This window comes from Bradyrhizobium sp. CCBAU 21365 (assembly GCF_015291305.1).
GTDB lineage: Bacteria > Pseudomonadota > Alphaproteobacteria > Rhizobiales > Xanthobacteraceae > Bradyrhizobium > Bradyrhizobium elkanii.
The window spans coordinates 4,166,847-4,282,189 of sequence record NZ_CP030036.1 but is presented as its reverse complement, the minus strand read 5'-3'; the positions used below and the strand labels follow the sequence as shown (position 1 = coordinate 4,282,189).

The 115,343-nt window shown below is 65.0% G+C and carries 101 protein-coding genes and 1 tRNA gene (2 of these 102 cut by a window edge); 38 read left to right on the top strand and 64 right to left on the bottom strand.

Annotated elements, in window-relative coordinates; translation table 11 throughout:
* Both XI02_RS19425 and XI02_RS19420 read right to left on the bottom strand, forming a co-directional pair.
* Positions 1-619, bottom strand: partial view of an RsmB/NOP family class I SAM-dependent RNA methyltransferase gene (locus XI02_RS19425; protein WP_018271184.1) — the beginning only. It extends 683 nt beyond the left edge of the window; the window shows 619 of its 1,302 coding nt (coding positions 1-619); the start codon lies at positions 617-619; the stop codon falls past the left edge of the window.
* A 22-nt stretch (positions 620-641) separates the two neighbouring features.
* On the bottom strand, positions 642-1,064 hold the full coding sequence (locus XI02_RS19420) for an MAPEG family protein (RefSeq protein WP_026192653.1): 423 nt from the start codon (positions 1,062-1,064) through the stop codon (positions 642-644).
* Between the two features lie 418 nt (positions 1,065-1,482).
* On the opposite strand from XI02_RS19420, the gene XI02_RS19415 reads away from it, so the two are divergent.
* Complete coding sequence (locus tag XI02_RS19415) at positions 1,483-2,322, top strand: metallophosphoesterase (RefSeq protein ID WP_018271183.1); 840 nt, start codon at positions 1,483-1,485, stop codon at positions 2,320-2,322.
* Between the two features lie 6 nt (positions 2,323-2,328).
* Here XI02_RS19415 and XI02_RS19410 read toward each other — a convergent pair whose 3' ends face one another.
* A complete protein-coding gene (locus XI02_RS19410; RefSeq protein ID WP_370143625.1) occupies positions 2,329-2,676 on the bottom strand; it encodes a hypothetical protein in 348 nt (115 codons plus the stop codon).
* A 54-nt stretch (positions 2,677-2,730) separates the two neighbouring features.
* On the bottom strand, positions 2,731-3,753 hold the full coding sequence (locus tag XI02_RS19405) for an NADP-dependent oxidoreductase (protein WP_018271182.1): 1,023 nt from the start codon (positions 3,751-3,753) through the stop codon (positions 2,731-2,733).
* Positions 3,754-4,460: 707 nt separating this feature from the next.
* On the opposite strand from XI02_RS19405, the gene XI02_RS19400 reads away from it, so the two are divergent.
* From XI02_RS19400 to XI02_RS19375, 6 genes are all read left to right on the top strand, one after another.
* Positions 4,461-6,431, top strand: coding sequence for an AMP-binding protein (locus XI02_RS19400; RefSeq protein WP_018271181.1), 1,971 nt, complete (start codon positions 4,461-4,463; stop codon positions 6,429-6,431).
* On the top strand, positions 6,428-7,213 hold the full coding sequence (locus XI02_RS19395) for an ABC transporter ATP-binding protein (RefSeq protein WP_016840292.1): 786 nt from the start codon (positions 6,428-6,430) through the stop codon (positions 7,211-7,213). Before XI02_RS19400 ends, XI02_RS19395 begins: the two co-directional genes overlap by 4 nt.
* A gap of 9 nt (positions 7,214-7,222) precedes the next feature.
* Entirely contained in the window at positions 7,223-8,152 is a 930-nt protein-coding gene (locus XI02_RS19390) for a branched-chain amino acid ABC transporter permease (RefSeq protein WP_018271180.1), read from the top strand.
* A 15-nt stretch (positions 8,153-8,167) separates the two neighbouring features.
* Complete coding sequence (locus tag XI02_RS19385) at positions 8,168-9,295, top strand: branched-chain amino acid ABC transporter permease (RefSeq protein ID WP_016840290.1); 1,128 nt, start codon at positions 8,168-8,170, stop codon at positions 9,293-9,295.
* A 216-nt stretch (positions 9,296-9,511) separates the two neighbouring features.
* Positions 9,512-10,708, top strand: coding sequence for an ABC transporter substrate-binding protein (locus XI02_RS19380; protein ID WP_016840289.1), 1,197 nt, complete (start codon positions 9,512-9,514; stop codon positions 10,706-10,708).
* Between the two features lie 76 nt (positions 10,709-10,784).
* Positions 10,785-11,630 carry an ABC transporter ATP-binding protein gene (locus XI02_RS19375; RefSeq protein WP_018271179.1) on the top strand — a complete coding sequence of 282 codons (846 nt, stop codon included), beginning with the start codon at positions 10,785-10,787 and terminating at the stop codon, positions 11,628-11,630.
* 75 nt (positions 11,631-11,705) lie between these two features.
* On the opposite strand, the gene guaB is transcribed toward XI02_RS19375, so the two are convergent.
* Positions 11,706-13,196 (bottom strand): IMP dehydrogenase, encoded by a 1,491-nt coding sequence (gene guaB / locus XI02_RS19370; protein WP_018271178.1) that lies wholly within the window; start codon positions 13,194-13,196, stop codon positions 11,706-11,708.
* Between the two features lie 180 nt (positions 13,197-13,376).
* On the bottom strand, positions 13,377-13,628 hold the full coding sequence (locus XI02_RS19365) for a hypothetical protein (protein WP_018271177.1): 252 nt from the start codon (positions 13,626-13,628) through the stop codon (positions 13,377-13,379).
* 241 nt (positions 13,629-13,869) lie between these two features.
* Here XI02_RS19365 and XI02_RS19360 point away from each other — a divergent pair, with 241 nt between their 5' ends.
* On the top strand, positions 13,870-15,357 hold the full coding sequence (locus tag XI02_RS19360; RefSeq protein WP_018271176.1) for a DHA2 family efflux MFS transporter permease subunit: 1,488 nt from the start codon (positions 13,870-13,872) through the stop codon (positions 15,355-15,357).
* A gap of 545 nt (positions 15,358-15,902) precedes the next feature.
* On the opposite strand, the gene XI02_RS19355 is transcribed toward XI02_RS19360, so the two are convergent.
* Positions 15,903-16,604: an RlmE family RNA methyltransferase gene (locus XI02_RS19355; RefSeq protein WP_018271175.1), complete on the bottom strand. Its 702-nt coding sequence runs from the start codon at positions 16,602-16,604 to the stop codon at positions 15,903-15,905.
* Positions 16,605-16,770: 166 nt separating this feature from the next.
* Complete coding sequence (locus tag XI02_RS19350) at positions 16,771-17,814, bottom strand: Ppx/GppA phosphatase family protein (protein ID WP_026192650.1); 1,044 nt, start codon at positions 17,812-17,814, stop codon at positions 16,771-16,773.
* A gap of 197 nt (positions 17,815-18,011) precedes the next feature.
* On the opposite strand from XI02_RS19350, the gene XI02_RS19345 reads away from it, so the two are divergent.
* Entirely contained in the window at positions 18,012-20,384 is a 2,373-nt protein-coding gene (locus tag XI02_RS19345) for a xanthine dehydrogenase family protein molybdopterin-binding subunit (RefSeq protein WP_018271173.1), read from the top strand.
* A 182-nt stretch (positions 20,385-20,566) separates the two neighbouring features.
* Here XI02_RS19345 and XI02_RS19340 read toward each other — a convergent pair whose 3' ends face one another.
* Positions 20,567-21,370 (bottom strand): hypothetical protein, encoded by an 804-nt coding sequence (locus XI02_RS19340; protein ID WP_018271172.1) that lies wholly within the window; start codon positions 21,368-21,370, stop codon positions 20,567-20,569.
* Between the two features lie 135 nt (positions 21,371-21,505).
* Between XI02_RS19340 and XI02_RS19335 the strand changes: the two genes are divergently transcribed.
* Genes XI02_RS19335 through XI02_RS19325 form a run of 3 tightly spaced genes read left to right on the top strand, consistent with a single transcriptional unit; the run spans position 21,506 to position 24,936 of the window.
* Entirely contained in the window at positions 21,506-22,006 is a 501-nt protein-coding gene (locus tag XI02_RS19335; protein ID WP_018271171.1) for a YaiI/YqxD family protein, read from the top strand.
* A gap of 4 nt (positions 22,007-22,010) precedes the next feature.
* Positions 22,011-23,828: an ABC-F family ATP-binding cassette domain-containing protein gene (locus tag XI02_RS19330; RefSeq protein WP_018271170.1), complete on the top strand. Its 1,818-nt coding sequence runs from the start codon at positions 22,011-22,013 to the stop codon at positions 23,826-23,828.
* Positions 23,829-23,856: 28 nt separating this feature from the next.
* Positions 23,857-24,936: an alanine racemase gene (locus XI02_RS19325; protein ID WP_018271169.1), complete on the top strand. Its 1,080-nt coding sequence runs from the start codon at positions 23,857-23,859 to the stop codon at positions 24,934-24,936.
* 206 nt (positions 24,937-25,142) lie between these two features.
* Here XI02_RS19325 and XI02_RS19320 read toward each other — a convergent pair whose 3' ends face one another.
* The gene (locus XI02_RS19320; RefSeq protein ID WP_018271168.1) at positions 25,143-26,045 is read right to left on the bottom strand and encodes a LysR family transcriptional regulator; all 903 of its coding nucleotides are present in this window, start codon (positions 26,043-26,045) and stop codon (positions 25,143-25,145) included.
* Positions 26,046-26,139: 94 nt separating this feature from the next.
* On the opposite strand from XI02_RS19320, the gene XI02_RS19315 reads away from it, so the two are divergent.
* On the top strand, positions 26,140-27,357 hold the full coding sequence (locus XI02_RS19315) for an MFS transporter (RefSeq protein ID WP_018271167.1): 1,218 nt from the start codon (positions 26,140-26,142) through the stop codon (positions 27,355-27,357).
* 82 nt (positions 27,358-27,439) lie between these two features.
* On the opposite strand, the gene XI02_RS19310 is transcribed toward XI02_RS19315, so the two are convergent.
* The 9 genes from XI02_RS19310 to XI02_RS19270 all read right to left on the bottom strand — a co-directional run bounded on the left by XI02_RS19310 (position 27,440) and on the right by XI02_RS19270 (position 37,196).
* Entirely contained in the window at positions 27,440-28,663 is a 1,224-nt protein-coding gene (locus XI02_RS19310) for a TIGR03862 family flavoprotein (protein WP_018271166.1), read from the bottom strand.
* Positions 28,664-28,665: 2 nt separating this feature from the next.
* Positions 28,666-29,583, bottom strand: a complete 918-nt coding sequence (locus XI02_RS19305; protein WP_026192649.1) for an SDR family NAD(P)-dependent oxidoreductase — start codon at positions 29,581-29,583, stop codon at positions 28,666-28,668.
* A gap of 266 nt (positions 29,584-29,849) precedes the next feature.
* Positions 29,850-29,996 (bottom strand): hypothetical protein, encoded by a 147-nt coding sequence (locus XI02_RS19300; RefSeq protein ID WP_225159189.1) that lies wholly within the window; start codon positions 29,994-29,996, stop codon positions 29,850-29,852.
* Positions 29,997-30,194: 198 nt separating this feature from the next.
* Positions 30,195-30,674 carry a MaoC family dehydratase gene (locus XI02_RS19295; protein ID WP_016846543.1) on the bottom strand — a complete coding sequence of 160 codons (480 nt, stop codon included), beginning with the start codon at positions 30,672-30,674 and terminating at the stop codon, positions 30,195-30,197.
* A 13-nt stretch (positions 30,675-30,687) separates the two neighbouring features.
* Complete coding sequence (locus XI02_RS19290) at positions 30,688-32,412, bottom strand: AMP-binding protein (RefSeq protein ID WP_018271165.1); 1,725 nt, start codon at positions 32,410-32,412, stop codon at positions 30,688-30,690.
* A 128-nt stretch (positions 32,413-32,540) separates the two neighbouring features.
* A complete protein-coding gene (mmsB, locus tag XI02_RS19285; RefSeq protein WP_018271164.1) occupies positions 32,541-33,428 on the bottom strand; it encodes a 3-hydroxyisobutyrate dehydrogenase in 888 nt (295 codons plus the stop codon).
* 25 nt (positions 33,429-33,453) lie between these two features.
* Positions 33,454-34,536, bottom strand: coding sequence for an enoyl-CoA hydratase/isomerase family protein (locus XI02_RS19280; protein WP_018271163.1), 1,083 nt, complete (start codon positions 34,534-34,536; stop codon positions 33,454-33,456).
* Positions 34,533-35,678 carry an acyl-CoA dehydrogenase family protein gene (locus tag XI02_RS19275; RefSeq protein WP_018271162.1) on the bottom strand — a complete coding sequence of 382 codons (1,146 nt, stop codon included), beginning with the start codon at positions 35,676-35,678 and terminating at the stop codon, positions 34,533-34,535. The genes XI02_RS19280 and XI02_RS19275 overlap by 4 nt, the downstream gene beginning before the upstream one ends.
* A gap of 21 nt (positions 35,679-35,699) precedes the next feature.
* Positions 35,700-37,196, bottom strand: a complete 1,497-nt coding sequence (locus XI02_RS19270; protein ID WP_018271161.1) for a CoA-acylating methylmalonate-semialdehyde dehydrogenase — start codon at positions 37,194-37,196, stop codon at positions 35,700-35,702.
* Positions 37,197-37,317: 121 nt separating this feature from the next.
* Here XI02_RS19270 and XI02_RS19265 point away from each other — a divergent pair, with 121 nt between their 5' ends.
* Positions 37,318-38,232 (top strand): LysR family transcriptional regulator, encoded by a 915-nt coding sequence (locus XI02_RS19265; RefSeq protein WP_018271160.1) that lies wholly within the window; start codon positions 37,318-37,320, stop codon positions 38,230-38,232.
* Positions 38,233-38,396: 164 nt separating this feature from the next.
* Here XI02_RS19265 and XI02_RS19260 read toward each other — a convergent pair whose 3' ends face one another.
* Together XI02_RS19260 and XI02_RS19255 are read right to left on the bottom strand one after the other, a co-directional pair.
* Positions 38,397-39,008: a TetR/AcrR family transcriptional regulator gene (locus XI02_RS19260; RefSeq protein ID WP_016846536.1), complete on the bottom strand. Its 612-nt coding sequence runs from the start codon at positions 39,006-39,008 to the stop codon at positions 38,397-38,399.
* Positions 39,009-39,068: 60 nt separating this feature from the next.
* A complete protein-coding gene (locus XI02_RS19255) occupies positions 39,069-39,620 on the bottom strand; it encodes a PaaI family thioesterase (protein ID WP_018271158.1) in 552 nt (183 codons plus the stop codon).
* A gap of 133 nt (positions 39,621-39,753) precedes the next feature.
* On the opposite strand from XI02_RS19255, the gene XI02_RS19250 reads away from it, so the two are divergent.
* Positions 39,754-40,524, top strand: a complete 771-nt coding sequence (locus tag XI02_RS19250) for an enoyl-CoA hydratase (protein WP_018271157.1) — start codon at positions 39,754-39,756, stop codon at positions 40,522-40,524.
* An 8-nt stretch (positions 40,525-40,532) separates the two neighbouring features.
* Here the strand turns inward: XI02_RS19250 and XI02_RS19245 are convergent, their stop codons facing one another.
* The 3 genes from XI02_RS19245 to XI02_RS19235 form a co-directional block, all read right to left on the bottom strand.
* Positions 40,533-41,933, bottom strand: coding sequence for a sensor histidine kinase (locus tag XI02_RS19245; protein ID WP_307724553.1), 1,401 nt, complete (start codon positions 41,931-41,933; stop codon positions 40,533-40,535).
* A gap of 141 nt (positions 41,934-42,074) precedes the next feature.
* Positions 42,075-43,331, bottom strand: a complete 1,257-nt coding sequence (locus XI02_RS19240; RefSeq protein WP_018271155.1) for an MFS transporter — start codon at positions 43,329-43,331, stop codon at positions 42,075-42,077.
* 228 nt (positions 43,332-43,559) lie between these two features.
* Positions 43,560-44,204: a hypothetical protein gene (locus XI02_RS19235; RefSeq protein ID WP_018271154.1), complete on the bottom strand. Its 645-nt coding sequence runs from the start codon at positions 44,202-44,204 to the stop codon at positions 43,560-43,562.
* Positions 44,205-44,399: 195 nt separating this feature from the next.
* Here XI02_RS19235 and XI02_RS19230 point away from each other — a divergent pair, with 195 nt between their 5' ends.
* The 3 genes from XI02_RS19230 to XI02_RS19220 all read left to right on the top strand — a co-directional run bounded on the left by XI02_RS19230 (position 44,400) and on the right by XI02_RS19220 (position 47,599).
* Positions 44,400-44,567 (top strand): hypothetical protein, encoded by a 168-nt coding sequence (locus XI02_RS19230; protein WP_016846528.1) that lies wholly within the window; start codon positions 44,400-44,402, stop codon positions 44,565-44,567.
* A 314-nt stretch (positions 44,568-44,881) separates the two neighbouring features.
* A complete protein-coding gene (locus XI02_RS19225) occupies positions 44,882-46,078 on the top strand; it encodes an acetyl-CoA C-acyltransferase (protein ID WP_018271153.1) in 1,197 nt (398 codons plus the stop codon).
* A gap of 216 nt (positions 46,079-46,294) precedes the next feature.
* Positions 46,295-47,599 carry an MFS transporter gene (locus tag XI02_RS19220; protein ID WP_018271152.1) on the top strand — a complete coding sequence of 435 codons (1,305 nt, stop codon included), beginning with the start codon at positions 46,295-46,297 and terminating at the stop codon, positions 47,597-47,599.
* A gap of 27 nt (positions 47,600-47,626) precedes the next feature.
* On the opposite strand, the gene XI02_RS19215 is transcribed toward XI02_RS19220, so the two are convergent.
* The 3 genes from XI02_RS19215 to XI02_RS19205 all read right to left on the bottom strand — a co-directional run bounded on the left by XI02_RS19215 (position 47,627) and on the right by XI02_RS19205 (position 50,939).
* Positions 47,627-48,943: a carbohydrate porin gene (locus tag XI02_RS19215; RefSeq protein ID WP_018271151.1), complete on the bottom strand. Its 1,317-nt coding sequence runs from the start codon at positions 48,941-48,943 to the stop codon at positions 47,627-47,629.
* A 48-nt stretch (positions 48,944-48,991) separates the two neighbouring features.
* Positions 48,992-50,011, bottom strand: coding sequence for a transporter (locus XI02_RS19210; RefSeq protein ID WP_018271150.1), 1,020 nt, complete (start codon positions 50,009-50,011; stop codon positions 48,992-48,994).
* A gap of 142 nt (positions 50,012-50,153) precedes the next feature.
* On the bottom strand, positions 50,154-50,939 hold the full coding sequence (locus XI02_RS19205) for an acetoacetate decarboxylase (protein WP_018271149.1): 786 nt from the start codon (positions 50,937-50,939) through the stop codon (positions 50,154-50,156).
* A gap of 261 nt (positions 50,940-51,200) precedes the next feature.
* Here XI02_RS19205 and XI02_RS19200 point away from each other — a divergent pair, with 261 nt between their 5' ends.
* Positions 51,201-52,364: a patatin-like phospholipase family protein gene (locus tag XI02_RS19200; protein WP_018271148.1), complete on the top strand. Its 1,164-nt coding sequence runs from the start codon at positions 51,201-51,203 to the stop codon at positions 52,362-52,364.
* 105 nt (positions 52,365-52,469) lie between these two features.
* On the opposite strand, the gene XI02_RS19195 is transcribed toward XI02_RS19200, so the two are convergent.
* Complete coding sequence (locus tag XI02_RS19195; protein WP_018271147.1) at positions 52,470-54,029, bottom strand: acyl-CoA carboxylase subunit beta; 1,560 nt, start codon at positions 54,027-54,029, stop codon at positions 52,470-52,472.
* The gene (locus XI02_RS19190) at positions 53,959-54,933 is read right to left on the bottom strand and encodes an IclR family transcriptional regulator (RefSeq protein ID WP_026192646.1); all 975 of its coding nucleotides are present in this window, start codon (positions 54,931-54,933) and stop codon (positions 53,959-53,961) included. Before XI02_RS19190 ends, XI02_RS19195 begins: the two co-directional genes overlap by 71 nt.
* Positions 54,934-55,062: 129 nt before the next feature.
* Between XI02_RS19190 and XI02_RS19185 the strand changes: the two genes are divergently transcribed.
* The 4 genes from XI02_RS19185 (at position 55,063) to glsA (ending at position 60,690) form a co-directional block, all read left to right on the top strand.
* A complete protein-coding gene (locus tag XI02_RS19185) occupies positions 55,063-55,284 on the top strand; it encodes an acetyl-CoA carboxylase biotin carboxyl carrier protein subunit (RefSeq protein WP_016847177.1) in 222 nt (73 codons plus the stop codon).
* Between the two features lie 154 nt (positions 55,285-55,438).
* Positions 55,439-56,602, top strand: coding sequence for a TAXI family TRAP transporter solute-binding subunit (locus tag XI02_RS19180; RefSeq protein WP_018271145.1), 1,164 nt, complete (start codon positions 55,439-55,441; stop codon positions 56,600-56,602).
* Positions 56,603-56,744: 142 nt separating this feature from the next.
* Positions 56,745-58,808 (top strand): TRAP transporter permease, encoded by a 2,064-nt coding sequence (locus XI02_RS19175; protein ID WP_018271144.1) that lies wholly within the window; start codon positions 56,745-56,747, stop codon positions 58,806-58,808.
* A gap of 22 nt (positions 58,809-58,830) precedes the next feature.
* Positions 58,831-60,690 (top strand): glutaminase A, encoded by a 1,860-nt coding sequence (glsA, locus tag XI02_RS19170; RefSeq protein ID WP_018271143.1) that lies wholly within the window; start codon positions 58,831-58,833, stop codon positions 60,688-60,690.
* A 338-nt stretch (positions 60,691-61,028) separates the two neighbouring features.
* Here the strand turns inward: glsA and XI02_RS19165 are convergent, their stop codons facing one another.
* The 15 genes from XI02_RS19165 to XI02_RS19095 form a co-directional block, all read right to left on the bottom strand.
* The gene (locus tag XI02_RS19165; RefSeq protein WP_018271142.1) at positions 61,029-61,556 is read right to left on the bottom strand and encodes a carboxymuconolactone decarboxylase family protein; all 528 of its coding nucleotides are present in this window, start codon (positions 61,554-61,556) and stop codon (positions 61,029-61,031) included.
* A 626-nt stretch (positions 61,557-62,182) separates the two neighbouring features.
* Positions 62,183-62,542: a Zn-ribbon domain-containing OB-fold protein gene (locus XI02_RS19160; RefSeq protein WP_018271141.1), complete on the bottom strand. Its 360-nt coding sequence runs from the start codon at positions 62,540-62,542 to the stop codon at positions 62,183-62,185.
* The gene (locus XI02_RS19155; protein ID WP_018271140.1) at positions 62,539-63,675 is read right to left on the bottom strand and encodes a thiolase family protein; all 1,137 of its coding nucleotides are present in this window, start codon (positions 63,673-63,675) and stop codon (positions 62,539-62,541) included. Before XI02_RS19155 ends, XI02_RS19160 begins: the two co-directional genes overlap by 4 nt.
* 13 nt (positions 63,676-63,688) lie before the next feature.
* Complete coding sequence (locus tag XI02_RS19150) at positions 63,689-64,855, bottom strand: acyl-CoA dehydrogenase family protein (RefSeq protein ID WP_016847185.1); 1,167 nt, start codon at positions 64,853-64,855, stop codon at positions 63,689-63,691.
* A gap of 11 nt (positions 64,856-64,866) precedes the next feature.
* The gene (locus XI02_RS19145; protein WP_018271139.1) at positions 64,867-66,066 is read right to left on the bottom strand and encodes a CaiB/BaiF CoA-transferase family protein; all 1,200 of its coding nucleotides are present in this window, start codon (positions 66,064-66,066) and stop codon (positions 64,867-64,869) included.
* Between the two features lie 163 nt (positions 66,067-66,229).
* Positions 66,230-66,439, bottom strand: coding sequence for a hypothetical protein (locus XI02_RS19140; RefSeq protein ID WP_016847187.1), 210 nt, complete (start codon positions 66,437-66,439; stop codon positions 66,230-66,232).
* Between the two features lie 143 nt (positions 66,440-66,582).
* A complete protein-coding gene (locus XI02_RS19135; protein WP_018271138.1) occupies positions 66,583-68,121 on the bottom strand; it encodes a class I adenylate-forming enzyme family protein in 1,539 nt (512 codons plus the stop codon).
* A gap of 1 nt (position 68,122) precedes the next feature.
* The gene (locus XI02_RS19130) at positions 68,123-69,292 is read right to left on the bottom strand and encodes an acetyl-CoA acetyltransferase (RefSeq protein WP_016847189.1); all 1,170 of its coding nucleotides are present in this window, start codon (positions 69,290-69,292) and stop codon (positions 68,123-68,125) included.
* A 45-nt stretch (positions 69,293-69,337) separates the two neighbouring features.
* Entirely contained in the window at positions 69,338-69,988 is a 651-nt protein-coding gene (eda, locus tag XI02_RS19125; protein WP_018271137.1) for a bifunctional 4-hydroxy-2-oxoglutarate aldolase/2-dehydro-3-deoxy-phosphogluconate aldolase, read from the bottom strand.
* A complete protein-coding gene (locus tag XI02_RS19120; RefSeq protein ID WP_016847191.1) occupies positions 69,985-70,941 on the bottom strand; it encodes a sugar kinase in 957 nt (318 codons plus the stop codon). Before XI02_RS19120 ends, eda begins: the two co-directional genes overlap by 4 nt.
* A gap of 130 nt (positions 70,942-71,071) precedes the next feature.
* The gene (gene denD / locus XI02_RS19115; protein ID WP_026192645.1) at positions 71,072-72,058 is read right to left on the bottom strand and encodes a D-erythronate dehydrogenase; all 987 of its coding nucleotides are present in this window, start codon (positions 72,056-72,058) and stop codon (positions 71,072-71,074) included.
* A gap of 55 nt (positions 72,059-72,113) precedes the next feature.
* The gene (locus XI02_RS19110) at positions 72,114-73,037 is read right to left on the bottom strand and encodes a carbohydrate ABC transporter permease (protein ID WP_016847193.1); all 924 of its coding nucleotides are present in this window, start codon (positions 73,035-73,037) and stop codon (positions 72,114-72,116) included.
* Complete coding sequence (locus XI02_RS19105) at positions 73,030-73,989, bottom strand: carbohydrate ABC transporter permease (protein WP_018271134.1); 960 nt, start codon at positions 73,987-73,989, stop codon at positions 73,030-73,032. The genes XI02_RS19110 and XI02_RS19105 overlap by 8 nt, the downstream gene beginning before the upstream one ends.
* A 109-nt stretch (positions 73,990-74,098) precedes the next feature.
* Positions 74,099-75,418 (bottom strand): ABC transporter substrate-binding protein, encoded by a 1,320-nt coding sequence (locus XI02_RS19100; protein ID WP_018271133.1) that lies wholly within the window; start codon positions 75,416-75,418, stop codon positions 74,099-74,101.
* Positions 75,419-75,494: 76 nt separating this feature from the next.
* Positions 75,495-76,562: an ABC transporter ATP-binding protein gene (locus XI02_RS19095; RefSeq protein ID WP_018271132.1), complete on the bottom strand. Its 1,068-nt coding sequence runs from the start codon at positions 76,560-76,562 to the stop codon at positions 75,495-75,497.
* Between the two features lie 206 nt (positions 76,563-76,768).
* Between XI02_RS19095 and XI02_RS19090 the strand changes: the two genes are divergently transcribed.
* From XI02_RS19090 to XI02_RS19075, 4 genes are all read left to right on the top strand, one after another.
* Positions 76,769-77,797: a LacI family DNA-binding transcriptional regulator gene (locus XI02_RS19090; RefSeq protein ID WP_018271131.1), complete on the top strand. Its 1,029-nt coding sequence runs from the start codon at positions 76,769-76,771 to the stop codon at positions 77,795-77,797.
* A gap of 212 nt (positions 77,798-78,009) precedes the next feature.
* Positions 78,010-79,848: an IlvD/Edd family dehydratase gene (locus XI02_RS19085; protein ID WP_018271130.1), complete on the top strand. Its 1,839-nt coding sequence runs from the start codon at positions 78,010-78,012 to the stop codon at positions 79,846-79,848.
* A gap of 113 nt (positions 79,849-79,961) precedes the next feature.
* Complete coding sequence (locus tag XI02_RS19080; RefSeq protein ID WP_018271129.1) at positions 79,962-80,696, top strand: SDR family oxidoreductase; 735 nt, start codon at positions 79,962-79,964, stop codon at positions 80,694-80,696.
* 12 nt (positions 80,697-80,708) lie between these two features.
* Complete coding sequence (locus tag XI02_RS19075) at positions 80,709-81,455, top strand: SDR family NAD(P)-dependent oxidoreductase (protein ID WP_018271128.1); 747 nt, start codon at positions 80,709-80,711, stop codon at positions 81,453-81,455.
* Here the strand turns inward: XI02_RS19075 and XI02_RS19070 are convergent.
* Complete coding sequence (locus tag XI02_RS19070) at positions 81,452-82,324, bottom strand: LysR substrate-binding domain-containing protein (protein WP_016847201.1); 873 nt, start codon at positions 82,322-82,324, stop codon at positions 81,452-81,454. The two genes, XI02_RS19075 and XI02_RS19070, sit on opposite strands and share 4 nt — an antisense overlap.
* Positions 82,325-82,417: 93 nt before the next feature.
* On the opposite strand from XI02_RS19070, the gene XI02_RS19065 reads away from it, so the two are divergent.
* From XI02_RS19065 to XI02_RS19050, 4 genes are all read left to right on the top strand, one after another.
* On the top strand, positions 82,418-83,320 hold the full coding sequence (locus tag XI02_RS19065; RefSeq protein WP_194483467.1) for a DMT family transporter: 903 nt from the start codon (positions 82,418-82,420) through the stop codon (positions 83,318-83,320).
* A gap of 85 nt (positions 83,321-83,405) precedes the next feature.
* Positions 83,406-84,086: a site-2 protease family protein gene (locus tag XI02_RS19060; RefSeq protein ID WP_018271126.1), complete on the top strand. Its 681-nt coding sequence runs from the start codon at positions 83,406-83,408 to the stop codon at positions 84,084-84,086.
* Positions 84,087-84,187: 101 nt separating this feature from the next.
* Complete coding sequence (locus XI02_RS19055; protein WP_026192644.1) at positions 84,188-84,595, top strand: hypothetical protein; 408 nt, start codon at positions 84,188-84,190, stop codon at positions 84,593-84,595.
* 195 nt (positions 84,596-84,790) lie between these two features.
* Positions 84,791-86,026, top strand: a complete 1,236-nt coding sequence (locus XI02_RS19050) for an ABC transporter substrate-binding protein (protein ID WP_018271125.1) — start codon at positions 84,791-84,793, stop codon at positions 86,024-86,026.
* A 140-nt stretch (positions 86,027-86,166) separates the two neighbouring features.
* On the opposite strand, the gene XI02_RS19045 is transcribed toward XI02_RS19050, so the two are convergent.
* From XI02_RS19045 to XI02_RS19015, 7 genes are all read right to left on the bottom strand, one after another.
* Complete coding sequence (locus XI02_RS19045; protein WP_018271124.1) at positions 86,167-86,961, bottom strand: TonB family protein; 795 nt, start codon at positions 86,959-86,961, stop codon at positions 86,167-86,169.
* 11 nt (positions 86,962-86,972) lie between these two features.
* A complete protein-coding gene (gene exbD / locus XI02_RS19040) occupies positions 86,973-87,437 on the bottom strand; it encodes a TonB system transport protein ExbD (protein WP_018271123.1) in 465 nt (154 codons plus the stop codon).
* Between the two features lie 3 nt (positions 87,438-87,440).
* A complete protein-coding gene (gene exbB / locus XI02_RS19035) occupies positions 87,441-88,487 on the bottom strand; it encodes a tonB-system energizer ExbB (protein WP_018271122.1) in 1,047 nt (348 codons plus the stop codon).
* A 3-nt stretch (positions 88,488-88,490) separates the two neighbouring features.
* A complete protein-coding gene (locus XI02_RS19030; protein WP_018271121.1) occupies positions 88,491-89,180 on the bottom strand; it encodes a Fe2+-dependent dioxygenase in 690 nt (229 codons plus the stop codon).
* A 20-nt stretch (positions 89,181-89,200) separates the two neighbouring features.
* A complete protein-coding gene (locus XI02_RS19025) occupies positions 89,201-91,768 on the bottom strand; it encodes a TonB-dependent siderophore receptor (RefSeq protein WP_016841341.1) in 2,568 nt (855 codons plus the stop codon).
* A gap of 258 nt (positions 91,769-92,026) precedes the next feature.
* Positions 92,027-92,266: a hypothetical protein gene (locus XI02_RS19020; protein ID WP_016841340.1), complete on the bottom strand. Its 240-nt coding sequence runs from the start codon at positions 92,264-92,266 to the stop codon at positions 92,027-92,029.
* 126 nt (positions 92,267-92,392) lie between these two features.
* Positions 92,393-92,854 (bottom strand): MarR family winged helix-turn-helix transcriptional regulator, encoded by a 462-nt coding sequence (locus XI02_RS19015; RefSeq protein ID WP_016841339.1) that lies wholly within the window; start codon positions 92,852-92,854, stop codon positions 92,393-92,395.
* 182 nt (positions 92,855-93,036) lie between these two features.
* Between XI02_RS19015 and XI02_RS19010 the strand changes: the two genes are divergently transcribed.
* The 3 genes from XI02_RS19010 to XI02_RS19000 all read left to right on the top strand — a co-directional run bounded on the left by XI02_RS19010 (position 93,037) and on the right by XI02_RS19000 (position 97,967).
* A complete protein-coding gene (locus XI02_RS19010) occupies positions 93,037-94,206 on the top strand; it encodes an efflux RND transporter periplasmic adaptor subunit (RefSeq protein WP_026192643.1) in 1,170 nt (389 codons plus the stop codon).
* Positions 94,203-97,355 carry an efflux RND transporter permease subunit gene (locus XI02_RS19005; RefSeq protein ID WP_018271117.1) on the top strand — a complete coding sequence of 1,051 codons (3,153 nt, stop codon included), beginning with the start codon at positions 94,203-94,205 and terminating at the stop codon, positions 97,353-97,355. Before XI02_RS19010 ends, XI02_RS19005 begins: the two co-directional genes overlap by 4 nt.
* A 105-nt stretch (positions 97,356-97,460) precedes the next feature.
* Complete coding sequence (locus XI02_RS19000; RefSeq protein ID WP_050999463.1) at positions 97,461-97,967, top strand: invasion associated locus B family protein; 507 nt, start codon at positions 97,461-97,463, stop codon at positions 97,965-97,967.
* A 10-nt stretch (positions 97,968-97,977) separates the two neighbouring features.
* Here XI02_RS19000 and XI02_RS18995 read toward each other — a convergent pair whose 3' ends face one another.
* The 4 genes from XI02_RS18995 to XI02_RS18980 all read right to left on the bottom strand — a co-directional run bounded on the left by XI02_RS18995 (position 97,978) and on the right by XI02_RS18980 (position 101,748).
* Positions 97,978-98,385 carry a GNAT family N-acetyltransferase gene (locus XI02_RS18995; protein WP_018271115.1) on the bottom strand — a complete coding sequence of 136 codons (408 nt, stop codon included), beginning with the start codon at positions 98,383-98,385 and terminating at the stop codon, positions 97,978-97,980.
* A 172-nt stretch (positions 98,386-98,557) separates the two neighbouring features.
* Positions 98,558-98,631: transfer RNA gene (locus tag XI02_RS18990), tRNA-Gln, on the bottom strand.
* Positions 98,632-98,852: 221 nt separating this feature from the next.
* A complete protein-coding gene (locus tag XI02_RS18985; protein WP_018271114.1) occupies positions 98,853-99,056 on the bottom strand; it encodes a hypothetical protein in 204 nt (67 codons plus the stop codon).
* A 211-nt stretch (positions 99,057-99,267) separates the two neighbouring features.
* The gene (locus tag XI02_RS18980; protein ID WP_018271113.1) at positions 99,268-101,748 is read right to left on the bottom strand and encodes a penicillin-binding protein 1A; all 2,481 of its coding nucleotides are present in this window, start codon (positions 101,746-101,748) and stop codon (positions 99,268-99,270) included.
* 558 nt (positions 101,749-102,306) lie between these two features.
* On the opposite strand from XI02_RS18980, the gene XI02_RS18975 reads away from it, so the two are divergent.
* Positions 102,307-102,642, top strand: a complete 336-nt coding sequence (locus XI02_RS18975; protein WP_016848439.1) for a hypothetical protein — start codon at positions 102,307-102,309, stop codon at positions 102,640-102,642.
* Positions 102,643-102,756: 114 nt separating this feature from the next.
* Here the strand turns inward: XI02_RS18975 and ggt are convergent, their stop codons facing one another.
* From ggt to XI02_RS18935, 8 genes are all read right to left on the bottom strand, one after another.
* Positions 102,757-104,493 (bottom strand): gamma-glutamyltransferase, encoded by a 1,737-nt coding sequence (ggt, locus tag XI02_RS18970; protein WP_026192640.1) that lies wholly within the window; start codon positions 104,491-104,493, stop codon positions 102,757-102,759.
* A gap of 83 nt (positions 104,494-104,576) precedes the next feature.
* Entirely contained in the window at positions 104,577-106,076 is a 1,500-nt protein-coding gene (locus tag XI02_RS18965) for an amino acid permease (protein ID WP_026192639.1), read from the bottom strand.
* A 146-nt stretch (positions 106,077-106,222) separates the two neighbouring features.
* On the bottom strand, positions 106,223-106,531 hold the full coding sequence (locus XI02_RS18960) for a BA14K family protein (RefSeq protein ID WP_018271109.1): 309 nt from the start codon (positions 106,529-106,531) through the stop codon (positions 106,223-106,225).
* A gap of 180 nt (positions 106,532-106,711) precedes the next feature.
* On the bottom strand, positions 106,712-107,209 hold the full coding sequence (locus XI02_RS18955; RefSeq protein ID WP_050999462.1) for a c-type cytochrome: 498 nt from the start codon (positions 107,207-107,209) through the stop codon (positions 106,712-106,714).
* 34 nt (positions 107,210-107,243) lie between these two features.
* Positions 107,244-108,521 carry a sulfite dehydrogenase gene (soxC, locus tag XI02_RS18950; RefSeq protein WP_026192638.1) on the bottom strand — a complete coding sequence of 426 codons (1,278 nt, stop codon included), beginning with the start codon at positions 108,519-108,521 and terminating at the stop codon, positions 107,244-107,246.
* A 215-nt stretch (positions 108,522-108,736) separates the two neighbouring features.
* On the bottom strand, positions 108,737-109,207 hold the full coding sequence (locus tag XI02_RS18945; protein WP_016848434.1) for a DUF1801 domain-containing protein: 471 nt from the start codon (positions 109,205-109,207) through the stop codon (positions 108,737-108,739).
* Positions 109,208-109,361: 154 nt separating this feature from the next.
* Complete coding sequence (locus tag XI02_RS18940; RefSeq protein WP_018271106.1) at positions 109,362-110,321, bottom strand: catechol 2,3-dioxygenase; 960 nt, start codon at positions 110,319-110,321, stop codon at positions 109,362-109,364.
* 182 nt (positions 110,322-110,503) lie between these two features.
* A complete protein-coding gene (locus XI02_RS18935; RefSeq protein ID WP_370144021.1) occupies positions 110,504-112,396 on the bottom strand; it encodes a bifunctional diguanylate cyclase/phosphodiesterase in 1,893 nt (630 codons plus the stop codon).
* A gap of 397 nt (positions 112,397-112,793) precedes the next feature.
* On the opposite strand from XI02_RS18935, the gene XI02_RS18930 reads away from it, so the two are divergent.
* The 3 genes from XI02_RS18930 to XI02_RS18920 all read left to right on the top strand — a co-directional run.
* Complete coding sequence (locus XI02_RS18930) at positions 112,794-114,542, top strand: ATP-binding protein (protein WP_026192637.1); 1,749 nt, start codon at positions 112,794-112,796, stop codon at positions 114,540-114,542.
* A 97-nt stretch (positions 114,543-114,639) separates the two neighbouring features.
* On the top strand, positions 114,640-115,218 hold the full coding sequence (locus XI02_RS18925) for a peroxidase-related enzyme (protein WP_016848430.1): 579 nt from the start codon (positions 114,640-114,642) through the stop codon (positions 115,216-115,218).
* 8 nt (positions 115,219-115,226) lie between these two features.
* On the top strand, positions 115,227-115,343 hold the start of the coding sequence (locus XI02_RS18920) for an MgtC/SapB family protein (protein ID WP_018271103.1). Its footprint extends 396 nt past the window's final position; the window shows 117 of its 513 coding nt (coding positions 1-117); the start codon lies at positions 115,227-115,229; the stop codon falls past the right edge of the window.

Sequence of the window (115,343 nt, the reverse complement as noted above, 5' to 3'; positions counted from 1 at the left end):
AATCCTCCTCGGCATGGATGCCGGGATTGCGCGCGTCGGCGCCGAGCTCGATGCGCAGGCCGAGCGGCGACCACGGCGTTTCCCTGGCGCCGAGATGCGACAGCCGCGGCAGCACCTTCTCGCGCTTGCCGCGCAGCGTGTTGACGCGCAGATCGAGCGGCGCGCGGCTCGCCATCGCGGTCGCTTCCGCCGCGCGGTCGTCGCCGAACACCTTTGCCAGATGCGGGTCGAGCCAGTCCGGATAGTCGCCCGCGACATGCGCCGGCGCCTCCTTGAGCGAGCGCGAGGCCAATGCGGCCTCCTCGGTCGCGGTCAGCGGATCCGGCGCGAACCGGCCGCCGTCGCACAGCGCCTGGATCGTGGCGATATCCATGCCGCGTTCGAGCTTGAGCATGCCGAGCACGCGCGACCGGGCGCTGGCGTCATCCATCAAATAGGCCGCGGAGGATTGCCGGCGCAGCACGTCCCAGATCAGGCCGGAGATCGCGGCGCGATCGCCGGAGCCGGCATAACGGTGCGCGGTGCCCCATTCCTTCAGCGCTTTCGCCGCGGGAACGCGCTGTGCGTCGATGGTGGCGATCAGTTCGATCGCGGCGGAAAGCCGGGCAGCGGGGGTCATTGATCTCTTTCGGTTGGGCGCATCAGATCAGCAGCAGCAGTCTGAGCGCGAAATACAGCCACATGGCCGCCAGCACCAGCGCGCCGGCGAACCAGGCGAGCGAGCGCGGCCGCACGTCGTTGGAGGTGACGAACACGCTGGCATGGGCAAACCGCGTCACCACGAACACCCAGGACATCAGCACGATGAACAGATCGGCACGGCGCAGCGGCAGCGCAATCGCGATCAGGACATAGAACAGGATCGGCAGCTCGAACTGGTTGGCGAAGCAGTTGCCGAACTTGGTGGCCTGGGCCGGCCAGTTCGGCTCGCGCAGCGCGATGTCTCCGATCTTGGTCTCGCCGCTCGTCAGCGCCCTTGTACGCGTTGTCGCCATGGCGAACAACAGCGCGAAGGCGAGCCCGATCTGGATGAAGACCGGCAGCAGAACCATTTGAACCGACATCAAAAATCTCCCTCAGCCGCGGGCGCCCTGCCGCCCTCTTAGCCGCCGCTCGCCCACAAGACAATGAGCGCCCAATGAAGCGGCCCAATAAGGCGCCTGGGTAACCCGTTGAAACATCACCCGAGCCCGGATGACCAACTCCCAGGACCAATAGCGGTTTCAGCCCCTCACGGATGACGCGATCAGCATCATCACCCCGATCCTCGACAGCGCAGCCCCGGGGCAGCGACGTGCCCGGCATGGTGACGGCGGGGCTCGCCGGCGTCGGTGCGGCAACTGGCGATCAGCGGCCGCCCAAAAAGGCGCAAAACCAAACATCACATCAAACAGGACTTCAAACGAGGCATCGAACAAGACGACAAAATCGTCATCGTTCCGACTTCGCGCCGACCTATGCTCCGGCCGAAAGGAGCGATGCATGCCCCAATTTCGCCTGACACAAATCTCCGACACCCATCTCGCGCGCCGCTTCAAGCCGCTCATCGACAACTTTCATCGCGTCAGCGAGCACATCGACGCTGCGCGTCCCGATCTCGTGCTCAACTCCGGCGACGTCTCGTTCGACGGGCCGACCAGCCGCGACGACCTCGCGTTCGCCAAGGAGCTGCACAACGCGCTGCCGGTCGATTGCCTCTATCTGCCGGGCAATCACGACATCGGTGACAATCCGACCGCGGTCGGCCCCACGCCTTCACAACTGCCGACCGAGGAGACGCGCGGCGCCTTCACCTCGGTGCTCGGCGAGGACCGCTGGCATTTCGACGCTGCCGGCTGGTGCTTCATCGGGCTGAATTCGCTGATCATGAACACCGGCCTCGACAGCGAGGTCGAGCAGTTCGACTGGCTCGCAGGCGCGCTCGACAAGGCCGTCGGCAGGCCGGTCGCGCTGTTCCTGCACAAGCCGCTCTATCTCGACCTGCCCTATGATGCCGAGCGCGCCGAGACCGCGATCCGCTTCGTCCCGCAGCCGGCGCGCCGCCGCCTGATCGAGATGCTCGGCAAGGTCGATTGGCGTCTGGTCGGCAGCGGCCATGTGCACCAGCGCCGCGACTACACGTTCGAGCATGTCAGACACATCTGGGCGCCCTCGGCGGGCTTCATCATCTCGGACGCGCGGCAGGAGGTGATCGGCATCAAGGAAGTTGGTCTCGTCGAATACCGCTTCCAGCCCGACAGTTTCGAGGTCCGCCACGTCAGGGCGAAGGGCCAGGTCGATGTCGACCTGGACATGCTGCTCGGCAAAGAGACGGCGGCCTGAACCGCGTCAGCTCCGCGCCGCGTCGTTCAGGTCGCGCTTGATCACGGTGAGCAGCGCCTGCAGCGAGTCCTTGTTCGGCTGCGGCGCCGGCGGCGGGCGCCGCACGCGAGGCACCTGCGGCATGAAGCGGACCGGCTCCGTGTCCGGCTGCTCCTCGACGAATTTTCCATGCAAGACGTCGTCGCGGCGGCCCATGACGAACATCGTCGCCCAATAGCCGACGGAGAGGAGAATGACCCCGAAAACAATAAGTTCAAAAATCATGGCTACACCTGAAATATAGCCATATTGAATCAACTGCTGCGGGTCTCCGTCAAGCAAATGGGGGCCAAAAGGCCCCCAAATCCCCGCCATTGTGGCGCTTTTGATACTTTGTTGCGCGGAATGGGAGCTTCCGGGGCCTGTAACTCAGGCCTTGTCCGGCCCGACCCGGACCAGCTGCTTGCCGAAATTGGCGCCCTTGAGCAGTCCCATGAAGGCCTCCGGCGCGCTGTCCAGGCCCTCGGTCACGAACTCCTTGTACTTGACCTTGCCGTCACGCACCCACTGCGACATGTCGCGGAGGAAGTCGCCATGCATGGCGGCGAAGTCGCTGACGATGAAGCCGCGGAAGGTCAGCCGCTTGGTCAGGATGTTGCGCATCATCGCGCCGGCCCATTTCGGTGCGTGCGCTTCGGTGTCGTTGTAATGCGCGATCAGGCCGCAGACCGGGATGCGCGCGAACGCGTTGAGCAGCGGAAACACCGCGTCGAACACCGCGCCGCCGACATTCTCGAAATAGACGTCGATGCCCTTCGGGCAGGCTTCCTTCAGCTTCGCCGCGAGATTGGGATCGCGGTGATCGAGGCACTCGTCGAAGCCGAGCTCGTTCTTGACGTAGGCGCACTTGTCCTTGCCGCCGGCAATGCCGATCGCCCGCGCGCCCTTGATCTTGGCGATCTGGCCGACCGCCGAGCCGACTGCACCGGACGCGGCCGCCACCACCACCGTCTCGCCCGCCTGCGGCTTGCCGATTTCGAGCAGTCCCGTATAGGCGGTCATGCCGGGCATGCCGAGCACACCGACCGCGGTCGAGATCGGCGCGATCTTCGGATCGATCTTGGCGAGGCCCTTGCCGTCGGACAGCACGTGCGTCTGCCAGCCCGCGCGCGACAGCACAATATCGCCCTTGGCAAAGGCGGGATTGTTGGACGCGATCACCTCGCTCACCGTACCGCCTTCCATCACGCCGCCGACCGGCACCGGCGCGGCATAGGACGGACCGTCGGCCATGCGGCCGCGCATATAGGGATCGAGCGACAGCCAGATGGTGCGCAGCAGCACTTCGCCCGCGCCCGGCGTCGGCGGCGTGTAGTCCTCGAGCCTGAAATTGGCCGACTTGGGCTCGCCGTGCGGGCGCGAAGCCAGGACGATGCGCTTTCCTTGGGACATGTTGATTTCCTCTTGAGGTGATTGGTTCGTGGCGGACACGTAGTCATGCAATCCAGCTTCCCGCAAGGGAGATGGATTTGCTCTTTCGCGCAGCACTGTTTGAAATGTTGTTTGAAATGACGACTGTCATGCCAGGCACATTGGCGCCAACGCGATACCGTCATGTCGCGGCGGTTCGCAGGGGCCCCTGGTGGCGGCAGTTTGTCACGGCGCGCCACCGGCAAACGAAGCGGCCATAGTCAAGTCGGCTGATCCGACCTCGCCATCCGGCACGGCGGAGCCAAAGCGGTCAGGCGGCCCTCCATGGGTCGCAACGAGGGCGGCCGCGCAGCAAATCGGCAACCGGTTTCCGGTCGCCCTCGAAACCTGAATGGCGCAGGACTTCGGTCGGCTTCGCGGGACCGTCCGATGGACGTGAGGCTCTCCGAAGCATTGGGGTTACCTCTTGAGAGCCGATCAGCGTCCTCGCGCCGCAATGTCGGTCTGGTGGCAGCCGAATTCACCTTCGGCGAATTGGCAGCCGGCAGACTTATTTCTGCCGCGCGCGCCCGCGGCAAAAACGCGACCTATCAATCTGGCACTTGTCGGACTTGCGATTCGCTGTAATCTCGCACCATGCGGCACTCGCATGTCTGCTACCCAAAAATGGAGCAGGCATCACCATAACAGGAGCGAACCAACGCTTCGGTTTTTGGATCGAGACCGACATGGCCCGCGGCGGATCGTATGACACGTTTCCCAAATTGCTGCTGCGAAACACGGCACAATTTGGCACGCGGCCAGCGTTCCGGCATAAGGATCTTGGCATCTGGCAGAGCTGGACCTGGGCTGAGGTTGCCGAGATCATACGTAGCTACGCCGCCGGCTTGCATCGCCTTGGCTTGCGGCCGGGCGAGACAATTGCGGTAGTCGGCTCCAATCGGCCCAAGCTTTACTGGACCATGATGGCAGCGCAGACGCTGCGCGCAATCCCCGTTCCGGTCTACTCCGATGCTGTGGCTGATGAGCTTGCTTTTGTTCTCGCTCACGCCGAGGCGACGGTGGTCGCAGCGCAGGACCAGGAGCAGGTCGACAAGGTCCTGTCGGTGTCCGACCGACTGCCGCAACTCAACAGGATTATCTACGACGAACCGCGCGGAATCGACGGCTACGATCGCGGTCGACTGATCGCAATCGGCGATATCATCAATGACGGCCGCACCGCGCTTGCAGCCGACCCAGCGCTTGGCGAACGGATCGATGAATCCATTCGGGCCGGCAACGGTTCGGACATCGCTGTCATCCTCTACACCTCGGGAACGACCGGCGCGCCCAAGGGCGTCATGCTGTCGGCGCGAGGCTGCATCGATGCTGCAACCGACACCACGCGGTTCGACAAGTTGACCGACAAGGACGTGGTGCTGGCCTATCTGCCGCTGGCTTGGGCGGGCGATCATTACGTCAGCTATGCGCAAGGCATGGTGGCCGGATTCTGCATGGCGTGCCCGGAGAGCAGCAACACAATCGAGCAGGATCGGCATGAGATAGGACCAACCTTCTACCTGGCCCCGCCACGCGGTTTCGAGGCCATGCTGACGCGGCTGATGGTCCGGATGGAGGACGCAGCGCCGATCAAGCGACGATTGTTCAGCTACTTTCTGGACGTCGCGCGGCGGTATGGCGAGCAAGTCTTGACGGGACGTCCGGTGCCGCTGTCAGGCCGATTGCTCTATGCGCTGGGAGGCTGGCTGGTCTACGAGCCTCTCAAGAACGTTCTCGGCCTGTCTCAGGTGCGCGTCGCATACACCGGAGGCGAAGCTATCGGTCCGGATCTGTTCGCGTTCTACCGCGCGATCGGACTGAACCTGAAGCAGCTCTACGGCCAGACCGAAGCGTTCCTCTATGTAACGTGTCAGCCCGATGGCGAGATCTACCCGGATACGGTTGGTCCGCCGGCGCCCAACGTCGACATCCGCATCGCGGAATCAGGCGAAGTGCAGTTTCGCTCGCCCGGCATGTTCCTCGGATATTTCAAGGATCAGGCAAAGACCGCGGAAGCGATGACGTCCGATGGATACGTCAGGACCGGCGACGCGGGCTTCTTCGACGAGAAAACCGGGCATCTGAAGATCATCGATCGCGCGAAAGACGTCGGCCGATTGGCTGACGGCACGATGTTTGGTCCCAAGTACCTTGAGAACAAGCTGAAGTTCTATCCCAATATCAAGGAAGCGATCACGTTCGGTGACTCCAGAGAGTTCGTATGCGCCATGCTCAACATCGACCCGGTCGCGGTCGCGAATTGGGCGGAACGCAACAACGTCGCCTACGGGTCCTATCAGGAGCTTGCCGGGCATCCGCTGGTCTACGACATGGTCGCCAAAGACGTTGCCGCGGTGAACCGCTCCCTGGCCGGGGAAACGGTGCTTGCGGGCGCCCAGATTCGCCGCTTCCTCATTCTGCACAAGGAGCTCGACGCGGATGACGGCGAGCTGACCCGCACGCAGAAAGTGCGCCGCCGCTTCATTGCCGAACGCTATGCGTCGTTGGTCACGGCACTCTACAACGGAGCGCATGACGCCGACATTTCCACGGAAGTGACGTTCGAGGATGGCCGGAAAGGCACGATCGCGGCACGAGTCAAGATTCGCGACATGCAAATCGTCGGTCCGGCAGAATCGCTGGGAAGAGCGGCATGAGAGCGCCAAACGCCAACGAGATCCTGCTGCAGGTCGAGGGCGTGGCACTGGCCTTCGGCGGCGTCAGGGCGCTGCGGGACGTCTCGTTCAACGTCAAAAAAGGCGAAATTCGCGCCATCATCGGCCCCAACGGCGCCGGCAAAACCTCAATGCTGAACGTCGTCAACGGTTTCTATCACCCCAACCATGGCGCCATCACCTTCAAGGGAAGCACCCGGTCCAAAATGCAGCCCTTCGAAGCGGCGCGCGGCGGCATCGCGCGCACCTTTCAGAATGTCGCCCTGTTCAAGGGCATGAGCGCGCTCGACAACATCATGGCAGGCCGCACCTTGAAGGTCCGCCGGGGACTGTTGTGGCAGGCGCTGCGTTATGGCCCTGCTCTCGCAGAGGAGGTCGAACATCGGCGTAAGGTCGAGGAGATCATCGACTTTCTGGAGATCGAGACAATCCGCAAGGTACCGGTTGGGCGCTTGCCATACGGCTTGCAAAAGCGTGTCGAACTCGGTCGCGCTCTGGCGATGGAGCCCGACCTACTCCTCCTCGACGAGCCGATGGCTGGCATGAACGTCGAGGAGAAGGAGGACATGTCGCGATTCATCGTTGATGTGAACAATCATTACGGCACGACCATCGCCCTGATCGAGCACGACATGGCCGTGGTCATGGATCTGTCGGATCGCGTAGCGGTGCTTGATCACGGCGTAAAGATCGCCGACGGCACGCCTGATGAAGTGAAGAAGAGTCAAGCCGTCATCGACGCATATCTTGGCGTCGCGCATTGAGGTGCGTCCATGATCGCACTGGGTCAGTTTCTCGAGGTCCTTATCGGCGGATTGATGTCCGGCGTGCTCTATTCGCTGGTCGCCCTCGGCTTCGTGCTGATCTTCAAGGCATCGGGCGTATTCAACTACGCGCAGGGAGCCATGGTATTGCTCGCGGGATTGGCGCTGGTTCGCGCCCTCGATCTGCTGGTCGCCAACGGACTTCCGCTTTGGGTCGCGGTCATCCTCGCTATCGGCTTTGCCGCCGTGATCATGGCGGCAACCGCCTGGCTCATCGAGCGGTTCGTGATCGGACCTCTCGTCAATCAGGACGGCTTGACGCTGTTCATGTCGACGATCGGCGTGACATTCGTCATCGAGGGCGCCGCGGAGATGATCTTCGGATCGGATGTCTACCCGTTGCGGCTGTTCCCGACCGACGCCTGGTTCTTGTTTGAAGGCCTGTTCCCGGGCGGGATTCTGGTCAACAAGCTGGATGTCTGGGGCGCATTGATCGCGGGCGTCCTGGTCGCCGGCCTCGCCGTCTTCTTTCAGCGTACCAAGACCGGTCGCGCTCTCAGAGCCGTGGCCGACGACCATTTGGCCGCCCATTCGGTCGGAATTCCGATCAGCTGGATCTGGTTCGTGGTCTGGCTCGTTGCCGGTCTCGTTGCGCTGGTCGCGGCGACCGTGTGGGGGACCAAGCTTGGCGTTCAGTTCTCCATCACGTTTCTCGCGCTGAAGGCTTTGCCGGTGCTGATCATCGGCGGCCTTACCTCCATTCCCGGAGCCATCGTCGGCGGGCTCATTGTCGGTGCGGGTGAGAAGCTCGCAGAGGTGTATCTCGGGCCATCCATCGGCGGCGGCATCGAATATTGGTTTGCCTACGTGCTGGCGTTGGCGGTGCTGCTGTTGCGGCCACAGGGTTTGTTCGGCGAGCGCATCATCGAACGTGTCTGAGGCAAGGAGGTCGTTGTGCTCTATCGCGAAGCTGGCCAGTTCAAGGCGACCTATGCGGAGGATATGGCGATCTTCCCGATCCGGCAGGATCGTATTGCCCTCGCCGTCTTGCTCGGAATTGCCTTCATTGGCGTGCCGCTGTTGGCCAGCTTCCGGATCTGGCCGTTCAGCACCGATTATCTGTTGTGGGCCATCCTGCTGCCATTCCTCATCCTGGCGCTCGCGGCCATCGGGACGAACATTCTCGTCGGCTATTGCGGCCAGATTTCGCTCGGCAGCGGCGCGTTCATGGCCATCGGCGCCTATTCCGCCTACAAGCTGGCGACCGGCATTCATATCCCGCTTGCCTGGCTTGGCTTCGCGATCGCGATCCCACCGTTGCCCGTCTTGGCATCCATTCTGCTTGGCGGATTCATGGCGGCGGGTGCCGGAATCCTGTTCGGCATTCCCAGTCTGCGGATCAAGGGCCTCTACCTGGCGGTCGCAACGCTCGCCGCGCAGTTCTTCTTCGATTGGGCGTTCCTGCGGCTCCCGTGGTTCACCAACTACGCCCCGTCGGGATCAGTGAATGCGCCGGAACTGGATTTCTTCGGCATGGTCGTACGCACGCCGGTCGAGCGTTACCTGCTTTGCCTGACCTTCGCGACTGTCATGGCGGTGTTGGCGAAAAATCTCGTGCGCGGCAATCTCGGCAGGCAGTGGATGGCGATCCGCGACATGGATATCGCCGCCGAGCTGATCGGCATCAGGCCGCTCTACGCAAAACTCACGGCTTTCGCGGTCTCTTCGTTCGTCATCGGGGTGGCGGGTGCGCTCTGGGCGTTCGTCTACCTCGGTTCATGGGAGCCACTTGCGTTCTCGATCGACCGCTCGCTTGAGCTTCTGTTCATGGTCATCATCGGCGGGCTCGGCTCGATCATGGGTTCGTTCATCGGAGCAGCGTTCATCCTCATCGTGCCAATCATGCTGAATGTGATCCCGACCAAGCTCGGCCTGCCACTGTCGACGCAAGCGATCACTCACCTCCAGTTCATCATCTTCGGATCCTTGATCTGCTATCTGCTCATCAAGGAACCCCATGGCTTCGCCCGGCTGATATCGATCGGCAAGGAGAAGCTCAGGCTTTGGCCGTTTCCATATTGAAGGAGCGATCGCAACGCGGGCGGACGCTGGAGAGGAAGGAAGCACCACGGACGGAAAAAGAAGGACTTCAAGGAGGAGGATATCAATATGGCAAGTATAGCACGCAGTGTACTGATACTGGCGACCGCCTTGGCCGGCGCGGCGTTTAGCACACCGGCCGCAGCGCAAAACGAGCAGTTCATCCCGATTTTATCGTACCGGACCGGACCATACGCCGTGAACGGCGCGCCCTACGCAAACGGCGTCGTGGACTATTACAACCTGATCAATGAACGCGACGGCGGCATCAACGGCGTCAAAATTCTGACCGAGGAATGCGAGACGGGCTACGCGACCGACAAGGGAGTGGAGTGTTACGAGCGTCTCAAAAGCAAAGGACCAACCGGCGCGGCCTTCATCAATCCACTGTCGACCGGCATCACCTTCGCACTCACCGAAAAGACCGCGACCGACAAGATCCCGATCATCACAATGGGGTACGGCCGGGCCGATTCCAAGAACGGCGCGGTGTTCGCGTATAATTTCCCGTTGCTCGGCACTTACTGGTCCGCGGCCGATCTCGCCATCCAGCAGGTCGCCAAGGAACTCGGCGGCTTCGACAAGCTGAAAGGCAGGAAGATTTCGCTGCTGTATCATGACAGCCCCTATGGCAAGGAGCCGATTCCGATGCTGCAGGTGCTGGCGCAGAAGTACGGCTTTGAGTTCACGCCGATCCCGGTCACGCATCCCGGCGTCGAGCAGAAGTCGCAATGGCTGGCGATCCGCCAGAACCGGCCGGACTATGTCCTGGTCTGGGGCTGGGGCGTCATGAACAGCACGGCAATCAAGGAGGCGGCCGCCGTCGCCTATCCGCGCGACAAGATGATCGGCGTTTGGTGGTCGGGCGCAGAGCCTGACGTGACGCCGGCAGGCGATCAAGCCACTGGCTACAAGGCGCTGATGCTTCAGCACGGCGCCGGCAAGTTTCCCGTGCATGCCGACATAGAGAAGCACATCTACGCCAAGGGCAAGGGTTCGACAGAACCCGTCAAGATCGGCGAGGTTCTCTACAACCGAGGTATGGTGAATGCCATGCTCGGCGTTGAGGCGATCCGCAAGGCGCAGGAAAAGTTCGGCAAGAAACCGCTGACGGGCGAGCAGGTCCGTTGGGGGCTTGAGAATCTCGTCCTCACCGATACGCGTATCAAGGAACTCGGCTTTGAGGGGATGTTGAAGCCGGTCAGCATTTCCTGCTCCGACCACGAGGGCGCGCGCTACGGGCGGGTCCAGCAGTGGGATGGCAAGGCCTGGAAAGTGATCTCCGACTGGTCCACGGCTGACGAATCGCTCATCGAACCGCTCGTCACCGATGTGTCTGCGAAGTATGCCGCGGAGAAGAAGATCAAGCCGCGCGACTGCGCAAAGGAAACCTGAGACCGTGTGAGTGATCCGGGACGCAGGTTTGCCTGCTCCCGGATCACGGCCCCTGCTACAGTTTGGAGGTCTGCGCGTGTCAATCGCCAAGGTGGTCGTCGCCGCTACGACGGAAGCGACAGCTCTGATCTTATCGGTCAACAACATCGAAGTTGTCTACGATCACGTCATCCTCGTGTTGAAGGGCGTCTCGCTGGAAGTGCCGCGAGGCGGCATTGTCGCGCTGCTCGGCGCCAACGGCGCCGGCAAGACGACGACGCTGAAGGCGGTCTCCAATCTGCTGCACGCAGAGCGCGGCGAGGTCACCAAGGGCTCGATCCTGTTCAACGGCGTCGAGGTGAAGTCCCTGTCGCCAAACGACGTGGTGCGACGCGGCTGCATCCAGGTGATGGAGGGGCGGCGTGCTTTCCCTCATCTGACAGTCGAGGAGAACATCCTGACCGGCGCCTTTACGCGGACGGACGGCAAGCTCGCGATCGCACAGGACCTTGAACGGGTCTACGCTTATTTCCCGCGTCTCAAGGAACGACGCAGTTCCACCGCCGGCTATACGTCCGGCGGCGAACAGCAGATGTGCGTGATTGGTCGCGCGCTGATGTCGCGCCCGAAGATGATCCTGCTCGACGAACCATCGATGGGCCTCGCGCCGCAGATCGTCGAAGAGATCTTCGAGATCGTGAAGGATCTCAACGCCAAGGAAGGCGTGTCGTTTCTTCTCGCCGAGCAGAACACCAATATGGCGCTCAGATATGCAAGCCACGGCTACATCCTCGAAAATGGCCGCGTGGTGATGGACGGCGAAGCGCACGCACTCGCCGCAAATGAGGACGTCAAGGAGTTCTATCTTGGCGTCGCCGGAGAGAAGCGAAAATCATACCGCGACGTGAAGCACTACAAGCGACGCAAGCGCTGGCTTGCCTAGCAGATGATGGCGTCCCGAAATTCCGAGACTCCGGGTTCGGTCCTTCGGACCGTCCCGGAATGACGGTGCTTGGGCTTACACCCCGCCCGGATAGTTCGGGGATTCGCGCGTGATGGTCACGTCGTGGACGTGGCTCTCGCGCAGGCCGGCGCCGGTGATGCGGACGAACTCGGCCTTGTCGTGGAAATCCCTGATGTCCTTGGCGCCGACATAGCCCATCGCGGCGCGCAGGCCGCCGGCGAGCTGGTGCATCACGTGGCCGACCGGCCCCTTGTACGGCACCTGGCCCTCGATGCCTTCAGGAACGAGCTTCAGCGTGTCCTTGATGTCCTGCTGGAAGTAGCGGTCGGCCGAGCCGCGCGCCATTGCGCCGACCGAGCCCATGCCGCGATAGGCCTTGTAGGAGCGGCCCTGCCACAGGAAGACTTCGCCGGGCGTCTCGTCGGTGCCGGCGAGCAGCGAGCCGACCATGGCGATGTCGGCGCCGGCGGCGAGCGCCTTGGCGAGATCGCCGGAATATTTGATGCCGCCGTCGGCGATCACGGGCACGTCGGCCTTCTTCGCGGCCGCGACCGCATCCATGATCGCGGTGAGCTGCGGCACGCCGACGCCGGCGACGATGCGCGTGGTGCAGATCGAGCCCGGGCCGATGCCGACCTTGATGCAGTCCGCGCCGGCATCGATCAGCGCCTGCGCGCCGCCCTCGGTCGCGACGTTGCCGGCCACCACCTGCACCGCGTTGGAGAGCCGCTTGATGCGGTTGACGGCATTGAGCACGTGGCGCGAATGGCCGTGCGCGGTGTCGACCACGACGACGTCGACGCCGGCATCGATCAGCCGCTCGGTGCGTTCATAGCCGGTCTCGCCGACCGTGGTGGCGGCGGCGACGCGAAGCCGGCCGTGCTCGTCCTTGCAGGCGAGCGGATGCGCCACCGCCTTCTCGATGTCCTTGACGGTGATCAGGCCGACGCAGCGATATTGATCGTCAACGACCAAGAGCTTCTCGATGCGATGCTTGTGCAGCATCCGCTTCGCCTCGTCCTGGCTGACGCCCTCGCGCACCGTGACCAGGTTCTCGTGCGTCATCAGCTCCGAGACCTTCTGCCGGGGATCGCTGGCAAAGCGCACGTCGCGGTTGGTGAGGATGCCGACCAGCTTGCCCGGCACGTTCTTGGCCGCGCCGGTCACCACCGGGATGCCAGAGATGCCGTGATCCTTCATCAGCGCCAGCGCGTCGGCCAGCGTGGCATCCGGGCCGATGGTCAGCGGATTGACCACCATGCCGGATTCGAACTTCTTGACCTGCCGCACCTGCGCGGCCTGACCGTCGGGATCGAAGTTGCGGTGGATGACGCCGAGGCCGCCGGCTTGCGCCATCGCGATCGCCATGCGCGCCTCGGTGACGGTGTCCATCGCCGACGCGATGATCGGGATGTTGAGCGCGATCGCGCGGGTGACGCGCGAGCGGATATCGACTTCCGAGGGAAGGACGTCCGACAGACCGGGCTTCAGCAGCACATCGTCGAACGTGAAGGCTTCGCGGATAGCCTGAAGTCCCGTGGCCATTGCCAACTCCTTTCGGCGGCCGCAGCCGCGATAAACTTACGGATGAACGCTGCCTGCGGCGACGCTGCTGCGTCACCGTCGAATCGGCGCCCATCGGTGGGGTTGACGCTGGTCGATAGCATGGCGGCATGACGAATCAAAGCGTTTGCCAGCCATGCACAGGCCTTTTTAGGGGCCGGTTCAGGGTGCCCGGTAGCCCGGCGGCGGGCCGTGGCGGCGGATCGCCTCGACCATTTCGCGATGGCGCCGGTCCTCGCGCTTCATGTGGACCGCGATCACGGCATGGGCCGACGGCACCAGCAGCAACACGTGGAAAAACAGCCCGAAAACCGCGCAAAACACGATCAGGACCAGATTGAAGATGGCCGAAAACGGCTGTCCGTTCAGGAGCAGCCCGATCGGCGGCAGGAGAGCGGCAAGGACGTAGATCACGGCACACCTTCCAGAGCGTTTTCGAGCGAAGTGGATACCGGTTCGCCTGAAGAAAACGCGTGAAAACATCAATCCAGGGCCTCCGTTCCGATCCTATCGGAACGGAAAGGCTCTGACACGGGCGGATGCATACCAGCGTCACGCAGGATTTAGGGCGTTTGGCCGGTTCCGCAATAGCGTGGCCCTGGGCAGGATGATATGGCCCCCTCGCCCGCCTTTTTCAGCACAGCTGTCCTGTTTGATGAACAAACAACGCCTGATTCCGCTCATCGTGGCCACCGCCCTGTTCATGGAGAACATGGACTCCACGGTGATCGCGACCTCGCTGCCCGCGATCGCCGCCGATATCGGCACCAGCCCGCTGACGCTGAAGCTGGCGATCACCTCCTACCTGCTGTCGCTCGCGGTGTTCATCCCGGCGAGCGGCTGGACCGCGGACCGCTTCGGCGCCCGCATCGTGTTTGCCGGCGCCGTCGGCGTGTTCATGCTGGGCTCGATAGGCTGCGCACTGTCGTCCTCGGTGACCGATTTCGTGTTCGCCCGCATCCTGCAGGGCCTCGGCGGGGCGATGATGACCCCGGTCGGGCGGCTGGTGCTGCTGCGCTCGGTCGACAAGAGCGCGCTGGTCAACGCGATGGCCTGGGTGACGGTCCCGGCGCTGATCGGCCCGGTGATCGGGCCGCCGCTCGGCGGCTTCATCACCACCTATTTCTCCTGGCACTGGATCTTCCTGATCAACATCCCGATCGGGCTGCTCGGCATCTTCCTGGCTTTGAAATACATCGACCCGATCAAGAGCGAGGATCCCGAGCGCTTCGATCTCGTGGGACTGGTGCTGGCCGGTATCGGCCTCGCCGGCATCGCCTTCGGGCTGTCGGTGGCCGGGCTCAATTTGCTGCCGTGGCCGATCGTCGCCGCGCTGGTCGGGGTCGGCACGGTATCGATGACGCTTTACGTCATCCACGCGCGGCGGACCGGTTCGCCGGTGCTCGATTTCGGCTTGCTGCGGCTGCCGACCATGCGCGCGTCGATCGTCGGCGGCTTCATGTTCCGGCTCGGCATCGGCGCGCTACCGTTTCTGCTGCCGCTGTTGATGCAGGTCGGCTTCGGCCTGTCGCCGTTCCAGTCCGGTCTCGTCACCTTTGCGTCGGCGGTCGGCGCCATGGGCATGAAGACGCTGGCGGCGCGCATCATCCGCGCCTTCGGCTTCCGCAACATGATGACCGTCAACGCGGTGGTCAGTTCGGCCTTCCTCGCCGCCTGCGCGCTGTTCACGATCTCGACGCCGCTGATGCTGATCTTCACGATCCTGGTGGTCGGCGGCTTCTTCCGCTCGCTGCAATTCACCGCGATCAACACCGTGGCCTATGCCGAGGTCGAGGCGCCGCAAATGAGCCGGGCCACCACCCTCGTCAGCGTCAACCAGCAGCTCGCGGTGTCCGCGGGCGTCGCGGTCGGCGCGTTCTCGGTCGAAACCACGCTGGCGCTGCATCACCAGACCGAGCTCTCCGCCGACGTGTTCGCGCCGGCCTTCATCGTGGTGTCGCTGATCTCGGCGGCCTCGGCCTGGTTCTTCTGGCAGATGCCGGCTGAGGCCGGCAACGAGATCGCCGGCCGCAAGGCGATCGACATCTCGAGCCGCAAGGGCGCCGAGAAACGCGCCGCCGCCGAAGCCGTCAAGGTCGCCACCGAGGACACCCAGAACGCGCGCGATCAGCGGCTCGGCTAGTCGATCGAACCAGCCGTTCCCGAGGCGCGTACACCGCGAGCCGCCGTCAGGTCACGACCAGGCCATCAGGGGTGGCCGGTCATTCCGCCTGGCTGTCCTCGATCCGGACGTTCAATAAGTTCGTATGTGGGAACGTGGGTCGCTTCCAGCCACGATTCCAGCGCTGCTCCGCAGACCGTGCAGATCGCATCACCCGTATGCGGCACCAAGAACTTCTCTTCGGTGCGTCTGTACTCGGCGCCGCAATTGCATTGAACAATGGTCGCCAGCTGGGAAATATGCGCTTGCGTCGCCCGATTTTCCAGTCCTGCAAGAAACGGCCCCAGTGCGCGAAACCTGACGCTGCACCAAGGCCGCCAACCCGGTTGGGGTTTTCTCCCGGTGGGCTTGGGGGGCATTGGCCGGGAGCAAAGGAGTCGACTCCAGCCGCGCGCCAAGGTTCCCGCCGGTTGCGCTGAAATGTGGTTTCTGCGCTCCTTCGTCGTTGCGAGCGGAGCGAAGCAATCCAGTCGTCCGCCGATACAGGGCCATGGATCGCTTCGTCGCTACTCCCCGCGCGATGACGGCTGCTGCTGCCCGCGAAATCCCGTCGCCAGCACGTAACGCTCCGACGAATCCTGCCGGCTGGCGGCCGGCTTGACGTGGCGGACGGTGGCGAAATCGCGCTTCAGCTGCGCCACCAGCTCGGCGTCGGCGCCGCTCTGGAACACTTTTGCCAGGAACGTGCCGCCGGGATTGAGCACCTCGCCGGCGAAATGCGCGGCGGTCTCGACCAGGCCGATGATGCGCAGCTGATCGGTCTTGCGATGGCCGGTGGTGTTGGCAGCCATGTCGGACATCACGATGTCGGCGCGGCCGCCCATCATCGCGATCAGTTTTTCCGGCGCGTCATGGTCGAGGAAGTCGAGCTGCGCGAAGGTGACGCCGGGAATCTCGCCCATCTCCAAGAGATCGATCGCGACCACCTTGCCCTTGCCGTCGGCTGCTCCTGTGCGTTTTGCCGCGATCTGGCTCCAGCCGCCGGGCGCCGCGCCAAGGTCGACCACGGTCATGCCCGGCTTGAGCAGGCGGTATTTGTCGTCGATCTCGAGCAGCTTGAACGCTGCGCGGGAGCGGTAGCCCATCGCCTTGGCCTTGGCGACATAGGGATCGTTGAGCTGGCGCTCGAGCCAGAGTTTTGACGACAGCTTGCGCTTGCCGCCGCTCTTGACCGTGACGTGCAGCCGCCCGGTGGTGTCTTTCGCCATACTGCTTCTCTGCTCCCTCGCCTCGCTCTTGCGAGGAGAGGGTTGGGGTGACGGGCTGTTTCCGCAATAAAGGTGAGAGATGCGCTCCTGGAGAGTCCCCCTCACCCGGATTGCATTGACATGCAATCCGGCCTCTCCCCGCTAGCGGGGCGAGGCAAGAGAAGCTCTAGCACGCCCGCAGCGCGCCGTCCTCGCGCATCATCTCGACCAGCATGCCCTCGCGCAGGCCGCGATCGGCGACGCGGAGCCGCGGCATCGGGAACGCGTTGCGGATCGCATCGAGGATCGCGCAGCCGGCGAGCACCAGATCGGCGCGCTCGACGCTGATGCAGTTGTTGTTGACGCGCGCTTCATAGCTCATGCCGAGCAGCCTCTGGATCGTCGCGGTAACGTCGCAATCGTTCATCCAGATGCCGTCGATGCGGCGACGGTCATAGCGCGACAGGTTGAGGAACACGCCGGCGAGCGTGGTCACGGTGCCCGAGGTGCCGAGCATGTGCATGTCGCGCAGATTCTTGCCGTGCTCGGCCGCGAACGGCGCGACGTGCCGCGCGACCTCATCGATCATCTGCGCATACAGATCCCTGGTGACGTTCTTGCCGCCGAAATGTTCGGCCAGCGTGACGACGCCGAGCGGGATCGACATCCACGCCTTGATGCGTGGCGGCGCGTCGGGTGCGTTGGGGTCGCGCTCGATCCGCACCAGCTCGGTCGAGCCGCCGCCGATATCGAACAGGATGGCGCCCCGTCCCTTCGGATCGAGCAGCGGCGAGCAGCCGATCACAGCGAGCGTCGCCTCGGTCTCGCGATCGATCACCTCGAGCTTGATGCCGGTCTCGGCCGCCACCCGCGCGCGAAAGCTCTCGGCGTTGCCAGCGGCGCGGCAGGCCTCGGTGGCGATGAGCCGCAGCCGGCGCGCCTTGCGATAGCGGATCTTGTCGCTGCAGATGGCGAGCGCGGCAATCGCGCGCTCGATCGCGGCCTCGCTGATCGAGCCGGTGGCGGCGATGCCCTCGCCGAGCCGGATGATTCGCGAGAAGGAATCGACCACGCGGAACCCGTCGCCGGTGGGACAGGCGATCAACAGCCGGCAATTGTTGGTGCCAAGGTCGAGCGCGGCGTAGACGCCACTTTCCGCCGCTGCCGCAACCAACCCTGGCGGGGCTTCGCTGGCCGGGGGGCCGTCGCAAAGCCGCACATGGTCGTTCATCAAAACTGTCTTTCCGCGGGACCAGAAGGCCCGCCGAATAATTATCGTTCACGGAAACTTTAGCAGCGTCAAAGCCCTACGCAAACTCCGTTCACATTGGGTCCATGCCCAATCGGGCGTTGTCGTTAAGGGGGGTGTGCGTTATCTCCTCACCGCCCCCAAACTCCAGCAAATCCGGGCATTTCAGGTCATTTTCGATGCAAGATCACACGCCGCCTGCCTCCCTCGAAAACGCTATCGCACTGCAAAAATACGGTGTCGGACAGCCTGTTCGACGAAAGGAGGACGACACCCTGGTGCGCGGCAAGGGCAAATACACCGACGATTTCTCGCTGCCCGGCCAGGCGTACTGCTGGATGGTTCGCTCCTCGCATGCCCATGGACTCATCAAGGGGATCGATACCGCGGCCGCCAAGGCGATGCCGGGCGTGCTCGGGGTCTGGACCGGCGCCGACCTTGCGGCCGCCGGCTACAACCCCTTCACCTGCGGCCTGCCGCTGAAGAACCGTGACGGCTCGCCGCTCAAGCAGACCAACCGACCGGCGCTGGTGACCGACAAGGTGCGCTTCGTCGGCGATCCCGTCGCCTTCGTGGTCGCGGAGACCGCGGCGCAGGCGCGCGATGCCGCCGAGGCCGTCGAGGTCGATATCGAGCCGCTGCCGGCGGTGACGGACGCGGCCGAAGCCGCCAAGCCCGGCGCACCGCAGCTCTATGACGACATCCCCGATAACGTCGCGCTCGACTATCATTATGGCGACACCGCCAAGATCGAGGCGGCGTTCGCCGGCGCGGCGCACGTCACCAAGCTCGACATCGTCAACACCCGCGTCGCCGTGGTCTCGATGGAGCCGCGCGTCGCCCTCGCCCACTACGACAAGAAAACCGAGCGCTTCACGCTGCAGGTGCCGACCCAGGGCGTCTCCGGCAACAAGGCGATCCTGGCCCGCCTGCTCAACGTGCCCGCCGACAAGGTCCGCATCCTCACCGGCAATGTCGGCGGCTCGTTCGGGATGAAGAACCTCAACTATCCCGAATACACCTGCATCGCGCATGCGGCGCGCGAGCTCGGCCGCCCGGTGAAGTGGCTGGACGAGCGCTCGACCAGCTTCCTCTCGGACAGCCAGGGCCGCGCACAGCTGATCCATGCCGAGCTCGCGCTCGATGCCGACGGCAAGTTCCTCGCGGTGCGGCTGTCCGGCTACGGCAATCTCGGCGCCTACATCACCGGCGTCGCGCCGGGCCCGCTGTCGCTCAACACCGGCAAGAACCTCGCCAGCGTCTATCGCACGCCGCTGCTCGGCGTCGACATCAAGACGGTCCTGACCAACACCACGCTGATGGGCGCCTATCGCGGCGCCGGCCGGCCGGAGGCCAACTACTACATGGAGCGGCTGATCGATGCTGCCGCCGACGAGATGGGCATCAACCGCTTCACGCTGCGCAAGCGCAACTTCATCAAGCCGTCGCAGCTGCCCTTCCCGGCGGCCTCCGGCGTCACCTATGACAGCGGCGATTTCGCCGCCGTGTTCCAGAAGGCGCTGGAGATCTCCGACTACGACAATTTCGCCAAACGCAAGAAGGAGAGCAAAAAGAGCGGCAAGCTGCGCGGCATCGCCGTCGGCTCCTATCTCGAGGTCACCGCGCCGCCGTCTGGCGAGCTCGGCAAGATCAGCTTCGAGCCCGACGGCTCGGTGAAGCTCACCACCGGCACGCTGGATTACGGCCAGGGCCACGCCACCCCGTTCGCGCAGGTGCTGTCCGACCAGCTCGGGGTGCCCTTCGAGAAGATCACGCTCGAACAGGGCGACAGCGATCTCGTCCGCTTCGGCAACGGCACCGGCGGCTCGCGCTCGATCACCGCAACTGGCCAGGCGATCGTCGAGGCTTCCGCGCTCGTGGTCGAGAAGGGCAAGAAGGCCGCCGCGCACATGCTGGAGGCCTCCGAGGCCGACATCGAATTCGGCGCCGGCCGCTTCACCATCGCCGGCACCGACCGCTCGATCGGCATCATGGAGCTCGCCGAGCGGATGCGCGCCGGCAAGATGCCCGAGGGCACGCCGGAGACGCTCGACGTCGATCACGCCACCAAGGAGACGGCGTCGACGTTCCCGAACGGCTGCCACGTCGCCGAGGTCGAGATCGATCCCGACACGGGCGTGACGCGGATCGTGCGCTACTCCGCGGTCAATGATTTCGGCGTCGTGGTCAATCCGATGATCGTCGCCGGCCAGCTGCACGGCGGCGTCGCGCAGGGCATCGGCCAGGCGCTAATGGAGGAAGTCAGCTACGACGCCTCCGGCCAGCCGATCACCGGCTCGTTCATGGACTACGCGCTGCCGCGTGCCGGCGACGTGCCGTCGATGCTGGTCGGCGATCATCCCTCGCCGGCGAAATCCAACCCGCTCGGCACCAAGGGCTGCGGCGAAGCCGGCTGCGCCGGCAGCCTCGTCTGCATCGTCAACGCCGTGGTCGACGCGCTGTCGGACTACGGCATCAAGCACATCAACATGCCGCTGACGCCGGAACGCGTCTGGCGCGCGATCCAGGACGCCAAGGCGAAGGCGGCGTAGGGGCTGCCTTGCCGTAACCACAAACACAGGTGTCATCGCCCGCGAAAGCGGGCGATCCAGTATTCCAGAGACGTCAGCGATAGAACCGAGGAGCCGCGGCGTACTGGATCCCCCGCTTTCGCGGGGGATGACAGTTGCGCGCGTCGATGGACTGCCCGGTTAATGCCGGCAGCGTCGTCGACCTACGCCGCGGCCTGCTCGCGCGGCTGGGTGATCGCGATGTGCCAGCAATGCGCGAGCGGCACACCGTTGCCGAGCACCAGCGCGTCGAGCTCGACGAAGCGGTGGCCCTTCTTGTCGTAATTGCCGGTCACCTTGGCGCGCGCGGTCAGCTCGTCGCCGATCTTGCCGGCCGACAACAGCTGCATGCGGGTGCCGACATGGATCCAGGGCCCGAGGATCGCATTGTCGACCAGGACCTTGTTCATCACCCGCGGCAGCAGGCCGGGATGGCCGAGCCCTTCGCGCAGGTAGATCGGGTCGGTCTCCCTGATGTCGGCGAGATATTCCTTCGCGGCATCGCCGGACCAGTCGCGCGGGATGGTGCCGAGCCACTTGCCCTCTTCATAGGACGACGCGCTGACCGGCTTGCGCTCGGCGACCGCGGCAACCTGTTTGTAGTCGTCGAGCACGAATTTCGGCGCTGAAGTCGGCAGCGAGGCGGTGCCGGTGGCGCAGAGCTCGCCGCGGCTGTGGAGCTCGATCGTGAGCCCGTTGCCGGTCTCCTGGCCGGTCAATTCCGCGATCTCGCCGTCATAGACCGGCTTGACGAAGCGCGCCTCGATCAGGCCGCGCGCGAGAAAATCGCGGCCCCATTTCTCGACCGGCAGGTGCATCATGTAGGCCATCACGTCGACGCCGGGCACCAGCCCGCCGGAAAAGCCGAACTTCCGCGCCACCGTGTCGTCGTGGATCTTGTTCTCCGAGAGCTTTGACGTGTTGTAGGCCGAGACGCGGTAGGTCAGCGAAGCCGTCTTCGAATCCATGGGGTTTCCCCTTATTTCCGTTGTTTTTGTCGGGCAATCGTAGTCGAACCGGGCATCGTGACAAGCCTCTCGTTTTGCTCGCAATTTTCCGCCCGATGGAGTACACGCAGGCCGCGCCTGCCAACCCTGGAATCGATGACTGAAACCCCTGCTCCCACCCGCATCTATGTCGACGCCGACGCCTGCCCGGTGAAGGACGAGATCTATCGCGTCGCGATCCGGCACGGCGTGCCCGTCAGCGTGGTCGCGGGCAATTTCATCCGCGTGCCGCAGGATCCGCTGATCGAGCGCATCGCCGCCGGTTCCGGCATGGATGCGGCCGACGACTGGATCGCGGAACGCGCGCGTGAGGGCGACATCGTGATCACGGCGGACATTCCGCTGGCGAGCCGCTGCGTCAAGGCCGGCGCCGACGTGATCGCGCCGAACGGCAAGCCGTTCACCGAACAGTCGATCGGCATGACGCTCGCGGTGCGCAACCTGATGACCGATCTGCGCTCGTCGGGCGAGATCACCGGCGGGCCGAAATCATACTCGCCGCGCGACCGCTCGACCTTCCTGTCGACGCTCGACCAGACCATCCGCCGCATCCAGCGCCGCCGCGCCGAGCAGGCGCCGGCGAGCCAGCAGGGTTAGCGCGATGGCTCCGCCTCCTCTCATCCAGCTCAAGGACATCAGCCTGACCTTCGGCGGCACGCCGCTGCTCACCGGCGTCGAGCTGTCGGTCTCCGCGGGCGAACGCGTCTGCCTGATCGGCCGCAACGGCTCCGGCAAGTCGACACTGCTGCGCATCGCGGCCGGCCTGGTCGAGCCCGATGCCGGCAGCCGCTTCGTGCAGCCCGGCGCCACCATCCGCTATCTGCCGCAGGAGCCGGATTTCGGCGACCACAAGACGACGCTGGCCTATGTCGAGGCCGGGCTCGGCCCCGGCGACGACCACTACCAGGCGCGCTATCTGCTCCAGCAGCTCGGCCTCAGCGGCGAGGAAGATCCCGCGCATGTCTCCGGCGGTGAGGCGCGCCGCGCGGCGCTGGCCCGCGTGCTGGCGCCCTCGCCCGATATCCTGCTGCTGGACGAGCCGACCAACCATCTCGACCTGCCGACCATCGAATGGCTCGAGGGCGAATTGGAAAGCCGCCGCTGCGCGCTGGTGCTGATCAGCCACGACCGCCGCTTCCTCACCAATTTGTCGCGCACCACCGCCTGGCTCGACCGCGGCCAGATCCGGCAGATCGAGCGCGGCTTCGGCGCCTTCGAGGCGTGGCGCGACGAGGTGCTGGCGGAGGAAGAGCGCGAGCAGCACAAGCTCGACCGCAAGATCGTCAACGAGGAGCACTGGCTGCGCTACGGCGTCTCCGGCCGCCGCAAGCGCAACGTCAAGCGGCTCGGCAATCTCTTCGCGCTGCGCGACCAGCGCCGCAACTATCGCGGCGCCACCGGCAATGCCACGCTCGCCGCTGCCGAGGCCGAGAAATCCGGCCGCCTGGTGATCGAGGCCAAGAACATCACCAAGGCCTATGGCGAGCGCAGGATCGTCGACGGCTTCTCGACCCGGATCCAGCGCGGCGACCGGCTCGGCATCGTAGGTCCCAACGGCGCCGGCAAGACCACGCTGGTGCATCTGCTGATCGGCAACGATCCGCCCGACTCCGGTTCGGTGCGGCTCGGGGCCAATATCGAGATGGCAACCCTCGACCAGCATCGCGAAAGCCTCGACCCGAAGCTGACGCTGGCCGAGGCGCTGACCGGCGGCCGCGGCGATCACGTCATGGTCGGCGACAAGTCGAAGCACGTGATCGGCTACATGAAGGATTTCCTGTTCGCGCAGGAGCAGCGCGGCACGCCGCTGGAAGCGCTCTCCGGCGGCGAGCGCGGCCGCCTGATGCTGGCGCGCGCGCTCGCCAAGCCGTCGAACCTTTTGATCCTGGACGAGCCGACCAACGACCTCGACCTCGAAACCCTCGACGTGCTCGAGGACATGCTCGGCGACTACGAGGGCACGGTGATCCTGATCAGCCACGACCGCGACTTCCTCGACCGCGTGGTGACGTCGGTGATCGTGCCCGAAGGCCAGGGACGCTGGATCGAATATGCCGGCGGCTACTCCGACATGCTGGCGCAGCGCGGCGCCGACGTGAAGCGCGAGACGGTGAAGGCCGAAGCCCCGACCGAAGAAAAGACAGAAGCCAGGGCCGCGGCGCCCGAAGCAGCACCGAGGCGCCGGCTGAGCTTCAACGAGAAGCACGCGCTGGAAACCTTGCCGAAGACCATCGACAAGCTGCATGCCGAAATCGCCAAGCAGCAGAAGCTGCTCGACGATCCCGATCTCTATACAAAGGATCGCAAGACATTCGACGCTGCCTCGGCCGCGATCGCAAAGGCGCAGCAAGAGCTCGCCGCCGCCGAGGACCGCTGGCTCGAGCTCGAAGTGCTGCGCGAAGAGATCGAACAGGCATAATTTGTAGGATCGGTAAGAAGGACAGACCATGACCACGCCCCTCGCCGCCAAGATCGCCAAGGAATACGGCACGCCCTGCGCCGTGATCGACATGGACCGGGTCGAGCGCAACATCGCGCGCATCCAGAAGGCCTGCGACGAGGCCGGCGTCGCCAACCGTCCGCACATCAAGACGCACAAGAACCCGATGCTGGCGCAGCTGCAGATCAAGGCCGGCGCCAAAGGCGTCACCTGCCAGAAGCTCGGCGAGGCCGAGATCATGGCGGATGCCGGCATCGACAACATCCTGATCAGCTACAATCTGCTCGGTGACGAGAAGATGGCGCGGCTCGGCGCGCTGCAAGGCAAGGCCAACGTCACCGTCGCCGCCGACAATTCCGTCGTCGTCGGCGACCTGCCGAAGGCCGCAGCCGCCTCCGGCCGCCCGCTCACGGTTGTGGTCGAATGCGACACCGGCCGCAAGCGCGCCGGCGTCGAGACCCCGGCCGAGGCGATCGCGCTGGCGCGCGAGATCGCTGCCTCCAAGGGCCTCGCCTTCGCGGGCTTCATGCTGTACCCGACCGAGACCGGCTGGGCCGATGCGCAGAAATTCTACGACGAGGCGCTGGCCGGCGTTCGCGCTTACGGCCTCGATGCGACAATCGTCTCCACCGGCGGCACGCCGAACCTGAAGAACCTCGGTAAGCTGAAGGGCGGCACCGAGCACCGCTTCGGCACCTACATCTACAACGACCGCATGCAGGTCGCGGCCGGCGTCGCGACCTGGGACGATTGCGCGCTGCACGTCTATTCCACCGTCGTCAGCCGCGCCGGCCCCGAGCGCGGCATCCTCGATGCCGGCTCCAAGACGCTGACCTCGGACACCGGCGGCCTCGAAGGCCACGGCCTGATCCTCGAACATCCCGAGGCCAGGATCGCGCGCTTCGCCGAGGAGCACGGCTTTCTCGATCTGTCCCGCAGCAACACGCGGCCCAATGTCGGCGACGTGGTGCGGGTCGTGCCCAATCATGTCTGCGTCGTCGTCAACATGATGGACGAGGTCGTGATGGTGCGCGGCGACGAGATCATCGGTGCGTTGCCGGTGACGGCGCGGGGCAAGCTGCGCTAGCGCCCGCGCATCCTTCGAGGCTCCCCGAGCAGCGCAATTGCGCCGCTCGGCTCGCACCTCCAGCGACAAAGGCGAAGCCTTTGCGTGGGGATGACGCTCTCTCGACTGCCCGATCACGCTCTCTCTGAGCCGTCACCCCGAGGTGCGAGCGGAGCGAGCCTCGAAGGGCGGCGGCGGGCTAAAGGTCGCGAAGCACAGGAGCCTCGCTACCCATGCATCAGCGCCTGCAGCTCGCGGTCCAGCGCCGCGCGAAACACCTCGATCGGCCGCGCCAGGCGGCCGGCCGGCGGGCGATGCACGATCCAGGCACGCACCGCGGGATTGAAATCCGCGATCTTCACGGCCTTGAGCCGGCTGCGGATCGGGCTCCGCTTCAGCGCAACCGGCGTCACGAGGCCGATGCCGAGCCCGCGCGCCACCAGCGACAGGCGCAGCTCGCTGTCGAGCGCCTCGACGGCGATGTTGAACGGCAGATGCGCCGCATCGAAATGGCGCTTCAACGTCTGGCGGAAGCCGCAGCCGTCCTGGTTGATCACCCATCCGGTCCGCGACAGCCATTCGAGGTCGACTGACTTCGGCGTCTTCATGTCGCGCGCGACGACGAACACCACCGGCTGCGCGCCGAGATCGGAGGCCTCGAGATCGTCGGGCGGTGCGGTGCCGTCAGGAAGGCAGATCGCCGCCGCGTCGAGCTCGTTGCGGCTGACCCGCTCCATGTGGTTGGGCGACCAGCCCGAGACGACGCGCACCGCCAGCGCCGGAAATTCGCCGCGCACCGCGTCGAGCGGACCGGTCAGCCCCGCCTCCGACAGAAACGGCGTCAGGCCGAGCCTGAACTCGCCGCGCACCGCGCCGTCATTGGCGACGCCTGACTTGAGGTCGTCGAGCATGCGCAGCAGCCGGCGGCCCTGCTCATAGGCCTCGATTCCGGCCGCAGTCGGCTTCAGCGGCTTGGAGAGCCGGTCGAGCAGCTGCGCGCCGAGCATCTCCTCGAGATTCTGGATCCGCCGCGTCACGCCGGGCTGGGTCAGGTTCAGCCGCGCCGAGGCCGCGACGATCGATCCGGTCTCCACCACGGCGACGAACGCGACGAGGTCATGGGTGTTCATAAACATTCTCGCATATTCTTCATCATCTTATTTGAATTGTAGCATATTATGCCGATCCCCTAAAGGGGGCCTCGCCACTCCATCGCGAGGCCCCATGACCATCTCCGAAGCCACCAAACTCTCCCCGGCGCGCACCGTCGCCGTGCGTCCCCTGATCTGGATCGGCGCCATCACGACCGGCACCGTCGTCACCAATCTCTTTGCGCCACAAATCCTCGTCGGTCTGATGGGCCGCTCGCTCGGCATGACCGCGCTGCAAGCCGGCCTGATCTCGACGCTGACCCTGCTCGGCTACGCGCTCGGACTGCTGCTGCTGGTGCCGCTGGTCGACCTCGTCGAGAACAAGCGGCTGATCCTGCGGACGCTGGCCTGCGCCATCGTCGCGGCGATCGGCACCGCGATGGCGCCGACGCCGCTGATCCTGCTCGCCGCCACCTTCGTCCTCGGCGCGTCGTGCGCCGCGATCCAGATGGTGGTACCGCTGGTGGCATCGATGGTGCCGCCGGAGCGCCGGGGACAGGCGATCGGCGATGTGATGAGCGGCCTGATGATCGGCATCCTGCTGTCGCGGCCGATGGCGAGCCTGATCGCGGACAGCTGGAACTGGCGCGGCTACTATGTCACCTCGGCGGTGCTGATGACGGTGCTCGCCGCAGCACTGGCGCGCACGCTGCCGACGCTGCAGCCGGCGGCGAAGGTCAGCTACGGCGCGTTGCTGCGTTCGTTCCCAAAACTGCTGCGCGAGGAGCCGGTGCTGCGCGTTCGGTCCTGGACCGCGGCGCTGGTGATGGCCTCGTTCACCGCGTTCTGGGCCGCCGTGGCGCTGCGCCTGCCGGATGCGCCGTTCCAGCTCGACGCCGGGGGCATCGCGCTGTTCGCACTGATCGGCGTCGCCGGCGCTGTCGCGACACCGCTGGCCGGCCGCTGGGGCGACCGCGGCCTGGCGCGGCCGATGCTGATCGGCTCGCACCTGCTGATATCGGCATCGCTCGCGCTATGCGCTTGGGCCGGCGTGATCGAATCCCGAATCGGGGCGCTGGTCGTGCTGAGCCTCGGCACCATCCTGCTCGATCTCGGCATCACCACCGACCAGACGCTCGGCCGCCGCGCCGTCAACCTGCTGCGCCCCGAGGCGCGCGGCCGGATCAACGGCCTGTTCGTGGCGCTGTTCTTCATCGGCGGCGCGGTCGGCGCGGCAGCGGCATCCGCGGCGTGGAGCTTTGGTGGCTGGACCGCGGTATGCGCAGTGGCCGCGACGTTCGGTGTGCTCGGCCTGATCACGGACATCGCCACGAAGACGGGATCGGAGTGAGTGGCATCGCGCAGGATGGGTAGAGCGCAGCGAAACCCATCAACTTGTTTCCGCGAGGAGACATGATGGGTTTCGCTTCGCTCTACCCATCCTGCGAATTAAGCCAATTCAACACACCCTTCCCGGCGGCGACGCCCGTTGCAAACGACGCCTGCAACAGATAGCCGCCGGTCGGCGCTTCCCAATCGAGCATCTCGCCGGCCGCGAAGACGCCGGGCAGCCGCCGCAGCATGAAATGCGCGTCGAGTTCGTCGAACCTGATCCCGCCGGCGCTCGAGATCGCGCGTGCGATCGGCGCCACGCCTGACACCTTGATCGGCACCGCATTGATCAGTTCGGCCAATTCGGCCGGCGGCAGCGCGGCCAGCGACCGGCCGGAGGCGACTGCCGCCTCCTGCAACAAACCGATGCCGACCGGTGAGAGCTGCGCGGCCTTGCGCAGGAAATTGGAAAAGGATTGCTTGCCCTTCGGCGCCGACAGCCGCGCGACCAGTTCGTCGCCCGCAACATCGGGCCGCAACGCCACGCTGAGCATAGCCGTGCCGTTGGCGAGCACCGCCTCGCGCAATTCCGCCGACAATGCGTAGATCGCGCCGCCTTCGATGCCGGAGCGGGTGACGATGGCCTCGCCGCGCATCGTATGCGAACCGATCGTGAGGTCGACGCCCTTGAGCGGCTGGCCCTCGAACCGGTCGCGGAAGATATTCGACCACGCAACCGTGAAGCCGGAATTGGCTGGCTTGATCGGCGTCACCGCAATGCCCTTCGCGGCAAGGATATCCGCCCAGGCGCCGTCGGAGCCGAGCCGGGGCCAGCTCGCGCCGCCGAGTGCCAGCACGGTCGCATCGGCATTGACTGTGCGCTGGCCGTCCTGCGTCTCGAACAGCAGTCCCCCCCGCGCGTCCCATCCAACCCAGCGATGCCGGAGTGCGAACGCGACGCCCGCGGCATCGAGCCGCCGTAGCCAGGCGCGCAGCAATGGCGATGCCTTGAACGCTTTTGGAAACACCCGGCCGCTGCTGCCGACAAAAGTCGGCTGCCCCAGCACGTCGCTCCAGGCGCGCAACGCGTCGGGTGGAAATGCCTCGACCGCAGCCTTCAGACGCAGCACCGCCTCGCGATAGCGCGCGAGGAAATCCGGCAGCGGCTCGGAGTGGGTGAGATTGAGCCCGCCACGGCCGGCCATCAGGAACTTGCGGCCGGCCGACGGCATCGCGTCGTAGACGGTGACCTGTGCGCCACCTTGCGCGAGCACCTCCGCCGCCATCAGGCCGGCAGGTCCGGCTCCGATGACGGCGACGGTCATACTCAGAGCTTGATCCCGGCCCGCGCAGCGGCCTGGGCGACATACTTCTGCGTCTGCTCGAACGCGCCCTGCAGCGCCTTCGCGGTCGACATGTCGCTGATCGCATTGAAGTGCGCGGCGACGCCGTCCGGCGTCCATTCGGACTGCGGTAGGTTGACGCCTTCGGTCTCCAGCACGCGGATCACGGCAAACGAGCCGGCGCCGGCGCCCATGATGGTGCGGGTCGGTGCGTCCTCTGACAGCAGGAATTCGACCGCGGGCGTGATCGCTTCCGGCTTCATCAGCGCCAGCGCCTGCGGCGGCAGCAGTTCCTCGGTCATGCGGGTCGCAGCCGTCGGCGAGATGGTGTTGACCTTGATGTTGTTCTTGCGGCCCTCTTCGGCGAGCACGTTCATCAGGCCGACCATACCGGCCTTCGCCGCGCCGTAATTGGCCTGGCCGAAATTGCCGAACAGGCCGGACGACGAGGTGGTCAGCACGATGCGGCCGTAATTGCGCTCGCGCATGCCGGCCCACACCGCCTTGCAGCAGTAGAAGCTGCCGGTGAGATGCACGTCGAGCACCTTGGCCCAGTCGGCGACCTCGAGCTTGGCGAACGACTTGTCGCGCAGGATGCCGGCATTGGCGCACAACAGATCGACGCTGCCCCACTCCTTGGTGGCGCGCTCGACCATCGCGGTGACCTGCTCGAAATTCGAGACGTCGGCACCGTCGGCCATCGCGGTGCCGCCGGCTTTCCGGATCTCCTCGACCACGGTCTCGGCCGGCGACAGCGAGCCGCCGGTGCCGTCGCGCGCGCCGCCGAAATCGTTGACCACGACCTTGGCGCCGCGGCTGGCGAGTCCCAGCGCATGCGCCCGTCCGAGACCATTGCCCGCGCCGGTGACGATAGCGACGCGTCCGTCAAACCTGATTGCCATGCTTGTCATTCCTGCTCTGACTTCCCTGCTCCCCTTGTGGGAGAAGGTGGCGCGCGCGAGCGCGCCGGATGAGGGGTTCCCTCCACGGATGAGCACGCGGAGAGAGACCCCTCACCCGGCTTCATCTCGCTCCGCTCGATTTCGCCCCCTCCCACAAGGGGAGAGGGTACATGCTCGAGCGGCATGAAAAGGTTGGGGACTTTTGAGCAGCGATGGATGGCCGGGTCAAGCCCGGCCGGGGCAGCGAGGCACGGCCACCGGGCGCGCTAGACCGAAGGGGTCATCGACCCGCAGGGTTTCAGGCTCTTGAGCAGATGCCCGCTCCAGCACTCGTGATGCTCTTGAGCGTAGCTAATCGCACCGATCACAATCAAAGCGACTACGACAATTCCGGCGACGATGTTTTGCACCATGGCTGCCACTCCCGGGACCGCACCGCCTAAAGCGGGCATCATGGACACCAGGGAACACAGCCGTCAATGCGCTACATAGGCCGGAGCAGCGCACCGCATAAAAAACCGATCGGACGGCTCGCTTCACCTCCCCCGCTTGGCTTGCGGGAGAGGTGGCACACCCCTTCGCGGTTGCAACACAACCGCGTCTTGTGACCCTCAGCTGAAATAGATCAGGCCGAGCCAGTCGGCGACCAGCGCGGGCTTTTCCTCGCCTTCGATCTCGACCGTGACGTTGGTGCGCGACAACAACTCCTTCGGCTTGCGCAGCGTGGCTTCGGCCAGCACAAAGCGGCCGCGAACGCGTTTTCCGGAGCGCACCGGCGAGATGAAGCGCAGCTTGTCGAAGCCGTAATTGACGCCCATCGCGGTGCCCTCGAGCACCGGCATCACCTCGTAGGACATGATCGACATCAGCGACATCGTGAGGAAGCCATGGGCGATCGTGGTGCCGAAGGCGGTCTCCTTCCTGGCGCGCTCGGGATCGACATGGATGAACTGGTGATCCTCGATCACGTCGGCATAGGTGTCGATGCGGCCCTGATCGAGCAGGTGCCACGAGGACACGCCGATCTCCTTGCCGACCATGCCCTGGTAGGTTTCCAGCGACACCGGCGGCTTCTTCCAGACTTCGTTCATTGGCTAACCTCTGCTAACCGGAGGTCCGCACCTTCTGCAGCTCCGGAAATTCTTCCTCGCGGAACTCGACCCCGCGCAACGCATCGCTTCTGACATCGTCATGTTCGAGCCGGCGCAACTGCACGCGACGGATTTTTCCAGAAATCGTCTTCGGCAGTTCGGTGACCAGTTCGAGCTTGCGGATGCGTTTAAACGGTGCGAGCCGCGTGTGCAAATGTTTGAAGATCGACAGCGCGGTCTCCGGCGTTCGTTCGACGCCTGATACCAGCAGTACATAGGCCTTGGGAACCGCGAGCCGGATCGGATCCGGGCTCGGCACCACGGCGGCTTCCGCCACCGCGTCATGCTCCAGCAGCACGCTTTCCAGCTCGAACGGCGAGATGCGGTAGTCGGAGGATTTGAACACGTCGTCGGTGCGGCCGACGAAGGTGAGATAGCCCTCGTCGTCGGTGAACACGACGTCGCCGCTGCGATAGATCTCGCCGTCGGTGCCGATGAGCTTGCCGTCGTCGCCCTGATAGCCCTGCATCAGGCCCGCCGGCCGATCGTCGCCGAGCAGCAAGGTCACCTCGCCCTCCTTCGCGGCGTGGCCGTCATTGTCGGTGACCTGGACGCGATAGCCCGGCAGCGGCCGGCCCATCGAGCCGACCTTGACCTTCTGCCCCGGCGAGTTGCCGGCCAGCGCGGTGGTTTCGGTCTGGCCGTAGCCGTCGCGGATGGTCAGCCCCCAGGCCGATTTGACCTGGTCGATGATCTCAGGATTAAGCGGTTCGCCGGCGCCGCAGACTTCGCGCAGCGAGACCTTGAAGCTCGCGAGGTCCTCCTGGATGAACATCCGCCACACCGTCGGCGGCGCGCACAGCGTGGTGACGCCGCAGCGGCCGATGATCGAGAGCAGTCCTTTCGCCTCGAAGCGCGGCTGGTTCGCGATAAAGATCGTTGCGCCGGCATTCCACGGCGCGAAGAAGCAGCTCCAGGCATGCTTGGCCCAGCCGGGCGACGAGATGTTGAGATGGATGTCGCCGGGCTGCAGGCCGATCCAGTACATGGTCGAGAGATGGCCGACCGGGTAGCTGCGCTGGCTGTGCCGCACCAGCTTCGGCTTTGCCGTGGTGCCCGAGGTGAAATAGAGCAGCATCGGGTCATCGGCCTTGGTGGGGCCATCAGGCGTGAATGCGTCGGACTGCTTGGCTGCATCCTCAAACGACAGCCAGCCGTCCTGCGCCTGCGTCGCGCCGACCACGATGCGGGCGAGCTTGTCGCTGCCGAGGCCTGCGAACTTCGCAACCTGATCCTGCGTGGCAACCACCGCCCTCGCCTTGCCGCGGTCGAGCCGGTCGCGCAATTCATCCGCGGTCAAGAGCGTGGTCGCGGGGATCACGACGACGTCGAGCTTCATCGCGGCCAGCATGGTCTCCCACAGCGGCACGACATTGCCGAGCAGCAACAACAGATGATCGCCGCGCTTCAGCCCCTGCGCGCGCAGGAAGTTCGCAACCTGGTTTGAGCGGCGCGACAACTCGGCGAAGGAAAGCTTGGTCTCGTTGCCGCTGGCGGCATCGACGATCCACAGCGCCGGCCGGTCGCGGCTGTCGGCATTATCAGCCAGTTCGGCATCGAACCAGTCGAGCGCCCAGTTGAACGGCACTGGATCCGGCCAGCGAAATCCCTTCACCGCGGCATCGTAGTCGGTGCGGTGTTTCAGCAGAAAGGCGCGTGCGTCCTGAAATGTGGTCATCCGGCTTCACCACGTATTCTGACGTCATCCTGAGGAGCCGCGCGAAGCGCGGCGTCTCGAAGGATGGCCACAGACACCGTCTTTCCATCCTTCGAGGCTCGCTCCGCTCACCTCAGGATGACGGCGATTTACTTCGGGGCAAGAGCCCTAACGTGCTGGATAATTCCGGAAAAGTCGACCCCGCCGTGGCCCGACGCGTCGAAGGTCTTATAGATCTCCTGCGCGTGCTTGCCGAGCGGCGTGACCGCGCCGGCGGCATTGGCGGCGTCTTGCGCCAAGGTCAGGTCCTTGACCATCAGGTTGGAAGCAAAGCCCGGCTTGTAGTCGTTGTTGGCCGGCGAGGTCGGCACCGGGCCAGGAACCGGGCAATAGGTGGTCAGCGACCAGCACTGTCCCGACGAGGTCGAGGCGACGTCGAACAGCGCCTGGTGTGACAGGCCGAGCTTTTCGGCGAGCACGAAAGCCTCGCCGACCGCGATCATGGAAATACCGAGGATCATGTTGTTGCAGATCTTGGCTGCCTGCCCTGCACCGCCGGCGCCACAATGCACGATCTTCTTGCCCATGTTGGCGAGCATCGGCTGGGCCGCCGCGAATGCCTTCGGCTCGCCGCCGCACATGAAGGTCAGCGTCGCGCCCTTTGCGCCGCCGGTGCCGCCGGAGACCGGCGCATCGACCGAGGCCATGCCGTGCTTGGCGGCCAGCGCATGCGCCTGCTTGGCGCTTTCGACGTCGATGGTCGAGCAGTCGATGATCAGCGCGCCCTTGGCCATCGCCGGAAGCACCTCGTTCCAGACGCCGAGCACATGCTTGCCGGCCGGCAGCATGGTGATGACGACATCGGCGCCCTTCACCGCGCCGACGCCGCTCTCGGCGATCGCGGCACCGTCGCTCTTGGCCTGATCGCGGGATGCTGCGACCAGATCGAACGCGGTCACCTTGTGGCCGGCCTTGACCAGATTGGCCGCCATCGGCCCGCCCATATTGCCGAGCCCAATGAATGCGACGTTTGTCATGGGAAGTCCTCCGCTTGCGACGTTTCTATTTGCTGTCTGGAAATTTCAATTCGTCGGCGCCGATCTCGGCGAAGTAAGGCGCGAGCATCTCCGGCGTCACCTGTTCGATCCGGGCCGGCGACCATGTCGGATTGCGATCCTTGTCGATCACGGCGGCGCGCACGCCCTCGCGGAAATCCTCGCTCGCGAACACTTCGAGCGCGGCGCGATATTCGCGCACCAGGCACTCCTCCAGCGTCGCGGTCGCGCGCGCCAGCCGCAGCAGTTTCAGCGTCACCACCATGCCGCGCGGCGACTTCTCGCCGAGCGTCTTCAGCGTGTCCCGTGCCATGTCGGATCCGTCGGCCGTCAGCGCGGCGACGACGTCCTCCATCCGGCCGCGCGCGAACCAGCCGTCGATTTTCGCCTGCATCGCGGCGACAGGGCCGGATTTCTCGCCGGTGGCAAAGCCTCCGATCAGCCGGTCGATCTCGGCCGAACCCGTGCCCGGCGCAACCTTGGTCAGCGCCTCGCGCAGCGCCGGCAGCTTTGCGCTCGGCACCACGGCGTCGGCGAATTTGGCGTAGATCGCATCGGGACCGTTCATCGTGGTGCCGGTCAGCCCAAAATAGGTGCCTATCTCGCCGGGCGAACGCGACAGCAGATAGGTGCCGCCGACATCGGGGAAGAAGCCGAGCCCGACCTCAGGCATCGCGAGTTTCGTCCGCTCCGTCACCACGCGGTGGCGGCTATGCGCAGACAGCCCGACGCCGCCGCCCATCACGATGCCGTCCATGAAGGCGACATAGGGTTTTGGGAATTTCTTGATCCGCGCGTTGAGGATGTATTCGTCGCGCCACAGGATCTTGCCGAGATCGCCCTTGACCTTGGAGCTTTCCCAGAGCGCGCGGATATCGCCGCCGGCGCACAGGCCGCGGTCGCCGGCGCCTTCCAGCACGACGACAGCGACATCGCCATCGGCCTCGAACACGTCGAGCGCCCTGTCGATGTCGTGGAACATCTCCAGCGTGACGGCATTGATCGCCTTCGGCCGGTTCAGCCGGATGATGCCGGCAGAACCTTCCTTGCGCGCGATCAGATCGCCCTCGGCCGCTGCCGCATCATTCATCGCGCGCCCTCGATCAACTTGCGCGACACGATCAGCCGCATGATTTCATTGGTGCCTTCGAGGATCTGGTGCACGCGCAGATCGCGCACGATCTTCTCGACGCCGTATTCGCTGAGGTAGCCGTAGCCGCCATGCAGTTGCAGCGCCTGGTTGGCGACCTCGAAGCCGACGTCGGTGCCGAACCGCTTGGCCATCGCGCACAGCATGGAAGCGTCCGGATCCTTGCGGTCGAGCGCCGCGGCCGCGCGCCACAGGAAGGTGCGCGCGGCTTCCAGTTCGGTCGCCATGTCGGCGATCTTGAACTGCAGCGCCTGGAATTCGTCGAGGCGCTTGCCGAACGCCTTGCGGTCCTTCATGTAGGCCAGCGCCTTGTCGAGCGCCGCCTGCGCGCCGCCGAGCGAGCACGCCGCGATGTTGAGACGGCCGCCGTCGAGCCCGGCCATCGCGATCTTGAAGCCGATGCCCTCCTCGCCGAGCCGGTTCGCGACCGGCACGCGCGCGTTCTCGAACATGACAGCGCGGGTCGGCTGCGCATTCCAGCCCATCTTGCGCTCGTTATTGCCGAACGACACGCCAGGCGTGTTGCCGTCGACGACCAGCGTCGAGACGCCGCCGGGACCCTCGCCGCCGGTGCGCACCATCGCGACCAGCAGGTCGGTGCTGCCGGCGCCGGAGATGAACTGCTTCTGGCCGTTGAGCACGTAATGATCGCCGTCGCGCGCCGCGCGGGTGCGCAGCGCAGCGGCGTCGGAGCCGGCGCCCGGCTCGGTCAGGCAGTAGCTGGCGATCAGCTCCATGGTGCAGAGCTTCGGGAGCCATGTCTGGCGCTGGGTGTCGTTGCCGTAGGCATCGATCATCCAGGACGCCATGTTGTGGATCGAGATGAAGGCCGACGTGGTCGGGCACCCCGTCGCCAGCGCCTCGAAGATCAGCGCGGCGTCGAACCGCGTCATCGCCGAGCCGCCGACATCGTCCCTGATATAGATGCCGCCGATGCCGAGGCCTGCGGCCTCGCGCATCACGTCCACCGGAAAGTGCTTTGTCTCGTCCCATTCGAGCGCGTGCGGCGCGATCTTCTCCGCCGCAAACGCCCGCGCCATGTCGCGAACCGCGATCTGGTCCTCGTTGAGAGCGAACTGCATGCTTCGCCTCTCGGGACGAGTTTACTTCATCGTCGGGATCGAGAACTCCGCGCCTTCCTTGACGCCGGACGGCCAACGCGAGGTCACCGTCTTGGTCTTGGTGTAGAAGCGGACCGAGTCCGGACCGTGCTGGTTGAGGTCGCCGAAGCCGGACTTCTTCCAGCCGCCGAAGGTGTAATAGGCGATCGGCACCGGGATCGGCACGTTGATGCCGACCATGCCGACATTGACCTTGGCGGCGAAGTCGCGCGCGGCGTCGCCGTCGCGGGTGAAGATCGCGACACCGTTGCCGTAGTCATGGTCGGACGGCAGCGCCAGCGCCTCGTGATAGTCGTGGGCGCGCACCACCGAGAGCACCGGGCCGAAGATCTCTTCCTTGTAGATCCGCATGTCCTTGGTGACGTTGTCGAACAGCGAACCGCCGAGATAGAAGCCCTTCTCGTAGCCCTGCATCTTGAAGCCGCGGCCGTCGACCGCGAGCGTCGCGCCTTCCTTGATGCCGATGTCGATGTAGCTCTTGACCTTCTCGACCGCCTCGCGGGTCACCAGCGGGCCGTAGTCGGCCGACGGATCGACCGAGGTGCCGATCTTGAGCGACTCGACGCGCGGGATCAGCTTCTCCATCAGGCGGTCGGCGGTGGTCTTGCCGACCGGCACCGCGACCGACACCGCCATGCAGCGCTCGCCGGCGGAGCCGTAGCCGGCGCCGATCAGCGCATCGACGGTCTGGTCCATGTCGGCATCCGGCATCACGATGGCGTGGTTCTTGGCGCCGCCGAAGCACTGGCAGCGCTTGCCGGTCTGCGCGGCGCGCTCGTAGATATACTGCGCGATCGGGGTCGAGCCGACGAAGCCGATCGCCTTGATATCGGGATCGTCGAGGATGGCGTCGACCGCCTCCTTGTCGCCGTTGACGACGTTGAGGATGCCGGCCGGCAGGCCCGCCTCGATCATCAGCTCGGCGAGCGCCATCGGCACGCCGGGATCGCGCTCCGACGGCTTCAGGATGAAGGCGTTGCCGCAGGCGATCGCCGGCGCGAACTTCCACATCGGGATCATCGCCGGGAAGTTGAACGGCGTGATGCCGGCGACCACGCCGAGCGGCTGGCGCATCGAATAGATGTCGATGCCGGGGCCGGCGCCCTCGGTGTACTCGCCCTTCATCAGATGCGGAATGCCGCAGGCAAACTCGGCGACCTCAAGGCCGCGCTGGATGTCGCCCTTGGCGTCGGGAACGGTCTTGCCGTGCTCGCGCGCCAGCAGCTCGGCGAGCTTGTCGTAGTCGCGCTGCACCAGCTCGAGGAACCGCATCATGACGCGGGCGCGGCGCTGCGGGTTGGTGGCGGCCCATTCCGGCTGCGCGGCCTTGGCGTTCTCGACCGCGGCGCGGAGCTCGACCTTGGAGGCCAGCGCCACCTTGGCCTGGACCTCGCCGGTCATCGGCTCGAAGACGTCAGCCGTGCGGCCCGACGTGCCCTTGACCTCCTTGCCACCGATGAAATGTCCGATTGAGCGCATGGAAAAACCTCCCTGAAGCACCTGAATCGCCGCTCCTCGCGGCGTGATCGCTTTACAAACCCTATTGACCCTGCATTTTATGGGATTCAAGTCCGATAAATTGCACCATAGATGTGCGGAAATGCTGGATCAAGGCGGCGGCACAATCGACTGGGACGACTTCCGTTTCGTGCTTGCCATCGTGCGCGGCGGGTCGGTTTCGGCTGCCGCCAAGCAGCTCGGCGTCGATCATGCCACAGTGATCCGCCGTGTCGACCGGCTGGAGCGCCACCTTTCCGCAAAACTGTTTGATCGCCGCAAGACCGGCTATCTGCTGACCGAGGCCGGCCAGCGCGTCGCCGACAGCGCGGAGGCGATGGAATCCACCATCGTCGCCAACCAGGAGGCGGTCGGCGGCTCGCGCGCCCATCTCACCGGCACGGTGCGGATCGGCGCGCCCGACGGCTTCGGCAGCCACTTTCTGGCCTCGCGGCTGGTCAAGTTCGCCGAACGGTATCCCGATCTCGATCTGCAACTCGTCGCCACCGCGCGGCTGTTCTCGCTCTCCAAGCGCGAGGCCGACATCGCGATCAGCCTGACCATGCCGAAGGAAGGCCGCATCGTCGGCCGCAAGCTCCTGGACTACACACTCGGGCTTTATGCCGCACCCGCCTATCTCGCCCAGGCGCCGGCAATTATTGCGCGCGCCGACCTGCCGCGGCACCGCTTCGTCGGCTACATCGAGGAGCTTTTGTTCACGCCGGAGCTCGACTACCTGCCGCAGGTCTCGCCAAAGATCTCCGCGAAATTCCGCAGCGCCAATCTGATCGCGCAGCTCAACGCCACCATCGCCGGTTTCGGCATCGCAGTGCTGCCGCACTTCATGGCGACCGCCCACCCCGAATTGCAGCCGGTGCTGCCGGACGAGGTGCGGATCTCCCGCACCTTCTGGCTCTTGATGCACGCCGACAGCAAGGACCTCGCCCGCATCCGCGCGGTGGCGGATTACATCTACGAGACCGTGGAAGCCGAGCGCGCTCTGTTCAGCGGGGTGTGAGCTGGACACCCGCTTATTCCCGTCATCCTGAGGAGCGCGTAGCGCGTCTCGAAGAATGCACGGCCCGGCTCGTGGCCGTCCACCCTTCGAGACGCGCGCGATGCGCGCTCCTCAGGGTGACGGATCGAGTATCAGGCGCGCTGCGCCAGTTGGCGCTTAAAGCGCTAATTCACCTTCTTCTTCGCCGGCGCCTTGGCCGCCGCGGCGCGCCCCAGCACCGCCTCGCGGCCCGCCGACAGGATCTCGTCGGACATTTCGCCGCTGCCGGCGATGCGCGACATCACGATGGTGCCCATCATGGTCGCCAGCGTCGCCGTCGCCTGCTTGCGGGCGGCCTTGCGCGGCACGTCGAGGATCTGGTCGGCCATCATGTCGATCATCTGGTCGAGCTTGAGGGCGAACGCCTTGCGGGTCTTCGGGCTCTCGCGGGCGATCTCGGCGCCGAGCGCCGGGATCGCGCAGCCCTGGCCGGGATCGTCGCGGTGCACCGCCGAAAGATAGCCGTCGATGATGGTTGAAAGCCGCTTCTCCGGCGGCGTGTCCGCGGCGACCTTGCGCCAGCGCTCGATGGCGCGGTCCATCGCGTAGCTGAAGGCCTCGATCACCAGCGCCTCGCGCGAATCGAAATGCGCGTAGAAGCCGCCATGGGTCAGGCCGGCGTCCTTCATCAGGTCGGCGACGCCGATGCCGTGGGCGCCCCGCTCGCGCAGCCGCGTCGCGGCCTTCTTGACGATCCGCGCGTGGGTCTCCTGCTTGTGTTCTTTCGAGTAGCGCATGCCAGTCTCATGGAATGTTTCTAATCATATAATAGCAGATTTGCGGCCGGAATGCTGCAGTTATTTCGCCTTGCCAGCCATTTTGGGTTCCCCGCCGAGCATCGAGAATGTCGCGGTCGCGTGCACCGCAAGATTGCCCCTGCCGTCGCGGACGAAGCCCTCGGTGTAGCTGGTCTGGCGGCCGAGCTTGATCACCTTGCCTTCGGCGCTGATGGTGCCCGAACGTGCCGACAGCGGCCGCAGATAGGTCAGCTTGAGATCGAGCGTGACCGAGGTCTGCCCCGCCGGCAGCATGGTCGAGATCGCGCAGCCCATCGAGGTATCGAGCAGCGCCGCGGCGGTCGCGCCGTGCATCAGGCCGATGGTGTTCTCGAGGCTCTCATGCGGCTCGAGTTCCATTACGATGCGGCCCTCCTCGACCACCGCCATGCGGAAGCCGATCAGTTTGGCCATCGGCGGCGGCGGCAACCGGCCGTCGCGGATCGCGCGCATCGCCTCGATCCCGGACATCGGCGCCGCCGCCTTGGCCACCGGTCCCGGCGCCTGCCATTCCACCACGCGGGTGCGCGTTAGATCGGGCGAATGAAGGTCGATGCTTTCGGCAGCGGTCATGACGGCTCCATTTATATGATGAACATAATTCTATAGATCCGCATCCCTCGGCGCAACCGCCGCGCCGGTCCCTTGACAGAGCCACGCTTTGTCCGGGACATGGCGCATCCATTCCTGCGCCGGGACTTTTTCCATGGACATGCTCAATCCCCACTGCGGCATCGACCGCGACTCCAGAGGCGTCTTCCGCCTCACGATCTGCAACGCCGGCAAGCTGAACATTGTGAGTTCAGCCGTCACCAACGGCGTGCGCGAAGGCTTTGAGCACCTGGCCGCCGACCGCGACATCCGCGTCGTGATCCTCGCCGGCGAAAGCGAGCGCAGCATGATCGGCGGCGCCGACATCAAGGAAATGGCGACGCTCGACCAAAAATCCGCTGAAGCATTCATCAGCCGGCTGCGCGACCTCTGCGAGGCGGTGCGCAAATTCCCGGCGCCGGTGATCGCCCGCTTGCCCGGCTGGTGCCTCGGCGGCGGCCTCGAGGTGGCGGCCGCCTGCGACGTCCGCGTCGCCGCGCATGACGCGATGTTCGGCATGCCCGAGGTGCGCGTCGGCATCCCCTCGGTGATCCACGCCGCGCTGCTGCCGCGCCTGATCGGCTGGGGCCGCGCCCGCTGGCTGATGATGACCGCGGAGAACATCGACGCCCAAACCGCGCTCGCCTGGGGCCTGGTCGACACCGTGGCAAAGCCCGGCGGCCTTGACGACGCCGTCGAGCACACCGTCAAGGCGCTGCTGGAATGCGGCCCCGAGGCGCTGCGGATCCAGAAGGACCTGCTGCGGCAATGGGAAGAGCTGCCGCTGACCGAGTCGGTGAACCTCAGCGTCGGCGTGTTCGGAAAATCGTTCCAGACCGGCGAGCCGCAGCGGCTGCTGCAGGGATTCCTGGATCGAAAGCGGTAGCGGCCCGCTCAGCTCGAGACGGGGATCTCGATCAACACCAGCGTGCCGCGGCCCGGCTCGCTCTCCAGCGCGATCCGGCCGCTCAACGACGACACCACGGTGTTGAAGGCGATGTGCAAACCGAGGCCGATATTGCCCCGCTCCCGCCCGGTGGTGAAGAACGGATCGAACACGCGGGCCTGCAAATCCTCGCGGATGCCGACACCCTGGTCGGCGCAGGCGATCCGGGCAAGCGCCTGATCCGGCTGCGTCACCGTCATGGTGAAGCGTCCGCCGCCGCCGTCGGGATAGGCGTGCGCCGCCGCGTTGAACGCCAGGTTGCTGATCACCTGCGCCAGCGCGCCGGGATAGCTGTTGAGGATGATGCCTTGCGGGCACGTGACTTCGACGACCAATCCCTGACGGGACAGCAGCGGCCCGAGCTTTGAGATCAGATCAGAGAGCCAGCCGCCGAGCTCGAACGTGTGACGCTCCTCGTCGGCGTGATGGATGGCGACCTGCTTGAAGCTGTGCACCATCTCGGATGCCCGATGCAGGTTTTCCGAGGTCAGTCGAAGGCCGTTCCCGATCCGTGCAATGCCCCGCGTCAGGTCGGAGCGGCGGACGGCGGTGCCGTTGAGCGCCTCGCTCATCGCGCGAAGGTCCGCCTCCATGGTGGTTGACGTGGTCAGCGCGAGACCAAGCGGCGTGCTGACCTCGTGTGCGACACCGGCGACGAGCTGCCCGAGCGAGGCCAGCTTCTCGGCCTGCACGAGGTGCGATTGCGTCGCGTGCAAATCGCGCAACGAGGCTTCCGAGCGCTCCTTTTCCTGCTTCAGCGCCTGCGCCGTCCGGAACTGCTGGCGCGCGCGGAACTCGCGGGCGGCGACGGCGTAGAGCGACAGCGCATAGGCGTTGATGACGAGCGAATGATTGATGAAGCGCAAGCCCGGCGGCAACGCAGGCCCGAGCGATTCAGCGGTGCACAGCGCAATCCATGTCGTGAGACAGAACACCGCCAGCGGCCCGATCCGCAGCGGCAGCATGGTCGAGACGAACAGGATCACCATGATCATGCCCGGCGCCGCATAGGTGAATCCCGAGGGCAGCACGAGGTAGACGCTCGGCAGCACGCAGCCTGGAATGACGCAATAGACGAGGAAGATCGTCTCGGCCCACGGCTTCATCGCGGGCAGCGCGAGCAAGGCAGTGAGCGGCAGCAGGACCAGCACGGCGACCCCGCCGCGGATTGCCAGCGTGGTCGCCACGACCTCGGGATAGAGCACCCAATCCCAGAACGCATATCCGGCATAGGTGAAGGCGCCGAGCAGCATCGCGACCTGCGTCCAGCCGATATTGCCCCGCACGTACTGGTCGACAAATCGGCGCTCCTCGACGATGTCGTCGAAGCGCAGTCCAAGGCGGGTCAAAAGACGGAGCATAACGGTACTAAAGTATGAAAGGTCTTGGCGCTGGAATGGGAGCGTGGAAAATGATCTACGACAGCTTGCCCGCGCTGTCGCGTCCTTTTGGCGCATCGGCGACCGCGGCGCGGCATCGCGCCGCGCCCCTCACCGCGCGTTCGCCGGGGCGTGGGTCGGCCAAAGGTCGGCGCGCCAGTGCAGCGCGATCGCCAGCATGGTGATGAAGCCGGCGGCGGCGAGCAGCGTGCCGGTCGCGGTGTAGCCGATCAGGTCGATCAGGCTGCCGGCGGCGAGCAGCCCGAGCGGCAGGCCGTAGATCACCATCATGCGCACGCCCATGACGCGACCGCGCAGATGCGCGCTGGCATTGCGCATCAGCATCACGGCGGCCGAGATCATCGACATGCTCTGCGCGATGCCGGCGAGCAGCAGGCAGGCCATCGCGACCGGCATGGTCCGGAGCTCGACGAACACCAGGAGCATGGCGTACCAGGCGAGCGTCGCGCCGATCAGGAGCCGCGCGATGCGTACCCCGCCGGCCATGCTGAGCGTGATCGAGCCGATCAGCGAGCCCACCGCAAAGCTTGCCGAGAGATAGCCGAGCCCGGTCTGGTCGGCATGGAAGATGTCGCGCGCGACATAGGGCAACAGACCGTTGGTGAGCGGAAACGCGGTGAGGTTGGCGAGGAACGCAACGCACAGCGCGGCGCGCATGCCCGGACCGCTCCAGGCATAGACGATGCCCTCCTTGAGGTCGCGCAGCAGCTTTGAACCCGGCGCGTCGGCCGCGAGATCGGTCGTGCCATGCGACTTCGGGCGGCTCATGCAGAGCATCAGGATGGCGGCGACGAAATAGAAGCCGGCGATCCCGACATAGACGTAGCCGATGCCGAGCGCCGCGAACAATCCGGCCCCGGTCAGGGCTCCTGCGATACGCGCCGAGTCCTGCGTGGTGCGCGCCAGGCTGATGGCGCCGACCAGTTGCTCCGGCGGCATGATGTCGGCGAGCAGCGCCCCGCGCACGCCGAGATCCGACGGGCGGATCACGCCCATGATCGCGACGATGATCATGACGTTCAGCGGGGCGAGATGCCCGGTCAGCGCCAGCGTCATGATGGTGCCGGCGAGCGCCGTATAGGCAAAGCGCATCACGGCGAGGAGATCGCGGTGCCCCATGCGGTCGCCGATCATGCCGACGACCGGCGCGACCAGCGTGCCGACATATTGCAGCGACGCCAGCACGGTCAGCAGCAGCACCGAGCCGGTCTCGACCATGATGTACCAGCCGAGCACCAGCGTCTCGACCTCGAACGCCCAGGAGGTGAGCAGATCGGACGGCCATTGAAAGCGATAGCTGCGGATGCGAAATGGCGCGAGCGCGGAGGTCCGCGTGGTCCCGCTCAAGACGCGATGACGCGTGTCACGGCGTGTCCTGCCCTTTTTCCTTGTTCTTCTGGGTCTTGGTTCTTGGTCGTGCTTGCGGCGCTTTGAATCTGTCTTGAGTCGCTTGGGAAAACGCCCTGTTCCGGCAGCGTAGCGCCGAGGCGATTGGTGTCAATCGAAGCCGCCGCATGCGGCCATGCACGATGGTATCCGCAGCGACGGGACGGCGTATCCTCGCGAGTCGCAGGCCTACATCGGCCGCACGGCGCGCCGCAGCATGAAATGGGTGGGTATGAAAGCGAGCAGCGGCAGGCCGATCATCAGGCCGGCCAGCCACACCAGCGGCGGCACGAAGCCTTGCGCCGCCCTGTCGCTGGTGCCGAAGACGTAGTTGACGTTGACCGGAGTCATGCCCGGGTCCGGCCGCGGTCCCGGCATCACAAAGTAGCAGATCAGCAGCAGCGCCCATGCCAGCACGCTCCAGGCGATCAGCGCGCGCTGGTCATAGCCGAGCCGCCAGACCAGGAACAGCAGCAGGAACGGCAGCCAGCCGTGGAAGCCCGACAGGAACCGCAGGAACAGCGACAGGTTCTGGTCGAACATGTAGTCGGTCATTCCGGTGAGCGAGTAGCCGGCGACATGGGCGAGAAAGTCGATCACCCAAAAGGTTTGCGGCACAAGGAGTCCGACGGCGCACATCGAAATCAGCAGCGCGCTCTCGGTCCAGACCCCGATCATGGTGAGGATCAGGCAGACGTCGCAGAAATACAGAAAGTTGGTCGGCCCGTAGCAGTAGGTGTACACCGGCACCAGGACGGCCATGAAGGCGCTGAAGCCGATCTTGACGGAGAGCGGAATGCGGGCGGACGGCTGCTCGACGGCGATCACGGACATTGCGGCGGGACTTTCCATTGCACAATCCGCCAGCCCTAGCGCCGGATCGGTAAACAGACCCGTACTGCGCAACCTTGAATTGATCGGCGTTCGGGAATCCGGTCAACGCCAACTCAGCGGCGCCGCTACAGTTTTAGGCGCCCGCGCGCGAGGTAATCGTGCTAGCATGCCTGTTCCGAAGCAGCGGAGGACGACATGAACGCCTTCGAAGTTTTCGCGATCTACCTGGCGCCCTTTGTGGTCATCGCGATCGCAATCCGGCTGCTGATGAAACGCCATGCCGTCGACCTGCCGGACGTGCAAAAACAAGCGGGCTCCGCGCCGAAGCGACGATTTCTGCTCGGCGCCTGGCGGTCGGATTAGGTCAGGTCGCAGTGCTTTCGCAGGGACGACACCGGTGGAGACTCGCATCCTCATCGTCGTCCTGGCGAAAGCCAGGACCCATTGCCCCAAATCTCAATTGTTGCGCGGCGCTGGGGCCACGATCCGGTTCGTCACTGAAGGCGGTGGTTATGGGTCCTGGCTTTCGCCAGGACGACACTGGTAATTGTGGAGCATCCCATCCCAACTCATGCGAACACGACATTTTGTCATGAGGGCCGCAGTTGCATTTTTTGCATTGCATCATATGATGACAATAATTCAATCAAATCCCCGGCATTGAAGGGACTCCTGCCATGGCAACCAGCACCGATCCCATCGTTATCCTCTCCGCCGCCCGCACCCCGCTCGGCCGCTTCATGGGCGAGCTCGCGCCGCTGCCGGCGCACAAGCTCGGCTCGCATGTGATCGGCGCGGCGCTGGAGCGCGCAAGACTCGCGCCCGAGCGCATCGACGAGGTGTTCATGGGCAACGTGCTGCCCGCCGGCCAGGGCCAAGCCCCTGCCCGCCAGGCCGCCCGCGGCGCCAGACTGCCGGATGCCACCGGCGCCACCACCGTCAACAAGGTCTGCGGCTCCGGCATGAAGGCGACCATGCTCGCCCACGACATCATCAAGGCCGGCTCGGCGGAGATCGTGCTGTCCGGCGGCATGGAGAGCATGAGCAACGCGCCGTATCTCCTGCAGAAGGCGCGCGGCGGCTATCGCGCCGGCCACGACCGCATCATCGATCACATGATGATGGACGGGCTCGAGGACGCCTACGAGACCGGCCGCTCGATGGGGGATTTCGGCGAGGCGACCGCGGAGGCCTATCAGTTCACCCGCGCCGACCAGGACGCGTTTGCGATGGAGACGCTGAGCCGTGCCCGCAAGGCGGTCGAGGGCGGCGCCTTCAAGGCCGAGATCGCACCGATCACACTCGCCGAGAAGGCCGGCCCGCGCATCGTCGCCAATGACGAGCACCCGCTGAAGGTCGATCCGGCAAAAATCCCCGGCCTAAAGCCCGCGTTCCGAGCGGGCGGCACCATCACGCCGGCCGCCTCCTCGGCCAATGCCGACGGCGCCGCAGCGCTGATCCTCAGCCGGCGCTCGCTCGCCGATCGCGATGGACTGCCTGTTCTGGCCGAGATCAAGGGCCACGCCACCCACAGCCAGGAGCCGCAGTGGTTCACGACAGCGCCGATCCCGGCGATCAGAAAACTGCTCGACAAGGTCGGCTGGAGCGTCGGCGATGTCGACCTGTTCGAGATCAACGAGGCGTTCGCGGTGGTCGCGATGGCGGCGCAGCGCGACCTCGGCATTCCCAGGGACAGGCTGAACATCAACGGCGGCGCTTGCGCGCTCGGCCATCCGATCGGCGCCACCGGCGCGCGGCTGATCGTGACGCTGCTGCACGCGCTGGAGGCGCAGAACCTGAAGCGCGGCGTTGCCGCGCTGTGCATCGGCGGCGGCGAAGCCACCGCGATCGCCGTCGAACGGGTCGCTCACTGATCCACCGCCTGCCCTCATAGTGAGGAGTGCGAAGCACGTCTCGAACCATGAGGCCCGGTTCCCGGCCTGCATCCTTCGAGACGCCCGCTCTGCGGGCTCCTCAGGATGAGGTTGTACAGAGTCCTAAAACGAGGGAACTATGGCATTTTAGACATGGCTCCCCCGTGCCATATTGCGCATCACGCAAAGCTTTCACCGCAATCGATCTGGAACACAATGATCTCGAACTGGCTTGCTTCCACCCTCGCCCGCCGCAACATCCATTACGGCTGGGTGATGGTGGCCGTGACTTTCCTTGCCGCGCTGATCTCGGCCGGCACCGTCGGCGCGCCCGGCGTGTTCATCGTGCCGCTGCAGAAGGAGTTCGGCTGGTCCACCGCCGAGATTTCCTCCGCGCTGTCGATCCGCTTCATCCTGTTCGGGCTGATGGCGCCGTTCGCCGCCGCGCTGATGAACCGCTACGGCCTGCGCAACGTGACGCTGGCGGCGCAGCTGATCGTGGTCTCCGGACTATTGGCCTCGCTCGCCATGACCCAGGTCTGGCAGCTCATCCTGCTGTGGGGTGTCGTGATCGGAATCGGCACCGGGATGACCGCGCTGGTGCTCGGCGCGACCATCGCGGCGCGCTGGTTCGTGGCGCGACGCGGCCTCGTGGTCGGTATCCTCACCGCGAGCGTCGCGACGGGACAGCTCGCCTTCCTGCCCCTGCTCGCGACGCTGACCGAGCGCTACGGCTGGCGTGTCGCGCTTGGGCTGGTCTGCGTCATGCTCGCCGTTGCCGCCTTTGCCGTGCTGATGGTGATGCGCGACCGGCCGAGCGACGTCGGCCTGCGTCCGTTCGGCGATGAGGGCACCGCGCCGCTTCCCGCGCCGCCGCCGGCCAATGCGCCGATCGTGGCCGCAGCGCTCGGCACGCTGCGCGACTCCGCGAAATCGTCGGTGTTCTGGATCCTGTTCGCGACCTTCTTCGTCTGCGGCGCCTCGACCAACGGCCTGGTCCAGGTTCATTTGATCCCGATGTGCCTCGACTACGGCATCCCGCAGGTGCAGGCGGCAAGCCTGCTCGCCGCGATGGGGATCTTCGATTTCTTCGGCACCATCGTCTCGGGCTGGCTGTCGGACCGCTACGACAACCGCTATCTGCTATTCTGGTATTACGGCCTGCGCGGCCTGTCGCTGCTGTTCCTGCCGTTCTCCGACTTCACGTTCTACGGGCTGTCGCTGTTCGCGATGTTCTACGGCCTCGACTGGATCGCGACGGTGCCGCCGACGGTGCGCCTCACCGCGCAGCGCTTCGGCGCCGAGCGCGCCAATCTGGTGTTCGGATGGATCTTCGCCGGCCACCAGCTCGGCGCAGGCGCCGCCGCGTTCGGCGCCGGATTGTCGCGCACGATCTATCAAAGCTACCTGCCGGCGTTCTTCATTGCCGGCGCGCTGTGCATCTTTGCCGCGCTGACCGCGCTGGCGATCGCGCGGCCGCAGCCGAAATCGGTGGCGGAGCCGAAGCCGGTCGCGGCCTGAAGCCGCTGCCTGCGCGACGAGCGCCGGTCAGTACGACAGGATGGTGCGCAGCCCGAACACCACGCTGTCCTTGATCCGATGCGTTTGCGTCGGATCGTTGGGATCGACGGCGCCGCCGCCAGGATGGGTGATGTATTGAAACATCGGCTGCATGGTGAAATTCGGGTTCACCACATGCTGGTAGGTGATTTCGAGGATCGCCTCGTAGTCGCGGATCGGATACGGCGTGCCCGTGAAGATCTGGGTGTCGCGGTCGAGCGCGCGCGCGGCGTCCGAAATCCTGGCATAGATCGCGGCGATGCCGAACCGATCGTCCGGATAGGTCTCGCTGAAGCCGGTGAACAGGAAGCCGCCGTCGACATAGGTGCTGATCAGGTTGCGGTCCGACGGGCTGACCGAGGCGCGCATGAAGAACGCGACGCCCTTGTCAGCGTCCGGCCTGGCGCGCGCAAGCAGCTGCTCATAGACCATGAAGATGCCGTTGTCCCGCCGCAGCCATCGCGTGTCGCCGGAGCTGTCGGGATCGGCGAGCGACAGCCCGTCGGCCGAGAAGCGCTGGTCGGCGAACGAGCCCATGTGATACCAGGCGCCGCCGGTGATGGTCGCCGGCAGCCTGCTCTCGCCGATCTCGAACTTGTATTTGAGCTGGCCGATCCACCATGGCGGATCGTTGACGCGAAAATTCAGCCCGTGGGCGTTCAAGATCTGCGGATCGTCGGTCCCCTGCGGCGGCGAAGCCGAACCGTCGAACAGAGCCAGATAGGCGGTGATGCGGTCGGACAGATTGGCCTTGATCCGGATGCCGGGCACGGCAAGTGGCGGCGACGGTCCGCCGGTCGGCAGAATGGTGCCGACAATGCCGGGCCAGCCCAGCGCCGAATTGATGAAGATGTCGTCGTACTGGCTGTCGATGAACTCGACGTCCGAGCCCTGCTGGCCGACGCGCACCGAGAGTTTGCCGCCGAGCAGCTTCTGCTCGATCCAGAATTCATAGAGCCGCGTCGCCGGCAGCGACTCGACGCCGGACACCAGGAACAGGTTGCCGACATAGCTCCGCGACAGCCCGTCGCCGTGGATCTGGTACATGTTGGCGTGGAGGGTCGCGCCGGTCCAGCCCATCACCTTCTCGAGGTCGATGGTGGTGCCGAGATCGAGACGGCCGGTATAGACCGCGCCATTGCTGACGCCGCCGGAGGCGTCGGAGAACCCCTCACCGATATAGGTCAGGCTGAACTGGTAGCCGGCCTCCTCGAGCGTAGCGCGGGTATCGGCGATCCGATCGGCGACGGGCTTGTCTTCCGCATGCGCCGGCGCGCCGAGCGCGAGGGCCGCGGCCACCAACATCGCGCGGGAAATAACTCTGCACATCGGAATTGCCGCGGTGCGCTCGCGCTATTTGACGATGCCGAGCCGCCGCATCAGCAGATAGGCCAGCAGCGCCGACCCGACCAGAAGGCCGGCCGCGACCAGGAATCCGCTGTCGACGTCGGTCAGCGGCAATCCCTTGGTGTTCATGCCGAAGATGCCGGTGACGAGCGTCGGCGGCAGCAGCATCATGGTGACGACGGACAAGGCGTGGAGGTGCTTGTTGCTCTCCTCCTCGAGCTTGAAGCGCAGCTCCTCCTCCAGCAGGCGGCTGCGTTCGTGCAGTTCGACGATGTCGTGGTCGAGGCCGTCGAGCCGCTGCGCGAGCTTGCCGGCCTGCAGCCGCAGCGCCGGGCTGAGATTGTCGGTGTTCTTCTGCTCGAGGCGATGGAACAGCACGCGCAAGCCCGCGAGCTGGCGATGCAGGCGCACACAGGTGCGGCGCATCCGGCTCAGATTCTTGCGCAGCTCGGATCCGGTATCCTCGGCGAGCACCCGCTCCTCGATCGCGTCGATATCGGTGCCGATCTTGTCCGCCATGCGGTCCATGGTGTCGGCGATCTCGTCGACGATCTTCTCCAGCAGCGCCGCGACGCTGCTGACGCGATGGCCGCCCTCGAGCACGCGGCGCGTCGCATCGGCGGAGCACAGCGCCTGATGGCGGCCGCTGATCAGGAGACGCTCGGTCATCGCAAAGCGGAGAAAGCCGGTCTCCCGGGTCGCGGCTTCAACATCCCGCACCAGGTCGGAAAAGACGCCGTAGACGCAATTGTCGACGACGTGGATCTGCTGGAAATTGTCATTCGACAGCAAGAGGTCCCGCGCGAGCTGCGGGATGTGCATGTTGGCGAGCCATGCCCGGGTGCGGACGTCGGTCAGGTTGAAGTGCAGCCACAGCCTTCCGTCATGGCTCGGCTCGATCGGCGCATCGATCGGAAGCGCCTCGGCGCGGCCGTCGTGATGCAGGCGGAACGCCCAGACCAGACCGGGGACCGCCTCGCGGGTCAGCAGCGACCCGACCGGAGCGGGAGGTGGATTAGCCAGCATGGCCGGCCCCCAGGGCAATCGACAACGCAACCGCGCGAAATAACATGTTCAAGACCTCGGCCACGCGCAACGCTGAGCAAGCGCGTCCCCTCGACGCAACATAGGAGGACGCGCCTGTTACAGTTTTATGTCAGCGACCGCCCTACTCCGCGGCCAGGCCTGTCGGCGCCGCCGCCTCCGCGGCCTCCTTGTTGTAGTCGTGCACGACGCGGCCGAACGGCAGCGTCAGATCGGCGAGGAAGTGATGCGCGCCGACGACACGCTTGACCGGGAAATCGGCGACCGGTGCATTGACATGCGGCACCAGATGCAGCCGGCCCGGTCCGATCCAGGAGCCCTTGACGACGATGTCGGTCAGGTTGATCGCGACCAGCTGGCAGACCTCGAGATGACCGTCGACGCCGGGGATCATCTTCAGATTAACTTGCGTCTTCGAAAGCGTGGCGCGGGTGACGTCGCCATTGCCTGCCATGCTCTCGTGCTTGTAGCCCATCGTGCCCATCGCAACGAGCTGGCCGGCATATTCCAGCGTGCCGGTCAGCGTGTCCTTGACGATCTCGAGCTTGGGATGGGCGTACTTCTTCGGAAAGCCCCAGATCTCGCGGCCGGCCGCGATCGGCGGATCATCGTCGAGATACATCTGGCAGACGAAGTTGACCTCTTCGCCATGCAGGCGCGCGGGGATCACGAGGCCGGACTCGGTGTAGCTGCCGAAGCCGGAGCTGTCAGGCATCTTGATCCATTCGTAATGCACGATCGCCTGCTCGATCGGCTCCAGCGGCTCGGGCAGGCCGGCGCGGATCAACTCCGGATCGGTCTCATAGGTGATGACGAGGAATTCGCGATCGATGAAGCGATACGGACCGGCAGGATAGCTCGGGCCGGCGGCCGGCATGGACGGAAGCTTGAGCAGATCTTCCCTGCGCATCGCAATAACCCCCTGTTTGAAAAATTTGCCCGGAAGCTAACGGCCGAGATTGACAGCGATGTGAGGGATTTCCGTCAGGTGCATGACCTCGGTTACGCCTGCGCGACCCAGGTTGCGCTTGCGTGACCCGCGTCGCGCTGCCGAGGCCAATGCTAACCATGCAGGCAGGCATGCCGGATGCGCCGAGCGTGGGCGCCGCAATTGTCATCACCTCGTCATCGGCGCGCTGAATTCTCGCCGCGAATTTTTGGAGTGTCTGATATGGACGCGCGAACCCCGCATTTCGACGATATCGATCACGCGACGCCCGGCTGGCGTCCGGAAGGCTGTGATCGCGTGGCCTTGGTCCTGCAGGGCGGCGGCGCACTCGGCGCCTATCAGGCCGGCGTCTATCAGGCGCTGCATGAATCCAACATCGAGCCCGACTGGGTGTGCGGCGTCTCGATCGGCGCAATCAACTCGGCGATCATCGCCGGCAATCCGCCCGAGAAGCGGCTGGAACGGCTGCACACATTCTGGGATCGCATCACCAGCCGCAAGATCTGGCACTACACGCCGGACGGCGACATCTTCCGCAAGGCGCGCAATCTCACCAGCTCATGGCTGACGACGACGCTCGGGCAGCCCGGCTTCTTCACCCCGCATCAGACCAATCCGTGGTTCAGCCAGGCCGGCGCGCGCACCGCCACCAGCTACTACGACACCACGCCGCTGCGCGAGTCCTTGCTCGAGCTGGTCGATTTCGACCGCATCAATTCCAAGACAATGCGCTTCGCGGTCGGCGCGGTGAACGTGCTCTCCGGCAACTTCATCTATTTCGACAATGCCCATGACGAGATCATCGCCGAACACATCATGGCGAGCGGCGCGCTGCCGCCGGCGCTGCCGATGGTGAAGGTCGGCACCGATCATTTCTGGGACGGCGGCATCGTCTCCAACACGCCGCTGCAGCATCTGCTCGACCAGGAAGACAACATGAACTCGCTGGTGTTCCAGGTCGACCTGTTCTCGGCGCGCGGCGCGCTGCCCCGCGATATCCAGGACGTGATGGCCCGGCACAAGGACATCATGTATTCGTCGCGTACCCGCTACAACACCGACGTCTATCGCAAGACCTACAATCTGCGCACCGCCCTGCACAACGCGCTGGGAAAAATCCCCGACGATCAGCTCTCGGACGAGGAGCGCCAGCTCAAGAAGGCAAACGCCCGGCTGCCGGGCATCACGCTGTTGCAGCTGATCTATCAGCAGAAGGCCTACGAGGGCGACGCCAAGGACCACGAATTCTCCGGCACCTCGATGCGCGAGCACTGGGTGAGCGGGCACGAGGACACCAAGCGCTCGCTGAAGCGGCGCGAATGGATCAAGATGCCCGAGAACGGCATGGGCATCGTGATCCACGACGTGCATCGGGAGGCGGAGTAATTACGTGTCGTCATTGCGAGGAGCGCAGCGACGAAGCAATCCATACCTCAGCACATGGTGATATGGATTGCTTCGCTACGCTCGCAATGACGATTGAGGCGCCGCTTACGGCCGCGTCGACATGTTGCTCGGCGGCCCGGCCTTGCGAATCGGTTCGGCGAGGCGCGCGAACTCGCAGAGCAGCGAGCGTGTCTTGCGCGGGTCGATCACCTCCTCGACCCAGAACTTCTCGGCCGAGCGGAACGGCGAGCGCAGCTTGTTGAGGCGATCCTCGATCTCGCGCAGCTTGGCGGCGGGATCGGCGGCCGCATCGATCTCGGCGCGATAGGCCGCCTCGATGCCGCCCTCGAGCGGCAGCGAGCCCCAATAGGCCGACGGCCACGCATAGCGCATCGAGAAGCGGTTGGCCGGCTGATGCACCACGCCGGCGACGCCGAAGGCGTTGCGGATGATGATGGTGCACCACGGCACTGTGCTCTGGTTGACCGCCGCCATCGCCCGCACGCCGTGGCGGATGGTCGCCGTCTTCTCCGCCTCGAGCCCGATCATGAAGCCGGGGCAGTCCATCAGATAGACCACCGGCAGATGGAAGGTCTCGGCGAAGTCGACCCAGCGCACCACCTTCTGGCAGGCGTCCGCGGTCCACGAGCCGCCATAATGGAACGGATCGCTGGCGAGCAGCAGCACCGCCCTGCCCTCGAGCCGCGCCAGCCCGGTGATCACAGGCCGGCCGAAATTGCTCGCGACCTCGAAGAACGAGCCTTTGTCGACGACGGCATCGATGATCGGCCGCATCTTGTAGACCTGCTTGCGGTTGCGCGGCACGGCTTTCAGCAGCGATTCCTCGGCACGCTCCGGATCGTCGGCGCAGGGAACGGTCGGCGGCAGGTCGTAGACCGACGACGGCAGATAGGACAGGAAGCGCCGCGCGTAGTCGAACGCCTCCTCTTCGGTCTCGACGGCCTGATCGATCGCGCCGGCGCGGGTCTGGATGTCGGCGCCGCCGAGCTCCTGCTTGGTCAGATCCTGCCCCAGGCGCTTCACCACCGGCGGGCCGGCGACGAACATCGCGGAGCTCTTGGTCATGACCGAGTAATGCGTGGCGGCAAGCCGCGCGGCACCAAGGCCCGCGACCGAGCCGAGCCCGAGCCCGACCACGGGCACCTGCGCCAGATTGGCCAGTATGTACCAGTAAGCACGCGTGCCGCCGACGCCGCCGGGCAGATTGGCCGCGCCCCTGGTCTCGATCGTCTTCACCGAGCCGCCGCCGCCCGAACCTTCGATCATGCGAATGATCGGCAGGCGGAAGTCATGCGCCATCTCCTCCGCCATCAACGGCTTGGTGGAAATCGATGCATCCGCCGAGCCGCCGCGCACGGTGAAATCGTCGCCGACCACGACCACGGTGCGGCCGTCGACCCTGGCGCGGCCGAACACGCAGTTCGCCGGCGTCAGCTGCTTGAGTTCGTTGTTCTCGTCGTATTCGGCGATGCCGGAGATGGCACCGACCTCGTGAAAGCTGTTCTGGTCGACGAGCTTGTCGATACGCTCACGAACCGTGAGCCGGCCCTGGTCGCGTTGCCGCTTGACCTTGTCAACGCCTCCCATCTCCCGCGCGAACGCTTCGCGGCGGGCGAGGTCGTCGAGTTCCGGCTTCCAGTTCATTCACTGCTCCCGTCTTGAGGATTTTGTTGTTGTTATGGGCGGTCACCGGAAGCGTCTTGCGCTCGATCCGATTGCTGAAGATGTCGCCGTCGGCGCCCTCGAGCAGGCTGCCGAGCGCGGCGGCGAGTTCGACCATTTGCGGTGCGACCTCGCGATGCAGCCGCGCCTCGTCATACATCGCCGAGAGCAGGCCGATCGTGGTGACCACATAGGTCTGATACTGCGGCGACCACAGCGGCACCGCGACGCCGTTGATATGCGGGCTCCACAGGCCGCAGGCGACGACGTAGCCGTGCTCCTGCAAATGCCGGCGATTGGCCTCGATGCGCGGCGTCAGCATCTTGGCGCTTTCGGGCAACTCGCCTTCCATCTCCGCGATCAGCGCGTCGCCGACCGCGGGATCGAGCGCAGCCGTATAGGCGTGGCCGGCGGCGGTGGTCGCCATCGAGATCCGGCTGCCGGTGGCCTCGTGCAGGCCGAGCGCGTTGGCCGCGCGGGCGAACTCCAGATAGACCAGATGAAAGCGGTCGGGGATGACGAAGCCCACCGTGCCGGGCAACTGATCGGCGACGTCCTGCAGGCGCAGCCGGATCAGATTGCGCAGCTGCAGCCCCTTCATCATCGTGGTGCTCATCGCGACCGCGCTCGGGCCGATGCGATATTTCTGGTCGCGCGGCAGATAGACCAGCTGTCCCATCCGCGTCAGCGTGTGCGTCAGTCGCGACACCGTCGAACGCGGCAGGCCGCAGCGGTTCGAGATCTCGAGATTGCCGAGCCGGGCTTCGTGTCCCTCGAAGCACCGCAACACGTCAAAGGCGCGCGACACCACCTGGATGACATCGCCATCGCCTGTCTCGCTGGCGAGCATTCCCTGCCTGCTAAGCCGTTCCGAGCGCCTTCCCATCTGTTTGGCTCCATTCCGTCTTGCGGAATAAAATTCCACTTGCAGAAGAAGCTACCTCAGGCAATCTGCCGCCACAACAAAAAGCCGTTCGCCGGATGAAATTTCCGCAAGACGGTATCGGAGAGTGGAATGCCAGAGATCAAGGTTGTGACCGAAGTTGCCGGGCGCGTTTGCGCGCTTCCTGTCGAGACCGGTAGCAGCATCGGCAATGGCGACGAGATTGCGTTCGTCGAAGCGATGAAGATGGAAATACCGGTCACGTCGACGGCAGCAGGCAAAATCAAGTCGATTCTGGTCAAGATCGACGATGTCATCGCCGAAGGCCAGGCGGTCGCGATCGTCGAGACCTGAGATCCCACCCCCTGCCGTCCGGCCGCGACAATCTGTCCGGTGATGCAGCGGCCGAAATCGCCGGCTTGCGCCGGAGGTAGCGTTGCCATCGCCGGATCACGATGCAATCATCCCGCCCGGAAAAGTTTCGCACAGCGAAACAAAGGGAGGAATTATGATCCATCGGCTGATGGCGCTCGCGCCTGCCGCTCTTGCCGGCATTTCGATCTTCGCTGCCCTGCCCGCCTCGGCCGAGGACATCAAGCTGCCGCCGACCATGGCGGTGACCGCCTACGACACCGGCACCGCCGGCTTCAACATCGCGGTCGGCGTCGGCAAGATGATGAAGGACAAATACGGCACCGACGTCCGCGTGCTGCCGGCCGGCAACGACGTCGCGCGGCTCGCGCCGCTGCGCGCCAAGCGCGCGGTCTCCTCTGCGATGGGATCGGGCACCTATTTCGCGCAGGAAGGCGTGTTCGAGTTCGGCGCCAAGGAATGGGGCCCGCAGCCGCTGCAGCTCATGCTGTCGTCGGTGGACTGCAATTGCGGCGCGCTTGGCGTGGCAGCCGATGCCGGCGTCAAGGAAATAAAGGACCTTCGCGGCAAGCGCGTCGGCTTCGTGGTCGGCTCGCCGGCGCTGAACCAGAACTCGCTCGCGATGCTCGCGTTCGGCGGCCTCACCCAGAAGGACGTCAAGATCGTCGAGTTCGCAAGCTACGGCGCGATGTGGAAAGGCCTGATCAACAACGACACCGATGCCGCCTTCGGCACCACGATCACCGGCCCCGCCAAGGAAGCCGAGACCTCGCCGCGCGGCCTGATGTGGCCGCCGCTGCCCGCCGACGACAAGGAAGGCTGGGCACGGGTGAAAAAGGTCGGCTCGTTCTTCTTCCCGCAAACCGCAACATGCGGCGCCGGCATCTCGCCGGACAAGCCGATCCAGCTCGGCAATTACCCCTATCCGATCTTCGTCGCCTATGCTGCGCAGCCGGCCGACCAGATCTATGCGATCACCAAGGCGATGATCGTCAACTACGACGCCTACAAGGATTCGGCGCCGGGCGCCGCCGGGCTCGGCGCCGACCGGCAGACCAAGAACTGGGTCGTCCCCGTGCATCCCGGCGCGGTGAAGGCGCTCAAGGAAGCCGGTCACTGGAGCGACGAGCAGGAGGCGCACAACAACGCGCTCTACAAGCGCCAGGAAGTGCTGGCCGCCGCCTGGGCGGATTACGGCAAGTCGAACCCGCCGTCGGATGACAAGGCCTTCCTCGATGGCTGGATGAAGGCACGCGCCAGCGCGCTCGCGAAGGCCAATATGCCCAACGGCTTCGAGTGAGGCCCGCCAACGCACGATGAGATCGGGTTAATCGTCATCGCGCTTCCGTCCGTTTGAGCATGGTGCTTCCGGAAAACCGCTTCGCACTTTTCCGGATCATGCTCTAGGCTACGGCAAAACCGACAACATTGGGGGATGCGTAATGCCCGAGAACGCCGCGGCTGCGCCTGCGAAAAGAATCGAGTTTGAAGATCCGCATGCCGGTCTCGACAATCTGCAGGAGGCCGAGGTCACGCGCGTGCGCACCCTGCGCGGGGTGTGGCGCTCGGCGCTGGTAGTCGCAGCCGCCGCAACCATCCTGCTCTGCATCAACCAGCAATTCTCGCTGCGCTTCTTCATCGATTATACCCAGCTCAACACCGAATATTTCTATCTCTTGATCGCGCTGATGCTGCCCTTCACGTTCCTGATCTTCCCCGGGACGGAGCGCGCGCCGCTGAACCGCATTCCCTGGTATGATCTCGCGCTTGCCGTTGCGACCTTCGCCGCCTCGATCTGGCTGATGCTGAACGTGCGCAAGGCGGCGCAATATGGCTGGGAGTCCGACGGCGCCCCGAGGAACGTCATCATCGCCGGCCTCGTGATGTGGGTGATGCTGATGGAGGCGTTGCGCCGGACCGGCGGCTGGAGCCTCCTGCTCAGCGTGCTGCCCTTCACCGTCTATCCGCTGTTCGCCGAGGCCAGCTGGCTCGGCCCGTTCCGCGGCTCGCAGCTGACACTCGACCAGACCACGGCCTATCACGTGCTGTCGGGCGAGAGCCTGCTCGGCATTCCGATCCAGGCCTTCGCCGACACCGTGATCGGCTTCTTGGTGTTCGGCACCGCGCTGATGATGACCGGCGCCGGAAAATTCTTCATCAACCTGGCCTTCGCGCTGTGCGGCACGTTCCGCGGCGGCGCCGCCAAGGTCTGCATCTTCGCCTCCGGCCTGCTCGGCATGATGTCGGGCTCGATCGTCTCCAACGTGCTGACCGCCGGCACCATGACGATCCCGGTCATGAAGAAGAGCGGCTTCCGCGCCTCCTATGCCGGCGCGATCGAGGCCTGCGCCTCGACCGGCGCCGTGCTGGCGCCGCCGGTGATGGGCGCCACCGCGTTCGTGATCGCGCAGTTCCTCAATATCAGCTACGCGGAGGTCGCGGTGGCCGCGATCATCCCTGCGGCGCTCTACTATGTCGGCCTGTTCATGCAGGTCGATTCCTACGCCGCGCGCCACGGGCTGAAGGGCATCCCGCGCGCCGAGCTGCCGCGCGTGATGGATACGATCAAGGACGGCTGGTACTACGTCTTCGTGATCGCGCTATTGATCGTGATGCTGCTGTATTTCAAGCGCGAAAGCCACGCGCCGTTCTACGCCACCGCCCTGCTGCTGGTGCTGAACCAGATCTTCTCCAAGGAGAGCCGCTGGACGCTCGGGACGATCGGAAAATTCCTCGAGGTCAACGGCCGCACCTTCGTCGAGTTGGTCGGCATTCTCGCCGGTTGCGGCCTGCTGATCGGGGCGTTCTCAATGACCGGCGTGGTCTCGAGCCTCGCCAACGATCTTCTGACGCTTGCGGGCGACAACGCGTTCCTGCTGCTCGTGATGTGCGCGTTCACCAGCCTGATCCTCGGCCTCGGGCTGACCACCACCGCCTGCTACATCTTCCTCGCCATCCTGGTCGCGCCCGCGCTGGAGAAGCTCGGGCTGAACCGGATGGCGGTGCACATGTTCATCTTCTATTGGGGCATGCTCTCGTCGATCACGCCGCCGGTGGCGATCGCCTCCTTTGCTGCAGCCGGCATCGCCGGCTCGCCCGCGATGAAGACCGGATGGGAATCGATGTGGGTCGGCAGCATCATCTATTTCATCCCGTTCTTCTTCGTGCTGAATCCGGCACTGGTGATGCAGGGGCCGAGCCCCTATCTCGCCGGCCTCGGCCTGATGGCGCTCGCGGCGTGCGGCACGCTGTTCATCTGCGGCGGCATCCAGGGCTATCAAGTCTTCGTCGGCGACCTCCGCGGCGCCGGTGCCCTGGAATGGCCGCTCCGGGTGCTGCTGGTGATCGGCGGCTTCGTGCTCGCGACGCCCGGCGGCGGCATCAACCCGCTGTCGCAGCTGCAGGTGTCGCTGCTGGGGCTCGCGATCCTCGCCCCGACGGTGCTGATCGCCTTGGTGCTGGTCCGCCGTCAGGCGCTGGTTCCGAACCAGTTGCGCGCGCCCTGATTGCGATGCACAACAGGAAGCGATGAAACGATCGCCTCCTCCCGTCACCGCCACCACCACGGCCTGGTCCAGCTCGAAGCCGCCGCTGCTGCGGTTTCTGCACACTTGTTACGCAGACTTCTTGCCGGAGGCCGCTGGCGCGGTTGCCGACTACATCCCCGAGCTCGGCAAGGCCGACCCTGCCCATTTTGGCATCAGCCTGGCGACGCTTGACGGCCATGTCTACGAGGTCGGCGACACCGGCGTGCCGTTCACCATTCAGTCGATGTCGAAGCCGTTCGTGTTTGCGCTGGCGCTGGACACGCTGGGCGCCGAACGGGTGGAAAGCGTGATCGGGGTCGAGCCGTCCGGCGACCCCTTCAATTCGATCCGGCTCAATGCCGAGAACCACCCGTTCAATGCGATGGTCAATGCCGGCGCGATCGCCTGCTCCGGCCTGCTCCACGCCGACAAGGGCGACGGCGCGTTCGACTATATCCGCCAGGCGCTCGGCCGCTTCGCCGGGCGTGAGCTCGATGTCGACGAGGCGGTCTACGCCTCCGAGAGCGCCACCGGCGACCGCAACCGGGCGATCGGTTATCTCCTGCGCACCAACAGCGTGATCACCGAGAACGTGCCTGCGGTGCTCGACGTCTATTTCCGGCAATGCTCCATCCTGGTCACCGCGCGCGACACCGCCGTGATGGCGGCGACGCTCGCCAACCGCGGCATCAACCCGCTGACCGAGGAGCAGGTCGTAACGCCCTACGCGATCGCGCGCACGCTGTCGGTGATGACCTCGTCGGGCATGTACGACTACGCCGGCGAATGGATCTATCGCGTCGGCATTCCCGCCAAGAGCGGCGTCGGCGGCGGCATTCTGGCGGCGCTGCCGGCGCGGCTCGGGCTCGGCAGCTATTCGCCAAAACTGGACAAGCACGGCAACAGCGTGCGCGGCATCAAGGTGTGCGAGACGCTGTCGGCGCATTACGACCTGCATATACTGAACCGCAGCGACGACGCCCGCCACAGCATCATCGCCGACTACAATATCGGCAAGAACCCGTCGCGGCGGGTGCGCCGGCCGCAGGAGCAGGAGATCCTGGCAAGGCACTTCCAGGAGGTGCGCGTGATCGAGCTGGTCGGCACGCTGTCGCTCTCCAACGTCGACTATGTCTCGCGCCGCCTCGCCGGAAGCCCCCGGCCCGAATTCGTGATCTTCGATCTACGCCGCGTCACCGCGACGACCCGCGCGGGTGCAAGGCTGGTGGCCGAAGCGTTCCAGGAGCTCGCCGAGCTCGGCGTCACGGTGATCCTCTCCGGCATCAAACGGACCTCGCGCGCATGGGCGACGATCAGCGAGTGGACCAGGCGGCTCGGCAATATCAGGGATTTCTACCTGCTCGACACCGCGATCGAGTGGGCCGAGGACCAGATCGTCTACCGCTATGGCGGCTCGATCGACTTCCTCGAGACCACGGAGCTTTCCGAGCAGCCCCTGCTCGCCGGATTGAGCGAAGCCGAGATCGCCGATCTCGCCGCGCTCTGCGCCGTCCGGACCTACCAGCAGAATGAAAAGGTCATCGCCGCGGGCAGTGAGGCCACCTCGCTGTTCTTCCTGCGCAGCGGCGTGGTTCACGTCACCCTGCCCGACGGCATCCGGCTCGCGACGCTGACTGCCGGCATGGCATTCGGCGAGATGGCGCTCCTGGAGCCGATGCGCTCCGCGGATGTGCTCGCCGACATGTCGGCGACCGCATATGAGGTCGCGATCAGGGATTTCGAGCGCTTCCGCGAGCAGCACCCGCGCGCCGGCGAGCGGATCATGCGCAACCTCGCGCAGATCCTCGCCGATCGGCTGATCGTGGCGAATGCCAAGGTGGATCTGCTGACGTCGGGGTAGGTCTCTCTGTTCTCCCTCTCCCCGCCCTTCGCGGGGAGAGGGCTGGGGTGAGGGGCAGCATCCGCAAAATAACTTCGAGTTAGACTCGCGGAGATTCCCCCTCACCCGGACCGCAGGCGGCAGGGCAATCGCATATGGCGTTTGAGGTAATCGGAGTTCCCACAAACTCGTCATGCCCGGGCTTGTCCCGGGCATCCACGTCTTCGTTTCCACGCGAAGAAAAGACGTGGATGGCCGGGACAAGCCCGGCCATGACGGCGCGGAAGAATCGGTTCATTCCATATGCGATTGCCCTGCCGCAGGCGGGGCGAGGCGAACAACTCCGTGACGCGATCCGCCTAGCTCACCACTTCCGTCACCGGCTGCAAGTCGATCTCGAAGGTCTCGAGAAATTTCGACGTCATGATGTAGAAGCCGACCGAGAGCTGCAGCTCGATCAGTGCGGCCGGCGTCAGCTTCGCCGCGATCGTCTTGAAGGTCGCATCGGTCGGCTTCTTCAGCTTGACGATCTCGTCGGTGAAGGCGAGCGCCGCGCGCTGCACCTCGTTGAAGCAGATCGCGGACTGCCAATCCTCGAGCGCAGCGTTCTGCTCGTCGGTGACGCCGACATTCTTGCCGATGCGCTTGTGCGCGACGATCTCGTAGGGCGCCTCGCAGAGAATGCCGGTGCGGGTGATCGCAAGCTCGCGGACGACGGGATCGAGCTCGCCCTTGTGGCGGATCGCGCCGCCGAGCCGGCAGTACTGTTCAAAGTAGCTTGGCGAATGCGCCATCATGCGAAAGATGTTGGCGTTGCGGTTCTTGTCGAGGATCTCGCGGGTACGCGGGCTTGCCTTCGCGGGATCGGAGTAGTCGATACGGGCCATTTCCTAACCTTGATCTTGCTGTCGTTTCTGTCGGGTTCCGAAACACTAGAGCCTTTTCCGCTCCGATGAAATCGGAACGGGGTTCTAGATCCTTGTTTTGACGCGTTTTCTTCACGCGAACCGGTATCCACTTCGCTCGAAAACACTCTGTACGGGCCGCTGTCGCAGGAGCAACACGCGCGAGTCAAATTGCCGCCGCATTCCCAGACAACCTTGTCACAGTCGATATTCGCTGAGTGGGGACTCGTCAAAAGCGAATGCTCGACGCGGGGTGTTCCGAGTAAAAAATCCGGCCGTCTTGCGCGCAATTCGCGCAACGACGAGTCATGCCCAAGTCTAGGGGAAACGCATGAAGGAAGCCACCAAGAGGGCGGCCTCGGAAGCGCTTGCGCAAATGCTGGCGGTGACGGCGATGCTCGTCATCGCCAGCGTCATCTTCTATTGGCACTAAAGCATGATCCGGAAAAGTGCGAAGCGGTTTTCCGAGAAGATCATGCTCAAACAAGGAGCTAAAGCGCGATGATGATTCAACCTGATCTCATCGCGCTTTAGTATCCGCAAACTATGAGGGGCAAGAGCGAACCAGTTCAGCTTGGTCTCGCGTTCTGACTGGATCGTTCAGCCCCTCATTTCGCCTTTGCGAAATATGGAACCAGTCGTCCCGCGAATTGCGTGAAGCGCGCCGCGACCTTGTCGCCGATGGCGAGGTCGTTGTCGCCATGGGCCATCATGCGAAAGCCCTCGTCGGCATCGACAAGCACGATGTTGTACGGCACATGCGCTCGCGTCTCAGGCGTCGCGGCGCGGCAGACCAGCGAGGTCGCATACACCGTCCCCGCCCCGCTCGCGCGATGCTCGGCAAGATCGGGCGAACCGCAGGCGGCGCAAAAGCTGCGGCGGAAATATTGCCGCGCGCCACAGCCGTTGCAGGTCTGGTAGACGATGGCTTCAATGCCCTTGGTCCAGTCCACGATCGGTCCGCTCATCGCACGCGCTCCAGGAACATGCTGACATGCGACGACAGCACCCCGCCGTCGCCGTGCAGCAGCGCCACCGAGGCGTCGCGCACCTGACGATTTTCGGCGCGGCCGGTCATCTGCAGATGGGTCTCGACCAGATGCGCCATCGCGCCGCCGACGCCGCAATGACCGTAGCTGAGGAGGCCGCCATGGGTGTTGAGCGGCATCTCGCCATCCTGATTGAAATAGCCGGCGCGCACCCGCGCCGCCGCCTCACCGCGTCCGGCAAGGCCGAGATCCTCCAGCAGCATCGCGAGCGTGATCGTGAAGCTGTCATAGACCGCGGCGTAGCGCACGTCCGGGATCGCGATGCCCGACACCTCTTTCGCCTTCGCGATCGCAATCTCGGCACCGAGCTCACTGAGCGCGGGCGCGGCGGTGATATGCTGATGGGTATGCGCCTGGGCGCAGCCGCGGACGCGGACCTGCCGCTCGCCGGTCGGCTCGCGGCTGATGACGCACGCTGCGCCGCCGTCCGACACCGGACAGCAATCGAGCAGCTTGAGCGGCATCGCCACGGCCTTGGAGGCCATCACGTCGGCAACCGTGATCGGCTCGTGGAATTGCGCGCCGGGATGCGTCAGCGCGTGCTTGCGCATCAGCACCGCGAACTCGGCAAGGTCTTCCTGCGTGAGGCCGTATTCATGCATGTAGCGCGTCGCGACCAGCCCGTAATAGGCCGGAATCGTCGGCCCCAGCGTCACCTCGTAGTCGGGATGCCCGACCTGGGCCAGCGCCTGGATCGAGGCGTCGCGGCTCTGCCCGGTCAGCCGGTTCTCGCCGCCGACCACCAGCACGTGTTTTGCGACGCCGGCATCGACCAGGTGATGCGCCAGCATGGTCATCGCAAGCCCGGTGGCGCCGCCGACCTGTACGGCGTGCGCGTAAGCCGGGCGAATGCCGAAGTGCTCGGCGAATACCGTGGCCAGCATGATGTGCGGCGAGACCGTGGAGTAGCCGCAGAGGATGCCGTCGATGTCGGAGCGCTTCAGCCCGGCATCCGAGATCGCAAGCTCGGCCGCCTTGCTCATCAGGTCGAGCGAGGACAGGCCCTCATGTTTGCCGTAGGACGTGAGGCCGACGCCGGTGACGAAGCTCATCGCATTATGACCATCAATACGACTTCGGAAGGCCGAGCACCTTCTCGCCGATGAAGCTGAGGATCAGCTGCGGGCTGATCGGCGCGATGCGCGGGATCAGCGATTCCCGCAAATAGCGCTCGACGTGATACTCCTTGGCGTAGCCGAAGCCGCCATGGGTCATCACCGCCTGCTCGCAGGCATGGAAGCCGGCTTCCGCGGCGAGATATTTTGCCGAGTTCGCCGCGGGGCCGCACGGCAGGTTCTGGTCATATTGCCAGCCGGCGCGCAGCACCATCAGCCAGGCAGCCTCCAGCTCCATCCAGCACTTCGCCAGCGGATGCTGGATCGCCTGGTTCATGCCAATCGGCCGGTTGAACACGATGCGCCCCTTGGCATATTCCGACGCCCGCTTCAGCGCGATCTGGCCGAGGCCGACCGCTTCGGCCGCGATCAGGATGCGCTCCGGATTCATGCCGTGCAGGATGTATTCGAAGCCGCGGCCCTCCTCGCCGATGCGGTCTTCGACCGGGATCTCGAAATTCTCGAAGAACAGCTCGTTGGAATCGACCGGCTTGCGGCCCATCTTCTCGATCTCGTGCACGGTGACGCGCTTGCGGTCGAAATCGGTGTAGAACAGGCTGAGGCCATGGGTCGGGCTGCGCACTTCCTCCAGCGGCGTGGTGCGCGCGAGCAGCAGGATCTTGTTGGCGACCTGCGCGGTCGAGATCCACACCTTCTGGCCGTTGACGATGTATTTGTCGCCCTGGCGCACCGCGCGGGTCTTGAGCTGCGTGGTATTGAGGCCGGTATTGGGCTCGGTCACCGCGAAGCAGGACTTGTCGCGACCGTCGATGATCGGCGGCAGCATGCGCTGGCACTGCTCCCTGGTGCCGAACACCACCACCGGATTGAGCCCGAACACGTTCATATGTACCGCGGACGCGCCGGACATGCCGGCGCCGGATTCGGAGATCGTGCGCATCATGATCGCGGCATCGGTGATGCCGAGCCCGGAGCCGCCATACTCCTCCGGAATGCAGATGCCGAGCCAGCCGGCATCGGCCAGCGCGCGGTGGAAGTCGGCCGGATAGCCGCCCTCCTTGTCCTTCTTCAGCCAGTAGGCCTCGTCAAAGCGCGAGCAGATCTTGGCGACGGCATCGCGGATCGATTCCTGGTTGGCGGAGAGTGCGAAATCCATCTGTCGTGCTCCTATGCCTGCACCGCTTTAACCGCGCCGTCGCGCACCATCGCCGCGATCTCCTCGGTGGAGAAACCCGCCTCCCGCAAAATCTCCGCGCTGTGCTCGCCGAGCCGCGGCGCCAGCCGGCTCGGCTCGACCCTGGTCTCCGACCACCGCGCCGACGGCGTCATGCTGCGGATCCGGCCCTCGGTCGGGTGATCGACCACGGGGAAGACGCCGGTCGCGACCATATGCGGGTCCTCGAGCAGGCTCTCGAGATCGTGCATCGGCATCACGGGCACGTCGGCCTTCTCGAGGATCTCGTTCCACTCGGCAGTGGTCCTGGTCTGGAGAATACGCGCGAGTTCGGCGTAGACGACATCGATATTGCTGGCGCGGCCGGCGAAGGTCGCGAATTTCGGATCGCTGCGCAGATCGTCGCGGCCGGTCGCCTTGAAGAAATTCTCCCACTGCTTGTCGTTGTAGACGATCACGCAGATATAGCCGTCGAGTGTCTTGTACGGTCGCCGGTCCGGCGACAGATGCCGCGCATAGCCGCCCTTGTCGAGCGGCGGATCGTAGGTCAGACCGCCCATGTGGTCGCCCATGACGAAGCCGGCCATGGTCTCGAACATCGGAATGTCGACGCGCTGGCCCTGCCCGGTACGGTCGCGATGCACGAGGCTCGCACAGATCGCGCCGACCGCGGTGAGGCCGACGATGCGGTCGACCAACGCGTTCGGCACATAGCGCGGCACACCGTCCGAGGTTTGCGCCATCAGCGCCGGCAGCGCGGTCGCGCCCTGGATCAGGTCGTCATAGGCGGGCTTGGCGGCATAGGGTCCCTCCTGGCCGAAGCCGAACACGCCGGCATAGATCAGCCGCGGGTTGACCTTGGAAACGACGTCATAGCCGAGTTGCAGCCGCGCCATCGCCTGCGGGCGCACATTGTAGACCAGCACGTCGGCCTTCGCGATCAGCCGCAGCACCGCCTCGCGCCCCGCCGCCTTCTTCAGATCGAGGCAAACCGAGCGCTTGCTGCGGTTGGTGTTGAGGAACACCGGTCCCATGCCGGGATGCCGCGTCGGACCGATCTGACGCGTCACGTCGCCATCGGGCGATTCCACCTTGACGACGTCGGCGCCGTAATCGCCAAGCATCTGCGTGGCGTAGGGTCCCATCAGCACGGTCGTCATGTCGACGACCTTGATACCCTGCAGTGGTCCCATCGTCCTGTTCGCTCCCGGATGTCGTGGTTATGGAGCTAGTAACGGGAGCTTTTCAAAGAGATCAAGCTGCGCCGGGCGTATGGGCGTATGCATGGCTGCGGCCGGGCCGCTTCCGTGCGGCGGAACGCGGGGTGGGCAAAACGAAGCGTATTCACCGCCGCCCTTATGCCGGCGACTGCCCCGTCATCACCTCGCGCGCCTTCAGGAGCCTTTCCAGTTCCGCATTCTGTTGCTCGAGCCGCTCGGCGATGCGCTCCTCGACTTCGGCGCCGGCTGCGCCCGCGGCCTGCTCGATCAGCTGCCTGATATTGTCCCGGAGGATCGCGATGCGATCGTTCACTTCCGACAGCGACAGAGACGTCTCGATTCCCATGGTCCGTTCTCCCGGTGACAAGCACAGGCAGCTTAGCGCGGCGGGAGGTCCCGGCCTATCCCTTAACCGCTCTGGTGACCCCAATCCCTACTGTGCATGGGGTTGTTTTCGATGTTTTCGATTCAACCCAGCCTCGCCGCGCTTTAGCCCATGCCCTTGGCCAGCATCTCCCGCAGCGCGGTCTTCAGCACCTTGCCATAATTGTTCTTCGGCAGTGCATCGAGATAGACATAGCGCTTCGGCCGCTTGAAGCGGGCGATCGAGGCAAGGCAATGCGCGTCGAGCTTGCCGTCGTCGGCGGTAGCGCCGTCCGCCAGCACGACGCAGGCGACGACGATCTCGCCCCATTCCGGATCCGGCACACCGACGGCCGAGACCTCGCGGACATCGGGATGGGTCAGCAGGGCTTCCTCGACCTCGCGCGGATAGATGTTGGTGCCGCCGGAGATGATCACGTCCTTGGAGCGGTCCGACAGCGTGAGGAAGCCATCGGCATCGAGCCGGCCGACATCGCCGGTGCGCAGCCAGCCGTCCTTCAGCGTCTCGGCATTGGCCTTCGGATTGTTCCAGTAGCCGAGCATCACGGTCGCGCCCTTGACCTCGATCTCGCCGGTTTCGCCGGCAGGCAGCGGCGTGCCGTCCTTGCCGGTGATCCGCACGGTGACGACGCTCTGCGCCAGCCCGACCGAGGCCAGCCGTTCGAGATAGCGCGGATGATCGCTCCGGGCGTGCCAGCCGCGCGACAGCGCCGTGATAGTCATCGGCGACTCGCCCTGGCCGTAGATCTGCACGAAGCGCTGGCCCATCGTCGCCATCGCATCGGTGATGTCGGCCGTGTACATCGGACCGCCGCCATAGATGATGGTGCGCAGCCCCTCGCCGTTCTCGCCGCGCTTCTTGGCGGCATCGACCAGGCGGCGCACCATCGTGGGGGCCGCGAACATCACGACATTGTCGAGCTGGCGGCCGAGGTTGAGCACCTCATCCGGATCGAAGCCGCCGGACTCCGGCACGACGTGACGGCCGCCCATCCGGACGTGCGGGAAATTGTAGAGGCCGGCGCCATGCGAGATCGGCGCGGCATAGAGCGAGGCATCGTGCGGCGTCGCCGGATCGACGTCGGCGAGATAGCACAGCGACATCGCGACCAGATTGCCGTGGCTGAGCATCACGCCCTTCGGGCGACCGGTGGTACCCGATGTGTAGAACAGCCAGGCGAGATCATTGCTCTCGCGCGGCAGCGGCGCAGGTGGTCCCTCGCCGCCTCGCATCGTCTTGTAGGCGCCGCCGTCGACCGACACCATGGTCATGCCGGTGGGGCAGTCGTCTTTCGCCTCGTTCAACGCGCCGATCGTGTCATCGGAGACGAAGGCGAGCTTGGCGCCGCCATTGCCACAGATCCACGCCGCCTCGCGGCCGTGCAGCTTGGCGTTGATCGGGATCGCGGCGGCACCGATCCACCAGATGCCGTAGAGGCATTCGAGATATTGCGTGCAGTTCGACGCAAACAGCGCGATGCGGTCGCCGGCGGCAATGCCGTGATCACGCGCCAGCGCCGCCCCGATCGAGGCGGCGCGGCGGGCAAAGGTGGCGTAGTCGGCGTCCAGATCGAAGCCGGTCAGCAGCGCCGGCGCGTCGGGACGCGCCCGTGCCGTCGCCGCCAGCCATTCGGCAATGTTCAAGCTACTTCGCCGGCTCGAGGATCGAGACGTAGTTGGCGACCGCGGCGCCGCCCATGTTGAAGATGCCGCCGATCTGCGGGTTCTTGAGCTGCATGCCCTCGGGCGCCTGCCCCGTGAGCTGCATCGCGCTCATCACATGCATGGAGACGCCGGTGGCGCCGATCGGGTGGCCCTTGGCCTTGAGGCCGCCGGACGGATTGACCGGCAGCTTGCCGTCCTTCTGGGTCCAGCCTTCCATGATCGCGCGCGCGCCCTGTCCCTTCGGCGTCAGGCCCATCGCTTCATATTCGATCAGTTCGGCGACGGTGAAGCAGTCATGGGTCTCGACGAAGGACAGGTCGGAGAGCTGCAGGCCGGCCTTCTGCAGCGCGCGCTGCCAGGCGGTGGTGCAGCCCTCGAACTGCAGGATGTCGCGCTTGGACATCGGCAGGAAATCCTGCGCATGCGCGGTGGCCCGGATGTTCACCGCCTTGCCCATGGTCTTGGCCGTCTCGGCGTCGGTCAGCACCAGCGCGGCAGCGCCGTCCGAGACCAGCGAGCAGTCGGTGCGCTTCAAGGGACCGGCGACGAACGGGTTCTTGTCGCTCTCGGCGCGGCAGAACTCGAAGCCGAAATCCTTGCGCATCTGCGCATAGGGATTGGCGACGCCGTTCTTGTGGTTCTTGGCGGCGATCATCGCCAGGGCATCGGACTGGTCGCCGTATTTCTGGAAATAGGCCTGCGCGATCTTGCCGAACACGCCGGCGAAGCCACCGACCGTGTCGCCGTCCTCGGGCAGATACGACGCCTTGAGCAGGTTCTTGCCGATCTCCGGGCCCGGCGTCTTCGTCATCTGCTCGACGCCGACCACCAGCACGATCTTCGCGGCGCCGGCTTCGATGGCGCGGATGCCCTGATGCACGGCGGCCGATCCGGTGGCGCAGGCATTCTCGACGCGGGTGGCCGGCTTGAAGCGCAGCGCCGGATTGGCCTGCAGCACCAGCGAGGCCGTAAAATCCTGCGGCGAGAAGCCGGCGTTGAAATGGCCGAGCATGATCTCGTCGACATCGGACGCGGCGATGCCGGCGTCAGCCAGCGCCTCGTTGGCGACCTTGACCACGAGACCCTCAACGGTCTCCGCGTCGAACTTTCCGAATGGCGTGTGCGCCCAACCCACGATGCTGGCGGTCATGGCCGTATCTCCCTGTTCCTGTTCGGAGAGTTATGTAGCGTATCTTCAGGCGGCTTTCAGCGTTTTCATCGCCGTCGCGCACATGGCGGTTATGCCCGCCCAATTGCCGGCGCGGATATCGGCCGCCGGGCACAGCCAGGAACCGCCGACCGCCAGCACATTCGGCTCGGCGAGCCAGGTCGCCGCATTGGCCTCACTGACCCCACCGGTCGGGCAGACCCTGACCTGCGGAAATGGTCCGGCCAGAGCCCGCAGTGCCTTGATACCGCCCGCCTGCTCGGCCGGGAAGAATTTGACGACGTCGAAGCCGTGGGCCAGCGCCTGCATCAGCTCGGAGGCGGTCGCGATCCCCGGCGCGAAGGGTAGCCGGCTCGAGGCTGCCGCCGTCAACAGCTCGGGCGTCGCCCCCGGGCTGATGCCGAATTTGGCGCCCAGCGCCTCGGCGCGCGCCAAGTCGTCACCATTGAGGATCGTGCCGATCCCGACGATCGCCTCCGGCACACCGGCGATGATGTCCCTGGCCGCCTCGACCGCGACCGCCGTCCGCAGCGTCACCTCGAGCGTCCGCACGCCGCCGGCGACCAGCGCCTTCGCCAGCGGCACCGCGTCCTCGAGCCGCTCGATGGTCAGCACCGGGATCACGGTGGCCTGGCGGATCAGCTCGGCGATGTGGTCCTGCTTCGATGTCGTTGTCATTGCGAGGCCTTGCGGGATGGTGGGAGACGAAGCGCCTTTTTCGGCGGCATGGCGTAACGCGGAATGATCGCGCCGGGATAGCACACCACGACACCGGCCAGCCGATGGCCGGCGCGCGCGGCCTCCTCGGGCTCGGCGCCGCCGAGCCGCGCGGCGAGATAGGCAGCGGCAAAACTGTCGCCGGCCGCGGTGGTATCGACCACCGGCTTGGTGAGCTGCTCCGCCCTCACCTCGCGCGTTCCGCCGGCCGAGCGGACGATGCACGCCGGCTCGGCCAGCTTCAGCACGACCTCGGGGCTCGAGATGCCTGCCAGCAGCGCCGTGTTGGTCTCGCCGGGGTAAAGCGGCGCCAGATCCTCGGTCGAGGCCAGCACGATATCGGCCGTCTCGAACGCGCTGCTGAAGACCTTCCGCGCGACGTTCAGGTCCGACCAGCCTCGGGCGCGGAAATTGGTGTCGAACGCGAACCGCGTCCCCAGCAGCCGAGCACGCTTCAGCGCCGCCAGCAATCGCTCCCGCCCATCCTCGCGCAGGATCGAGAGCGTGATCGCCGAGAGATAGACGACGTCATAGGTCGCGAGCGAGTTCAGGATGTCTTCCGTTTCGGGCAGATCCATCAGGTCGCGGGCGGCAGCGCTGTCACGCCAGTGGAAGAAGCGCCGCTCGCCCCTGTCGTCGGTCTGAATCAGATAGAGGCCGGGCAGCTTGCCCGCCGATCGCGCGACATGCTTGGTGCCGATGCCTTCGCTCGCCCAGCCCGCGATCATCTCATCGCTCAGCGCATCATCGCCGAGCGCCGTGAAGTAATCGACGTGGACGCCGAGCCGGGACAGATAGACCGCGGTGTTGAGCGTGTCTCCGCCAAAGGAGCGCGAATACAACCCGCCGAGCTGGCCGCCAGGGGCCTGGCGCAGCTCGATCATGCATTCGCCGATGCTGGCAACTCTGGTCATCTCACGAGCCGCGCTAAAGCGCGATGATGCCTGGTTGAATCATCATCGCGCCTTAGCCCCTTGTCTGAGCATGATCTTCTCGGAAAACCGCTTCGCACTTCTCCGGATCATGCTTGAGCCCGGACGCCGCTCAGGCGGCGAACTTGCCGCCGAGCTCGTCCTCGATATGGATCCGGATGATGTCGTCGAAGGTCTTCTCGGCCGTGGTGAAGCCGAGCTTCAGCGCGCGGTCGGTGGCGAAATCGCGCGGCCAGCCCGAGACGATGCTGATGATGGTCGGATCGGGCACCCGCTTGATCCGCGCGGTGACGTTCTTGCCTGCGACGCGCTCCAGCGCAGCGATCTGCTCGCCGACGGTGACGGACATCCCGGGCATGCTGAGATTGCGCCGCGGCCCCATCGCGTTGAGATCCATGGTGCCGGCGTGAACCAGAAAGCCGACCGCCGATTTCGGCGAGGCGTGCCAGTGCCGGACGTCCTCGGAAACCGGCAGCACCGCCTCCTCGCCCGCCAGCGGTTCACGGATGATATTCGAGAAGAAGCCGGACGCCGCCTTGTTCGGCTTGCCCGGACGCACGCAAATTGTCGGCAGGCGGATTGAGATCCCGTCGAGGAGGCCCTTGCGGGTGTAGTCGTTGATCAGGAGCTCGCAGATCGACTTCTGGGTGCCGTAGCTGGTCAGCGGCGTATGGAAGAATTCGTCGCCGATCTTCTCGGGGAACGGCGCACCAAACACCGCGATGGAGGACGTGAACACCAGCCTCGGCTTGTAGCCGCCGCCGACGGCACGGATGGCGTCGATCAGATAGCGGGTGCCGTCGAGGTTGATCCGGTAGCCCTTGTCGAACTCGGCCTCGGCCTCGCCCGAGACGATAGCGGCGAGATGGAAGATCACCTCGGGACGCTCGGCGATCAGCGGCGCCGCGGCGCCGGCATCGGCGAAATCGGATGCGACCACATTGACCGGGATCGAGGCATTCGCGGGCTTGGCCGGAGCGACCACGTCCTGCAGCGTCATCCGAGTGATCTCCTGCCGGCCGAGGCGGCCCTCGCGCAAGAGACGCTCGGTCAGCTTGCGGCCGACCATACCGGCGGCGCCCAGAATCAGAATGTGCACGACCCTGCTCCTTTTCTTGTCTTGTTGTTCGAATTCAGCTGCGGGCCTTGCGCGCTCATTCCTTCACGGCACCCGTCATCGCCGAGACATAATGCTCAACGAAGAACGCGTAAAGAATAACCAGCGGCAGCGAGCCGCATAGCGCCCCTGCCATCAGGGAGCCCCAGCGATAGATGTCACCGTCAACGAATTCGTTGACGATGGCGACCGGCACGGTCTTGTTGGGGGTCGATTGCAGGAACGTCAGCGCGTAGATGAACTCGTTCCAGCACAGCGTGAAGCAGAAGATGAAGGCCGAGATCAGGCCGGGGACGGCGAGCGGCAGCACGATCTTGATCAGGATCTGCCAGCGGCTGGCGCCGTCGATCAGTGCGCATTCCTCGAGCTCGAACGGGATGGTCTTGAAATATCCCATCAACAGCCAGGTCGAGAACGGGATCAGGATCGTCGGATAGGTCAGGATCAGCGCCAGCGGCGAGTCGAACAGGCCGTACTGAAACACGACGGTCGCGAGCGGAATGAACAGGATCGACGGCGGCACCAGATAGGCCAGGAAGATCAGGCCGCCGACGACGTTGGCGCCCTTGTAGCGCAGCCGCACGATCGCATAGGCCGCAAGCACGCTCGCGATGATCGACAGCACGGTGGCGCCCACCGCCACATACATCGTGTTCCAGAGCCAGTGCGGATAGTAGCTCTCGAACAGCAGCTTGTGGATGTGCTTGAAGGTCGGATTCCAAGTCCAGAACGGATTATACTTGTCGAGATCGAGCAGTTGCTCGTCCGGCTTGATCGCCGTCAGCCCCATCCAATAGAACGGGAACAGCAGGATGATCACGATGATCGACAGCGGGATGTAGAGCGTCACGATCCGCCGCGGCACCGACTGCAGGTAGCTCATGCCCTCGCTGTTGTCGACGCGCGACGGCGTCGACAGGATGCTCTTGAGGTCCACTTTGGAGGCAGGAAGATCAGTCATTGCTCTCTCCCTGCTGCCACTTCCTGCGTTGCAGGCCGAACCATGACACCATGATCGCGGCGAGCAGGAACGGGATCATCGCGCTCGAGATCGCGGCGCCCTCGCCCAGCTGCCCCGCGATAATCGCGCGCTGATACGACAGCGTCGCCATCAAATGAGTGGCGTTCACCGGGCCGCCGCGGGTCATCGCCCAGATCAGCTGGAAGTCGGTGAAGGTGAACAGCACCGAGAACGTCATCACGACGGCGATGATCGGCGTCAGCAAGGGATAGGTGATGTAGCGGAACATCTGCCAGCGCGAGGCGCCATCCAACGTCGCCGCCTCATACAGCGAAGGCTGCACGGTCTGCAGGCCCGCCAGCAGCGTGATCGCGACGAACGGCACGCCGCGCCAGATATTGGCGAAGATCACGCAGATCCGGGCCCAGGTGGTGTCGCCGAGGAAATTGATGTTCTGCGTGATCAGGCCGAGATGCTTCAGCGACCAGGAGATGATCGAGAACTGGGAATCGAAGATCCACCAGAACGCCAGCGCCGACAGCACGGTCGGCACGATGAAGGGGATCAGCACCGCGGCGCGCAACAGCGCCTTGAACGGCATGCGCTCGTTGAGCAGCAGCGCCAGATAGAGCCCGACCGCGAACTTCACGGCGCTGGCGATGAAGGTGTAGAGCAGCGTGTTGAAGACCGACAGCCAGAAGATGGCGTCGTCCCATAGCCATTCATAGTTCTCGGTGCCGATGAAATGACCGACGCGGCCGATGCGGGTGTCGGTGAAGGACAGCCAGATGCCGAGCCCCAGCGGATAGGCCAGGAAGAAGATCAGGAACGCCATCGCCGGCAACATGAACCAGAAGCCGAGCCAGTTCTTGTTGTGGCGGAGCTGATCCCACGCGGTCGCTTCGCGGATTTCGGTCTTCGCACGTCGCGGCGCAAGGGCGATGTCAGCCATAGGCGATGTCCCGATTGCTCAACGGATTGAGCATGACTACGCAATATTCCAATGATGGCATTCCAATGATGACGCGGACGGCGGCGCTCCGCCGCCCGCGTCCATCACATCAGCGATAGATGCGCTTCAGCTGCCGTTCGGCTTCGGCCATCGCGGCCTTGCCGTCCTTGGCGCCGGTGCAGTAGTTCGCGAACATGTCGACCACGATGAAGTCGGCGATCGCGGTCGCGGCCTTCTCGCCGGGCGTGCCGATGCCGGAGGCCGGCAGCGCGCGCTTCGACGCCTGGCCGAACACCGCGTTCTTCGGATCGGCGGTCCATACCGGAGCCGAGTCGTAGGCATTGAGCGTGTGGGTGAGATAGCCCCGCGCGCCCGACAGCCATTTCTCGAAATTCTCCTTCTCCAGCATGAAGGCGATGAACGCCTTCGCTGCATTCGGATATTTGCAGAAGTTGAAGGCGAGGATCGGAACCGCGAGCTGCAGCTCGGTCGGCTTGCCGATCGGGCCGACCGGCCACAGCGCATGGTCGATGTCCTCGGCGAGCTCCTTCTTGTTCGGATCGTCCTTGGCCGCGACGTAGATCGAGATGCCGTTCGAGGTCAGGAACAGCTCGCCGGACAGGAAGGCCTTGTTGTTGGAAGAGTCGTTCCAGGATGCGACACCCGGAATGAAGGTCTCCGACAGCGCCTTGGCATATTCCAGCGCCTTCATCGTCTCCGGCGAGTTGATGATGACCTTGTCGTCCTTGTCGACGGTCCAGGCGTTGTGGCCCCAGAGGATGTTATGCACCCAGGCATTGGCGTCGCCGGTGGCGTGGCCGAGCGCGAAGCCGGCCGGCGTGTTGTTCTTCTTCAGCGCCTTGCACAGTTCGAGATAGGCCGGGAAATCGGACGGCACCTGCTTGAAGCCGGCCTTCTGGACCGCCGACTTGCGATAGGTCAAATAGCCGCCGACGGTCGCGACGGGAATGCCGAGCCAGTCATTGCCCTGCTTGCAGGTCTTGGCCGCGGCTTCGGTCCAGCCGCCATATTTGTTGCCGAGATAATCGGCAACGTCGTTCATCTTGAGAACCTTGGTCGGGAACAGCTGCGGCAGCGTGTGCAGGCCCCAGGCGAGGTCGAGACCCGAGCCGGTGTTGGCGGCGACCGAGGCCTTCGGCTGCACGTCCTCGAAGGACTCGCTGAACACGTTCATCTCGGTGCCGGTTGCCGACTTGAAGGCCGCGACCATGGCGTTGAATGCGTCGTCTTCCGCGGGCACGAAGCGCTTCCAGCGCATCACGGTGAGCTTGGCGCCGGGCTCCGCCTTCCAGGGCGCGCTCTGCGCCCAGGCCTTGGCGAAGTCGAACAGCGCCGGCCCGGTGAGTATGCCGGTTGCAGCCAGCGCCGTGCCGCCCTGAAGTAGCGAGCGGCGAGTAAAATCGTGCATCGTCCTTCTCCCTATGATTGTGTTTTTGTTGTTTTTGATCTGGCCTGTTGGTCGGCCATTGAGATCGATCGCTCCGTCAGCTGTTCAGTCGTTTCCCCGTCGAATCGTCGAACAGATGAACCAGCGACGGATCCGGCTTGAGCCGAACCTTGTCGCCCGGGTTGAACAGATGGCGCTCGCGGAACACGGCGACGACCTGCTCGCCGCCGAGCTTGGCGAACACCTGGGTCTCCGAGCCGGTCGGTTCGACCACCACGATCTCGGCTTCGGCGCCGTCATCGGCGATGGTGAAGTGCTCGGGCCGCACGCCGTAGACCGCGGGCTTGCCGTCGGAATTGGCTGGCGCCGATTTCAGCGGCAGTTTGACGCCGTTTGGTCCCTCGAAATAGGCGGCGCCGTTCACCTTCACATTGCCCTTGAGGAAATTCATCGCCGGGGAACCGATGAAACCGGCCACGAACTGGTTCGCCGGCGTGTCGTAGAGCTCGAGCGGCGAGCCCATCTGCTCGACGATGCCGTCATGCATCACCACGATCTTGTCGGCCATGGTCATGGCCTCGATCTGGTCGTGGGTGACGTAGACGGTCGTGGTCTTCAGCCGCTGGTGCAGTTCCTTGATCTCGGTGCGCATCGCAACACGCAGCTTGGCGTCGAGGTTCGACAGCGGCTCGTCGAACAGGAACACCTGGGGATCGCGCACGATGGCGCGGCCCATCGCGACGCGCTGGCGCTGGCCGCCTGAAAGCTGGCGGGGATAGCGCTCGAGCAGCGGCGTCAGTGCGAGGATTTCCGCGGCGCGCTTGACGCCGGTCGAGATCTCCTCGGGCTTGGCGCCGCGCAGCTTGAGCGAGAAGCCCATGTTGTCGGCGACCGTCATATGCGGATACAGCGCGTAGTTCTGGAACACCATCGCAATGTCGCGCTCTTTGGGCTGGACATTGTTGACGACGCGGTCGCCGATCGAGATCGTGCCGGAGGTGATGTTCTCGAGCCCCGCCAGCATGCGCAGCAGGGTCGACTTGCCGCAGCCGGAGGGGCCGACCAGAACGACGAACTCGCCGTCCTCGATCGGGATCGACACGCCGTGCAGGACCTCGAAATTGCCGAACGATTTCCGCACGTCGCGAATCTGGACCGACGACATCCACTTCCCTCCCTCAAGTTCCCGACGACGTACGACGAGTGCCGCCACCGCTCTGTTTTGTTCCGGCCGCGCTGGGTGCGCGGCGCTGTTGGACTGGGGTTATTGTCCGCAGTTTATCCGGTTTTGGCAATCGTTCGATTAGCAATCGCTTGGTAGCGCTGTCAATATCAGTTTGTCTGCGACGAACGTCGTGATATGAGCGGCAAATGGCCCGAAAGCGCATCACGCCAGGCAAGATCCGGCTCGCCGAAGTCGCGAAGCTCGCCGGTGTCAGTCCGATCACGGCCTCACGGTTCTTCAGGAATCCCGAAGCACTTTCGGCCGGCAAGCGCGCGCGGGTCGAAAGTGCGGCAAAAGAACTCGGTTACGTGCCCAATCTCGCGGCACGCGCGCTTGCGTCGCAGCGCACCGAGGTGATCGGTGTCCTGATCCCGTCGCTTACCAACAACGTGTTCTCCGACGTGCTGCGCGGCATCTATGACGCGCTCGACGGCAGTCGCTACAGCATTCAGCTCGCCAACACCCGCTACAGCATCCTGCAGGAAGAGCGCCTGCTGCGTCTGTTTCTGGCACAGAAGCCCGCCGGGCTGATCATTACCGGCATCAACCAGACCGCCGATTCCCACCGCATCATGGAGACGGTCGATTGTCCGATCGTCCAGATCATGGAGGTCGGTCCCTCCCCGATCGACATGATGATCGGATTCTCGCATTTTGACGCCGCAAAAGCGGCCATCGCCCACCTGCTCGCGCAGGGCTACCGGCGGATCGGATTCCTCGGCGCGCGAATGGACCCGCGGGTGCAGCGGCGGCTCGACGGCTATCGCTTTGCGATGACGGAAGCCGCGCTGTTCGATCCACAGCTTATTGTGACAACGGCGATCCCGACCTCGGTCACGCTCGGCGGCACGCTGTTTGCCGACCTGCTCGCCAAGGCGCCCGACATCGACGCCGTGTTCTGCGTCAATGACGACCTTGCGCTCGGCGCGCTGTTCGAATGCAAGCGCCGGCACATGGCGGTGCCGGAGCAGATGGCGATCGTCGGCTTCAATGACCTCGAATTCATGGCGTCGAGCGAGCCGACCTTGAGCAGCGTGCGCACCAATCGCTACGAAATGGGCAGAAACGCTGCCGTGATGGTGATCGAGACGCTGGAAGGGCGCCGGCCCGCCGAACCCGTCGTCGATCTCGGCTTCAGTGTCATGGAACGGCAGAGCTCGGCGCGACGCAATTGATGCCGCCCGGTACGTGCCCGTCACAAGGGAAGCGAAAAATGATAAAATGATAGCGCAACCAAGACCCTTCAACTAAGGTCCAATCCATCACACGAAACACCTGTGCGTGATCGGTCGGGTTTGTAATGCACGACGATTTGCGCAAGGTAGCAACGACGCTGAACCAGAGCCCTTGAATGGGCCCACCAGAGTTTGCATTGCGGGAGAAACCAATGACAAAACCCCCCACCAACGGGCACGACGCCGCAGGCGCGACCAGCAAGGGCAAGGGCCGCAGGCTCCGCTCCCAGGAATGGTTCGACAACCCGCACAATCCGGGCATGACCGCGCTCTATCTCGAGCGCTACCTCAACTACGGCCTGACGCGCGAGGAATTGCAGTCGGGCAAGCCGATCATCGGCATCGCGCAGACCGGCAACGACCTGTCGCCCTGCAATCGGCATCACCTCGAGCTCGCACACCGCGTCCGCGAGGGCATCCGCGCCGCCGGCGGCATCGCCATGGAGTTTCCCACCCATCCGATCCAGGAGACCGGCAAGCGCCCGACCGCGGCGCTCGACCGCAACCTCGCCTATCTCGGCCTGGTCGAGGTGCTGTTCGGCTATCCGCTCGACGGCGTGGTGCTGACCACCGGCTGTGACAAGACCACGCCGGCCTGCATGATGGCGGCGGCGACCGTCAACCTGCCGGCGATCGTACTGTCGGGCGGCCCGATGCTGAACGGCTGGCACGAAGGCCAGCGTACCGGCTCCGGCACCGTGGTGTGGAAGGCGCGCGAGCGGCTCGCCGCCGGCGAGATCGACTATGAGCAATTCATCGAGATCGTGGCCTCCTCGGCCCCCTCGGTCGGCCATTGCAATACGATGGGCACCGCATCCACCATGAACTCGCTCGCGGAAGCGCTCGGCTTCTCGCTGCCGGGCTGCGCGGCGATCCCGGCGCCGTATCGCGAGCGCGGCCAGATCGCCTACGAGACCGGCAAGCGGATCGTCGACATGGTCTGGGAAGACCTCAAGCCGTCGGACTTCCTGACGCGCGAGGCGTTCGAGAACTGCATCGTGGTCAACTCCGCGATCGGAGGCTCGACCAATGCACCGATCCATATCAATGCGCTGGCGCGCCATGTCGGCGTCGAGCTGTCGATCGACGACTGGCAGAAATACGGCCATGACGTGCCGCTGCTGGTGAACATGCAGCCGGCCGGCTTCTATCTCGGCGAGGAATATCACCGCGCCGGCGGCGTGCCCTCGGTGGTGCGCGAGTTGATCAAGCACAAGCGCATCCACGAAGGCGCCCTCACCGTCAACGGCCGCACCATGGGCGAGAATTGCAAGGAAGCACCTGCGCCCGACGGCGACGTGATCTGGGGCTACGACAAGCCGCTGGTGAAGGACGCCGGCTTCATCGTGCTGCGCGGCAATCTGTTCGACTCCGCGATCATGAAGACCAGCGTGATCTCGAAGGAATTCCGCGACCGGTACCTGTCCAACCCGAAGGACCTCAATGCCTTCGAGGGCCGCGCCATCGTGTTCGAGGGGCCGGAGGATTATCACAACCGCATCGAGGATCCCGCGCTTGACATCGACGAGCATTGCATCCTGTTCGTCCGCGGCACCGGCCCGATCGGCTATCCCGGTGGCGCCGAGGTGGTGAACATGCAGCCGCCCGCGGCGCTGATCAAACGCGGCATCCTGTCCCTGCCCTGCATCGGCGACGGAAGGCAGTCCGGCACCTCGGGCTCGCCCTCGATCCTCAACGCCTCGCCGGAGGCCGCCGCCGATGGCGGGCTCGCGATCCTGAGGACCGGCGACAAGGTGCGCATCGACCTCAACAAGGGCAGCGCCAACATCATGATCTCGGAGGATGAGCTGCGCACCCGCCGCGCCGAGCTGAAGGCCAAGGGCGGCTTCCCGCACCCGGCCAACCAGACGCCGTGGCAGGAGCTCTACCGCAAGACCGTCGGCCAGCACGCGACCGGCGCCTGCCTCGAGCTCGCGACGCGCTACCACGACATCGCCGGCAAGGTCGGCGTGGCGCGCGATAATCACTAGGACGCAAACCGTCATTGCCGGGCTCGACCCGGCAATCCATCGTTCTTCGAAAGATGGATGCGCGGGTCAAGCCCGCGCATGACACTGCAAATCGCCAAAGAAGGAAGAAACGCATGTCAGACCGCCTGAAGGGCAAACGCGCATTCGTAACCGCAGCGGCCGTCGGCATCGGCCGCGCCTGCGCGCTGGCCTTTGCTCGCGAGGGCGCGACCGTGTTCGCGACCGATATCGACGAAGGCAAGCTTGCGCTGCTCAAGGAGGAGGGCGTCGCCGAGGTTGCGAAGCTCGACGTGCGCGACACCGCAGCCGTCGAGGCAATCGCAAAACGCGCCGGCAAGACCGACATCCTGCTCAATGCCGCGGGCTTCGTGCATCACGGCACGGCGCTGGAGTGCTCGGACGACGACTGGGACTTCTCCTTCGACCTCAACGTCAAGTCGATGCACCGCACCACGCGCGCTTTCCTGCCCGGCATGCTGGCGCAGGGCGGCGGCGCCATCGTCAACATCGCCTCCGCCGCCGGCGCGGTGAAGGCGGCGCCGAACCGCTACGTCTATAGCGCCACCAAGGCCGCGGTCGCGGCACTGACGCGTTCGGTCGCGGCCGACTTCATCACCAAGGGCATCCGCTGCAACTGCATCTGCCCCGGCACCATCGAGACGCCTTCGATGCTTGAGCGTGCGGCGGCTGCCGGCCCGCAGGGACGCGAGATGTTCGTTGCGCGCCAGCCAATGGGCCGGCTCGGCACCGCCGGGGAAATCGCCGCGCTCGCCGTCTATCTTGCCAGCGACGAAAGCTCGTTCACCACAGGCGTCGCGCATGTCATCGACGGCGGCTGGACGCTTTAATCGGGAGGCAACATGAACAAGATCGATCTCAATGGCCGCTGTGCCGTCGTCACCGGCGGCGCGCAGGGATTTGGCCGCGCCATCACCGAGCGCTTTGTCGCATCGGGCGCCAAGGTCGCGATCTGGGATTTCGACCAGCCGCTGGCCGAGAAGACCGCGCGGGCGATCGGCGAGAACGTGATCGCGATCAAGACCGACGTCACCGATCCTGACGCGGTCGACGCCGCACGCGATCAAACGCTGCGGGCGTTCGGCAAGATCGACATTCTCGTCAACAACGCCGGTATCACCGGAGCCAACAAGCCGGTATGGGAAACCGATCTCGACGACTGGCGCAGGGTGATGCGCATCAATCTCGAGGGTCCCTTCGTCTGCTGCAAGGCGATCGTGCCGGCCATGATCGGCCAGAAATACGGCCGCATCGTCAACATCGCCTCGATCGCCGGCAAGGAAGGCAATCCGAACGCCGCGCATTATTCGTCGTCGAAGGCGGGCCTGATCGCGCTGACCAAATCGCTCGGCAAGGAGCTCGCGCAACACGACATCCTGGTCAATGCGGTGACGCCGGCCGCGGCGAAGACCGCGATCTTCGACCAGATGACGCAAGCGCACATCGACTTCATGCTGTCGAAGATCCCGAAAGCCCGCTTCGTGCAGGTCGAGGAACTCGCCTCGATGGTGGCGTGGCTGGCATCAGAGGATTGCGCCTTCTCCACCGGCGCGGTGTTCGACATCTCCGGCGGCCGCGCGACCTATTAGATCGCCGCTCGCCTCGCCGGCTGCCGCAGCGTCGCGACGAGATGATCGGCCAGGAGTGACGCCGCGTGCGACAGGTTTTGCGCACGATGCAGCCGTATCTCGGCCCGCGGCAGCCGCGGCATGCCGTCGCGCGCGGTCAGCCGACGCAGCGTCGGCGGAAAGGTCCCCGACTTGACCACGGTCACGGCAAGCCCCTGTGCCGCGATCGCCTCGACCGCGGACAGGCTGTGGCTGACAAAGGCGAGCCGCCACGGCCGGTTCGCCTGATCCAGCGCCTGCATCGCCCAGCTCCGGAACAGGCAGCCCTGCGGATAGAGCGCGACCGGCAGCGGATCGAGCTCCTCGACGCGATGCGCGGCGCTCGCGGCCCACACCGCCTGCTCGGTGCGCAGCAACTCGCCCTCGCCGCGTCCCTCGGGGTGCATCGCGATCACGAGGTCATAGGCTTCGCCGAGCCGATCGGTCATTGTCGACGTCAGCCCCGTCTCCATCTCGACGTGGATCAGCGGATAGCTGGCGATGAAGTCCTTGAGCAGCGGCGGGACGATCATCGTCCCATAGTCGTCCATGACGCCAAGGCGAACCTGTCCATCGGTGCCATGCGCGCGCACCCGGCCGACCGCCTCCGCGTTGAGGCTCAGAATGCGGCGGGCATAGCCGAGCAACCCCTCGCCTGCCGCACTCAGATCGACGCTTGACGTGCTGCGGTGAAACAGTTCGGCCTGCAGCCGCTCTTCCAGCCGCTTCACCTGCATGCTGACGGCGGATTGGGTCCGGTTCAGCGCCGAGGCCGCGCGGGTGAAGGAGCGATGCTCCGCCACCGCGACAAAGGCCTGCAGAAGATCCGGGTCCAGGATGGGCGCGCTCATAACGGTCTGTGATTTAGCCGATCAAATCTATTCCATTCCCTGATTATGTCCCCGTCCCTAGATTGCGCAAGCGAAACCGAGGATTGGAACGGAATGGGCGAGATCTGGGGCGTGTTGGCGGCGGTGGCATCGAGCGCGCTCGGCGGCACATCGATCGGGGCGACACGGTTTCTGGTCGGCGCCATCGACCCGCTGGCGATCGGCGCGTTCCGCTTCGGCATCGGCGTCTTGCTGCTGCTGCCGCTGGCACTGCTGCAACGCCGGAGCTGGCCGACGCGGCACGACTGGCCCGGCGTTGTCGGCCTCGGCCTGCTGTTCTTTGCGGCGTTTCCGGTCCTGTTCAACGCCTCATTGATCTTCACCACCGCCGCGCGCGGCGCCCTCGCGCTGTCGACGCTGCCGCTGCTGACCATGCTGGTCGGCGCGGTGCTGGGCGCCGAAGCGCTCACCGCGCGCAAGACCGCAGGCGTGCTGATCACCATTCTCGGCGTCTCGATGGCGCTGCTTTCCGGCCTCGCCACGGCGCCACCTGGCGCCTGGCGCGGCGACCTCTTGATGATCGCAGCCGCGCTGTGCATGGCGCTCTACAGCATCTGGTCAAAACCCTATATCCGCCGCTCCGGCCCGATCCCCTTCACCACGCTCGCGATGGCGGCCGGGGCTGTTGTCCTCATAACAGCGTCGCTGCTGCGCGGCAGTTTTGCGCCGGTTGCCGATTTCGGCGCGCCGCAATGGTTCGGCGCGATCTATCTCGGCGCCTTCGGCGCCGCACTCACCTTCTTTCTGTGGGCCTTCGCGCTGGAGCGGACGACGCCGACCCGGGTGGCGATCTCGGTCACCGTCAATCCGATCCCGGCATCGCTGGTCGGCGCCGCGCTGCTCGGCGAGCCGCTGAGCTGGAATCTGGTTGCCGGCATCGTCACCGTTTTTGCCGGCATCTGGATCGCGACCACCCAGCCGCCCCTGGCGCACGCGGTCGCCCCCGACATGCGCTGACCTGCGGCAACGCTCGCCGGCAAGGCCTTCAGCGAATCCGTGCTAGCCTGAGGTCCGGTCCCAGCGAACCTGAGGCGGCACGCCATTGAACATCTCCCTCTATGACATCTCCGTCTGGGTATTGCCGGTGGTCATTGCGATCACGTTTCACGAAGCCGCGCACGGCTTCGTCGCGCATCGGCTCGGCGACGACACTGCCTGGCAGCTCGGCCGCGTCAGCTTCAACCCGCTGAAGCATATCGATCCGTTCGGCACGCTGATCCTGCCTGCGGTGCTGCTGTTCGCGCATTCGCCGTTCCTGTTCGGCTACGCCAAGCCGGTGCCGGTGAACTTCCGCAAGCTCAATCATCCCAAGCTCGACATGGTGTGGGTGGCGCTGGCCGGCCCGGCCACCAACATCATCCTGGCGATCGCCGCGGCGCTGGCATTCCACGCGCTGCCATTGGTGCCGGCCGATGCCGCAAAATGGACCGCGGACAACCTGAAAAACGCCTTCCTGATCAACATCGTGCTCGCGATCTTCAACATGATGCCGATCCCGCCGCTGGACGGCGGCCGGGTCGCCGTCGGGCTGCTGCCAAGGCCGCTGGCGATCCCGCTCGCCCGGCTGGAGCCCTACGGCATGCTGATCCTGATCGGGCTGTTGATCCTGCTGCCGGTGATTGGCCGGCAAGTCGGCCTAAATCTTGATGTTATTTCAACGATACTGCGAACTCTGACCGGCTATGTAATCAACGCCCTTCTCCTCATTACCGGAAACACATAGCCTTTGATTTAGCGCATGATCTGACCGGACATCGGTGCCACTTTCTGGATCATGGGCAAGGACGGGAACGCTTCGAGGCCATGGTGATCAAAGCTGCCGATATGCTGATTGCACGACGCGCCGACACCCGCGCGCGGGCCGACTTTGCGACCTGGAAGATGATGGCCAAGCTGAACGGCGCCTCCGCTTTGCCGCCCGAGGCGCAGAATTTCCTGGCCATTTACAACAAGCTGCTGGGACAGATGAGCGAAGCCGACGCCGGCGAGGCGACCATCCAGGAGATGTACCGCACCTACTATGTCGAGATGGGCGGCGCGGGCAAAGCGCCGGAGGTTCCAGCGCGCGCGCGCGAGCCGGTCGCCGACAGCGGCAACGTCACGACGTTCCGCCGCCTGCCCCCCAAGAAGACGAGCACCTCCGACCCGAACGCCAAGCGTTCGATGCCGGTGGCACTGATCTTCGCCTGCCTCGTCGTGGTCTACGTCGCGATCCGGTACTACTGGAAATAGCGCCGTCCGCGCTTCACCCTATCCGCGTCTGATGATCGAACTCCGCACACCGCGGCATCCCGTCGCGCGTCACCGGCTTCGCAATCGCCGTGGCGTGGAATATCGCGCGCGAGCGATTGCGCCGGCGCTCTAGGCGATGCACCCGATGCCGGGCATAATGCGGAACTCAAAAAACAAAATCATACTGGAGGGAAGATGAAGCGTTCCATTGCAGCCTCGGTCACGACGGCCTTGGTCATGACCACGAGCCTTGCGTTCTGCGGCGGTGCGTCGGCGCAGACGATGGACAAGGTCGCCAAGGTCGGCGCGCTCGGCGATCAGTCCGGCCTCTATCAGGATATCGGCGGTCCCGGCTCGACGGTGGCGGCGCAGATGGCGGTCGAGGATTCCGGGCTGCTGGCGAAGGGCTGGAAGATCGATCTGATCTCGGCCGATCACCAGAACAAGCCCGATGTCGCGGTCAACATCGGTAAGCAGTGGATCGATGTCGAGAAGGTCGACGTGTTCGTCGATCTCGCGGCCTCCAATGTCGGGCTCGCGATTGCCAACCTCGCCAAGGAGAAGAACGTCGTCAACCTGAACTCGGGCTCCGCCTCGTCCGATCTCACCGGCGCGCAATGTTCGCCGAACACGGTGCACTGGGTCTACGACACCTACATGCTCGCCAACGGCACCGGCAAGGCGCTGGTGAAATCCGGCGGCGACACCTGGTTCTTCCTCACCGCCGACTACGCGTTCGGCCAGGCCCTCGAGCGCGACACCTCGGCGGTGGTCACCGCGAATGGCGGCAAGGTGCTCGGCAGCGTCAAGCATCCGCTCAACAATGCCGACTTCTCGTCCTTCCTGCTGCAGGCGCAAAGCTCGAAGGCCAAGATCGTCGGGCTCGCCAATGCCGGCGGCGACACCACCAACGCGATCAAGCAGGCCGCGGAATTCGGCATCGTCTCCGGAGGCCAGCGGCTTGCCGGAATGCTGCTGTTCATCACCGACATCAACGCGCTCGGCCTCAACGTCGCGCAGGGGCTGAACTTCACCGAGACATTCTACTGGGACATGAACGACCAGACCCGCGCCTTCACCAAGCGCTTCATGGAGCGCTTCAAGAAGAACCCGCCGACCATGGTGCAGGCCGGCGTCTATTCGTCGCTGATCCACTATTTCAAGGCACTGGACGCGCTCGGCGGCAATCCGCATGACGGCCGCGCCGTGGTGGCCAAGATGAAGGAGCTGCCGACCGACGATCCCCTGTTCGGCAAGGGCTCGATCCGCGTCGACGGCCGCAAGATCCACCCGGCCTATCTGTTCGAGGTGAAGAAGCCGTCGGACTCGAAATATCCGTGGGACTATTACAAGCTGGTCGCCACCATCCCGGCGGACGAAGCCTTTCTCCCGCTCGAGAAGAGCGTCTGCCCGCTGGTGAAGAAGAGCTGAGGCGACGTCGTTCCGGGCCGCGTGAAACGGCGAACCAGGAATCGACCAGCGGCACATTCAATGGAGAAATGGATTCCGGGTTCGCGACTTGTCGCGCCCCGGAATGACACCGGCGTCTGATCGCAGGCAGCCGCGGCTCGCTACTTCTTCGGCTTGTTGTAATTGACGTCGAGGCTGAAGGAGAACTGATCGTCGGTCAGGTCGGCCGGCGGCGCCGGGACCGGATCGGACCGGTGGACCATCGAGATCGCCGCGTCGTCAAAGGCCGCATCTCCGGACGATTCCAGCACGGCAACCGACAGCACCTTGCCCAGACGATTCAGCACCAGGGCGACCTTCACCTTGGCCTCCTTGGCCTTACCCTTCTCCGGGAATTTCTTGTGCAGATCGAGATAAGCGCTGATCTTCTTGCCCCACTTGGCGGTCAGCAGCAGCTTATCCTTGCCGATGCCTGGGTTGGGTGCCTTGGTGGTTTCCGACTGACGCGCGTCCTCCAGCTTGGTCGGCGCGGCCGCCTCCGAGGCCTGCTGCGCTTCCTGCGCGTTGGTCTCGACCTTGGCGACCTTGGCCTCCTCCTCCTTCTGCTTCTTGGCGGTGTCTTCCGTCACGATGCGATCGGGGTCGTCGGACTCCACCGGCTTTTCCTGAGGCAGGTCGGTGTCCTTCACCTCGGCCTTCTGCTGCGCCATTTCCTGCACAGCCTGCTGCTCGTCAGCCAGCGGTCCGGGCGGTAGGGCCTCTTCGGTCGCATCCGCGGAAGCCAGCTCGACGGCGTACTCCGCGCCGGCAGCGCCGAGCCCCTCGTCGCCGTCGTCGCCGCGCAAATTGGTCAGCGCCAGCGCGGCACCGCCCAGATGCAGCCCGACTGCCGTCACGGCAGCGATCACCCAGAGCCGCTTCGAGGTCCGCAGGTCAAGATCGGGGTCGGTGGACATCGCGTTCGCCGTCAGGGTTTGGCCGGATTGGCCTGCGCGGCCGCAGGCGCTCCCGGAACGCCCTCAAGCGTAACCAGCTTCACATGCGTGTAGCCGCCGGCGCGCAGCAGCTCCATCACGCCCATCAGCTCGCCATAGGGTACCATCCGATCGGCCCGCAGGAACACGTATTTGTCCCGGCTCATGTCGGGTATGGCATCCAGCGAATTGACCAGGTCGACGCGCTTCACCGCGTTCTCCCCGATCGCCAGCGTGAGATCCGGCTTTATGCTGAGATAGGTCGGCTTGTCCGGCTTCTTCTGCGGCGTCGCGCTGGAGGTCGGCAGATCGATCGGAAGATCGACGGTCGAGAGCGGTGCCGCCACCATGAAGATGATCAGCAGCACCAGCATGACGTCGATGAACGGCGTGACGTTGATCTCGTGGGATTCCGCGAAATCGTCGTCGCCATCGTTCTCGGAGATCGAGACTGCCATCGCCTACTCCGCCGCCGCGGCGCGCGCATGCGCGTTACGCGGAACGTCGCCATGGGTGCGGTCGAGGTCGCGCGACAACAGCCGTCCCGCGGCACCCGAGGCGCGGTTGACGAGCTCGAGATAGACCTTCGTGACGCGCGAGAAGTGGTTGTAGATGATCACGGCCGGGATCGCCGCGACGAGTCCGATCGCGGTCGCGAGCAGCGCTTCCGCGATGCCCGGCGCCACCACGGCAAGGTTCGTCGTCTGCGACTTCGAGATGCCGATGAAGCTGTTCATGATGCCCCAGACGGTGCCGAACAGGCCGACAAAGGGCGACGTCGCGCCGATGGTCGCGAGCAGGCCCATGCCGATGCGGATCTTGCGGGCTTCGGCGCGCACGATCTCGGCGAAGCTCGACGCCGCGCGCTCCTTGATGCCGCTGTCGCTCGAGATGCCCGCCGACAGGCGCCCCTCGCGCATCGCAGCCGCGATGAACGACGACAGCACGCTGCCCTTGGCGCCGAGCGCGAACTGCGCTTCGGCCAGCGACCGCGATTCAGCGATCTTGGCCAGCGCGCCACGCAGCTTGCGCTGCGCTACGGTCAGCTCGACCATCTTGGCGATGAATACGGTCCAGGTCACGAGCGAGGCGAAAGCGAGACCAAGCATCACCGCCTTCACGATGATGTCGGCGTTCAAGAACATATTCCACGGCGACAATTCGTGCAGGCCGGTCGAGGTCGACTTCAGCGACTTGCTGTCGCCGCTCGCGGGCGCAGCCAGGGACGCCTCGTTCGCCGTCGGAGCCGGAGCTGCCGCGGCAGGGGTCGGCGCGGCCTGCGCCTGCGCCGCCGCTTGTGCCGGCTGGGCGGCCACCGGCGCGGCTTGGGCAGCTGCCGCAGGCTGGGCTGCCGCCGGCTGGGCTGCGGGTGCGGGCTGAGGCCGGGTCACGGGCGCGGGCTGCGCTACAGGCGCCGTTTGCTGCTGCGCCGAAGACGGCGCGGCCAGCATCAGCATCGCCAGCGAGGCGATCATGGCGGATGCAACGGGGAACTTGAATGTCATCATCAGTTACACTTCAGCCCAGTGACGGATCAGGTTGTGATAAATCCCGGTCAATTTGACCGTTTCGGGGTCATCGCGCCCCAGCCGCTCCACCAGAGCCTGGATCGCTGTATCGAGATCGAAGATCAGGCTGCGCGCGTGTGCATCCCGTACCATGCTCTGCAGCCAGAAAAAAGACGCTACCCGCGTCCCCCGCGTAACCGGCGTGACCAGATGCAAGCTGGAAGCAGGATAAACTACCAGATCGCCCGCCGGCAGCTTGATTTCATGGGATCCGTAGAGGTCTTCGATGACGAGCTCGCCGCCGTCGTAGTCCTCCGGCTCCGATAAAAACAGCGTGACCGAGAGGTCGGTGCGGATCCTCATGCCGGTCAGCCTGTCGCCGCGCACCGCATTGTCGACGTGCAGGCCGAAATGGTGCCCGTCGCTGGCGGCATAGCGGTTGAACAAGGGTGGAAAGATTCTAAGCGGGATTGCCGCCGAGATGAAGCGCGGGCTCGCCGACAGCGCCGACAGGATGCGGGTGCCGAGCTGCCGCGCGACCTCGCTGTCGGGCGGCAGCTGCTCGTTGCGCTTGACCATCGCGGATGCGGCGCCGGCAGTCGAGCGGCCGTCTTCCCATTCGGCTTGCTCCATGATGCGGCGGAAGTCCGCCACATCAGCCTTGCTCAATACGTTGGGAACACAGACCAGCATCTGTCGCCGCGAAGCCTCCGTCAGTAACGCGCAGAAACAACCAGATACGCGGCGCGTCCCGGCGCTTCGAGTACGAACGGCGCCGCGCTCTGGTACAGCGCGTCGTAGTAGCGCTTGTCGAAGATGTTGTTGACGAACAGCTTCATCGTCCAGTGCTTGTCGATCTTTGCTTCGGCAAAGGCGTCGAAGCGCCAGTAGCTCGGGATCGAGGTGCCCTGGTTGGCCGCGAGCAGCGTACCGCCATAGACCTTCGAGCGGTACACCGCCTGACCGCCAACCTCCCACATGTCGGTGAGTTGGTACTTGGTCAGCATGCTGAACGACTGGTGCGCGACGTTGGCGAGCGGCAGTCCGACATTGCTGGAGTACAGGATGGTGTTGGCCGGCGGCGCCAGCGACCTCGTCACTGCCGACTGCATCAGCACGAGACCGCCGAACACGCTCCATTTGTCGGTGATCTTGCCGCCGACGCCGAGATCGATGCCGCGGATGCGGTAGGCCGCGCCCGCGGTGATGCAGGAGATATTGCCGGTCGTCCCGGTCGGATAGGAGCAGCCGAGCGCCGCGGCCGCGGTTGCGTTGTTCACGTTCTGCGATTCGCGCGCATTTTCCTTCTCGGTCTGGAACAGCGCCGCCGTCACCAGCAGATGACGATCGAACAATTCCCACTTGGTGCCGACTTCGATCGCCTTGTTCTTTTCCGGCCCAAAGATTTGGGTATTGCCACCGTTCAGCACGGGAGACAGGCCGCCATACGCAGTGCTGGTGCCGTCGAACTCGGCGCCGACAGGGTTCGACGAGGTCGCATAGGCCGCATAGACGCTGCCGTTCGGCAACGGCTTCAACGTGAGGCCGAGGTTGAAGTTCGGCATCCCGAAGTCGGCCGATTGACTGCCGAATGTGGTCCTGTTGCCCGACGTCAGATATCCGGACGTGTTGATCTTGTAGTCGTCGTAGCGGATGCCGCCATTGAGGATCACGAAGTCATTGTAGTTCGCGGTATCCATGATGTAGCCGCTGGTGGTGTCGATCCCGATCTTGGTCGGCATCCCGGACAGCCCCGACGGAATCGGGAATGGAATGTTGGTGTATTGCGGATTGAACACGCTGACGCCCGAGAGCGATCCGCTTCCCGTGAAGGCCGACGTGCCGGTCGTTATTTCCGAGCTCAGGCCGAGATATCTGTCGATCGAGGACCGCTCGTTGTCGTATTCGACGCCGGCCGTCGTCGTGTGCTTGAAGCCGAGCCCGTCGACCGACTTGTAGGTCGCCTCGGTCTGGTTGGCGAACACGTCGGTGACCTGGTAGCGGCTTTGCGGATTGGCGCTCAGCGTATACGCCGTGAACGGAGCGCCCGCGGCCAGCGTCGGCGCTTCCGGCAGCGTGCCGATGTAGTTCTGGGTCGAACGCGATTCCCGGATCTTGTTGCTGACCACGAGGTCCGGCGTGATCTGCACCTCGGCGTTGATCGTACCGATGTCCTGCCCGGTCCTGAAGAAGTCGCGATTGACGAAGCCGTAGAAATTGTTGCGGTTGACGCCGAAATCCGGAAACGGACCGCCGGCCGTGCTCGCGGTGCTCGGCCGATAGTACGGCACGCCGAAATCCGGGATGCCGGTGAGCTCGGTGTGGATGTAGTTGCCGGTGATCTTCACCGCGTCGACCGGCTTCCACGTGCCGGCGACGAACGCGCCGTTGCGGTCGTCGGTGATATAGCTGCGGCCGGCGACGCCGGCATCCTGGAACAGGCCGCCGGCGCGGATCGCCAGCGTCGGGCTGATCACCTGGTTGACGTCGAGCGTCACGCGCTTGGTGCGATCGGTGCCGAACGTGGTGTCCATGTTGTAGAAGCTGTTCTGCGTCGTCGCCTGCTTGGTGACGATGTTGATCGCGCCGCCGGTGGTGCCGCGGCCCGCAAAGGACGAGCCCGGGCCGCGCAGGATCTCGACCTGCTCGGTGAAGAAGTTCTCGCGGACGCTGACGCCGGAGTCGCGCACGCCGTCGATGAAGATGTCGTTGCGCGCGTCGAAGCCGCGGATGAAGAAGCGGTCGCCGAACGCATTGCCGCCCTCGCCCGTGCCGAGCGTGACGCCGGCCGTCGACAGGATCGCCGACTTCAGCGATGTGGCGTTCTTGTCTTCGAGCACGTCCTTGGTCAGCACCGTGACCGATTTCGGCGTGTTCAAGATCGGCTCGGGATATTTCCCGGACGACTGCAAACGGTCGCCCTTGTACGGCGCGGCCGGATCCGCATAGGGATCGCGGTCGGCGGGAAGACCGCCGGCGTTGGGAAACGGCACCGGCGCCTGCTGTGCCTGCTGGTTGTTGCGACGCGCGGCGCGGCGCAACGCGTTGCGGGCACGGACCTGGTCCGCAGTGGGCTTTGACGTCACGGGCCGCGGGCGAGCGACCGGGGCATCGACATTCACCGGCGGCAGGTTGGATTGCTGCGCTTCGGCCCCCGAAAACGACGCCACCGCGATCAGGCTCGCGACTGCGGAGACCTTCGTGGCGGAATAACCGGTGTCATCAGCCGAACCGATCGCTGCATCAAAGCGCAGCGATCTCGGCGCCTTCATATTGCTCATGTCTTGCTCGCCCCAGAAAAGTCAGCCCGTTCGCGGAATGAAGCTGCGACGAACTGTCTCTTTCGGTTATCGAGCGTGAGTTTTTTTATCAATGCGACGAGCGCAACAATCGGCTTGAATCGCCCCAATTCAAAGCGATTCTAATCTGCGGTTTGAAATCGTTCTAAACTAGAGTTTTTAAGCGTTCTAATAATCGTTCTAAATCGGTGCTTCCCGTCATTGGCCGCCGCTTGCGGTGCTGTCCATGCGTCCACGCGATCACTCGGCACTTGGTGGCTTCATCAGCGAAAACAGCTCGTCGATCGTCCGCTGCGCGACCTGCCGCACGCTGTCGCTGTTCTCAAGGCCGGCGATATTGACGCCGTTGACGACCGCTTTGATCTCGTCGCGGAAGTCGGTGAGAAAACGCAGCGGGTCCCGCTGCTCGTTGGCGACGCGCGCGATCAATCCGGTGACCAGGATCTGGCATGCCATCATGCGCCCGTTCAACTCATCCATCGCGGCCCTCATCCTCTCGCATCGTCGCTGCGCGATATGAACGACATCCCGCGGTGTTTCAACCGGGTCGCGCAAGCTGAAACAGATGAACCGATGGAGAGCAGTGTTTGCGCGCGATGAGACGCGCTATTTCGCGGCGATGCGCTCCGCCTCCTCGCCGAGCGCCTTGATGCGATCCTTGACCTCGCGCAGCGTGGCGAGGCCGCTTTCGACATGCTTGTCCGAGACGTCGCGCAACACGTCGCCGGCGATCGCGTCGCGCAAACTGTCGAGATCGTCGACGAGGCGGCGCCCGCTCCTGGTCAGGAACAGGCGATTGGCACGGCGATCCCTGGGATCGGGACGGCGTTCGAGCAAGCCATGCTCGACAAGGCGGTCGAGCAGCCGCACCAGCGAGATCGGCTGCAATTCGAGGACGTCGGCGAGATCGACCTGGGACAGTCCCTCCTGCTCGCGCAAGCGGAAGAGCACGATCCATTGCGCGCGCGTGGTGCCTCGCGCCTTGGCGCGATGATCGATATAATTGCGCAGCAGCCGGGAACTCTCGACGAGCTGCGCGATAAACTGGCGTTTGAGATCGAGCGACATAGGGGTCCTCGGTGCGTTTCCCAGGCGAAATGTTTCTGCTCGTTTCTGACCTAAACCTTTCCAAATGTTTAGGATTCTCAAGCCTTGGTGTGTTTACACATTAAGTGCACGCATATTATATCCGCAAGCTCTGTGAACCGTTTCGATCAGCCTTTATTGTTACGTCGAACCCAAGAGTCCGCATGTCAAAGTCACGCACCATCGGTTGGGTTTTAGTGATCGCTGCGGTCGGCGCCGCCGGTTATTTCGGCTGGCAGAAACACACGAGCAACCAGCAAGCGGCCGAAGCCGCGCAGAAGCGCTCCGCCCAACGCCCGGCCGTCCCGGTCAAGATCTCGCCGGTCGAGAAGGCCGACTTCCCGGTCTATCTCACCGGTCTCGGCACCGTGCAGGCATTCAACACCGTCCAGGTCCGCACCCGGGTCGACGGCCAGATCACCAGGATCGCTTTCAAGGAAGGTCAGTTCGTCAAGGCGGGTGACACGCTGGTCGAGATCGATCCGCGCCCCTATCAGGCGACGCTCGACCAGGCCAAGGCCAAGAAGGCCCAGGACGAAGCCAATCTCGCCAACGCCAATCTCGACCTGCAGCGTTACACCAAGCTCGGCGAGTTCGCGACGCGTCAGCAACTCGACACCCAGCGCTCCACGGTGGCTCAGCTGACCGCCCAGATCTCGGCTGACGAGGCCGCCATCTTCAACGCCCAGACCCAGGTGGACTACACCTCCGTCAAATCCCCGATCGACGGGATTGTCGGCCTGCGACTGGTCGATATCGGCAACATCGTCAATGCCTCGGCGCAGACCGGCATTGTCACGATCACCCAGATCGAGCCGATCACGGTGATCTTCACCGCGCCGGAGGACCAGTTGCCGGATATCAAGGCGGCGCTGGCCGTGGCGCCGCCCAAGACCATTGCCCTGACCACCGACGGCAAGCGGGTGCTGTCCACCGGAACCCTGGCGCTGATCAACAATCAGGTCGACACGTCAAGCGGGACTGTCCGGCTGAAGGCGGTGTTCGATAACAAGGACCACGCGCTGTGGCCGGGCCAGTCGGTCTCGACTCGCCTTCTGGTCAGAACCTTGAAGGATGCCACCGTCGTCCCGGATGACGCGGTGCAGCATGGCACCGATGGCCTCTACGCGTATTCAGTCAATCAGGAGAACAAGGCCGAGCTTCGCAAGATCAAGGTCAGCCAGTCGATCGACGGCAAGTCGGTGATCGACGAGGGCCTGTCGCCCGGACAGCAGGTGATCACCGCGGGCCAGTACAAGGTCTCGCCGGGAACCCTGGTGACAACGGCGGTGGCGAGCTCGGATCCGTCCCAGTCGAAGGTTGCGCAGGAATGAGCGTCGGCGCCGGAATTTCCGCACCATTCATTCGCTTCCCCATCGGCACCTCGCTGCTGATGGCGGGCATCCTGTTCGTCGGCCTCGTCGCCTATCCCCTGCTGCCGGTCGCGCCGCTGCCGCAGGTCGACTTCCCCACCATCCAGATCACCGCGACCCTGCCCGGCGCCAGCCCGGAAACGATGGCGACATCGGTCGCCCAGCCGCTGGAGCGCCAGTTCGCGCAGATCCCGGGCATCGCGCAGATGACCTCGACGAGCTATCTCGGCACGGCGGCGGTCACCATCCAGTTCGACCTCAACCGCAGCATCGACGGCGCCGCCAATGACGTGCAGGCCGCCATCAACGCGGCCAGCGGCCAGTTGCCGAAAACCCTTCCCTCGCCGCCGACCTACCGCAAGGTCAACCCGGCCGACTCGCCGATCATGCTGCTGTCGGCGACATCGGATACGCTGCCGCTGACGACGGTCAGCGACGCTGTCGACGCCCAGCTGGCGCAGCAGATCAGCCAGATCTCGGGCGTTGCGCAGGTCATCATCGGCGGCCAGCAGAAGCCGTCGGTTCGCGTCCAGATCGACCCGGCCAAGCTCGTCGCCAAGGGCCTGTCGCTGGAAGACGTCCGCGCCGCGATCAACATCGCCACCGTCGACAGTCCGAAGGGCAATATCGACGGCGCCACCCGCGCCTATACCATCTACGCCAACGACCAGTTGCTCACGGCGAGCCCGTGGAACGACGTCATCATCGCCTACCGCAATGGCGGGCCGCTGCGGATCCGTGACATCGGCCAGGCCGTCACCGGGCCCGAGGACGCCAAGCAGGCCGCCTGGGCCAACGGCAAGCGCGGCGTATTCCTCGTCATCTTCAAGCAGCCCGGCGCCAACGTCATCGACACCGTCGACAAGATCAAGGCGACGCTGCCCCGGCTGGTCGCCGCGATCCCGCCGGCGATCAAGATCGACGTCATCAGCGACCGCACCACCACGATCCGCGCGGCGGTCGAGGACGTCCAGTTCACCCTGCTGTTGACCATCTTCCTGGTCGTCATGGTGATCTTCGTCTTCCTGCGCAGTTTCTGGGCGACCGTGATCCCGACGGTCACGGTGCCATTGGCGCTGCTCGGCGCCTGCGCGCTGATGTGGGTGTTCGGCTACACGCTCGACAATCTGTCGCTGATGGCGCTGACGATCGCGGTCGGCTTCGTGGTCGACGACGCCATCGTGATGCTGGAGAACATCAGCCGCTACATCGAAGAGGGCGAGAAGCCGATGGCTGCCGCCTTCAAGGGCTCGCAGGAAATCGGCTTCACCATCGTTTCGATCAGCATCTCGCTGGTCGCGGTGCTGATCCCGCTGCTCCTGATGGGCGGCATCATCGGCCGCCTGTTCCGCGAATTCGCGGTAGTGCTGGCGATGACCATCTTCGTCTCGATGTTCGTGTCGCTGACGCTGACCCCGATGATGGCCTCGCGCTTCCTGCGCGCCCACAATGACGAGAAGCACGGCCGGTTCTACCAGCTCAGCGAGCGCGGCTTCGACGCCATGCTGCGCGGCTATCAGAGCGTGCTCGACCTCGCCTTGCGCTGGAAGTTCACGACGTTGATGATCTTCTTCGGGACGCTGGCGCTGTCGGTCTACCTGTTCGTCATCATCCCGAAGGGCTTCTTCCCGCAGCAGGACGTCGGCCTGATCACCGCGACCTCGGAAGCCAACCAGGACATCTCCTTCGCCGACATGAAGCGGAAGCAGGAGGAGCTCGGCAGGATCGTGCAGCAGGATCCCGCGGTGGCGACGGTGGCGATGGCGATCGGCGGCAGCGGCCGCGCCGGCAACAACGGCGCGATGTACATCACGCTGAAGCCGCTGAAGGATCGCGACGCCAACGCGCAGCAGGTCATCGCCCGGCTGCGGCCGAAGCTGGAGAAGGTCGAGGGTGCCCGGCTGTTCATGCAGGCGGCGCAGGACGTCCGCCTCGGCGGCCGCCCGACCCGCACCCAGTTCGAATTCACGCTGCAGGATGCCAACCTCGCCGAATTGAACGAATGGGCGCCGAAGATTCTCGGCAAGATGCAGACGCTGCCGCAGCTGCGCGACGTCGCCACCGACCAGCAGACCAACGGCACCACGCTCGAATTGAAGATCAACCGCGACACCGCCTCGCGCTACGGCATCCAGCCGCAACTGATCGACGACACGCTCTATGATGCGTTCGGCCAGCGCCAGGTGACGCAGTACTTCACCCAGCTCAACAGCTACCACGTGATCCTCGAGGTGCTGCCGGAGCTGCAGGGCGCGATCGACACGCTGAACAATATCTACATCAAGTCGCCGCTGACCGGCGAACAGGTGCCGATCTCGACATTCGCGACCTGGACCAGCGTGCCGGTCCGGCCGCTCTCGATCAGCCACCAGGGCCAGTTCCCGGCGATCACCATCTCGTTCAACCTGGCGCAGGGTGTTGCGCTCGGACAGGCGACCGAAGCGGTGCAGAAGGCGATGGTCGATCTTGGCGCGCCGCCAACCCTGAGCTCGAGCTTCCAGGGCACAGCGCAGGCGTTCCAGCAATCGCTGTCGACCGTGCCGCTGTTGATCCTCGCGGCGCTCGTGGTCGTCTACCTGATCCTCGGCATTCTCTACGAAAGCTACATCCACCCGATCACGATTCTGTCGACGCTGCCGTCGGCCGGCGTCGGCGCGCTCGCGATCCTGATGGCGGCCGGCTTCGACTTCTCGCTGATCGCGCTGATCGGCATCATCCTGTTGATCGGCATCGTGAAGAAGAACGGCATCATGATGGTCGACTTCGCGATCGCGGCCGAGCGCGACCAGCACATGGAGCCGGTGGCGGCGATCCGCCAGGCCGCCCTGCTCCGCTTCCGCCCGATCATGATGACGACGATGGCCGCTTTGCTCGGCGGCGTGCCGCTGATGCTCGGGACCGGCACCGGCTCGGAAATCCGCCAGCCGCTCGGCTACGCCATGGTCGGCGGCCTGATCGTCAGCCAGGCGCTGACGCTGTTCACGACGCCGGTCGTCTATCTCTATCTCGACAAGCTCTCCAACGCGTTTGCCAACTGGGGCCGCTCGCCGCCCGCCGACCACGACGCTGACGACGGCGAGCATGGATCGGTCAAGGAGGCCGCCGAGTGACTTGACTTTGCCGGCATCACGGCACATCCGAAAGATGTCCATTTCGGAGCCGGTACCGTGAAGATTGTCGCAAAGTCGCTCTTCGTCCTGTTGACCTTGTTCGGCATGGCCCACGCTGGCCACGCCCAGACAGCCAAGAGCAAGAACGCGCCCGCTCCGGCAGCCGCTCCCGCCGCGCCTCAGGGTGATGCAGCAGCCCCCAACAATTCCGGCTGGATCGCGCGCTGCACCAGTGCGAGCCGCGATGCCCCGCTCGAATGCGCGATGGAACAGACCGCGGTGCTCACCAAGACCGGCCAGCTCATCGTGCTGGTCAATATCCGCGTTCCCGGCGACACCCGCACGCCGGTTGCGCTGATCCAGCTTCCACTCGGATTGAACCTGCCTGTCGGCGCCAAGCTGCAGATCGACGACGGCAAGGCTGTCGACGTGCCGATCCAGACCTGCGAGGCGCGCGGCTGCTACATCAATACGCCGATCTCCGCCGATGTCCTGAGCCAGCTGAAATCGGGCAAGCAGCTCAAGGTGTCGTTCCAGAATCTCGGCAAGGAAACCATCTCGATCCCGATGCCGCTCGCCGACTTCGCGACGGTCTACGACAAGATCAAGTAACGCCGCGCAATTATCGCTCCCGCTTGTAGAGGAACGCGTTGTCCGGCTGCGGCATGCCGATGGTCTTGTAGAACCCGATCGAGTCCGGCGCCGACAACAGCAGGCACATCGATTCAGGTCCGGCGAGGCGCCGCGTTTCCGCGATCAGGCGCTTGCCGATGCCATGTCCCTGATACCCGCGATCGACCGCAAGGTCGGACAAATAGCAGCAATAAGCGAAATCGGTCAGCGCGCGCGACACGCCGACCAGCTTGCCTGCCTTCCGCGCCGTCACGATCAGATTCGCATTGGCGATCATGCGCTCCATCCGGTCGGTATCCGCCAGCGGTCGCCGCTCGCCGAGGCCCGACTGCCGCAGCACCTCGATGAACTCGTCGACGCCGATCGACGCTTCGCGGGCGTAGAGAATTTCGTCCATCACCTTAAACCTCTGTCGCAACGGGCCGGACCACACGCGCGAGACCATGGTGGATTACGCCGAACTGATCCACCCTCATGTCGTGATGGCACACCGCGTCCTGCATCAGGCGCAGGCCGCGCCCGGCAATCTCGTCGACATTTCAGAGGATGACCGCGCCACCGAGGCAGATTGGCTGGGGAACCTGGATTCGAACCAAGACAAACAGAGTCAGAGTCTGTTGTGCTACCGTTACACCATTCCCCAAGAATAGTCCGTGGTATCAACAGCTTAGCTGGATGACTGGACATCTCGGCGCAGCGGGTTCGCCTGCCAAATCAGCGCCCGCGCGAGAGCGACCTTCTACCCGCTTGGTCCCACGCTTGGCAAGCATTGTTGGCAAGGAATGGGCGTGAAAATCGCGGCCGGACCGCCGACCACCCGAATGCGAGCATCGACAGGCGGCAGCTTCCCCTCCGGTCGCGGCGTCAAAGGCTTCCATGAAGGAATTCAAGGACGATGAGCGGATCGATGGCAAGGAATGCCCCGACGCTGAACCCAACAATGCCGAGCGCGATCGCGCCGATCCAGCCATGATGCGCCCACCCATAGCTCGCGCCGATCAGCGTCCCGAGCCCGATCATGGAAACCGCCCACCCGATGTGGGCGACGACCTTGAGCACCTTGATCATTCGCGATCCACCGTCGGGACACACCTCCCACGCGGAAGCCCTGCTCAATCTCCGGCAATTCTGCCGACCTCTCTGATAGGTCGATCCTGCAAGCGGCGCGTTCAACCGCTGCGCTCCGCACGTCCCCTGACAAAGCGCCGCACCATCGCGTTGCCGCGGCGGCGCACGAGGCCATACGGTTCTAGTCGGCGGATGCCCCCGCCGCCCGGCCTCAGTACAGCCCGCCCGTCCCTGACCGCATCACGGCCCGATCGGCGTCCGGCGAAATGCCCTGCTGGGTGCCGTCGATCACGTCGGTGCCGGCGACCATCCCGGGATCATTGAACGGCGGCGCCTGGCCCGGCTTGAAGGCTTCGAGCACCACGCCCCTGTTCTGGCCAGGCGGGGCACGCTGGCCGGTCTTGGCATCGACCAGGACCAGCCGGATACCGACCGGCTGCTTGAACGGGGTGGCGGGCTTGTCGGCCAGCGCGAGCTTCAGGAAGTCGCGCGCGATCGGCGCCGCGGTATGGCCGGCCTGCGCGTTGCGGCCGAGCGAGCGCGGCTTGTCGTAGCCGACATAGAGACCGACCACGAGGTCCGGCGAGAAGCCGACGAACCAGAGATCCTTGGCCTCGTTCGAGGTGCCGGTCTTGCCGGCGAGCGGCTTGCCGACCTCTTTCAGCGCGGTGCCGGTACCGGCCTGAATCACGCCCTCCATCAGCGAGGTGATCTGGTAGGCGGACATCGCGTCGAGCACCCGCTCGCGGCGGTCGACGAGCTGCGGCTCCGGCTGGTTCTTCCAGCCCTCCGGCGCGTCGCAGCCGCGACATTCGCGCTGATCGTGCTTGAAGATGGTGTGGCCGTAGCGGTCCTGGATGCGATCGATCAGGGTCGGCTTCACGCGGACGCCGCCATTGGCGATCATCGAATAGGCCGTGGCCATCCGCATCACTGTGGTCTCGCCGGCGCCGAGCGCATAGGCAAGATAGTTCGGCAACTCGTCATAGACGCCGAAGCGCTTTGCATACTCGCCGATCAGCGGCATGCCGATTTCCTGCGCCAGCCGCACGGTCACGGTGTTGAGCGACAGCCGCAGCGCGTTGCGCAGCGTCACCTGGCCCTGATACTTGCCGGTGGAGAAGTTTTCGGGCCGCCAGATGTTGCCCTGCCCCTGGTCGATCTCGATCGGGGCGTCGATCATCATGGTCGAGCCGGTGTAGCCGTTGTCGAGCGCCGACGAATAGACGATCGGCTTGAAGGTCGAGCCGGGCTGCCGGTAGGCCTGCGTCGCGCGGTTGAACTGGCTCTGGTCGAACGAGAAACCGCCGACCATCGCCAGCACGCGGCCGGTATGCGGATCCATCGCCACCATCGCACCCGACAGCTCAGGGATCTGGCGCAGCCGGTACTGGCCTTCGACGCGCTGGCCGTCCTTGCTGAAGAGCGGGTCGGCGTAGATCACGTCGCCGGGCTGCAGCACCTGCGCCACCGATGTCGGCGTCTTGCCCTTGCTCTTGGCCCAGCGCACGCCGTCCATCGTGATGATGCCGGTCTCGCGCTGCTTGCTGATGGCGCCGCCGAGCTCGCGGCCCGGCTGGAAGCCGATCCGTGCCGACTGGTCGTTGCTCTCCAGCACCACCGCCATCCGCCACGGCGAGATGTCGGACAGCGACTTGATCTCGGCGAGCGGCACGCCCCAGTCACTGGTCAGGTCGAGCTTCTGGATCGCACCGCGATAGCCCTGCTGCTCGTCATAGTTGACGAGCCCAGCCACCATGGCCTTGCGGGCCATCACCTGGACCTTGGGGTCGAGCGTGGTACGCACCGACAGGCCGCCCTCATAGAGCTTCTTCTCGCCATAGCGCTCGAAGATGTCGCGGCGGACTTCTTCCGAGAAATATTCGCCGGCGAAGGTGTGCGCGCCATTGCTGCGGTTGGTGACGGTCAGCGGCTCCTTGCGCGCCTTGTCGGCGTCGGCGGCGGTGATCCAGCCGTTCTCCTGCAGGCGGTCGATCACGTAGTTGCGGCGTTCGACGGCGCGCGCGCGGTTGCGCACCGGATGCAGGCTGGCCGGCATTTTCGGCAGCGCCGCCAGATAGGCCGCTTCCGCGACCGTCAGTTCATTGACGGACTTGTCGAAATACACCAGCGAGGCCGCCGCGATGCCGTAGGCGCCAAGGCCGAGATAGATTTCGTTGAGATAGAGCTCGAGGATCTTGTCCTTGGAGTAAGCCCGCTCGATTCGCATCGCCAGCAAGGCTTCCTTGATCTTGCGGGTGAACGACACCTCGTTGGTCAAAAGGAAGTTCTTGGCGACCTGCTGGGTGATGGTCGAGGCGCCCTGCGGCCGCCGGTTGGAACCGAAGTTCTGGATGTAGGCGACGCCGGCGCGCGCCATGCCGGTGTAGTCGACGCCGCCATGCTCGTAGAAATTCTTGTCCTCGGCGGCGAGGAACGCGTTGATCACGAGCTTCGGCACCGCCTGGATCGGCAGATAGAGCCTGCGCTCCTTGGCGTATTCGCCGAGCAGCGAGCCGTCGGCCGCGTGCACGCGGGTCATCACCGGCGGCTCGTAGTTCTGGAGCTGCGAATAGTCGGGCAGGTCCTTGGAGAAATGCCAGAACAGCCCTGCGACCGCGGCCAGACCGGCCAGGAACAGGATGGTGCCTGCGGTGAACAGGAACCCGAAGAACCGCAACAGAAATTTCATCGATCAGATTTCCGTGGCGAATACGTCGCTCGTTCTGAGCGCGCTGCGTGCCACTTAGGCCGCCCGGTATATCGGTCGCTCCATGGACCTGCAATTCAACACCGGAGAATTAAAGCAAGCCAGGCGTCAAACTTATGCCATAGAGCCCGGCTCGCACCCGCAGCCAAATCGGCAGACCTCGCCGACTGGCCGTGCCCCGTGGAGGCTGCGTCGATCTCCGCTGCAGCGCTGCGCGATTCGCGCTCCGCGCCTGATAGCGCTGCGGTCTCGCTGCGCTTGCGCGGAAAGCACGTTACGAAGGAAAAGCGCGGGCCTGACGGATCGATTCCCTATCCGGCCGCCGATTTGGGGGCTGCGACATCAGAAACCGGTGGACAGGGCCGGCGCGCCGATCAGATTAAGGATTTGTTAACTATAACTACCGCAAGTTGTTGGCATACACCGACTCGCGACGGGCTGATTTGGATGGCACTGCGCGGATTTAGACGGCCATTTGCGGCCGACCCGAATGTCGTTGGATTTCCAAGACCACCCACATCGGCCATGGGCACAGAAGCCTTGGACCTCGTCTATCAGGCGGCGGATTTGTTCCGCAGCATCGAGGACCGGGCCCGCGCCGGCGAAGCCCGCGCCGAGGCCGCCGAACAGGCGCAGCTCGAAATCATCGCCGCCACCGAGCGCAAATTGAGGGACGCGTCGCGGGCGCTCGAGGAAGCCCGACGGCGCATCGAGTCCCAACAGGAGCAGCTCGATGCGGCCGAATTCCGGGCCCAGGCCGCCGAGGCCGAGGCGCGCGAAGCCAAGCAATCCCTGGCCCTGGTCGAAGACGCGATCCGCCGGCGCCTGCTGCTGACCAGCGGGCACGACGACGGCAGGTCGGCGGCCGTCGCCTGACGCGCGGGATCAATTGGAGCGGTAGCCCGCATGAGCCGAGCGACATGCGGGAGCTCAACAAGACCCGGTATCGCTTCGCTCATCCGGGCTACGGGTTGGCATTGGGCGTCACGCTCAATACCCCGCAGCGAGCCCCGAATTGCGGCGTGGGTCGTTCGCGCCATAGAAGCGGTTGTTGCCGACCGGCTTGCCGCCCAGCGATGGCGCGCCGACGATGATCACCGCGAGGTGGTTGGCCGGCTGCGGCGGGCCGAATTTGTGGCCCATGCCCTCCAGGATCTTCCGCGTGTCCGGCGACAGCGTGAAGTCCTCGAGGTTGGTCGCCTCCGGAAGCCATTGCTGGTGGAAGCGCGGCATGTCCACGGCCTCCTGCGCGTTCATGCCGTAGTCGATGGCATTGATCATCGTCAGCAGCACGGCGGTGATGATGCGGCTGCCGCCCGGGGTGCCCATCACGATGACCGGCTTGCCGTCCTTGGAGACGATGGTCGGGCTCATCGAGGACAGCGGACGCTTGCCGGGGACGATCGCATTGGCCTCCCCCTGCACCAGCCCATACAGGTTCGGCACGCCGACCTTGGCGGTGAAGTCGTCCATCTCGTCATTCAGCAGCACGCCGGTCTTGGCCGCCGTCACCTTGGCGCCGAACCAGTCGTTCAGCGTGTAGGTGACCGACACCGCATTGCCGTCCTTGTCGGCAATCGAATAGTGCGTGGTGTTGCTGCCCTCATGCGGCGGAACGCCGGGCCTGATGTCCCTGGAGACGCCGGCCTTTGCCGGGTCGATCGCGGCACGGATCTTCGCGGCGTAAGTCTTGTCGAGTAGGCGCTCGAGCGGATTCTTCACGAAGTCCGGATCGCCGAGATAGCTGTTGCGGTCGACATAGGCGTGGCGCATCGCCTCGATCTGGTAGTGCACCGCCTGCGCCGAATGGTAGCCGAGCTCCTTCAGCGGATAGCCTTCGAGGATGTTGAGCATCTCGCAGATCACCACCCCGCCCGAGCTAGGCGGCGGCGCCGAGACCACGTGGTAACCGCGATAGTCACATTCGACCGGCGCCAGCTCGCGAACCCTGTAGTTGTCCAGATCCTCCTGCGTCAGCAGGCCCTTGCCGCCCTGGCTCGCGGCGACGATCGCCGCACCGACCCAACCCTTGTAGAAGCCATCCGTGCCGCGCTTGCTGATCTCGCGCAGCGTCTCGGCGAGCTCATGCTGCGTCAGCCGCTCGCCGACCTGGAACGGCTTTCCATTGTTGAGAAAGATCGCGGCCGAGGGCGGATCCTGGCGAAGATCGTCGACCGCAGAATCCAACATCTGAATGTCGCCGCGATCGAGCACGAAACCGTCCTCGGCGAGTTGCAGCGCCGGCGCGATCACGTCGGCGCGCTTCATGGTGCCGTATTTCTCGCGCGCATATTCCATTCCCGCGACCGAACCGGGCACGCCAACGGCGAGATGGCCCTTGGTGGAGAGGCCGGCGACAATCTTGCCTTCCTTGTCGAGATACATGTCGGCGGTGGCGCCCTTCGGGGCGGTCTCCCGGAAATCCAGGAAGGTCTTGCGGCCGTCGGCGAACTGGATGGTCATGAATCCGCCGCCACCGAGATTGCCGGCGGCGGGATAAGCCACTGCAAGCGCATAACCAACGGCGACCGCCGCATCGACCGCATTGCCGCCCCGCTTCAACACCTCGACGCCGACCTGCGTGGCAAGATGTTGCGCCGACACCACCATGCCGTTCTCGGCGGCGACCGGCGCAACCGACGCCGCATGGCCGGGACCAGGCGCCATGATGGCGATCGAGACAAGCGCGGCGACCATCCACCGCGCGCGTGCATTTGGATTTTTCATGAAGCCTCCCGGGACCTGCGCCGACTGTCGCGGCTTGCGGCGCTATCTCAACGCGTACATCTAGCAGGCCGCACGCGCGCGTACTATAGGCCCGCGTGGTCCCCGCCGCTCGCCCGCAGCCGGCTGTGCCGTCTGCCATAGGCCGCATAGATCACAAGCCCGATCATTAGCCACACCGCGAGCCTGATCCAGGTGTCGAGCGGCAGCCCGAACATCAGGAACAGCGAGGTTGCAGCGGCAGCCGGGGCCACCAGCCAGATCGCCGGCGCCTTGAACGGACGCGGCAATTCCGGATCGCGCACGCGCAGCACCAGCGTGCCGATCGAGACCACCGTGAATGCGAACAGCGTGCCGATCGAGACCAGTTCGCCGACCAGCCCGATCGGCAACAGCCCGCCGAGAAGAGCGGCGACGGTGCCGGCGAAGATGGTCGAGACATAGGGGGTCTGGAAGCGCGGATGGATCTTTGCGGCAAAGCCCGGCAGCAATCCGTCATGCGCCATGGCGCGAAAAATTCGCGGCTGCGCCAGCAGCATGATGAGGATCACCGACGTCAATCCGAACAGGATGCCGAGCTTGATGAACGGACCGAGCCAGCCGATGCCGATCGCGTCGATGCCGACGGCGATCGGATCGGGCACGCCGAGCCGGTCATAGGGCACGATGCCGGTCAGCACGAATCCGACCGCGACATAGAGCGCGGCGCAGATCACGAGCGAGCCGAGAATGCCGATCGGCATGTCGCGCTCCGGCGTCTTCGCTTCCTGCGCCGCGGTCGAGATCGCGTCGAAGCCGATATAGGCGAAGAACACCACCGCCGCGCCGCGGACCACGCCGGACCAGCCGAACACGCCAGGACCGGCATTCGGCGGGATCAGCACGCCCTCCGGGTTGCTCGCCGTCACCCAGTTCGCCAGCGTCACCGAGGAAGCCGCGGTGGCGAGAAACAGCGCGATCACGACGAGCTTTACCACGACGACGAAGCTGGTGAAGCGCGCGGACTCGCGAATGCCGACCACCAGCAGCGTGGTCACGAAGGCGATGATCGCCATCGCCGGGATGTTGACGACCGCACCGGTCGACGACCACACGCCGGTGTTGACGTCGTAGGCGAGCGGCGCCGAGGTGAATTGCTGCGGCAGGTTGATGCCGAAATCGCGCATCAAACTGACGAAATAGCCGGACCAACCGACCGAGACCGCGATCGCGCCGACCGCGTATTCAAGGATCAGGTCCCAGCCGATGATCCAGGCGATCAGTTCGCCGAGCGTGGCATAGGCATAGGTGTAGGCGCTGCCGCAGATCGGCACCGTCGACGACATCTCGGCGTAGCACAGGCCGGCAAAGGCGCAGGCCACCGCACCAAGCATGAAGGAGAGCGTGACCGCGGGACCGGCATTGGCGGCGGCCGCGTGGCCCGTCAGCACGAAGATACCGGCGCCGATGATGCCACCGATGCCGAGCGTGACCAGTTGCAATGCCGACAGCGAGCGCCTGAAGACCGGCGTCTCCGCGTCGCCGTCGGCCCGCGCCGCCTCCCGCAACAGGTCGGAGGTCGACTTTCGGTCCCAGAAACCGGCCAGGGTGTCTGTCACGCCGGGTGTCCTCCGCCGCTCGGGTCCGGCGGGACCCGACGCGATCGGCAGACTATAACGCGGCTAACGTCCAGTCGTTCGCGCGCCGGGCGAATGCCGGCGCCCTTATCCACCGCCAAGCATGGTGCAGGGCCTTATTGGCAGGGATGGCGGCGGCCGTCGCGGCCAAGGAAGGTGCCGGACGCCGGATCGAATGAACGGTAACGCGTGCAGGCGGAAGATGGCTCGGCCGCGGGCATGGCACCGTAGGCGTTCGCCGGATTGCCGCCATGTCGCGCGGCCTCCTGGGCCTCGCCCCATGGCGTCAGGGCGCCGCCGTTGATCGCGCTGCGTCCGGGATTTTGCGCGTCGAAATATGCCGGCTCCGACATCTGGGCCGCGACCGGCGTAAACGTCATTCCCACAAGCAGCGCAACGGCTGCAACGGCCTTGAATCCGGCCATATGACCTCTCCGATACATCACCTGAAAACTGTCCAAGAGCGGCGGCGTTGCTCTTGTGCCCGCGATTGATGTGGTGACGGCCAAGGACCGGACACAGGGACCAGGAGGTCACAATGGCGCGAGCCCAGCCGTCTGCCCGGCACCGCAACCGCAGCCCGAGACATACGTCCAGCCGACGCTTCAGTGGTTGTGCACGTCGGGCCGCGGGTCGGAAACAAAGCCGTCGCGGTTCGGCATCTTGACGGCGGCGAGCGACTTCGCGTCGAGCACCGCATTGGCCGGCACGATGCCGTTCAGACTGAGGATGTAGGCGGACACCGCGTAGACGTCCTCATTGCTCAGTGACTGCGGCGCGTTCTGCGGCATCGCACGGCGGATGTAGTCGAACAGCGTCGGGGCATAGGGCCAATAGCTGCCGACGGTGCGGATCGGCTTCGGGCTCGCCAGCGTGCCCTGTCCGCCGACCAGGCGGTCGCCGACGCCGCCCTGCCCGCTGTCGCCATGGCACGCCGCGCATTGCTCGCTGAACACCGCGCGGCCGCGCTCGACACTGCCGCCGCCCGGCGGCAGGTTGGAGCCGTCACGGCCGATATCGATGTTCCAGCCGGCGATCTCGGCAGGCGTCGCCGCACGCCCGATGCCAAAGCGATCCTCGGCGTGCCCGGCAGTGGCGAGCATCGCGACCGCACTCACAAGGAACGCCGCCTTGAGCTTACGCCTGGCCATTGGTCACCTCACCATTCGCATCGATACGCCAGGGCCAGATCGCGTTGTTGTGGTAGAACGAGTTGAGACCGCGCACCTTGACCAATTCCGCCAGCGTCGGCTGGACGTATCCGGTCTCGTCGATGGCGCGGCTCTGGATCACGGCAGGCTTGCCGTCCCAATGCCAGGGCAAGCGGAAGCGCGTGAGCGCGCGCGTCAGCACCGGTTCCTGCAATTCGGCCTGCTGCCAGCTCTTACCCTCGTCGAGCGAGACCTCGACGCTCTTGACCTTGCCGTGACCGCTCCAGGCGATGCCGGTGATCTCGTGAAAGCCCTGCGTGGTCAGCTTCTGCCCGCCGGACGGCCGCGTGATGATCGACTTGGCTTCCATGTAGAAGGTGAATTCGCGCGAGGTGCCGTCGGGCATCGGGTCGGTGTATTTCGAGGTCTCCTCGCGCGAATAGGCCGGCTCCGCGACGACCTTGAGCCGGCGCAGCCACTTCACGTTCATGTTGCCCTCGAAGCCAGGCAGCAACAGGCGCAGCGGATAGCCCTGCTGCGGGCGCAGCCGCTCGCCATTCTGGCTGTAGACCAGCATGGCGTCGTCGAGGCATTTCTCGATCGGGATCGAGCGCGTCAACGCAGCCGCGTCGGCGCCTTCGGCCACGATCCATTTGGCGCCCGCCTGCAGGCCCGCCTCGTCCAGCACTGTCTTCAGCGGCACGCCGGTCCATTCCGCACAGCTCAGGAGGCCGACGAGGTCGGAGGCCGTCTTGCCGTAGGGCTTGGTGTAAACCGGATTGCCGGAGCACTCGAGGAAGTGGATGCGCGACTGCGACGGAAAGCGGCGGATGTCCTCCATCGTGAACACCAGCGGGCGATCGACCATGCCGTGCAGCACCAGCCGGTGCTCGGCCGGGTCGATGGTCGGCACGCCGCCATGGTGCCGTTCGTAGAACAAACCGTTCGGTGTGATGATGCCGTCGAGCTCCTGCAACGGCGTGCGGCCCGAGGCGGAAATGTATTGCGGCAGCGTCTTCGAGATGTTCTTGACGACAGCCTTCTCGTGAACCGACGGCGTGCCATAGGGCTGGCTTCCCATCGGGTCGCCGGGCGCTTTCATCCATTCCGGCACATTGGGCGGAAGATTATTCCCCTGTTCGGCAAGCGCGGTAGAACCGGCAACTCCCGATATCGCGGAGCCACCGGCCAGTGCTGCACCGGCCTGAAGGAATCGCCTGCGAGACGCCTCTCGCACGCGCTTGTCCGTCGTGTGTTCGCTCATCGACGTTTTCCTCTGACGTTACCAGGGCATGATCCGCAAAAAGTGCGAAGCGGTTTTCCGAAGAGATCATGCCAAGACAACAATCCAAAGCGCGATGACGATTCATCGCGCTCCGGTGCAGCCTAGCACCAAACGCCCGAGGCGAGGCAATGCTCCACGGCGCATAGCCGCATCGACGGCGCGTGATGGCCGTTGTTCGACAGTCTTGCTTGCGTTCACATCCGTTCGCCGGGCAATTGGCTGGCTTGCTTCACCCACGCGGTGAACTGGGCTTCGTCGAGCTCGTCGTTCTCGTGAATGTCGAGATAGCGCGTGTGCTGCTGCTTGGACTCGCCCGGCGGCACCGGATGCAGCGACGCGCCGCGAAAGAACGCCACCTTGACGTAGCGCGTGAAGACATGGATGCCGAGGAACCAGCCGTCCCCTTCCATGCCGTAGAGCGGCGAGTTCCACTTCACCGCCTTGTACACGCCGGGGACGGTACGCACGATGAGCGCGTCAAGCTTGCGTCCGACGTCGCGCTTCCACCCCGGCATCGCGGCGATATAGGCTTGCACCGGAGCATCGCCATAGCCTTTTGCGATCTGCGGATTACCGCCCGCGAGCAGACGCGGCTTTGCAGAGCCACGCTTCGCGGCGCTCTTTTTCGCCCCCTTCGCCGACGTCTTTTGCGTCTTGCCAGCCATTGTGCTCGTTCTCACCGGTTCACGTCTCGCGCGGCCCAGCGCCCGCCGTCGCGAACCGGATCATATCGGTTGCACGTCGGTGTTGTCGTCAGCGAGCGCGGGTGTTCGCGGCGGCGTATCGACGCGCTCAGGCGGCCGTGCGGCGGTCCGGCATCTAGTCGATCACTGGCGGGGTGCCGTGGGTGTGGAACGACTCGATCGTCTTCAACCCCCACGCCTGTCCCCTCTTGCGCTCTTCCTCGGTCCACACGATCGGCTTCCAGTCCGGCGCGAGGATCAGGCGTGCGCCGGCGTTGGCAACCTCGACGCGGTTGCCGCCGGGTTCATAGACATAGAGGAAGAAGGTCTGCTGGATCGCGTGCTTGTGCGGCCCGGTCTCGATATGCACCCCGTGCTCGAGAAAAATATCCGCGGCCCGCAGGATCTCCTCGCGGCTGTCGAGCGCGTAGGTGACATGGTGAAACCGGCCGCGCTTGCCGTAATGGTCGCGCGTATAGGCGAAGTCGTAGCTCTTGTTCGACATCGTCATCCACATCGCGGCTTCCGTGCCGTCGTTGAGCACGATCTGCTCGGTGGTGCGGCAGCCGAGGTAGTCTTCGAAGAACAGACGGTTGGCCTTGATGTCGACCGCGAGGCAATTGAGATGGTCGAGCCGCCGGACATTGACGCCGCGCGCCGGAAAGCGCTGCGCCTGGTTTTTCAGCGCGGGCCTCAGCTCGGACGGCGCCTCGTACCACTCGGTCTCGTAATAGAGCTCGATGACATGGCCGTCGGGATCGCGGCAGCGGAATGCCGGCCCCTGCCCCATGTCACCATCGATCCAGCCGATATCGAAGCCCGAACCCTTCAGCGCGGCAACGCGGCGTTCGAGCGCCTGCGGGCTGCGCGCCCGCAGCGCCATGTGCTCCATTCCTGAAGTCTTCGACGCCGTCAGCTTCAGCGAATAGCGCTCGTAATCATCCCAGCCGCGCAGATAGACCGACTCGCCGTTGCGGCCGCTGACGGTCATGCCCATGACGTCGATGAAGAATTTCAGGCTCTCGTCCGGCTTCGGCGTCAAAAGCTCCATGTGCCCGAGATGCGCGAGATCGAAGATCGGTTCCGACTGCTCCATGGACGGTCTCCCTCCGCGACGACGCCGCCGGATCGCCGACTTGCGGCTGGAGGTGAGCGGCGCGTCGATTTGTACTAGTGTACAAATGGTTAGGTCCCGTCAACAAATTACTGGCGACGGCAATTGCGCTCGCACGGCATTCCGTGGCCGGAATCACCTCGTGAAAGCGGTCGAGCGCGGTGTCAGACGACCGAGACAGCCGTCTCGCGATGCGACGACAGCAGCTTGCGGATGTCAGCCGATGCCACCGGCCGGCTGAACAGATAGCCCTGCATCTCGGTGCAGCCGAGGATGCGCAGCAGGTTGCGCTGCTGCTCGGTCTCGACGCCCTCCGCGGTCGTGGTCATGTCGCTGGCAGCGGCGATGTTGACGACGGCCTGGACGATCGTGGACGACGCGCCGGTCCCGGCGAGATCCTTGATGAAGGCGCGGTCGATCTTGATCTTGTCGAACGGGAAGCGCTGCAGATAGCTCAGCGAGGAATAGCCGGTGCCGAAATCGTCGAGCGCGATACGGACGCCGAGTTCGCGCAGCTGATGCAGGATATCGAGCGCGGCCTCGTCGTCGCGGATCAGCACCGCCTCGGTGATCTCGAGCTCGAGCCGCGAAGGTGCAAGACCGGTCGCGGCGAGCGCGGCGGCGACGTTGAGTGCCAGTGTCTGGCTCTTGAACTGAATCGGAGACACATTGACCGCGACATGAACATGCTCCGGCCAGTTCATCGCCTCGCGGCACGCGGTGTTGAGCACCCAGTGACCGAGATCGTTGATCAGGCCGGTGTCCTCGGCGATCGGGATGAAATCCGCCGGCGAGATGGTGCCGCGTTCCGGATGACGCCAGCGCACCAGCGCCTCGCAGCAACTGACCTGCCCCTCCTCGAGATGGAGCAGCGGCTGATAATGCAGCTCGAAGCTGCCGTCGGCGATCGCCTGGCGCAGCTCGAGCTCGAGGCTGCGCCGCGCCTTGGCGCGTGCGTCCATGCCGGCCTCGAAGAACCGGTAGGTGCGGCGGCCGTCGCTCTTGGCTCCGTAGAGCGCGAGGTCGGCATTGCGCAGCAATTGATCGATGTCGAGGCCGTCGGCGGGCGCAACGGCGATGCCGATGCTGGCATCGGTGGTGATCAGATGCCCGCTGCAGTCGATCGGCCGGCGGATCGCCTGATAGATCGCAGCGAGGAGCTGCATGGTCTCGGTCTGATCGCGGACGGCGGTCTGGATCACGGCAAACTCGTCACCGCCGAGCCGCGCCGCGACGTCGGTGTCCCCGACACAGCCGCGCAGGCGGTCGGCGATCGCCCTGAGCAATTCGTCGCCGATCTGATGGCCGAGCGCGTCGTTGACGGCCTTGAACTCGTCGATGTCGATATACATGACCGCGAGCTGCTGATCCGGCCGGATCGCCTTCAGGGCCCGCTCCAGGCGCTCGCGGAACAGCACGCGGTTCGGCAGGTCGGTCAGCGCATCATAATGCGCCATGTGGGCGATCTTGTTCTCGGTGCGCGTGCGCTCCGTGACATCCTGAATGGTCGCCACCCAGCCGCCTTCCGGCAGCGGCTTGTTGACGATCTCGATCGCGCGCCCGCCCGGCGCCTGCGTCAGCTGACGCGTGGCGCGGCCAAGCTTCACGTTGCCGATGATGGCGTCGCAGAAGTCGTCGACGTCGCCGTCGAACGAGCCGGTCTCCTGCCTGTGCGCGATCAGCCGGTGCATGGTGCAGCCGGGCCTGGCGACGTCGGGCGAAAGCCCGAACATCTCGATGTAGGGACGGTTGCAGATGATGATGCGCGCCGACGCATCGTAGAGCACGAGGCCCTGCGGAATGTTGTTCACGGCAGTCATGAGATTGCGGCGTTCGGTGGCGAGCCGCTCGTCGGAGATTTCGTGCCGCTTGAGCAACAGGAAGACGATCACGGCCATGATCGCGAATGCCGCCATCAGCAGGCCTTCGCGCTCGCTCCATTGCGCGGTCGCGCTTCCGAGCAGGCTGCCGACCAACAGGCCGGCACAGAACGCCAGCCCCTTGGTCGAGCCGGCGTCGGCATGTCCTGACGATGAATTGCGGTGTTCGATGCGCACGCTGATCTCTCCCGGGCGCGGCATCGTTACGCAGCACAAATGGAAAGGTCGTTACAACTCGCAGTTAGCAATCGGTTACGCGATACCGGGTGACAGCGTATGACAAATCGCGCCCCATCTCCCGTAAACCTACGGAGCTGCCGATGCACTCCTCGGAGATGGTGAATCCCGCGTTAACGGAAAAACCGGGAAACAAACGCGGCTGTGCCGGAAAGCGACGATTCCGCCGCCGATGCACACGAGGGGGCGTCATCTCCCGGTACGACAGAAACAAATCGTCACCGGGAAGGTGTAGATTTAGCGGATGCGGAACCCCGGCGATTTAACGGTTTTTCCAATCCCGGGCGGGCATATTGGTCCGGACATTTAGATTTTGAGAACGAGCCAGGCTGGAACTGTGACACCCTTCGGACGTGTGATCTCTGTGCGCGGCTCGCAGGCCCGGGTTGGGCTGCTGGCGGGCGGCCAGATGCAACTTTCAGAGATGCGAGCGACCGTCGGCCGGTTCGTCAGTATCCGCTGCGCGAGTTCGGTTATCGTCGCCATGATCACCGAAGTGACGTGCGAGAACCTGCCGGCATCCGACGAATACATGGCGACCGCCTCGGTCGATCTGCTGGGTGAGATCCTGGGCGGCGATCGCCCGAAATTCCAGCGCGGCGTCACCCATTATCCGACCATCGGCGACAGCACCGATCTGATCACGAACCAGGAGCTGCGCACGGTCTATGCGCCGAGCGGCTCAGACCAGATCAATGTCGGCACGCTGCAGCAGGATCGTTCTGTGATCGCCTACGTCGACGTCGAGGAGATGCTGTCCAAGCACTTCGCGGTGCTCGGCTCGACCGGCGTCGGCAAGTCGACAGGCGTGTCGCTGCTGCTCAACGAGATCCTGAAGTCGCGGCCGAACCTGCGCATCTTCCTGCTCGACGTACACAACGAATATGGCCGCTGCTTCGGCGAGCGCGCCCAGGTGCTCAACCCGCGAAACCTGAAGCTGCCGTTCTGGCTGTTCAACTTCGAAGAGATCGTCGACGTGCTCTTCGGCGGCCGGCCCGGCGTGCCCGAGGAGCTCGACATCCTCGCCGAAGTGATTCCGATGGCGAAGGGCATCTACACCCAGTACCAGAACTCCGACCGGGTCGGTCTCGGGCTGAAGCGCATCGATCCCAAGCAGGTCGGCTACACCGTCGATACGCCGGTGCCCTATCGGCTGGTCGACCTGATCTCGCTGATCGACGAGCGCATGGGCAAGCTGGAGAACCGCTCCTCGCGCATCATCTATCACAAGCTGATCTCGCGCATCGACGCGGTGCGCAACGATCCGCGCTACGCCTTCATGTTCGACAATGCCAATGTCGGCGGCGATACCATGGCCGAGGTGATCAGCCATCTGTTCCGCCTGCCCGCCAACGGCAAGCCGATGACCATCATGCAGCTCGCCGGCTTCCCTGCCGAAGTCGTCGATTCCGTGGTGTCGGTGCTGTGCCGCATGGCGTTCGATTTCGGGCTGTGGAGCGACGGCGTCTCGCCGATGCTGTTCGTCTGCGAGGAAGCGCACCGCTACGCCTCCGCCGACCGCAATATCGGCTTCGGGCCGACCCGCAAGGCGGTGTCGCGCATTGCCAAGGAAGGCCGCAAATACGGCGTCTATCTCGGCCTGATCACCCAGCGTCCGGCCGAGCTCGACGCGACCATCATCTCCCAGTGCAACACGCTGTTCACGATGCGCCTCGCCAACGACCGCGACCAGGCGCTGCTCCGCTCCGCGGTCTCGGACGCCGCCGCCAACCTGCTGTCCTTCGTACCCTCGCTCGGCACCCGCGAGGTGCTGGCGTTCGGCGAAGGCGTAGCGCTGCCGACCCGGCTGCGCTTCAAGGAGGTGCCGCCGCACCAGTTGCCGCGCGGCGAGGCCACCATCGCCACGGTACCGTCGGTCACCGCCGGCCATGACATGCATTTCGTCAGCGCCGTGCTGGAGCGCTGGCGCGGCGCCACCTCGCATCGCGACAGCCCAAGCGGCGACGCCAACTTCAACTCTGCGGCGCCGGCGCGCACCATGGCGCCGGCCGAGGCCCCGATGCTGCAGCCCTCGCTCGGCCTCGATCCGGACCGCTTCTCGCTGCTGAAGAAGCCGTTGCGCTAGCATCATCGCGGCAAGGCACGATGCGCCTTGCGCCCGACCCGTCATCCACTATGGTCTCGCGTGACGCCGCATCCAGGCGGCACGCCGGAACCATCTCATGACCCAGCCGACCGCAAAACGCTTCCCGACGCCCGCTCTCGACAAGCTCCCCGAGGATATCCGCGCCCGCATCCTGGCGGTGCAGGAGAAATCCGGCTTCGTGCCGAACGTCTTCCTCACCTTGGCCTATCGCCCCGACGAGTTTCGCGCCTTCTTCGCCTATCACGACGCGCTGATGGAAAAGGACTCCGGCCTCTCCAAGGCCGAGCGCGAGATGATCGTGGTGGCGACCAGCGCCGCCAACCAGTGCCAGTATTGCGTGATCGCCCACGGCGCGATCCTGCGCATCCGCGCCAAGAATCCCGAGATCGCCGACCAGATCGCGGTCAACTACCGCAAGGCCGACATCACGCCGCGGCAGCGCGCGATGCTCGACTTCGCCATGAAGGTGAGCCGCGCGGCCGAGGAAGTCTCGGAGGCGGACTTCGCCGCGCTTGCCGCCCACGGCTTCAGCGACGACGACGTCTGGGACATCGCCGCGGTTGCGGCGTTCTTCGCGCTGTCGAACCGGCTCGCCAACGTCACCGGCATGCGGCCGAACGGCGAGTTCTACATGCTCGGCCGGCAGCCGAAATAGAGGACGCCTTGGCGGACTGGAGCGAGATCATCCTGCGTCTCGGCGCGGCCACCCTTGCCGGCTGCGCGATCGGGCTCGACCGCGACCTGCACGGCAAGCCGATCGGCCTGAAGACGCTGGGTCTC

What these genes read in the sequence shown, in the direction of transcription:
- XI02_RS19005 (WP_018271117.1), top strand. Translation starts at nt 94,203, where the DNA reads ATGAGCGTCGGCGCCGGAATTTCCGCACCATTCATTCGCTTCCCCATC.
- XI02_RS19390 (WP_018271180.1), top strand. Translation starts at nt 7,223, where the DNA reads ATGATCGCACTGGGTCAGTTTCTCGAGGTCCTTATCGGCGGATTGATG.
- XI02_RS19420 (WP_026192653.1), bottom strand. Translation starts at nt 1,064, where the DNA reads ATGTCGGTTCAAATGGTTCTGCTGCCGGTCTTCATCCAGATCGGGCTC.
- XI02_RS19120 (WP_016847191.1), bottom strand. Translation starts at nt 70,941, where the DNA reads ATGACCAGAGTTGCCAGCATCGGCGAATGCATGATCGAGCTGCGCCAG.
- XI02_RS19295 (WP_016846543.1), bottom strand. Translation starts at nt 30,674, where the DNA reads ATGAACGAAGTCTGGAAGAAGCCGCCGGTGTCGCTGGAAACCTACCAG.
- XI02_RS18995 (WP_018271115.1), bottom strand. Translation starts at nt 98,385, where the DNA reads ATGGACGAAATTCTCTACGCCCGCGAAGCGTCGATCGGCGTCGACGAG.
- XI02_RS19030 (WP_018271121.1), bottom strand. Translation starts at nt 89,180, where the DNA reads ATGCTGGTCTGTGTTCCCAACGTATTGAGCAAGGCTGATGTGGCGGAC.
- XI02_RS19310 (WP_018271166.1), bottom strand. Translation starts at nt 28,663, where the DNA reads ATGACCGTCGCCGTCATCGGAGCCGGACCTGCCGGCCTGATGGCGGCG.
- XI02_RS19130 (WP_016847189.1), bottom strand. Translation starts at nt 69,292, where the DNA reads ATGACCGCCAGCATCGTGGGTTGGGCGCACACGCCATTCGGAAAGTTC.
- XI02_RS19155 (WP_018271140.1), bottom strand. Translation starts at nt 63,675, where the DNA reads ATGAGCTTCGTCACCGGCGTCGGCCTCACGTCCTACGGCAAACATGAG.
- ggt (WP_026192640.1), bottom strand. Translation starts at nt 104,493, where the DNA reads ATGAAAAATCCAAATGCACGCGCGCGGTGGATGGTCGCCGCGCTTGTC.
- XI02_RS19065 (WP_194483467.1), top strand. Translation starts at nt 82,418, where the DNA reads ATGGGCGAGATCTGGGGCGTGTTGGCGGCGGTGGCATCGAGCGCGCTC.
- XI02_RS18960 (WP_018271109.1), bottom strand. Translation starts at nt 106,531, where the DNA reads ATGGCCGGATTCAAGGCCGTTGCAGCCGTTGCGCTGCTTGTGGGAATG.
- soxC (WP_026192638.1), bottom strand. Translation starts at nt 108,521, where the DNA reads ATGAGCGAACACACGACGGACAAGCGCGTGCGAGAGGCGTCTCGCAGG.
- XI02_RS18945 (WP_016848434.1), bottom strand. Translation starts at nt 109,207, where the DNA reads ATGGCTGGCAAGACGCAAAAGACGTCGGCGAAGGGGGCGAAAAAGAGC.
- XI02_RS19220 (WP_018271152.1), top strand. Translation starts at nt 46,295, where the DNA reads ATGATCTCGAACTGGCTTGCTTCCACCCTCGCCCGCCGCAACATCCAT.
- XI02_RS19000 (WP_050999463.1), top strand. Translation starts at nt 97,461, where the DNA reads ATGGCCCACGCTGGCCACGCCCAGACAGCCAAGAGCAAGAACGCGCCC.
- XI02_RS19050 (WP_018271125.1), top strand. Translation starts at nt 84,791, where the DNA reads ATGAAGCGTTCCATTGCAGCCTCGGTCACGACGGCCTTGGTCATGACC.
- XI02_RS19360 (WP_018271176.1), top strand. Translation starts at nt 13,870, where the DNA reads ATGAACAAACAACGCCTGATTCCGCTCATCGTGGCCACCGCCCTGTTC.
- XI02_RS19110 (WP_016847193.1), bottom strand. Translation starts at nt 73,037, where the DNA reads ATGACTGATCTTCCTGCCTCCAAAGTGGACCTCAAGAGCATCCTGTCG.
- XI02_RS18985 (WP_018271114.1), bottom strand. Translation starts at nt 99,056, where the DNA reads ATGATCAAGGTGCTCAAGGTCGTCGCCCACATCGGGTGGGCGGTTTCC.
- XI02_RS19325 (WP_018271169.1), top strand. Translation starts at nt 23,857, where the DNA reads ATGACCACGCCCCTCGCCGCCAAGATCGCCAAGGAATACGGCACGCCC.
- XI02_RS19160 (WP_018271141.1), bottom strand. Translation starts at nt 62,542, where the DNA reads ATGAGCGGACCGATCGTGGACTGGACCAAGGGCATTGAAGCCATCGTC.
- XI02_RS19330 (WP_018271170.1), top strand. Translation starts at nt 22,011, where the DNA reads ATGGCTCCGCCTCCTCTCATCCAGCTCAAGGACATCAGCCTGACCTTC.
- XI02_RS19080 (WP_018271129.1), top strand. Translation starts at nt 79,962, where the DNA reads ATGTCAGACCGCCTGAAGGGCAAACGCGCATTCGTAACCGCAGCGGCC.
- XI02_RS19045 (WP_018271124.1), bottom strand. Translation starts at nt 86,961, where the DNA reads ATGTCCACCGACCCCGATCTTGACCTGCGGACCTCGAAGCGGCTCTGG.
- XI02_RS18940 (WP_018271106.1), bottom strand. Translation starts at nt 110,321, where the DNA reads ATGGAGCAGTCGGAACCGATCTTCGATCTCGCGCATCTCGGGCACATG.
- XI02_RS19075 (WP_018271128.1), top strand. Translation starts at nt 80,709, where the DNA reads ATGAACAAGATCGATCTCAATGGCCGCTGTGCCGTCGTCACCGGCGGC.
- XI02_RS19165 (WP_018271142.1), bottom strand. Translation starts at nt 61,556, where the DNA reads ATGGCCCGTATCGACTACTCCGATCCCGCGAAGGCAAGCCCGCGTACC.
- XI02_RS19015 (WP_016841339.1), bottom strand. Translation starts at nt 92,854, where the DNA reads ATGTCGCTCGATCTCAAACGCCAGTTTATCGCGCAGCTCGTCGAGAGT.
- XI02_RS19400 (WP_018271181.1), top strand. Translation starts at nt 4,461, where the DNA reads ATGGCCCGCGGCGGATCGTATGACACGTTTCCCAAATTGCTGCTGCGA.
- guaB (WP_018271178.1), bottom strand. Translation starts at nt 13,196, where the DNA reads ATGGCCACGGGACTTCAGGCTATCCGCGAAGCCTTCACGTTCGACGAT.
- XI02_RS19205 (WP_018271149.1), bottom strand. Translation starts at nt 50,939, where the DNA reads ATGCGCAGGGAAGATCTGCTCAAGCTTCCGTCCATGCCGGCCGCCGGC.
- XI02_RS19150 (WP_016847185.1), bottom strand. Translation starts at nt 64,855, where the DNA reads ATGGATTTCGCACTCTCCGCCAACCAGGAATCGATCCGCGATGCCGTC.
- XI02_RS19230 (WP_016846528.1), top strand. Translation starts at nt 44,400, where the DNA reads ATGAACGCCTTCGAAGTTTTCGCGATCTACCTGGCGCCCTTTGTGGTC.
- XI02_RS19070 (WP_016847201.1), bottom strand. Translation starts at nt 82,324, where the DNA reads ATGAGCGCGCCCATCCTGGACCCGGATCTTCTGCAGGCCTTTGTCGCG.
- XI02_RS19140 (WP_016847187.1), bottom strand. Translation starts at nt 66,439, where the DNA reads ATGGGAATCGAGACGTCTCTGTCGCTGTCGGAAGTGAACGATCGCATC.
- XI02_RS19175 (WP_018271144.1), top strand. Translation starts at nt 56,745, where the DNA reads ATGCCCGAGAACGCCGCGGCTGCGCCTGCGAAAAGAATCGAGTTTGAA.
- XI02_RS19210 (WP_018271150.1), bottom strand. Translation starts at nt 50,011, where the DNA reads ATGCTGGCTAATCCACCTCCCGCTCCGGTCGGGTCGCTGCTGACCCGC.
- XI02_RS19335 (WP_018271171.1), top strand. Translation starts at nt 21,506, where the DNA reads ATGACTGAAACCCCTGCTCCCACCCGCATCTATGTCGACGCCGACGCC.
- XI02_RS19145 (WP_018271139.1), bottom strand. Translation starts at nt 66,066, where the DNA reads ATGGGACCACTGCAGGGTATCAAGGTCGTCGACATGACGACCGTGCTG.
- XI02_RS19215 (WP_018271151.1), bottom strand. Translation starts at nt 48,943, where the DNA reads ATGTTGGTGGCCGCGGCCCTCGCGCTCGGCGCGCCGGCGCATGCGGAA.
- exbB (WP_018271122.1), bottom strand. Translation starts at nt 88,487, where the DNA reads ATGATGACATTCAAGTTCCCCGTTGCATCCGCCATGATCGCCTCGCTG.
- XI02_RS19055 (WP_026192644.1), top strand. Translation starts at nt 84,188, where the DNA reads ATGCTGATTGCACGACGCGCCGACACCCGCGCGCGGGCCGACTTTGCG.
- XI02_RS19280 (WP_018271163.1), bottom strand. Translation starts at nt 34,536, where the DNA reads ATGAATGATGCGGCAGCGGCCGAGGGCGATCTGATCGCGCGCAAGGAA.
- XI02_RS18980 (WP_018271113.1), bottom strand. Translation starts at nt 101,748, where the DNA reads ATGAAATTTCTGTTGCGGTTCTTCGGGTTCCTGTTCACCGCAGGCACC.
- eda (WP_018271137.1), bottom strand. Translation starts at nt 69,988, where the DNA reads ATGACAACGACATCGAAGCAGGACCACATCGCCGAGCTGATCCGCCAG.
- XI02_RS19085 (WP_018271130.1), top strand. Translation starts at nt 78,010, where the DNA reads ATGACAAAACCCCCCACCAACGGGCACGACGCCGCAGGCGCGACCAGC.
- exbD (WP_018271123.1), bottom strand. Translation starts at nt 87,437, where the DNA reads ATGGCAGTCTCGATCTCCGAGAACGATGGCGACGACGATTTCGCGGAA.
- XI02_RS19105 (WP_018271134.1), bottom strand. Translation starts at nt 73,989, where the DNA reads ATGGCTGACATCGCCCTTGCGCCGCGACGTGCGAAGACCGAAATCCGC.
- XI02_RS19315 (WP_018271167.1), top strand. Translation starts at nt 26,140, where the DNA reads ATGACCATCTCCGAAGCCACCAAACTCTCCCCGGCGCGCACCGTCGCC.
- XI02_RS19020 (WP_016841340.1), bottom strand. Translation starts at nt 92,266, where the DNA reads ATGGATGAGTTGAACGGGCGCATGATGGCATGCCAGATCCTGGTCACC.
- XI02_RS19405 (WP_018271182.1), bottom strand. Translation starts at nt 3,753, where the DNA reads ATGTCCCAAGGAAAGCGCATCGTCCTGGCTTCGCGCCCGCACGGCGAG.
- XI02_RS19345 (WP_018271173.1), top strand. Translation starts at nt 18,012, where the DNA reads ATGCAAGATCACACGCCGCCTGCCTCCCTCGAAAACGCTATCGCACTG.
- mmsB (WP_018271164.1), bottom strand. Translation starts at nt 33,428, where the DNA reads ATGACAAACGTCGCATTCATTGGGCTCGGCAATATGGGCGGGCCGATG.
- XI02_RS19290 (WP_018271165.1), bottom strand. Translation starts at nt 32,412, where the DNA reads ATGACCACATTTCAGGACGCACGCGCCTTTCTGCTGAAACACCGCACC.
- XI02_RS19340 (WP_018271172.1), bottom strand. Translation starts at nt 21,370, where the DNA reads ATGGATTCGAAGACGGCTTCGCTGACCTACCGCGTCTCGGCCTACAAC.
- XI02_RS19395 (WP_016840292.1), top strand. Translation starts at nt 6,428, where the DNA reads ATGAGAGCGCCAAACGCCAACGAGATCCTGCTGCAGGTCGAGGGCGTG.
- XI02_RS19350 (WP_026192650.1), bottom strand. Translation starts at nt 17,814, where the DNA reads ATGAACGACCATGTGCGGCTTTGCGACGGCCCCCCGGCCAGCGAAGCC.
- XI02_RS19100 (WP_018271133.1), bottom strand. Translation starts at nt 75,418, where the DNA reads ATGCACGATTTTACTCGCCGCTCGCTACTTCAGGGCGGCACGGCGCTG.
- XI02_RS19265 (WP_018271160.1), top strand. Translation starts at nt 37,318, where the DNA reads ATGCTGGATCAAGGCGGCGGCACAATCGACTGGGACGACTTCCGTTTC.
- XI02_RS19355 (WP_018271175.1), bottom strand. Translation starts at nt 16,604, where the DNA reads ATGGCGAAAGACACCACCGGGCGGCTGCACGTCACGGTCAAGAGCGGC.
- XI02_RS19415 (WP_018271183.1), top strand. Translation starts at nt 1,483, where the DNA reads ATGCCCCAATTTCGCCTGACACAAATCTCCGACACCCATCTCGCGCGC.
- XI02_RS19410 (WP_370143625.1), bottom strand. Translation starts at nt 2,676, where the DNA reads ATGGCGGGGATTTGGGGGCCTTTTGGCCCCCATTTGCTTGACGGAGAC.
- XI02_RS18955 (WP_050999462.1), bottom strand. Translation starts at nt 107,209, where the DNA reads ATGCTCGCCACTGCCGGGCACGCCGAGGATCGCTTTGGCATCGGGCGT.
- XI02_RS19025 (WP_016841341.1), bottom strand. Translation starts at nt 91,768, where the DNA reads ATGAGCAATATGAAGGCGCCGAGATCGCTGCGCTTTGATGCAGCGATC.
- XI02_RS19235 (WP_018271154.1), bottom strand. Translation starts at nt 44,204, where the DNA reads ATGTCCGTGATCGCCGTCGAGCAGCCGTCCGCCCGCATTCCGCTCTCC.
- XI02_RS19010 (WP_026192643.1), top strand. Translation starts at nt 93,037, where the DNA reads ATGTCAAAGTCACGCACCATCGGTTGGGTTTTAGTGATCGCTGCGGTC.
- XI02_RS19225 (WP_018271153.1), top strand. Translation starts at nt 44,882, where the DNA reads ATGGCAACCAGCACCGATCCCATCGTTATCCTCTCCGCCGCCCGCACC.
- glsA (WP_018271143.1), top strand. Translation starts at nt 58,831, where the DNA reads ATGAAACGATCGCCTCCTCCCGTCACCGCCACCACCACGGCCTGGTCC.
- XI02_RS19090 (WP_018271131.1), top strand. Translation starts at nt 76,769, where the DNA reads ATGGCCCGAAAGCGCATCACGCCAGGCAAGATCCGGCTCGCCGAAGTC.
- XI02_RS19255 (WP_018271158.1), bottom strand. Translation starts at nt 39,620, where the DNA reads ATGACCGCTGCCGAAAGCATCGACCTTCATTCGCCCGATCTAACGCGC.
- XI02_RS19300 (WP_225159189.1), bottom strand. Translation starts at nt 29,996, where the DNA reads ATGGTGCAAAACATCGTCGCCGGAATTGTCGTAGTCGCTTTGATTGTG.
- XI02_RS19180 (WP_018271145.1), top strand. Translation starts at nt 55,439, where the DNA reads ATGATCCATCGGCTGATGGCGCTCGCGCCTGCCGCTCTTGCCGGCATT.
- XI02_RS19305 (WP_026192649.1), bottom strand. Translation starts at nt 29,583, where the DNA reads ATGGCAATCAGGTTTGACGGACGCGTCGCTATCGTCACCGGCGCGGGC.
- XI02_RS19260 (WP_016846536.1), bottom strand. Translation starts at nt 39,008, where the DNA reads ATGCGCTACTCGAAAGAACACAAGCAGGAGACCCACGCGCGGATCGTC.
- XI02_RS19270 (WP_018271161.1), bottom strand. Translation starts at nt 37,196, where the DNA reads ATGCGCTCAATCGGACATTTCATCGGTGGCAAGGAGGTCAAGGGCACG.
- XI02_RS18925 (WP_016848430.1), top strand. Translation starts at nt 114,640, where the DNA reads ATGACCCAGCCGACCGCAAAACGCTTCCCGACGCCCGCTCTCGACAAG.
- XI02_RS19195 (WP_018271147.1), bottom strand. Translation starts at nt 54,029, where the DNA reads ATGAACTGGAAGCCGGAACTCGACGACCTCGCCCGCCGCGAAGCGTTC.
- XI02_RS19275 (WP_018271162.1), bottom strand. Translation starts at nt 35,678, where the DNA reads ATGCAGTTCGCTCTCAACGAGGACCAGATCGCGGTTCGCGACATGGCG.
- XI02_RS19190 (WP_026192646.1), bottom strand. Translation starts at nt 54,933, where the DNA reads ATGGGAAGGCGCTCGGAACGGCTTAGCAGGCAGGGAATGCTCGCCAGC.
- XI02_RS19200 (WP_018271148.1), top strand. Translation starts at nt 51,201, where the DNA reads ATGGACGCGCGAACCCCGCATTTCGACGATATCGATCACGCGACGCCC.
- XI02_RS19320 (WP_018271168.1), bottom strand. Translation starts at nt 26,045, where the DNA reads ATGAACACCCATGACCTCGTCGCGTTCGTCGCCGTGGTGGAGACCGGA.
- XI02_RS19095 (WP_018271132.1), bottom strand. Translation starts at nt 76,562, where the DNA reads ATGTCGTCGGTCCAGATTCGCGACGTGCGGAAATCGTTCGGCAATTTC.
- XI02_RS19250 (WP_018271157.1), top strand. Translation starts at nt 39,754, where the DNA reads ATGGACATGCTCAATCCCCACTGCGGCATCGACCGCGACTCCAGAGGC.
- XI02_RS19185 (WP_016847177.1), top strand. Translation starts at nt 55,063, where the DNA reads ATGCCAGAGATCAAGGTTGTGACCGAAGTTGCCGGGCGCGTTTGCGCG.